The organism is Rhizobium tumorigenes (assembly GCF_003240565.2).
GTDB classification, from domain to species: Bacteria; Pseudomonadota; Alphaproteobacteria; order Rhizobiales; family Rhizobiaceae; genus Rhizobium; species Rhizobium tumorigenes.
The window spans coordinates 519045-634387 of the sequence record NZ_CP117256.1; the positions used below are offsets into that span (position 1 = coordinate 519045).

Consider the following 115343-nt stretch of genomic DNA (forward strand, 5'->3'; position numbering starts at 1 on the left):
CAAGAATTTGGAAATGTAGGCTTCGTTCATTACATTTTCCTGCGTACACTATCGTTGTGTTGAGTTTAGCTCATTTATCTGTTGTTGCAACTGAGGTCGCAACGTAGTCGACCGGTCAATCATTTGTTGGCGGAGCTTGGTGTTGACGGTGATCTGATCGCCACCCTGACCGTAAGTTGTCCAATCTTCAAATGATTTTGCGCCTTTCGATGCATTGGCTGACTTACTAAGGCCAGTGAAATTATCTGGGTTATTCAAAACCTTAAGCTGATTTTCAGGAGATAGATCAGCAAACCCATCCATCTGCGTAATTTCCTTCATCGAAACGATATGGTCCGCCTCTAGCGACTGGGTGCGCTGCTTCCCTGGCAGCCACGGATCATCGACCGGGTTTTCCGGCGTTGCTTTTGGCTGACTTTCATTGACGGCATCGCGAATCCGTTGATTTGGCGTTTTGCTCCTTAGCTTTTTGTATTCCTCCTTCGTTAGCTTTTTCTTGGGTGGCTCCAGCTCTTCCTTCGTACTTCTGGCCCCTTGGGAGCCATCAACCTCAGATTTTGCCGTCTTGGCCGCATCCTCTGCGGCTTGACTACCTTCCGTCCGTGCTTCTGTTCGTCCGATAGTCGAGGCTACATGCGCACCTTCAGCCGCCGTTTTCATCGTGGCAGCCGCTGCGCCAAAGCCACCGCCAATCGCTTGCGTCATTCCGGTTACATTTTCTACCCCTTCAGCCGTTTCAGGAGATGCCCCCGCTGCACGTGCGGCACTGCCGGCAATTTTCTGTAAGTTGGTTTGCTGAAACTCGCCCGTCCACAGGGTCTTTAAATTCGCCTGGCCATTGTCCACGGCGTTTCCGACAAGCAACGCTCCACCAGCCATGGCTGGTATTCCTGGAGCAGCCCCCACTCCAGTTGCACTGGCCGCACCACCCCCAGTAGCCAGTGCCAACCCTGCTGCTCCTTCGAAGGCGGAACCGACCACACCGACAGCGGCAATACCTCGGGTTACGACTTTGTAGTGGCTATTGTCGAAATCCCAGACTGCTTTATTGGCTTGAGAAAGCTTGTCGCCGGACCATTCCCAAGCTTTCTCGTACCAAGCCTTGTCCTGATGATCTGTCGAACTTGGGGCAGCGTGAACATCTGTTGACTTCACATGGACATATTCACCTTCAGTGTTACCGTTATTTAGCGTGCAGCGATCGTTGTGCCTTTGCACCCAGATGCCGTTTGCGCGAACTATTCCCGAAGAGGTTACCGGCTCAACTACGTCGCCGACGGTTTGTGACTTACACCCGAGGCCGACGCCTGGCTCATCCCCGTAACAGCAAGAAAATTTGGAGTCCTGGCGCTTGATGAACAACCCGTTCGAGCGCACATCAGGAGAGTAGTTCAAACTGTCAGAAGCCTTGCCCCATGACATATACGGCACGGGGTTCTCCGGCGACTTACAGACGTCCGGCGACAGGCAGATTGCGAGTGCCATACTATCGCTCGGTATGAACTCCGGCGGAGGAGGATTAGCCGCCGTAGGCGGCGGCGTGTCGGCTTTCTGTTCGACCTGCCCTGGAAACTGCTTCCATCGATCGGCATTTGTGTCGATGCGGACCCATTCTATGGGCTCCGGATCTGGCGTCGCCGGCGAGTCCTCATCGTCTGCCATCAGGCCACACCCTCCGGCATATCGACAATGCTCATTTTCGGTAGGCCGGTCCGCTCTGGCCAGGGAAATCCGCAGCGCCATGTGAGGAACACACGGCCGACGCCCGGGCGCAGATCAAAATGAACGCCGTCGAGCACCATGGGGCCTTTCAAGGGGCCGTTTCCCTGATCGACATCTATCTGCAGCCTGATGTCGGGGAGGCGTCCGCGAAGTACTTCGCGTCCCGGCAGAAGATGATCCAGCTCGAATGCCTCATCACCAATGAAATGGGTCTGGCTCACCAGGCCCGTCGGAGCGGCCTGCCAGAAGGAAAAATCGAAATCTGTGGGCAAGAGCGGATGCCGTTCCTTAAGCCAGACATCGTCATAGGTGCCAGCACGAGATAAGCGATCCTTCCAGAAGGGCGATATCGGCCCTAGACCGGCAGGTGCCAAGCGGTCTTTGACATTACGGATCGGTTGATCTGCATCTTCTATCTGCGGAGCGGGCCACTCCCGCTGTTCACGGAAGCGATCTTCATCGACTATGCCGATGCCGACAGGGTTGCGCTCGCAAACTTCACCACCCTCGCTCCGCCCGCCGAATGCCAATCGCCAGTCGATCGGGACATAGTCAACCGCCTTACCCTCGGTCAAATCCCAGCCGTCCAGCCTTTCTTCCTTGTCGCGATCAATAAGGCCGCGCCAGGCCTTACGGGTCCGTGCCCGCCAGACGCGAGGTCCATGAACACGCAACCGCCGTCCCACGGGGCCGACCTTGATGCCGCAGGTCCATGAGGACGAGGCTTGTCCGTCAGGCGGAAAGGCCGCCCCGATGAAGGTCACGTCGGTGCCCGGCTTGAAAGGCGCTAGGTCTGTGCAGGCCATCTGCGGCGACTTGTGTGGATCGCCATCATAAGTATCAGACATGACAAGCGGACGTTGCTTATCGTCCAAAGCGAGCGGGCCGCTGACCGCCAGCTTGAACGTTCCGCGCGCCACAACCACGCCCATAAGTTCGCCCACGAGATTATATTGACGAAAGGCGAGAGCTGGAAAAGGCGTATGATTTTCAACCGACATCAGATGTCATCCCTTGGCAGCGGAATCAGCCAAAGTGGGAGAAGCCTCCGACAAACCGCCGCCAGGCTTGTTGAGATCCACGACAGAGCCATTGATTTGCGTCGGACCAGAGGCTGTAAAGTTGAAATGCGTACCGAGGATAATCACGGTACCGTCCTTGCGCATGATGAATTTCGATGCACCGCACTCGATGACAAACTCCTCTCCAACAATGACCTTCTTGAACTTGCCAACGCTCTCCAATGATGTCTGCCCGACGTTCACTACCTTGCTCACACCGATCTGCTCGGCCTTGGCGACACCGACACTTGTCGACTGAAACGCGCCGACAATGGTGTTCATGATTCCGGGCATCGGGAAGAGGCTGGAGGCAGCGTCGCCGACGCCGGTGCCGGAGCCGGCAAGCGCTGTACCGGCGTCCGCGCGGGGGCTCGGGCCGGCGACGACGCCTTCGCGGCTGCCGAGACCGCCTGCGCCGAGAAAGCCCAATGCCGAGGAGGCGAGCGTGGTTGCGAAGCCCGCGAGCCCGGCCCCCCCCGCCACCGGCGATCTGAGCTGCCTGGGAGAGCAGGTCTGCAGTCTGGCCGGACAGCGCCTGGACGCCGGCCATCGCCAGCATAGCCATCGGCCCTGTGCCACCGACCACCGTATTCACCGAACCGCCGATCTCGTGCTTCTGGTTGCCGGAGACTTCCACCGCACGGTTGCCGCCAACCGAGGCGACCTCGTGGCGGTCGACGCGCTTGGTGCGATCGTTCAGCACCCGCGTCGTCTGGTCCTTCTGGGCGTGGAAAAACATGTTCTCCCTGCCCGCCTCGTCCTCGAACGAAAGTTCGTTAAAGCCTTGGCCCTTATGCGTGTTGGAGCGCATCACCGTGCGGGTCTTGTTTGCCGGCAAATCATAAGGCACGCCATTCGCCGGATTGGGCACCACCCCCGTCACCAGCGGACGATCCGGATCGCCGTCGACGAAAGCGACCATGACTTCCATGCCGATGCGCGGGATGATCTGGCCGCCCCAGGTGGAGCCGGCCCAGGATTGGGCGACCCGCACCCATGTGGTGTCCGAGCCATCCTTCTTTGCCCGGCGATCCCAGGGGAACCACACCTTGATGCGGCCGTATTGGTCCGGGTGGATCTCCTCGCCCTCAGGACCCGCCACGATCGCCACCTGCGCGCCCTCGATGCGCGGGCGCTTGGTGTCGCGGTGCGGGGTCATCGGCACGCGTGACGGGATTGCCTCGAAGCGGTTGGTATATTCGGGCTCGTTGGTGTTGGTCTCGTAGGAGCGGTCGACGACCTCGTAGACCGCCCGGACGATCACGTGTTCCTCGTAGGCATGGTCGGGGTGGGCGACTTCGTAAGGAGTAAACCGGCGACCGGCTTCGAGGATGCGCGAGGTCGAGGCGCCGAAGACACGGTCGTGGTCGGCCTCCGAGGACTGCATCCGCAGTTTTTCGGCCCGCTCTGCCTCGGCCACCGAGGAGATGCGGGCCGGGTATTCGTAAAGCTCGCGCTTGATCGCATCCGGCATCTGCACCAGCGACGGCGTCATCGTGCCCGGGACCATGCGCGGCGTCTCGAAATTCCAGTCGGCGCCGGCGCGCTGGCCCGGCACATAGGAGAAGCGGCGTGCCCAGTCGTTGATGTGGTTGCGATCCGACGAACCCTGGGCCAAGCGCACTTTCGTCTCTCCCCTCGCCGACGGTGAAGGGCCGAGCCAGCCGCTGGCGCTGTCGGCCACATGCAGCCGGTGCTTGCCGTCCTCGTGGGAGAACCAGTAAAATAGCCCGTCTTCCTCGAAACGGCGAGTGAGATAGGCTAGATCGGTCTCGTTCCACTGAACAGAATAATGCTGGGGTGGTGGCGGAGAAACAATCCCTGAGGTATCGGGGGCGGGAATGCCGTGCTCGGAAAACAGCGTCTCGACGATGTCGACCGACGTCTTGTCCATCCAGATGCGGCAGTCGGAGCGTTGCGACAGAAGCCACATCTGCGGCCGAAGTACCATCGAATAGGCACGCAGGCCGCGGGTGATCGGCGGCCCCTCGTTGAGTTCGGTGACGAGGCCGTTGAAAGGCCGACGCACCGCACTGCCCTCCTCACCATCCCCCTGCTCCACCTCGACGGACACATCCATCAACCGGCCGATCAGATCCTCAGGCTTTACCTGCTCTTTCTTAGAGCGCGCCGAGATGCGGATCTCGAACAGCGCCGATATGCCTTCGTGGATCACCGCGCGCTCCGGCAGAAGCTGGTCTTCGCCGAGCGGCGAGACGATCTTCAGGATACGGTTTGCCTGGATGAAATCGGCGGCATTGGAAACGCCATTGTCCATGAGGGCCTCAACACGTCTCGAAACCAGAATGGCACCACCGGAAACCGATTGATGCATGAAAATGCACGTCAAGTTTGTAAGTAAAAAATAGTCGGCGGGCCTTCTGGGTCAACCCCTAAAATGCTGGTGTCGCTCACCAAGGCTTTCTGCGGCAGCCTAGACTCTGAAAATGTGGGCAAAATTAGCACGCATCAAGACAGCGGGCTTTCTGGCGCTTACACTCGGCGTGATCTGAGGCTAGTCTAGTGTCTCATTCGGACACAGGACGCGCTCCACACAGATCGCGGATCTAATGATAGATGGACAATCCTTGGCCTCGAGCGAAAACCCCACGACACCTGAGAAGCAACAGGACGATGCGGATACTTATGGTCTCACCCGCGAGCCAGCCAACAAAAACCGCGGTGCCGGATGGTCCGTCGCCCTGCGCCGACGCGGCCATAAGATCGTAAGACTATTCAAGGACAGCATCTACGGCTCATCTGAGGCAAGTTATGAGCGAGCGCGTGCCTATCGTGACGCCATCATCTCGGCCGTGCCGCCGCCCACCAATCACGAGCAGGCAGTCCAGATCCGCAGGAATAACCACAGCGGGATTTCCGGCGTACGGCGTGTCGAGACAGAGAGCGGCGATGCATGGCAAGCCACGTTGCTGACGAAGGAAGGACAGAAGAGGGAAACCTTCCCCGTCGGTCGATATGGAGAAGAGGTCGCCAAATCCATGGCGATCGCGCAGCGCTCCAGATGGCTAAAGGGGCTGGCGGGCAAGCATCTCGCATATTCGATCCATTCCGAAGAGGTCACTCGCCATAAATTCAACGACCAGCTTGTCTCTTCCGGGGATGTCATGCCCCATGTGCAGATCACCGAAGAGGAGATAGTCGCACGACTTGCCGCCATTGACGTCGCGTTCGATGCGGACCGCCCTCCCCGGCTGCGCGTGCGTGTGAAGAGCTATGCCAAGGGCCGGTTAAGTGTTGCGATCTCAGATGGCGGCCAACCGGCACAGCGCAAACTAATCCAGCTGAATACGGCGTCGCTGTCACACGCAGACATGCTGCAAGCCTCCAGAACGACCATTGGGGAAGTTGTCGCCGCCTTCTATAACGCCGATGTTGCTCGCTGGTTTATGGAAACACATGGGAGCGCTCTTCTGGCCGAGGCGAACTTCGACAGTGCGGTAGGTTTCAATGTCCTCGTGTGGATACCTGGCGAAGTGCATGGCAAGTAATTCAACGTTGAAAAAGCACCCCAAGACACACAAGAAATTACCGGCCAATTATACGTACCGGTACCGGGACCCTTTTCGCTTTTACATTCATAGCAAGCAGAACTTGTAGCCTATATGGATGGGCAAAACCTGCCTGAATTGGCCCGAGGCTTTGTTGGCTATGCCCCAACATTGAAACGGTGTTCTTCCTTGGCGGCTTTGAAGACCTGCCGAGCGGCATCAGCGTTCATTGCGGCAATGCCAATCCCAACGATGAGATCTGGCCACGCCGACGACCACAGGAACGCAGTTATGAGCCCTGCTACGACGATTCCAATGTTGGCGATCGCATCGTTTCGCGCAGACAAAAAGGCTGCCTTGGTGAGACTGCCGCCATGACTTAGGTACGGTGCTAGAAGGAAAGCGCAGAGGAGGTTGACGATCAAAGCGCCAGCGCCCGTCACGGTCAGGGACAGCGGGTCAGGCGGTGAAAGAGAGTGGAGCTTGCTCCAAGCGGTCCATAGTGTTGCCAGCCCTGGCACCATCAAAAGTGCCGCCAGCAGCATTCCGAGCCTGGCACGATTTCGAACGCTCCAACCCAGCCCAATCAAAATCAGCAGATTGACCGAGGCGTCCTCAAGGAAGTCCAAGCTGTCAGCGAAGAGGGAAACTGATCCAATGGAAAGGGCCACGCCGAATTCGATCCCGAAGTAACCGATGTTGAGCGCCGCAACCCATCTGACGATCCTTGCAAGGTCGACATCGGTCCGTTGGGTCGCTGCCTGACCATGGGGCGCTGATTTTTTCCTCACCGGTTCTCATCCTGCGCGTCGTAAACCTGGCGCGCATAGCTATCCAATAGCGCTTCACATTCGGCGAGCCGCCGCTCGGCCTCTGCAGCCAAATCCGCACCGTAGAAGTCGAGCTTTCTGATTTTTTCCAGCCAAGTCTGGAGTTTCTTCAGATCGGCATCATTCTCCTCCAGCTCAGCATAGGTGAAATGGCCATCGGCTGTTTCCTTGGCTATTTCCGCATCGAAGTCGGTGCATTTGCCGAGGAATTCCCGATATTGTTCGTCACGGTCGGCTTTAAAGCGGCCTACAACCTTATCTTCTTGCGATTTATCAAGGGCGATGGTTTCCAGGATGACAGCTTCGCCCTGGATCTGCGCGAGCTCGTTTTCCAAGAGCTTGATGTGACGGACATGCTCGTCGGTCTTCGGCAGAAGGCAAACGCCGTTTTGAAGATAAACCGCGCCCATGCCTTTAAGCCGGCGCCAAAAGCTGACGCGGTAACGCGACGGTTCGGAAGGAACCTTATAGGTTAGGAGAAGCCAAGTGAGAGATGTCATAGGAACCTATTGTAACGAGTGTTACATCTAGTTGTATCACTATCATCACAGCCAATGCAACGCTTCATAGGCTTGTTATGTGCGCGCGGTAGGCAAACCCTGCGTCGATCCGGGCGCACGGCCATCACAAGGGACCAATTTATGTTTCGTTCATTCCGCCCCCTCACTTTATCTCTTTGCTTTGGAACCGCACTCGCAACGCAGCCCATGCCGCTCCAAGCGGCGACGCCGGCTTCCTCCCAGCATGTGCTCATCATCAGCATCGATGGCCTTCATGCAGTCGACCTGGCCCGATATGTGAAGCAGAATCCCGCATCTGCGATGGCCAAGCTCACGTCGATGGGCACGACCTATACCAACGCCTCGACCGCTGTACCCTCGGATTCGCTGACATCCGTCGTCAGCATGATGACCGGCGGCACGCCGCGCACGACGGGCATCTACTATCCTGAATTCTATGCCCGCAATCTTTCACCCGCAGGATCTGACTGTTCCGTGCTGGGCGCACATGTCATTCTCGACGAGTCCGTCGATGCCGATCCGAACGCCGTCGATGGCGGTGCTTCCAAGAATGGCGGATCCCCAATCGATGTCGCCAAACTTCCGCGTGATCCCGCCAAGAAATGCGCGCCGGTCTACCCCCATGACGAAGTGCGCGTGAATACCGTGTTCGAAGTGGTTAAAAGCCATGGAATGCGGACAGCCTGGATGGACAAACACCCGGCCTACGAAGTCATCAATGGACCGTCAGGCACCGGAGTCGACGACCTTTATCTCCCGGAAATTCATGGCATCGAGGTGACGCTTCCCGCCATCATGGCGTATGACGACACAAAGACTGAAGCACTAAAAAACGAGATTCGTGGCTTCGACCACACCGGCAAGAACAAGGTCGGTGTCCCCGCACTGTTCGGCCTCAATATTCAGGCCCTCAATATCGCCCAGAAACTGCCGGAAGGCGGATATCTCGACAGCAACGCGACACCAGGTCCGCTCATTGCCGAGGCACTCAAGCACACCGACGCATCCTTGCAGACTGTCATCGAGACGCTGAAGAGCGAGAACCTCACCGATACCACGACTATTATCCTTACAGCGAAGCACGGGCAGATGCCGATCGCTCGCTCTGAATTGAAGACGGTCAGTACGTCTCTGCTCAAGGGATTGATCGGCGACAAGATGGGCGCCAACATTCAGGACGACGTGATGTTGGTCTGGTTGAAGGATCACAGCGAGACAGAGGCCGTTGCCAAGCTGATGCGGGCACATCCGGAACTGGGCCTCGGGCAGATCCTATACGGTGACGCGCTGGCCTCGGTGGTTGGCGATTCACGGACGGATCCTACCGCCCCCGACATCATCGGGTTGGTGAACCACGGAACCGTCTATGCCGGAAAGAGCATGACGACACGCGGCGCGGATCACGGTGGCTTCTCGGTGGAGGATACCAACGTGGCGCTCGTTGTGGCTCAGCCGCATGCACAAGCTCGCACAATCACATCGCCGGCAAGCCTGGTGCAGTTGGCCCCGTCCGTATTGAAACTGCTCGGCATAGAACCGAACGAGCTGCAGGCGGTGAAAGTGGAATCAACACAGATCCTATCGGGTCTGTAACAAATGCCGAACGAGGGGGGGTAACTCCCCCTCGTGATCGGCTGAATGCTCCGGCTGACCGCTTGCAAAATCCGCAGATGAGCCGAGAGACGCATCGCTTCGGCCTGGTTCATAAGATGACCCATCTTTCTGTCCCGGGAATTGTGCTTCCTGTTGGAAACCCTCTTCCAATCTCCGCTTGTAATGATCTGTTTCGCCAAAAGATGGAGTTCGATATCGGGTGCAATAAGCGAGGGGTCCATGCCAATACGAATGATAAACACTTATTATTCCGCACGTTGATGCGGCTCACTTCTGTCTGCCGGATCACAGAAAAAATGTAATGCGAGACACGAAAACTCTGCAATGTGCGCGTGGCCGTGCAGCAGCTACTCGCTTCGGGCCGTAGCACGGTGGCGCTGTGCCCGCGCCAATTCGACGAACCGGCGTTTGATCTCTTCAAACAGCGCCGGTGGCAATGCCCCGTAGTAGCCGCTTTCTTGGTCGATCGGCCTGACGTCCGGTCCAGGCCAGACAAAGCGGTTGCTTTCGGTCAGAACAATCCAGGAGCGCTCATCGTCGAGCTCGAGGCGACGCTTGGTGGCGGCCGGGATTTCGACAGCATCTTGTGGATCGGATGGCGGCGAATGTGTGATTGGCAAAACCCGCACCGCCGGCGTTCCGTCTTCCAACGTGGCGACGATTGCCAGAACCAGGACGGGCCGGTCCTTATCGCCTTCCTCACGGCCTTCGAGATGCTGCCAATGCCAGAGATACGAATATCGAAACAGCCAGCCAACCCTGGGTTCAGTCGGCAGCATGCTTTTCCGTCAACAGTTCGGCATTGAGATGATCCAGCCCCGGTTCCATCTGCGATGCTTCAATGGCAGCGAGGTCATCCTCACTGAGGTCCGGTGAGAGTTCTACACGACGATCACGCTTCGCCAGCCGGACATAGTCCTCATAGGCGATCAGCACTGTACGCGGACGGCCGTTTTTGGTGATAATGACGGGCTCGCGAACTGCAGCGTCCTGGTAGGCCCCAAAATTTTTCGAAACCGCCGCAGCGGTAACAGTAGATGTCATGACAGAACTCCTTTGTTCCGGATTATACGGGATTTCCGGAACTATCGCAAGTTGCGATCTATGGAGCATTTAGGTGAAAGATAATTCCAAGATCCAATCGGCCGAGGACACCGAGTTGCGATCAACTTGTAGCGTCCCTCACGACGACGTCGTGACGCTCAAGCACCTGGCCAGCGAAGGCATGGGCGACAACTTGATGCGGGCGCTGGCATCTGGTTTTGCCTACCTGGAGGCTTGGTGCGTGCTGGCGACGGGCGCCCCCTGCCCTTGCCCGCCCCTGAAAGTCTGCTTCTACAATTTGTAGCCTACCATCTGTGGCATCCAGTCCAACGTTAGATCAACGCCGACCACGGCATGCCCAAGGAGGTCGCGATCGCGCTCCTCAAGGGCTTGTTGAGAAGCACCGGACCGCGTGCCCCGGCGACCATTCGCCGTCTGTTGACAAGGTGGCGTGGGCTGACCGGATTGGTTTCGGCGTCGTCGCTGAAAAGCACTCCGCTTGGCTCGTCCACGACACCAATCACAGCAGCAAGGAAAAAACGCGATTTGACTCAGCGTATAGGATTAACCCGTCAACGTGAGAAATAACAGGACCTTATGATGCGTATCAGCATCGAGGCCCCCTGCCGATTTACACTCTGCCCGCAGCGAGCTATCGGCAATCACCTGGGCGGAAGTAGGATATGTGAGGTGTCGGGCGACGCGAAGTTGGGCGCGCCGGCGCGCCACTCGAGCTGTCGAAGCGGTCGACAAGAACGGCGGACCTGCTCTAATCACCTTTTGCTTGATATAAATTATGATGGCGCGCCGCGGGTTGCGCACGTTTATGATGAACGCGTCTGCTCGTTTGGCGAGGCGGGGGTCGCGCCGCTTCGGTTAGCGCGAAGAAGGCAAAGTGGTAGGTGCCTGACGTCCACAAGCGGACGTCCCCCAATCTTTCATGTAGAGCGCCTCAACCGACTAGCAATATCCACCTTACTTGACCTCAGACACCCACTTTCACTAAAGTTGCGGTTTTTCAGCAAGAGAGACTGATAATCGACTAGGCCTTGTAATGCGTACCGGCATCGAGACCCTCTGCCGATTTACAGTTCTTACTTGGGAGCGGGAAGCCACGCCCGCAAAAGGAGTGGGATTTTGGTATCCCGCATCGGGATATCACCACAAAGAGGCTCAAAACGTGGCCCCGGTTCGTTCACCCTTTGGTTGAGTCATATTAGAATTTTGCACCGCAGATGGAACACTTGGCGAACGCGTTGCCTGCTCGTGCATAAGCGAAATGACTGACTTTTGGCCTCTCAAATTGAGCGATAGTTTTACTCGACCATTTCATCTTTAAAGTGTTCCAGACGGCGACCGCAAAGCCACGAGTAGCGGTCTGAGCTTGTGCTTGCGCCGATGCTTTTCAATCAGGAAATCGATCCTCGCGGTCCAGTCTTCAAAGCGGCCGGCGGCGTCGTAGGCAAGCGCAGCCTTTTCAAGCCATTGGGCCGCTGACGCATATTGCCCCGATTGCCCAGCCTCCATGATACTGCTTGCCATGCGTTCGGCGATTTCGATCACCCAGTCCGGATGAGTGGCATGCGCGACGTCCGCAAGTTTCATCAAAACCGTGTCGGACGGATTTGCCGGCAAGATATCGAGATCGACGAACCGTATAGCCTCCTCAATCATGTCTTCGCTGAGGTAGATCCTGGTTCTGTCCCAGGCATGACGCGCAGCCGCGAGGCTGCTCAACAGAGCGCCACGAAGTTCGATCCACTCTGGCCCAGCCAACGTTGCTGCGACTTCAAAATCCTCAAACGACAGGCTCTCCTCAAAGGCTCGCCGCGCCGCCACCATCGCCAGCTTCTTTCGTCCCAACAAACCGGCATTGTCTCGCAGCCAACGGGCCAAGCTGGCCGCCCCCGCGAAACCGTCGCCCTCACACGCCAGGTTTACGCCCCACTCGGCAAGGTCTAGCGCCGCATCACCGTGCCCGGCGTCCTTGAGCAGGCGCGCAAGCTGGAACGTCTCCTCGCCAGAGCGGAACCGTCTGCGTGCATAGTCCCCCGCTTCATTGATGCGTCCCAGCCGCACCAACATGGCGGCATAATCGCCATGGAGGCCTGCTGCGCTGGCAAGATTGAGGAACGCGTCGATCCGTCCGCTGATATCGAGGACACGCAGCCGCGCTCGCGTCAACCGCTCGGTCGTCCAATCGCTTCGCCCCGAAGGCGGCCAGGACCGGCTTCTCCCAGCCAAGGCATCGTCAAGACCGATCTCATCCCACCCTTGATCGAGGGCATCGACTGCAACCTGCAGGTAGTCATCCAGCCCGTAGTCGTTGAGCATACCTTGCCAGACATCGAGCCGGACCATCAGGTCATCGCGTTCTTCCGGAGGGAGGTCACACATGAGGACTGCCTCGGCGATGAGCTGTCCTAGCGGGGAGAAAAACTCGTGCAGCGTCTCATCGAAATCAGCCTGTTCTCTCCAGGCCGGCACCAGCGCTTCCATCAGCGGCACCAAAATCTTCAGAGCATCGCCTCCTTTGCCGATGTCGAGGAACGGCCTTGCGTTGTCGATCAGCGCTGCGAAGGCTTCTTCATCAACGGCACCCACGTCATCGTCCCAGCGACGCCGGCGCGAATAGCCTCCCGACAACAGCCGCTCCGCCTGCCGCATGACGACCTCCGAATTGACAGCACTTGCAAGCTTACCCCTCACGCCCGGTGTTGCGGTTTCTAGTTCTGCCTCGAGCCAGGGTTCCAGCCCAGGATCCTGTCCAGCCCTCTTGACCAACAGGGCCACCAAAGCCTGTCGATCAAGGTCGCTAATCATGTCAGCAAGAGAGGGACGCTGGGGAACCGCACTAGGCGCCTCGTTATACTTGAGGAGCACCGCGACGATGTGTTTGCAGGCACCGCCCCAGTCATACGAGCAGGAACAACGCGTAGCGCCCAAACCGCCGTCATAAAGTTCTAATGTGACGGCATAGGGTGAGAGCTCGCTACCGTCGACCTCGGCAATTGTCCGCTCACCACGACGCTCCAAGCTGGAAACCGCACCGCGACGAAAATACTCTAGGCCACGCGTAAAGGATTCGACAGTCGCCACCGCGCGCACGTCGCTCTCGTCGAATATTGCATCCTTCATGGATCGTCCTCCTTCTCAAACCGAACCCGCGGCCGCCGGCTTCCTCGGCTGCATCTTCCTCACCCGCGTGCTCGCTATTCACCTGTTCCTTCAAACCATAGGCCGCCCGCAGCTTTTTTTCTTCTTAGTAGCCCCAGCAAGTGCCTCGACGTTTGCCAGGTCGCGCAGCGTCTCCCTGCCAAACGCGGAAAGGGAGCAAGGGGTTGTCCCATACGTATATGGCGCACCCGTGTTGGACTGCTTGGCCCTGAAAAAGAAAGCCTGAACCGCGAAGTGTGGCGACGACATCGCGTCCGCTATTTCTTGCCGGTCGAGTGCTGAGAACGCAGCGGCTGGTGCCAAATACTCGCAGCAGCAAAACCGGTTTCGACCTTAATTTGAAATACCTCCCTCAGATGTGGTGGCTGAGCACGGACGGCCACAAGATAATGCGAAATGCGGCAGTGCCGCCACACATCTCTCCAGATTCGGTCAAGCAAAGGGCTCTAATCATAAATAGCTACCCTCGGACTCGCTTTTACCACCATCGCGTACGCGCCAGGATTCACGGCGTAAGTCATCACACGTGATCAGCGTGCCAGGTAACCGAGGCAATCGGCGATCTTGGAACCTGGTCCGCACTTAGGTGTTGTGACTCAAACAAAGGAGCTTCACATGACGTCGAATGTCGAAAATGAACCAAGCCTAACTCCATCTGCCGATACTCACGCGGAAAAAGCCGAGAAGGTACGCGCCGGCAAAGGAGTGGCGGGTGTTCTGGGGGGTGTAGCCGGCCTGTTCCTCTTAGCCTTTGTCGCGATCATTATCGGCGCGCTTCTTCTGGGCCTTCATATAATTTAATGATCACGGAAGAAGGGACCCGGGCGCGGTGAGAGCGCTTAAACCCGGACAGTTCAACCAAGCTGGACTTCTTATGCATATACTTTCAAGTGCGCCTAGGTTTGCACCGGCGCCTCGGCAAGCCCTTTCTGATTTCGTTCGTGATCAGGGTGGGTTGATTACGGCCCTTTCGGCACTGGCCGCCAATGGGTCGGCGTCCAATCATCCCATAGCCCTTGCCACATCTCGAAAACCTGATCTGTTCTGGACAACTTTTGCGGAACGTCTGAACGCCAGACCACCTGCGTTCTCCAGTCGCTTTTCGCCGTTTGTCATGGTCTCTCGTACTGCCCAAACGTCGACGCCAACGTTGACCGGTACTTCTTTGAGGCCTTTCCAATTGCTCATGCTTTTATTCTGTCGAAATGACAGAAGTTCGCAAGGGCAAGGGGCGTGTACATACCGCGAGTGCGATATTTTCAAGTGCACATGATTTAATTTGTGGGACAATCGCATTGCTAGCCCTGGGATTTGTCGTTTCGCTCCAAGCGTGCCCCCCTGGCTAGCGCCGGATCGTAAGAGGGGCGACTATCTCGCCGTTCATAGGTGTGGCGTGGCCACCACCATCTGATGTCGGCCGACCCGACTCTCGGAAAATCATATCTAAGGCGTCTGTCAGTCGCCTGGTCTTCGGACATTTCGAACTGTAGTAGATCGTCTGCGCTTCCCGGCCAGTTGACCACGTGGCTTTGCCTCCCCAATGGAGATGCAAAAGCCCGGCTTCAAGGGCCGGGCTTTTCAGTCTTTCTACAATCGAGCCTTCAAGCGAGATTCTCAGGCATTTCCTTCAGCTGATCCTTGGTCCAGGTCGTGACAGCATGAACATCGCCATCCTCATCACGTATGATTCGAGATCACTGAGAACGACTGCAACGTGTTTTGCTCCCATGCCAAGGAAACCGCCTACATCGATTACGGCCTTGCCGCTCGGGCTTGTCCCGCTGATGTGATCAAGCGTTCCGACCTTGTGGTCGTCTGCTCCGTAAATGGTCGCACCTTCAAGAATTTCGGGCGTAAGATCAGCTGTGCTGAGGCGAACATGGTTTGTGTGGTCCAGTTATAGTCCTCCTTTAATTCGAATAGGCTTACTTAAATCCGGAGCGAGCGAGGGTGTTCCACGCGAGCGACCTTGGAATTTGTCCGGCGCGAGTTCGAGTAGGACTTATATTACCTCGAGCGGTGTGCCGTACTTAAGGCTGGCCGCTACCGCCGGCTGCCCCGTAAACCTGACCTGTCGCATAACTCGCATCGGCAGCGGCGAGTTGGACGTAGATCGACGCCAATTCGGCAGGCTGGCCGGGCCGGCCAAGCGGGGTGTTGCTACCAAAGGACATGAGTTTGACTTGCGTGGCGCCGCCACTCACCTGCAACGGTGTCCAGATCGGCCCAGGGGCGACGCCATTGACGCGGATGCCTTTGGGGCCGAGCTGCTTTGCCATCGACTTGGTGAAGGACATCATCGCAGCCTTCGTCATCGCGTAATCGACCAGGTCTTCGGATGGGTCGTAAGCCTGTTCCGACGTTGTCTGTATAATTGCCGATCCTTCAGGCAGATGCGGCAATGCGGCCTTGGTCAGCCAAAACATCGCGTAGAGGTTAGTCTTCATTGTTGCATCAAAGTCTTCGCTGGATATATCGAGGAGCGACGGACGCTGTTGTTGCCGACTGGCATTGTTGACGAGGATATCAAGACCACCAAGCTGGCGCACCGCCTCCTCGACAATCTTGCCGCAACGAGCTTCGTCTCGGATGTCGCCGGGCAATGCCACGGCCACCCTGCCCTCTTGTCTGATCAATTCGATGACTTCGCGCGCGTCAGGCTCTTCATCCGGCAGATAGCTGATCGCCACATCCGCACCTTCACGCGCAAATGCTATGGCTGCCGCACGCCCCATGCCGGAGTCCCCCCCGGTGATCAGTGCCTTGCGGCCGGCAAGCCTTCCCGATCCTTTGTAGCTGCTCTCGCCGTGATCTGGCTTGGGGTCCATCTTGCTGGCGAGGCCAGGCCAAGGCTGCGTCTGCGATTTGAACGGTGGCTTTGGATAGAGCTTTGTCGGGTTGCTGATTTTGACCTCATTCGCAACTGCGGCAGGTGGTTGCGCTGCGTTTGTTTGGCGTGATGCCAAAGCTACAGTTGCCATGACTGCAGTAGCACCGCCAACTATGGCCCTGCGGGACAGCTTTGGTGGCAACGTCTGGTCATGCTTGGTCATTGGATATCCCTTCCTTGATTTACCAAACAACCAGCTTTGAGCCGTTCCGTTCCGGATCTACGTCGTCAAGCCATTAATTGGGATGCGATAGATAGGGAACCTGAACGGTGAGCATCTGCTCAATTTGCTGTTGTGGAAGCCCCTGCTGGCTTCTGCGCGTCGCCTGGATGGATCTCGTACGAATACTAGCCTGCTAGCGCGAATACGATTATGAGTGCCGCCGCGACGAACGCGATCATCCGACGGTACGGCCTGGGACGTTCATTAGTCAATTTATCCTCCGGACCTGTCAGGATCACGGCGTCTTCCCGGACCCTCGAACACGAGAACCCGACGCTAGGCACAATGTTCCGCCGCTCCACTTTATCCATACTCCGTCGCCTTGAAAGTCGATCCGATCAGTGTACTTCGCCTTTAACGGCCCAATCATTTCAGCGATCGAGATCCATACGTGTTCATGAGCGGTATCATCGCCCCAGAAGGCCCGATTGCCATCTCCGAGGCCAAAATCCTCTTCGATGCAACGGCGATCATGCTTGCCGTAATCGTTCCTGTTATTTTGGGGACGATCGGTTTTGCGTGGTGGTTCCGCGAAGGCAACCAAAAGGCCCACTACCGCGCCGACTGGACGTATTCAGGTCATATTGAATTGGTCGTTTGGTCTGTCCCGGCTTTGGTGGTGCTCTTTCTCGCTGGCATCACCTGGCTTGGGACCCATGAACTCGACCCTTTCAAGCCTATCGCTTCCAACCAGAGGCCCTTGAATGTCCAGGCGATCTCCCTCGACTGGAAGTGGCTGTTCGTCTACCCCGACGAAGGCGTGGCGACGGTCAACCACCTCGTCGTACCAGTCGGGCGTCCGCTGCATTTCTCCATCACCTCGGCGTCGGTGATGAACAGCCTGCTGATCCCCCAGCTTGGGAGCCAGATCTACGCGATGGCCGGGATGGTGACCCAGCTAAACCTCAAGACCGACCACGCGGGCACATTTCGCGGGCAGTCTGCGCAATTTAGCGGCGAAGGGTTTTCCGACATGGTCTTCGATGTCCAGTCCCTGCCGCCGGACCAGTACAAGACGTGGGCCGACAAGGCTCGAACCGATGGCAACATGCTTGACGAGCCCGCGTACTCGCAATTGACGCAAGGCAACACGCCACGGCTCGTCCAGACTTTTGGAAAGGTTCAGCAGGGTTTGTTCGACAAGATTGTCGCGAGATCCGGCGGGAATTTCCAGCCCACCAATCTGGCCCCGGCGACCCCGACAGCGATGGAGATGCCTTGATGCTCGGCAGACTTGACTGGAGCGCGATCCCCCTCGATCAACCTATCCCGCTGATCGCCGCAGGCATCGTCTCGCTGACGGCCCTTGCTTTGCTCGGCCTGGTTACTGTCAAAGGTTGGTGGCCCTACCTCTGGAACGAGTGGATCACCAGCGTTGATCACAAGCGGATCGGCGTTATGTATGTCATGCTGGCCTTCGTAATGCTGATGCGCGGCTTCGTGGACGCCATCATGATGCGCACCCAGTTGGCCCTGGCGGCAAACGGGGCGCAAGGGTACCTACCCCCTGAGCATTATAATCAGATATTTTCGGCCCACGGGACGATTATGATCTTCTTCGTTGCCATGACGTTCATGGTCGGCCTGATGAACTTTGCGGTTCCGTTGCAACTGGGCGTCAGGGATGTTGCCTTCCCCGTCCTGAATTCGGTCAGTTTCTGGCTGACGGCCGCTGGCGTCCTTCTCATCAATTTGTCGCTGGTCATCGGGGAGTTCGCAAAGACTGGATGGCTGGTCTATCCACCGTTGTCGGAGCTGACCTACTCTCCGGGTGTGGGCGTCGACTACTACCTGTGGGCGCTACAGATTTCTGGGCTGGGCACGCTTCTGTCCGGGATCAATTTGACGGCGACGATCCTGAAGCTGCGGGCTCCCGGCATGGGTTACATGCGCATGCCGATCTTCTGCTGGACGGCGCTCGCCTCGAACCTGCTGATCATCGCCGCCTTTCCAATCCTGACGGCCACCTTCGCGATGCTCCTGTTGGACCGATACCTTGGGTTCCACTTCTTTACCAACGACCTCGGCGGCAACGCGATGATGTACGTCAACCTGATTTGGGCATGGGGACATCCGGAGGTTTATATCCTCATCCTCCCCGCCTTCGGGGTCTTCTCGGAGGTAATCGCCACATTCTCGCGCAAGTCCCTGTTCGGGTACCGCTCGATGGTCGCCGCCACGATGGCGATCTGCATTCTGTCGTTTTTGGTCTGGCTGCACCACTTCTTCACGATGGGCGCTGGAGCCGACGTGAATGCCTTCTTCGGCATCATGACGATGATCATCGCAATACCGACGGGGGTCAAAATCTTCAACTGGCTGTTCACGCTCTATGGCGGGCGTATCCATTTCGGGCTTCCGATTTACTGGGCCCTGGGATTCATGGTGACCTTCGTCATCGGCGGAATGAGCGGCGTCCTGCTGGCAATCCCGCCGATCGACTTCAACCTGCACAACAGCCTGTTCCTCGTCGCGCATTTCCATAATGTCATTATAGGCGGCGTGCTGTTCGGGGCCTTCTCCGGCTATAACTACTGGTTCCCTAAGGCTTTCGGCTTCAAACTGAACGAGCCCCTTGGCAAGGCGGCATTCTGGTGCTGGTTCGTCGGCTTCTATCTGGCCTTTATGCCGCTCTATCTGCTTGGCCTGATGGGCGCGACACGGCGCATGCAACACTACGACGATCCGACGTGGCAGCCACTGATGATCATTGCCCTCGGTGGGGCAGTGCTGATCCTGCTCGGGATTGTCTTTACCGTCCTCCAGCTCGTCGTCAGCATCCGGAACCGCGATCAGAACCTCGACGAAACGGGCGATCCGTGGAACGGCCGCACGCTCGAATGGTCGACTGTCTCCCCGCCTCCAGCCTGGAACTATGCTGTCCTCCCCAAGGTGACGAGCCTGGATGCCTTCTGGAAGACAAAGCAAGATGGCGATAGCCATGACCGGAGCGAACCGGTGGAGGCCATCGAAGTCCCACAGAACACCATGATCGGCATCACCCTTTCCTTCTTCGCGGTCATCTTGGGGTTCGCGATGATCTGGCACATCTGGTGGATGGCAATCTTCGGCGGGCTGGGCCTTGTGGTGGCCTGCCTCATCTATGCATGGCGGACGTCCACGGAGACCGAAATTTCCGCTCACGACTTAGCCGCGAGTGGGAGCTTCGGGCATGAGTGACGCCAGCGCTACCGGTGACCAAACCAAAATCCCACTCTCCGAGCGTGGGCCAGCCTCCAAGGAGATGGTCGTCCGGTTCGGCTTCTGGCTATTCCTTCTAAGCGATATTGTCGTCTTTGCAGGATTGTTCGCCGCCTATGCGGTCCTGTCGAAGTCCACTGCGGGCGGACCGACCGGACCCGAGCTGTTTAGCCGGACCCATACGTTCATCGAGACGACCTGTCTCCTTCTGTCGAGCTTCACCTGCGGTCTGATGACCGTCGGGGTCGAGATCCGGCAGCGGATGCTGATCTACCTATCGGCACTCGGGACCTTTGTCCTTGGCATTGGTTTCGTTGGACTTGAGCTGAGCGAGTTTATCGATCTCGTTGCACGGGGAGCCGGGCCGACACACAGTGCGTTCCTATCCGCGTTCTTTGCCCTGGTCGCCACTCACGGACTGCATGTGACCGCAGGACTGCTGTGGCTCATCGTCATGATGGCACAGGTTGCAACCCTTGGGCTGCGAGACATGGTCTTGAGACGCCTCTTCTGCTTTAGCCTGTTCTGGCACGCGCTCGACATCGTCTGGGTGGGGGTCTTCACAATCGTCTACCTGGGAGCAAGCTGATGGCCGACACAACCGGCAGCCAAAGCAACAATGGAGCGAAATCACCAGGAGAGCACGGCAAAGGGAAAGCAGCGATCAAAAGCTATGTCGCGGGTCTTCTTCTTGCATTCCTGTTGACAGTGGCATCGTTCTGGGCCGCGCAAACAGATCTTGTGTACGCTCCCGCCGTTCCAGTCTTGTTGGCTGCGTTGGCTATCGGCCAGATGGGCGTTCACTTGGTGTTCTTCCTCCACATATCGAGCGGCCCCGAGGACACGAACAATGTCCTGGCGCTGGCGTTCGGCGTATTCGTGGTTGGACTGGTGGTTCTGGGCTCGATGATGATCATCCATAACCTCAACGTTAACATGATGCCGAATGGCGCTCCCATGGGTATGGGCTAGCCAGGTTATTGTCGACAGCACTACATCGTGGGATGATTTCTTAGAGCGGTATTCTTACAACCAGGACTTCGTCCCCTTCTCCGCTACTGCTTTGGCGGCTGGAATTTGAACAGGGTGAAGCTGTCATCTGTCCAGTCACCCGTGTGGAACCATGGCGAATCCTGGATATGCGACGCCGTAATATAAATCGCGCCGTCGGGTCCTTGCGAGAACGTGTCCGGCCAGCGTAGGCGTGAATCCGTCAGGACGGTTTCCAGCTTGTTGTCCGCCGTCAGCATCTTGATGGAGTCGCTCTGCATCGTGCTCAGGAACAGGCGGCCCGACTTGTCCATCCAGAACCCGTCGGAGGGCTCGGTCGTCGCGACCTTCTTGACTTTCGAGGCAACCTCGTTGGGGGTAGCACCAGGGTTTTGCAAAACTGATGTGTCGATGCGATAAAGCGTCTTCCCAGTCAGCGCCTGGACATAGAGAAGCTTGCCATCCGGCGACAGGGCGATGCCATCGACGTTGAACATCGGTCCACGGCCGTCCGGGCGTTGAGCGGCTTGTCATCGGTCTGGACAACAACGGTGGGGTCGGCCTGAGTGGAAGCATCGTCGCTGAGCGCGCGCCAGGCCTTGCCGTTTGCAAGATCCACGACAACGATGGCTCCCGGAGAGCCGAATCTGTCATGTAGGCGAACTTGCCGTCCGGGGAGATGCGGACGTCGTTGAGATAGCTGGCAGGACCTGCGGCGTCGGTGCCGAATGCGTAAGTGCGTTTGACCGCATTTGTCTTCAGGTCGATCTGAACGAGTTTTGGTCCACCCTTAATGACCTTTTCGGAATTGGGTGCGGCCGCGTCGACGACCCAGAGCGATCCGCGGCCGTCGGCAACCACGCTCTGCACGGTGACGAAATGCTCTCCGGGCGTGACCTCGTTCATCCGGGCGTTGCGCCACGAATTCCATTCGTCATTCGGATAGGGTTTGATCGAGCCGTCCTTCTGCACTTCGGCGACCGATACCGGGACGTCTTCTGACCAGCGCGGGAAGTTCACGAAAATGCGGCCGTCCTCTGAGACAGTGACGCCGGTCACCTGATGGTCAAATTTTGCCACCTGCTCAAGACGCTTGTCGGTGGAACCTGTGATCGGAGCGACCAGCTTGCTCGTCTCGCTCTTCAGCTTGTCGAGCATCTGAGCGCTGGCAGGAAACGTGGCGAGGCTGGTTGCCGCTGTCACAGTAACGATGAGAGCTGCGTTTCGAAGAAAAAAGAAGGATGCTTTGGCTCCGTTCAACTGATGCCGATCAACGACAATTCCGAACATGAGTTCCGTACGAGACGCCGTTGGTCGCCTAAAAGGCGGAACTGCGGCCGTTCCTGCTCGTTGAATAATTTCAACGGAGGAAACGACAATGGCTACGAACTCGATCCCGGCCTCAGGCAAACTGCGACCGAAATCGCTGAACGAAGACACCCAGAGCGACGAACTTCAGGAAAGCAGCGTCGATGAGCAGCGCGAGCCGCCGGTCAACATGGGAAACAGTCGCGAGAGTGGCAATGGCGTGACCGAGGCAAACCCGGAAACGGGACGCGTCGATCCGAAGGATCGCATTCCAGCGCCACAGTTCTCCAATCGCAAATGACGAATTGAAGAGGTTGAGATGTCCAGTTCCCATACGGCCTCTGAACATTAAAGGGGCACAGATATACGGTAGGCCGAAGGTAAACGAGATGGGTCGGAAGCCGGTATCGTCGAGCGCGGGCTTTTCTTCCCATAGGTAATCACCGGTAAGATTTACGTGTTCCCATGAGAGCGGCGACAGGCTGGCAAGCAGGGGCTCGGCGACTGGCTGCCCGGTATTTCGAAGGACATCGACGACACAGCCCGTGTAGATCGTGTTCCAGTGAATGATAGCGGTGACGATCAGATTGAGGGCCGATGCTCGGATTGACAAGTTTTCCTGGCTTCGATCGCGGAACCGGCCGAGACGGTGGAGATTGACGCACGCACGAGACTGTTGCGGCTCTCCCCTTTATTCAGCTCTGCAGTTGTTGTCTTCCGAAGATCCTCGTCATTGATCCAGTCGAGCGTGACCAGGGTCCGCTCGATCCGGCCCATGTGACGTAGCGCCTGGGCGAGACCGCTCTGCCTCGTGGTTGCGGACAATCGCTTGAGCATGAGCGAGGCACTGACGGTGCGCGTGCGCAGCGAGGTCATCAGGCGCAAAATATCGTCCCAATGCGCCCGGATCAGGTCGGCGTCGATGCGGTCGCCCATGACATTCTGAAGAATGCCATACTGTTTTGCAGGCCTAAAGCCATAGAGGCATCGCCCATCGAGATCGGGAATGCGAGGCACGAAAGCAAAGCCGAGCGCATGGCAAAATGCAAAGACGAGATCGCTGACGCCGCCGCCATCGACGTGATGGCGGACGATGTTGAGACCTACATCGGTTTCAAGAAGAGCATCGAGAACATGGACCGCTTCGCTCGCCGTCGCAGCGATGATCTTTGTGTGGAACGGAGCATAGCGGCCCGAGATCGCTGTGTAGAGCTTGATGATCGGGTTGGTTCCGTAATGGCCGTTGACGCCGCCGGCGACTTCACCGCCATCGCCAAGATGAATATGGTGTCCATCGGAGGAGGAGACGGTGTGAGAACCAAACACGGCCGCGAACGGGGCGGCATGTTGGGCCTCGACGAGCTTGGCAAGCGCCAGGGAGAACGTCTCCTCCCTGAAGTGCCATATCGCCATCTGCTGTAGCTGGCGGCGTGTTATGCCGGGGCAGGCGAGCGCCATCTTCGAAAAGCCGAGATTTGTGGCTTCGGAGATGAGCGCTGCATAGAACACACGCATGTCGTTCGGCGTCCGCCCGGTCTGAAGATGCTCAAACAGGGAGCTGAAGCCGGTCATTCGATCAATATCGGCGACGAGGTCCGTCAGCCGGATCGGCGGCATGGCTGCTGCCACTCGTTTTGCGAATGCGAGTGCAGCTTCGGTCTCGGCGGTTTTGACCGCGGGTACTCGCAACCCCTTTGCGCCGATGCGCGTGTCGCCACGACCGGTCTCCAAACGGTTCGCTGCCTCGCGCAGTTTCTGGTCCAGCGCTTCGGCTTTCTGAGCAAGATAGATCTCGACATCGATCGGAATTGCGACGGGGATTCGGGCCTCGGCCTTGATGATGGCATAGGTCTGGTGCGAGATCATGTCCTCGTCGAGCGCGCGGTAGGTGCGCGACCCTTTTATCCAGATCTCGTTGGCAGCAATCCGGTTCTTCAGTTCGACAAGGATGAAGAGTTCCAGCATTCTTTGATCGATCGAGCCGTCCGCTGCCAGGATCACCTTGATCCAGCGCTTGTCGACCAAATCGCGCGTTCTCAATCCAGGGCGGATTTGTCGAGCGACGGCGACCTTTTCCTGCGACCTTCATTTGCATCACTATGCCGATGAAGTCGCGGTTTTGACGGTTCCCCTCGAAGGTGAACGCTGTCAGGAACGGAGCTGAGAACCGCCGGACGCGCGCATATTGGGCCGGCGGGTAGGCGATCAGATCGTCATCTTTACGGGTACGAGAGGCCGCTTTTGCAGCTGCGGTCGCCTGCATCAACTGGTCCCAACTGCTGACAGCGTTGACTGCCTCATCCAGGGAAAGCCCGGTTTCGCGTTTGGTGGAAATAGCCTCTCCGAAGCTTGCTCGATTATCCCGACACATTCCGCAGAGTGAAAATGACACCGTAGTTACGTCCGCGATAAATAGGGAAAATCGCTGTCCACTCGACTCTGGCCCCGCTGACCATACGTCGATCTCACTACCGTATATCTGTGCCCGTTTAATGTTCAGGGGTCGGAAGGCTATCTGACCGAGGCGGCCAATCGCGGCGTTCCCCTTCCTGAGGCTATGGAACAGTCGAGGCACCGCTCCGTCCAGCAGGCGTCCAGCTATTACAACAATGCGACACGCCGCACCGGTCGGGCTGCCAGACTGATTTAGGCAAGTCATGCAGCAACGAAGATGGCCGGGCGGCGTGGTGCTGCACGCTGATCTGCGCGCCCATTTACGCTGGCGAAGGAATTGATATGACCAACGGGTTCATGATCTCCGTTACCATTTCGCCGTCCGGACCCTGATCAACGGCATCGCACCGGCGAAGATGTGGAGGCCGAAATCGAATCTTTTGGAAAACAGAGGTGGCTCGATGCCAACGCGTCGGTCAGCCGCGATGCAAGGCCTTTCCGATTTCCGCTGCAAGTTGTGCTTGAGTGTAAGGCTTGCCGAGGCGCGGAAGATCTATCCCGCTGCCAGCTGGGAGATCGGCGTATCCAGTCGCTATCAGGATCGGCATCCCCGGCACCTTTTCTCGTACAGCCTTGGCCAGCTCTGCACCGGTCATGCCGGGCATAGAATAATCGGTGATCATCAGGTCGAATGTGTTGCCCGATTCCAGATACTTCAGGGCATCCGCACCAGAATTTGCTTCCACGACTTCGTGACCGAGATCTTCAAGCATGTCCACCGAGGCCATGGCAATAAGAGCATCGTCGTCCACCATCAGGATACGGACAGCTCGAGTGACGCCAATGGCACCTGGCTCGACAGCGTCATCGACGGATATCGGTCGGAAAGTTTCGGGGAGCCAAAGCTCCGCAAAAGTTCCGTGACCGACAGCACTGGTGAGTCGCAAGCTTCCCTTCAACTGAAGAGCCAGACCGTGGACCATCGACAAGCCGAGGCCTGTTCCCTTTCCAAGTTCCTTAGTGGAAAAAAACGGGTCGACTGCCTTCATCAGTGTCTGTTCGCTCATTCCGGTTCCGCTGTCTTCCACCGATAGAACGAGGTAGCGCCCTGACGTCAGATCCTTGGAAACTCCCCGTATTTCTTCGCCACGAACGCGAACCTTGATTACTCCGCCGGAGGGCATCGCGTCCCGCGCGTTGACCACGAGATTGAGGAGTGCGAGTTCAACCTGGTTTGAATCGATCATGGCAGGCATCAGATTGTCTTCCAGCAGAACCTCAATTGCTATCGTCGTCCCGACCGATCGCTTGAGCAGATCCTCCATTCCCGTTACCAGCTTTCCGAGGTCCGTCGGTTCGGCGCTCAGATCCTGACGCCGCGCAAAGGCAAGCAAGCGTTGCGTCAGCGCCGCGCCACGCTTTGCGCCCTGGACAGCACCGTCAATCAGGCGAGATGCCTTCGGATCGTGCTGGAAATGCTTGCGAAGGAGATCAAGGTTTCCAAGCACGGCCATCAACAGGTTGTTGAAGTCGTGGGCGACACCGCCGGTGAGCTGGCCGATAACCTCCATCTTCTGAGCCTGCCTGAGTTGCTCTTCCGCTCTCTCCCGCTGGGCCACCTCTTCGATCAACCCCGCATTGGCTGCTTTCAACTCGGCTGTTCGCAGAGATACGCGCTCTTCAAGCAGATCGTTGACGCTCTTCAGCGTATCCTCGGCCGCGCGGCGTTCGGTAATATCGGACGCAATGCCTACGAGTTTTTGTGCGCCACCGTTACGGTCCCGGTAAAGCTGCGCGCGCACATCGACCCAGTGCTGGGTGCCATCGGGCCAGATGCAGCGGAAGTCGATGTCGCAATCCCTGCCAGTCTCCACTGTCAGAGATATTGCACGTTTCAGTCGCGGCAGGTCGTCCCCGTGAATAGTCGCCAACAAATGTTCGTAAGATAGCGGGCCGTCTTTCGACTTTCCGAAAATTGTGCGAAATAATTCAGAAGTCGTGAGCCGGTTTGCCTTGAGTTCCAGTTCCCAAGAGCCCAACCGCCCAGCTTCGAGCGCGGCCTGCAAACGCCGTTCGCCATCTGCAAGGTCGTTGACACGTGCACGCGCTTCGTATTGCCTTTGCCGGCCCTTCATGGCAGTGCGCGCCACGCTGATAAATGTGGTGGCGTGAAACGGCCTTTCCAGAAAAGTTACATTGCCGAGAATTTCCGAAAGCCGCGCCGCCGCCGGATTTTTTTCCGGACCGCCGCCTCTTTGCGTCAACACTATGAACGGCATGTCAGACCAGCTCGGCTGGCCTGCGATCCAGCTGGCGAGCGGCTTCAAGTCGTTCGATCGTACGGTCTCCTCTGTCAGCACTCCAAAGGCAACGTTTTCGCCGAGGGCTGCAACGAAGGAAGGAAGGTCTCGAGCCGACCGGCACACAATCTTTGCGGCAGAAAGGAGCGAAGAGGCCACATCTGCATCCCGCCCGCCAGGGGCAAGTATGATCGCGTCTGCAAAACGATCAGGAATTGCCCGGCCCTCCGGTGGTCATGACCATGAGAGGCTCGGAGACATCCGTGAGTACTGGCACGCCGCGCAACACACCCTGGAACCCGGAGAGCGGCGCACCGAGGCTCAGACCTGTATTGTCGATCCGGTATTCACGGATCGTGTCCTCGTGCCTACCGGCACGTTTCTTGATTACGGAGACCGCGCGGCGGACGCGCCCGGCAGCCTCGAAATAACGCAACAGTATGACGGTGTCGGCCAGATAGGTGACATCCACCGGAGATTTCATGTCGCCGAAAAGTCCGTGCTGGGCAACCGTGATGAACGTATTGGCACCCTGTCTGTTCAAGTACTGCAGAAGCTCGTGCATATGAAGGATAAGGGCATTTTCATCGGGCATCGCAGACTGATAGCCGTTGATGCTGTCGACGATCACAGTCTTTGCTTTGGCTTCTGTGACCCGGTCCATAACCCGACGAGTAAACTCCCCCGGCGACAGCTCAGCGGCGTCCAGTTGCTCTATGTGAACCAAGCCTTGATCGCTCAACGCCTCGAGATCCAGGCCCATCGCTTTCATGCGTGCGAAAAGTAGGCCAAGCTCCTCGTCGAAGATGAAAACCGCAGCGTTTTCACCACGGGCGACGGCGGCCTTGACGAACTCGAAGGTAAACGTGCTCTTTCCCGTGCCGGCAGGGCCAATGAGAAGCGTGCTCGATCCGCGTTCGACACCGCCTCCAAGCAGGCTGTCAAACTCAGCGTTGCCGGTCGGCAAAATATTACGGGCGAAATCCGTTCGGTGCTCGGCGGCACGCAATCGCGGAAACACCTCTACGCCGCCTGTCTTGATAGCAAGGTCATGATAGCCGCCGCGAAACGCCCGTCCACGGTATTTGATGACCCGCAGCCGGCGGCGCTCGGAACCATAATCTGGAGCGAGTTCCTCGAGGTGGATGACCCCGTGGACCACACTGTGGACAGTCTTATCCATCATCTCGGTCGTCATGTCATCGAGCAGCAGCACCGTTGCCCCCTGCCGCGCAAAGAAGTGCTTGAGAGCCAGGATTTGACGGCGATAGCGAAGCGAACTCTGCGCCAGAAGCCTGATTTCGGAAAGGCTATCGAGGACAACTCTGCTCGGCTTTATGCGCTCGAAAGCGTCAAAGATCAGCTTAGTCGTTTCACCGAGTTCGAGATCCGAAGAATACAAAAGGCTCTGCTGTTGATCGGGATCGAGAAGGCTTTCAGGCGGCACGAGCTCGAAGATCTCGATGGTATCATCGATGGACATCCCATGCGAGGCGGCGCTTGCCCGCAGCTCTGAATCCGTTTCGGAGAGTGTGATGTAGAGGCACTTTTCTCCGAGTTTGGCGCCTTCGAGAAGGAATTGTAGTGCGATTGTCGTCTTACCCGTGCCCGGATTTCCTTCCAGCAGAAACACATGATCGCGTGACAGTCCGCCGGAAAGTATGTTGTCCAGTCCGGCCACGCCCGTCAGGGCGTTGGTTTCCAGCCCTACGGCCATGTCAGCTCCTACTTTTGCAAATAACAAATATGTCGTCTAATCGAAAATTCAATCCGGTCAATTTCAGATCGCAGCTTGCCACAAGAATTGTCTAAGCAAATCCTGGAAGAAGAAACCCGCTTCAGTTGTTCAAAAGGAGGTCGTCAATATCGGTCACGCGTGAAAGGCCGGGCCGCGCTAAATTTTATCTCCATGTTTATGACTCCAAGCACAAACCTCGATAATTTTTTCAGTGGCGGAAAGTGCCGCCGGTCACTGTCTAACTTGGCCGTTCCAGCACGCTGCGCTTTTCTTCGCCGCGATATTTGCCCTGAGTTGGCAGATTTGGAAACTGAAGCTCTTCGGCTGACAAGCTTCTCTGTGCTGTTGTATCGATAGCCGAAGGATGTCGGGATCTGCCATTGCACGGATTGTCGCCAAGAGAGCTAATCGGCGGTTACGTTCTTCGGTGTTTGGGATGTTTCGTATTTCGAGACGACAGGAGAGACTATCGACTGGGAAGGTCGAGCGATTTGCCCAGCTTGTGGGTCGCGGCTTTTTTCGGTCGACGACAACGAAGTGGAGATTAAACTCGGCGCACTCGACGAAGCTCCGACCACGTTGGCCCCACCTACGAACTCTGGGTCAAACGCCGCGAGGCTTTGCTGCAACCCATTGCGGCGCGGAGCAATTTGACGAGGATCGCTTTATATAGAGGGAGCATGCGGCAAGAAGTCTCCCCGGCCGATATTCTGCGCCTCATTATAGCAGCGAACGAGCCTGGAAACTGGGGATTGCCGCAACCTGTCACATCTCCTCCACGCAAGCCCGTTTACCTCTTGTTAACCAGATGGTTCGAGCCTTGAGCTGATTGGATACCCACTTGCGAGATATGGAGGCGGTTGTGCGGCTTGTTGCAATTCCCGACAAGATTATTCCCCAGGGCGGGCACACGCTCATCATGGCGGATGGCGCGACCAAGCATGCGGTCTGCGTCCAATGCGAGACAAGCGAACTGGCGAGTGGTGATCACCACATCGGCATGATCGAGCACTTGGCAAGTGTGAAGACGGAACGAGGAGAGCGTTCCTTCGCCTATCGCTAAGGTGATCTGATCACAACCAGCGCAGCACGCATAAGGCGATTTTTGGAAATCTTCGTTAATGCTTTCCACAATTTCGCCTTATTTTAGCCCGTCCTGATTGCGACGGTATTGAAAAAATACCAGTAAAAGGCCCAGGCGGCCCGATGTTGCGATTCAGCCAACTCGAAGAACGTTGTGTGTGATTAAGCGTACAGTTCAAGGGCGTGGCCCAGGATGCCGAAGAGCTCATGGGCCATATCAAGGATGGCGTCAAAAGGTCGTCGATAAAGCCTAACGGCTTCATCCGGTAGGAAGCCCGCCGGTTTTGCTGCCCCCGGCGGGCATTTTTAGGTCCGCGCTTCACCCACATCTTCGGAGCTTATACCTCCGAACGGATGAGGAGATAGTCAAGCCCGCCGAGCCTGTACCAGCGGTAGCCGTAGGCATCGAGCAGCAACCGATGGCGCCCTTCGCTGTCCGCCTCACTATTTGCACCATCCATGATGTCGATGAGCTTCGCGCCCTCCCCCGCGGCCTCGTTGGGCTTGATCGTGAACTCGACAGGTTTCGGATGAAGGTTATGGATGACCAGCACGGAGTTGTTGCGCCAGTCGTAACGTAGGGCCAGGACCCCGTCGTCTCCAGTGTCGACGGCCGTGCATTCTCCCCACCCGATCTCTGGCGCTTCTTTGCGCATCCGGATCAGTCGTTCCATCCAGTTGAGCATCGAGTCTGCGTCGCGGCGTTGGTTGGCAACGTTGATGTGCGGATAGCCGTACGGGCCCTCGTTGATGACCGGCAACACGGGTTTGTCGCTTTTCGTGAACCCAGCTTGAGGTTCCGACGACCACTGCATTGGCGTTCTTGCGCAATTGCGCTCAGGCAGGTTCAGGTTGTCACCCATGCCGATCTCGTCGCCATAACGCAGAACCGGGGTGCCAGGCAACGAGAACATGAGGCTATAGGCCTGCCGGATGCGACGTGGGTCGCCTTCTAACATCGGAGCCAGGCGACGCCGGATGCCTCGGTCGTAGAGCTGCATATCCTTTTCGGGCCCAAAGGCCGCGAATACGGCGTTCCGCTGCTTGTTCGACAGCCGTCCCAGATCGAGTTCGTCGTGATTGCGAAGGAACATACCCCACTGGGCGGTCTCCGGCCGGGGCTTCGTATCATTCATTGCCTTAACCAAGGGCCGGGCGTCGGCTACGGCCAGCGCATAGAAAAGTGTCTGGTTGACCTGGAAGTTGAACATCATTTGCATTCGGTCGCCGTCATCGCCGAAATATTCCAAGTCAGTCTCAGGCAAGACGTTGGCTTCCGCTAGGATGATTGCATCGCCACGGCGCCACTGCAGGAATTCCCGAAAGCGCCGTAGCATGTCATACTGCTCTTTCGGCTTCGTAACATCCGCGCCCTTCTCGGCGATAACGAATGGGACAGCATCCATGCGGAACCCACAGACGCCAAGCTGAATCCAAAAACCCATGATCTTGAGAATTTCCGCCTGAACCAGCGGGTTGGCGGTGTTGAGGTCAGGCTGGAAATCGTAGAAGCGGTGGAAATAGTAGGCCTTTGCCTTTTCGTTGTATGTCCAAGTCGATTTCTGAACACCGGGAAAGACCATGCCTGTATCTGCATTCGCAGGCTTTTTCTTTGACCACACGTACCAGTCGCGATGGGGCGAGTGCGGATCTGCGCAGGCTGACTTGAACCAAGCGTGCTCGTTCGATGTGTGATTGACAACCAAGTCGATCAAAACTCGGATACCGCGCTGTTTGGCCGCATGCGTAAATTCCACGAAATCTCCGAGTGTCCCATAGCGCGGATCGACGTTGTAGTAATCGGAGACGTCGTACCCATCATCCCGCCCCGGAGATGTCTGAAAAGGCATAAGCCAGATCGCAGTGATGCCAAGACCGCTGAGATAGTCCAAGCGGCGCATCAGGCCTTGGAAATCGCCCGTTCCGTCGCCGCTGGAGTCCATAAATGAACTGACCGACAGGCAGTATACGACGGCGTTTTTATACCAGAGGTCATTGATCAAATTGATTTTCCTTCGGTCCGCTGACGGGCCCGCCCATCATGACAATAGCTTCCTTGAAACGAATGCCTTCAAATAGGCGCTCAAAGCTGACGGGCAATGCCATTAGCTTTCGCTTGACGGGCGCTGCGGCCTTCTTCGCTTTGCCAAGTCATGCCACGCAAGCCGCTGGCTTCTTGATTGGGGAATCCGCCGCCGGCCCCAAAACGTGTTGTAGGCTACGCCCTTGTCCCGACCAGCAATCAGGGCATGGATGAGGCTCCTATGGCCGAACTGCGTGATTTCGGCTGCTAGCGGATATGTCTGGAGCAGGGTCGGGTGCATTTTACGCGCTTGGCCACTTCTGACGAGGCTACTACTCGGTGATCTTACCGCCGCCGATGTGGTTGTCGTCGTATCGCCTTGCCCGGTCTGTGAGACACCTCCTGCAGGTGATGAAGATCTCGAGCAGCGCGGCCGTCCATTTTCATCGATCCGCAATCCGATCCGATCGATACGTCCACGCGACAGGGCATGTTTTCTCTGCAGGTTCTTGGCGCCGTCGCGCAGCTCTAAAGAACGCTGATCGTTGAGGGAACCAAGGCCGGCATTAACGCGCCAAAAGCCCGCGGCAATCCAGGCCTTCGGGAGAGACAGCTGGGAGCCCTACCCGGTTCGTCGTCTGATTGGCCGATCAGGGGTGTTGCAGGTAGGCTGGGACTTTACTCGAATTTACGCGACGACCCTGTTCCTGCCAAGCGCCTTCGCTTGATAGAGGTTTGCATCCGCAGCCTTGAGGCATTCGGATGGATCAAACCCTGTGGGGCAACGACATGCGCCTATGCTTGCAGAAATCATCACCCCGACGCCGGAGGGCGCATGCAACATGATCCCCGCGATTTCCTCTCGAAGCTTCTCGCAACGGCCACGCATTTCATCGAACGTCAAGCCAATTTGAAACAGGCCAAACTCTTCGCCGCCAAGTCTCCCAACGATGGAACTCGACTGCATTTGATAGCGTGCGAGGATCCCGCCGGCACAGCGAAGCGCCTCGTCGCCCGCTGCGTGACCGTATCGATCATTGATCGCCTTGAAATGATCGAGGTCCAGATAAAGCAGTGCTCCGGACAGGCTCTGCTGACTTGCGGCCTCAAGATCATCCATGAACGCGGTTCGTGTCAGGACTCCCGTCAGACCGTCTGTCCGTGATTGAAGGCGAAGCGCCTCATAGGCATCGGCAAGCCTTTGCAACGCGTCTCTTGTCGCGGCCTCAGCCCGCCGCACTTTTTCAGACTGCCAAAAATGCAGCGCCGAGGCAGGGATCGATATCGCCAGCGGGCAGAAGATCGTCATGAACAGGCCGGCACCTTCTACGCGGCCGCCCAGAAACGGAACGACGCTGAACGAAAGCGCCAGGGAGGCGACAACGGAAAGCAAGCCAGTCAAAACGGACTTCTGAATAACACGACGCATCGATACCACCGCCAGCAATGTCAATTCCCTATGACGCAGATGGCTTTAAATTTGTTGAATCCTATACAAAAAAAGCCATCCCACCGACCTGGGCGCTCAAAAGATCAGTCAGCAGCCGCTCCCTGCGTTTGGGTCGAGATCCTCATAGGAACATATCCCCGCCGTAGTGATGAACGCGTGTATGGTGGCAACGGTATAGACATCTCACCCGCAAGTGCGAGGGTACTATAACGGCGGCTTCCCGATACCGCATTAGTTGACCCAAAGACGTCCCCGGCTGATTTCATTTGACGATCGTCGCTAATTTTCCGATGGGACAGCGCAGAAAGTCTTCAGGAACGCGACGAATGCCCGCAGTGCTGCCGACTGGTGACGGCGGCTGGGAAAGTAGAGGTAAAGCGGCTCGATGGGAGACATCCATCCGGGAAGGACGCGGACGAGCTTTCCTTCGTCTACGAGCTCGGACACGTACGCAGCTGGCGCATTGACGATACCGACCCCCCTGACCGTCAGGTCGATCTGGGAAGCCAGATCATGAACGATCGTCGCTGCGGGCGGAACGATCTGCACGACTTCGGCAGCGGATTGCAGTGTCCAGGGTATGATCTGTCCGGTGATCTGACTGCGGCACATCACGGCGCGATGATCGAGAAGGTCGCTGGGTAGATTCGGTCTCGCTCTGTCATGCAGATATCCGGGCGAAGCGACAAGAACCGCCTCCGATGCCGGTGCGGCCTTAACAGCCACCATGTCCTTCTCAATACAATTGCCATAGCGCAAACCGGCATCATAGCCCTGCTTGACGATGTCGATCATCCGCGCTTCGACTGCGATCTCGAGATCGATATCAGGATAGATGCGCTGGAACGGGACCAGTGCGGGAGCGATCAGCAGGTCGAAGGGCGCGCGCGGCATCGTGAGGCGTAAAGGTCCCGTCGGCCGCCCGCTCCGGCCGGATGCCTCCTCGGCAGCCTGACGCAATTGCGATAGAGCCGGCGCTGTCGCGAGCAGATAGTCCTTCCCGACATCGGTCAGGCTCAGGCTGCGGGTCGAACGGCGAAACAGCGATGCCCCCAGCCGCTCTTCGAGACCGCCGATCGCCTGACTGACGGCGGAGGGCGAAATGCCTCGCCTCCTCGCCGCCTCGGAAAAGCTGCCGGCTTCGGCAACAGCCACGAACATTGCCACGCCTTCGAGGATGTCCTTCTGTCGCAACAAAGCACCTGTAAGTTCTGCTTCAAACGTCATGCACCATTATCAGCCTAATGGCGGGAATGCTAATGACATATAATGGGGCATGACTAAGATCCAGAACCCTGCCATCGTCCCGCACCAACCGCAGATTTCTCAAAGCGGATCGCTGCCTAGTCGAAGGTCCGTTCTTCTCGGGATGAGTGCTGCCGCTGCCTTCTTGTCGGGCGGCGCGGCATGGGGTGCACCCCTGACCACATCCACGCTGGCATCGCGAAGCTTAAGCACGTCAAGACATACGACGCACTATCTCGTGTCCGGCCCGGCCGACGGACCGTTAATAATATTCCTCCACGGTTGGCCGGAACTCAGTCTGATATGGCGCGCCCAGATGGACGCTTTCGCTGCCGAAGGCTGGCGCTGTGTTGCGCCGGACATGCGCGGTTACGGCGCCTCGTCGGCACCCGCCAGTAGTGACGCCTATACCCTTGAGGCAATCGTGGCGGACATGGCCGAATTGCACGACCACCTGGGCGGCAAGCCGGCGATCTGGGTTGGCCATGATTGGGGTAGTGTCGTGGCCGGCGAGCTGGTTGCGCATCAGCCTCAGCGCAGCCGCGGCGCCGTGCTGGTTTCGGTGCCATATTTCCCCGAAACGAACGCTCTGCCGACGTTGGTCCCCCTGGTCGACCGGACGATTTATCCGTCGGATACGTTTCCGGATGGGCAATGGGACTATTATCGCTACTACACGACGCATTTTGAGTCCGCCGTCGCCGATCTGGACGCGGACAAGGCGGCGTCGCTGGGGTCTATCTACAGACGCGGAGACCCCGCAAGCATCGGCAAACCTTCACCGAACGCGATGGTCACGCATAAGGGCGGACGCTTTGGCGCCGCGCACCGTGCCCCGCCGACCCCTCCGGATCCTGCTCTCTGGCCATCAGCGGACTTTGCCGTGCTGGTGAAAACGTTCGAGGCTCACGGCTTCCGCGGGCCCTGCGCGTGGTATCTGAACGACGAAGCCAACGTCGCCTATGCCCGCAGGTCTGAGAACGGCGGCCGCATCTCTCAACCTGTACTGTTCGTCAATGGTGACTTCGATGCGATCAACACCATCCACGGGAACCGCTTTGGCGATCCGATGCGCGCGGCTTGCGCAGATCTCAGCGTGGCCAGTCTGCGCGGCGCGCATTGGCTACCTGTAGAATGCAAGGTTGAACTCGCTCAGGCGATCCGCACTTGGCTCCAGAGCAAAAAACTGTGATGGCGATGAGGAGCCGGCCGGCCGAAACTATCAGCTCCTGGCTCATTATCGAGGCCGGCTTTCAATGGCTGTACAACGACGTCAATTGCTGCTGTTCGAGGCCCAGTCGGCCCGACGCTGCGATCCTGATCCCCGCCCGTTGCCGCCTACACCTTGGAGGCCCGCGTTCCCGCCTCGCATCGCGATTTAATCGGGATGATCGCCCGATAAGATCCTGTGAAATGCGTCACCTCCCAGCCTCCACCTTCAATCTCGTGGGTGATGTATAGATGAATGACAGATCGGCGTTCGTCCAGTAAAGCGACGGGGGTCCCGATGCGGATACATATTATAACGCTTGTTATTCCCTACGATAATTGGGGCTTTCTATGTATGCCGAGTCACATTTTTGATTGGCCCGACCGCCGGGGCCGTCCCTATGGCATCTGTACCCTCCGATATCGCCTGGACTGAGGCGAACGCGCCTCTGGACTCACACCGTCCCGATACCTGCGAGGCAGTAACACGGGCTTGCGTATCGGCGGAGGTGCCGCCCGTACCGACCCTCCGTCATCGTCTTATCAAACGACAAGGACCCGCTTCCAAAGCGGGCCTTTGTCAATCAGGGCTTGGTATCGTCGGAAGGGACTGTCTCATCTGGAGGAGCCAACTCGTCCGAGGGCGTTGCCTCCTCAGTGACCGATGCGTCCGGCCCCTTGATTGGCTGACCGTTGACGCTGACCGAGCCGTCGCCGGCAACCGCCACAGTTGCGCAGCCTCGATCAATGGCTTGGTAGGCTTTTACTGGCAACGGAGAGGTAGAGGCTTCTACTCCAGCAGCACCTCTTCCGTCGAGCCACGTTTCTATTGCGTCTGGCTCGACGGCTTTCACATCCGCCAGCACGCCGTTCTTAGCGCCAAGGTAGGCTGTCAGCCTGCCCCAAGCGATCGCCTGCCGTCATCCGTCTGAAACGTCAACTCGTCGCACTACAGCCGCCAGCTGACCCGAAGGCCGGTCGAACAACCTCATTGGACCGCCCATCTAACCCCCCTGCGCCTGTCCGCTATCGCTTCGAATGTGAACCAAGCATCGTCAGTGCATTTTCGATCGCTGCCCCGGATGCCGTGTTATCGAACACGCACCAGCTATCAACCGCCATCACTTTTGAGAATGACCTGATCTCGTTCTTGGTATAGCTCGAATAGTACATCCTTGAACTCTCCCGCAATCGTCTTTACGTTCTATTCAACGAAAACAATGGCTTAGGACGGGATTTCCCGGAACCGATTATACAAAGTCCTTGATACTCTCTTACAACTCGATTTAGTTTCCCGAATTCCTTTTTACAGTTTCATAAGTCATTGATTTGGCTCAGCAAGTTCTGCAAAATGATATCGTGGATGATATCGACGTAACATCTATACGAATACTCGTTGCGGAACGCTATAGAGGATGAAGCTTGTGCCGAATTCGCTGTGACCGCGCATTCGTCCGTCGGAAACGGCGGTCTTTGCCCATTCCTTCGGTAACAGCGCGAATAGCTGCGCTTTTCGACCGATGTCGCCCTTCGACCGCCTTATAGACCCGCGCTATTCTCGAAACTTCGTCTGGCGATAATGGAAATTACGGCTGTCGCAGAGCCCGCCGCCTCGACGTACAGTTCGGCGAGCTGCCTCGTCGCCGAACGGCGGTGTTGTAGATCAAGCGCGAGCGCAAGCGCCGCACGGCCATGCGCCCTGACCTCTTTATAGCTTTCTCCCGGGAACGTGTGGCTGACGTAGGCCTCAATCATCCGGTTGACATCGGTGGCACTCGGGACAACGCCGTCTTCAGAAACGTGGATACCGGGATCGTATACAGCCTGGGCCAAAGAAATCATAACCTCGCGACAGTGGAGACCTATGGCCTGGATATCTTCTTCGCCGACGGCGGTGTCTAGCTGGCTGCGTGCCTTGGCCAAGGTCCTGTCGACCCGCTCCCTGCCCGTCGGCTCCTCAGGAGAATGGCGCTGGCACTTTTGGAAGACGCCGCCGCAATCGCTGGTCGAAGTAGGTTGCGTACGTACTGGCGTCGCTCGACGTAGCTCCCGCAATGCTCCTTGTAATAGCGGAACCAGTCCCAGAGGTCTCGATGCTCGGTTGCGTACGCACGAACAAGATTGCGCCGGTACCGATGTTGACCCAGAATCGGACTAACGAGGGTGAGAATCAACATGGTCGAGGACCGTCAAACAAAGCACGTGATGCCGCCTTACAACCTCCAAAGGAAGGACTATCGGAGCCTTTTGGAAGTCATGGGGCTTTCCGTCGAGATGGGGCGCTACGGATCGCTTGAAGCGATGATCGCCGAACGGGGAAGCAAGATAGAGGCGTTAAACGCCGAAGGCGATGTTCCAATTCTCAACGAAATGCGGCGGAAACTCGCCGCAGGAAAGAAAATTGAAGCGACGCACGGCAGGGGCGCGCTGCTCAATCTGGATCATGAGTACATCCTCAATCGACTGGAACATTTGCCGTCCGAGCAAGTCGAAAATGCCAGACGGTATAGGGGCTATAAATACGGGTCTCTCAACGACCGCGAGGCTTAACAGCATCTTCGGGTATCGGGTCTGGTTCTTGGTCCTCACCGTAGAAATGCTCCCATGCCTCCTCGGTGGCGTGTTCGAGCGTGAGAAAAATTCCGACAATACGACTAGCTGGACTTAGAACCATGTACCGCCCGCCATCGAACATGACGACATACCCGTCAGGCAGGTCGTCACCGTCAACCCTGACGCGCCGGAATACCGTTACGTTCAATGCACCGTTCGCACCAGGAGTCGCCGCGAGCCTACGTAGTGACTTGTTTTGATGCTCCCGAAAGTCGAGTATCGCAACAGGACCGCATATTGGGGTAAAATCCCGGGTGACGACAATCGAGATTTGCCCGTCCAGAATTGTTTGATCGTCATCTACGTCCTGATCGTGGAAGATATATGAGTACGTTTTCAAACCAAATTCTCCAGACACGATGCAGAGGATGTCTTTCATAGCGGGTTTAGGCTTCCTTGTTCGTTAACGTTGTGGGTCCTGTAAAGATGCTGCCTCACAACGCTATCACGCGAGAAATGTCTCATTCATGCCTTGCACATTTGGTTTTGATCGAGGCAGTGAACTACCTCCCCGCCCTCCAGCCGCTTCCGCTCGACGAGCTTCGCCTTCAGCACCAACAGCGCGTCCATTCGCGGTGCGATCATGTCCCTCGCCCGCTCCATCTGCTCCTTGATGATGACGTCGATTTTCGCGAAGCGCCGGGGATCGGCGCGGAGCATCTCAAGACGCCGTTTGTCGTCGTCCTGCTCGGAAACCATGACGTCGCCCATCGCAAGATGAGTCTCGATCAGGGTCGCGAGGTATGTCGCCCGCGCGAGGTCCGAACGCTCGGAACCGCCGGCCCCGTCGGAATGCTCGCCGAAGACAAGCTGTTCGGCCGCCATGCCCGCCAGGTAGCAAACCAGTTCGTCCAGATAGTCGCTGCGCGTCCAGATCTTCATCCCAGGCTGCTGGAAGCCGGTTCTGCCGAACGACCCGACCCCGGCTCCGTACTTGGCGTCTTCGATCTCGACGGCAAGCAGCTCTTGGCCGACGAGCACGCCGACGATGGCATGGCCCAACTCGTGGACGGCCAGACGGTCGAGCATCTCGGCGGGCACAGGCACACGCTCCGGAAGCAAGGCTTCGACGTCGGACGCACAGACCGGCCGCCTGGCAAGCCTGGCGACGCGCCGCGCGTCCCGTGCGAGCTTCTCGATTTGCGCGCCGCTCCAGCCGACGGTCGCTACCTCGAAGCCGCCGTCGGCGAACTTAAGGTTTTCGATACCGATGTGGCCGCAAAGGACGTGGAGGCGCGCCTCGCCGTCAAGCGGCGGGATGACAAGATGGGTTTCAAGGCGGCCGGGTCGCAGCAAGCCGGGATCGATGCGGTCAGGATAATTGGTGGCACCGACGACGACCACGCCTTCATGTCCGATCGCGCCGTCGAGCAACTCGAGCAGGCCGTTGATGACCTGCCGCGCGTAGTTTGAGTTCTGGCCGTCGTCGTCGTCGCGGCTCCCAAGCGAGTCGAACTCGTCGAGAAACAGGATCGACGGCGTCTGTCGCATCGCCTCTTCGAAGCTTCCCCGCATTGCCTTCAGCAGGTCGCCCAGATGACCCATAGCCTGCCACTTGGCAGCGGAGGCCGTCACGAGCGCTGCACCGCAGCTGGCGGCCAGCATGGAGGCGTAGGACGTCTTCCCGGAACCGGGCGGCCCCACAAGCAGCGCGCCTCGGTCGACGTCGGTCCACGAGAGCGTACCGGCAGACCATGCCTTGAGGTCTTCGGCGACGCGAAGACCCCAGTCCTTCGCCTCCCCATAACCCACGGCTTCTTCAAGGCATCGCCTGGCGGAGACAGGTGCGGAGGCTACGGCAGCCGCCTCGTGCTTTTCCTCGACAGCCAGTTCCGCCGCCAGGGTCTTCAGACGCCGCAGGCCGTTCGCCAGCGGTCTGCGGCTGCGGAAGGCGAGCTTCACATTATAGAACGAGCAGCCACAGAGAAATCCGGCGTCCGCTTCCGTCATGCCGGAAAGCCCCGTGACTTCGGCGGCGGCCAGATAATGTCCGGGAAGCGGAGGTTCGATTTCCGCGACCAGATCGGCGGCCATCAAGACCTGGCCCGGGATATCCCCGCCTCCGGTGTGCAGGACAATGGTCCGCCGCATGTACCTCAGGGTCTGCGCGCGCCGGATATTGACGGCGTCGGCAAAGTCGCCGAATGCCTCGACGCCTTCGTTGTTTTCTTCGCTGAAGTCGTTGATCGATCGTTTGCGCTGAAGCCGGAGCAGGTACTCGGCCGCCGTCTGATAGACATCGAGGTCTTCGGGACTCTCAACTCTGAGCACGGCGACGAACGACACCGCCGGCCTGTGCACGAAGGGCCGCAAGGCCCGGGCCAGTCCGTAGACGGCTACGTGCAGAGTGACGGATTTGTGCTTGAGGGCTTTCTCGAAACGGAAGTTGTGCATGGTGGCCTCGCAGGGAAATGTCGGAATGGGTCGACCGGGCGGCAGAGTGCCGCGTCAGCCCCCTATCGAACGCACCTGCGTGGACGGCCCAATCAGACCGGCGTCCAGATCGATTTCGATGAACCCGTTGAGGATGAGGGAGCTGAGGCCGGCCATGGGCCTGATCTCCTGAAATGCCTGCAGGCATTCCGAGACGGTCATCGACCCGAGTTCTTCCAGAGCCGCCAGCAGACGGATGCGGTCGCCGAGCGTGACTGTGTAGTTCCCGTATCGAAGGAGGTCCTTCGCGTTACGGAGGCGATACCCCGATCGAAGTTCAGCGTCGCTCATTACCGAATAGGGTCTGCCGGTCTTGGCTAGGACTGCCCGGGAAACGTCGTCGGCCTTCACGTCCCCTCGGTCGGGAGCGTCGAGGAAAGATCGGCCGCCGTGGGTGTCGACGAGCGCGAAGTCCGGAATATGGCGATGGCCGTCGACATCGAAGGCCTCCGGCGTGCATACCCAGCTATGGACCGCCGGATCGACGTCGAGCAGGCAGGCTACGTCACGAGCCGTCTGCGAGCGGAAAAGGCGCGGGCCATCGCAACGGATGGTGGCGGCCGGATAGAAACTCTGTCTGGAAGCTTTTGCCTTGGCGGCGGAAGCGCTGATCGCTTCGGACATCATGCCCATTTGACAACCTCACTCGATACATACGGTTGATCGCTCGCCGCATCAAGCGGCGGTGGCGGTCAGCCTATTCGTATCAGGTGGATGTCGAGGATTTTGAACATTCGGAACAAATAGAGAACTATTTGTCTCCCGGCAAGAGCCTTATCTCGCCTTTTTTAGACGGGTCTGGTGGCGGGGCTGACCCCACACAAAACACTCAGCAGTTCCTTCCTGACGCTGGCTCGTTCCAACCAGCGGTTATCGCCTTCACTCGGTCGGCCTCCCGGGTGGGATTTCGACGGTCGCTCGTCGAGGATCGGCACGGCGCTCAGCGGGTTTCTAAAGCGTCATCCTGGAAAGGCGCATGGCAGCCCGAACCGATCTGCGGGAAGCTCCTTTCGCGGATGGGCGGACGTGCCGAGGTGATGGCAGAAGTGGTGTCCCAGCTCTTGACCGAGGATCATCATCGCGCCGTCGTACCGACCTTCGGCGACAGCTCCCTGTCGTAGACGACGATCTTGTTGCCGTTTTGGACGGTGACGATGGCGTTTCCGCCGAGGGAAGCGTTCATCGGGTAGATATCGCACCCCTTCTCCGCCGTCAGTCCCATGGCGTCGCACACGTCGAACAGCATGTAGGAATAGTCCTCGAAGGCCGGCACCGCGAAGACGTCCTGTTTGCTGACGGGCACATGCAACCCCGGGCTTCCCTCTCCGAGGTGAAGCATGACGCCGTCTTTCGCAAGAGCGGCCCCCTGGAACACGCAGAGCCATGCTGACAGAAGCATCGAGATCGCGGCTTTCTTCACCCTAGATATCACCAGTGTTTGCTGTCTTTGCTTAAACCAGCACGAGAGCATATGTTGGGCGACGTCCTATCCAGGTGACCGAGGTTGACTTCAGACGCAGCTTTGCTATCTATCCGGGCACTCAAGCTTCAAACTCTATGCAGGGCTTCCACATGCGCGTGATCCGGATAGCAATTTCGACGATGTGATCGGTTCGCCGATGCCTTTTCGACGTTCGCCTCCGACAATCACTCTGCAGGAGACCCAAACTATGCAAAGCGCCTTCTCCATCTCCCTGCTCATTCGCGGCTGACCTTGCCTGGTCTGGTCATCATACGAATGCGTTCATTCGCCATCGAAGCTGTGAAGCTCGTTGGCAGCAGGAGAATACCATGAAACTCTGGGTCTTGTCCGACCTCCATCTCGAGCATGCTGCCATGCCGGACCTCGCGGTTCCCCACGCTGACATCTGCGTCGTGGCGGGCGACGTCATGACGAAGGGCGTTGTTCCGTCTCTCGAATGGCTGGACGCCAATATCGCGCCGCACATGCCCGTCGTTTTCTGTGCGGGCAACCACGAATTCTATCGCGCCTTCCTCCGTGAGAGCCTTTCCGACGCCCGCAGATGGCAAGGCAGCGGCCGCGTGTATTTCCTCGAAGACAGCTCCGTCACGCTGGATGGCGTCACGTTCTGCGGCTCGACCCTGTGGACCGATTTCGACCTTCTCGGCGAGGACTGGTCGGACATCGCCCAGCGGACGGCCGCTGCCGACCTCAACGATTACAGGATGGTGAAGTACGGCAAGCAGCCGTTCAAGCCGTTGTACCCGCTTCACACCTTCCAGAAGCACGTCGTCAGCCGACGGTTTTTGGAAGACTGCGTTCGTGAGCACGGCGACGGCAAGCTGGTGTTCGTGACCCACCACGCGCCAAGCTTTAGGTCGGTCGAGGATCGCTTTCGCAAGGACGTCCTGTCGGCGGCTTACGCTTCCGACATGGAATACTTGATGGGAGGCCCCGGCGGGCCCGAACTGTGGGTTCACGGCCATCTGCACAACACCTCGGATTACATGGTCGGGAGCACCAGGGTTGTTTCCAATCCCCGCGGCTATCCCCGAGAACCCAGCTATCAGGTATTCGATCAGACGTACGTCGTTGAGGTTTAAGCGAAGATGAGGCTTGCCGTTTCGGCAAGCCTTTCAGAACTCTCACGACTATCGGCGACGGCACGCATAGACATGACGTGCCGCCGAAGACGTCCGACGGCGACGGGATTCTAGTCCACGACCGCCGCCTCCGGGAACAACCACCTGCCTTCGAGAACCTCTGCCTTCGGTCGATAGAGACGGACCATATAGTTCCAGCCCTTCATAACGGGCAGGCAATTGTCGATCTTGCCGTCACATCCGCCGAACTGGACATGCACCGAACGATCGGCGGCCTTCTTGGCCGTCACGCTGTTCAAGTTGTAGATGCCCAGCTTGTTCTTCTCGAAATAGCCCTTGGCGTTGTAGAGGCTGATTGACCAGAAGCCATCGACGGGAACGTCCTTGGCGGTCAGCTGGTAGACCGTGTGTCCGTCATTGTTCGGTGGCACCACGTTCAGGTAAAGCGCGTCCTTCTCGGGATTACCGCCCCATGCCGAGGCCGAGCCGATCAGTCTGCGAACAGGCTCGACGTCTTCCTTCCGACCGAACATCCGCTTCGTATCGGGAAGCGTGTCGGCGAGCGAGAGGAGCGCCTTGCGTACCTTGCTCTGGCTGGCCTGATCCCAATGGGGGACCTCGAAACCGCCGGGTCCACCCGGCTGGCTGACCGTTATGGCGTCCTGAAGCTTATGCACGGCTCCAAGATCGTTCGGATCGTTGGGATCGACAAGAGTACGAATGGCGACGACGTATCGGGTCCCGACGTTGTCCCTGGAAAGGACGTGGGGGCCTGCGTCGTAAGCCACCTCCTGTGTGTACTGGTCCTCGTTGATGACCTGCATCGACCGGAACCGCTCGCCCGTCTCCGGCAGGGTGATCGTCACCGGACCCGCATCGAGATCGAAGACGGCGGCCGAATAGAGCGTGTCCCTGTTCAAGCGGATCACCGTCTGGTTCTCGATGGTCGCGGGCTCCCGGCGGTGCACGAATTTTCCGAGCCCGCCGTCCTTAACGATGTTGGCGAAGTAGAGATCGCTTTCGGCCCGCGGAAAGTTATCCGCGGTCACGAGGTCGGCTTTGACGTCGGCTGCATGAGCGAGGGTCGTGCACGACAGCAGCGCGGATAGTGCAATCAACTGAAGGACAGGTTTCAACATGGCTCTCGGTTCCTTTGTTATCCGCGCGGAAGGTTCGGCTCGCTTTTTCGGTGAGCTAGATACTTGAGTGCTCCGCCCCGTTGCGTTTGGGGCATCGCATCAGTTCATCGGCGTCAGCGCCGGAAGCTTCCACTTCCCGTCGACCGCCGCCTTGTTCGGCCCGTAGATGCGGGCGACGAGGCTGTATTTTCCCTCCGGCGTCGGTAACCAGTTGGCCTCCTTATCCTTGCCCGGCGACGTATGTCCGAGATAGACCGTTAGCGACTTATCCTTGCCGTAGACGAGTCCCTTCGTCCGGTCGCCGATCGAGTAGCGGTCGATGGAATTGGCGTACAGAAGGCGGTCCGGGAGCGTGTAGAGCGTCAGTGACCAGAAGAACTTTGCGGGCGGTAGCTTTCCGGGCGCGAAGTGAAGCGTGCTGGGCTTCGAGCCGTCGCCGATGAAGCCGCCATACCAGGCTTCCTCAACCGAGTTGCCGAACAGCCCCTTTTCCGCTCCCATGGCGCGCGTCATGTAGTCGTTCTTTAGCAGCGCGCGCGAACCGAACAGGCCGTTGGAGCTGAGCGTCGTCTTGGCAACCTCCGCCATCTGCTTCTTGGCGTCGTCGACACCCAGGTCGATGGCGGCAAGAAGAGAAGGGTCGGTTTTCGACGCGTCCCATGGCAGTCCGGCGCTGATGCCGATCTTGGCGAACCTCGCCATCAGCGCCTTTTCCGAGGGAGCCGGCGGCTGGGCGAACTGAAGGAGAAAGTTGATGTAGCCGATGAAGTCATGGCTGGTTGCCTTGGTGGGGTTATAGGGCGGGAAGCTGACCGTCGGCGCTGGCTGTGGTGCTTGGGTCCCGGCAAATTTGCTCAGCGGTTGCAGACGGTATTTCTCCTGGACCGCCTTCATGTTCTCGACGTCCGACGGGCCGTCCAGGGAGGTTCGCCCGAGAATGCCGACGATGTCGGTTTGCGCCTTGAAGACCTTCGTGATGCCCTTCGGTTTGTCGCCCTTCCAGCTCGGCCCGGCGATCAGGTAGTTGCCAGCCTCGAAGCCCGTGGACCGGACGCCGACATAGGCGAAGTTGTAGGTAAACAGGTCGATGAGCTGCATCACATAGTAACGGTTCTTCGGGACCTTCGGGACGCTCAGCACGATCGGTTCGGCACGCAAGTCCAGCCACGCCCAGGAATATGGCGTGTCGTTGTTAGGAGTAACGATGTCCTTGTTGTCCGGCGTGAAGGCCTGTGAATAGTTTCGGAAGGTGTTGAAGCCGCCGACATATTCTGGGGCGTCGGGCATGGTTGCCTGCTTGGACCAAGTGCCGTAGCTGGCGATGGGTGCGTAGGAGTAGACGTAAGCCTCTTTCGCGATAGACCGGGCTTCCTCCGGTGTCGTCTGGGCCAGCGACACCGTTGCCACGGCTAGCGACAGGCCAAATGCGATAGCAAAACTCCTGAACATTCCGCGCGCTCCTGTTTGCGCGTCGCAAGCTGCGACGTCGGAAGGTATGCCGCAAGTACGTTACGGTAAATCCGGTCGGATTTACCGTAACGTACTTCCCGCATTATGGGATGTTGCCTACGGTCTTTCTTATTGAAGGAGCGCCAATGCGAAAGTCGATTTTGTCCGCCGTATTGTTCGTGCTGTCGAGCTGCGGACATCCCGTCGGCGTCATGACGCCGATAGCCCTCAGGTCAGCGGTTCCCGGTGCGTCAAAAGTCGATATGCTTGTCGCGACGACCAGGCAGCAGTCGGGGAACCCCGCAACCCTATTCAACGGCGAGCGCAGCCCGAAGCCGTACATGACCGATGTCGTCGTTTCGATCCCGCCCACGCGGTTGGCGGGAACCGTCCAATGGCCTCAGAAACTACCGCCGAACCCCGCGACGGACTTCGCTGTCACCCGCGTCACGCAGATCGCTACCGTTCCCGAAGGACGCGCCTGGTTCCGAGCCCATATCGTCGGCGGTCATGCGCTCGTCTTCATCCACGGATTCAACAATACCTACGAGGACTCCGTCTTTCGCCTCGCCCAGATCGTTCATGACAGCGGCATGCAGGCGACGCCGATCCTCTTCACCTGGCCCTCGCGCGCCAGCCTGTTCGGCTACGAGTATGACAAGGAAAGCACGAACTATTCGCGCACCGCGCTGGAACAGTCGCTGCGCGTGCTCGCCGCCGATCCCGAGGTCAAGGACATCACCATCCTCGCCCATTCGATGGGAACGTGGCTGGCGATGGAATCGCTGCGGCAGATGGGCATTCGCGACGGCCATGTGAATTCCAAAATCCACAACGTCATCCTTGCTTCTCCCGATATCGACATCCAGGTGTTCGCCAAGCAGTTCGTCGAGATGGGTTCGCCGAAGCCGAAGTTCACGATCTTCGTCTCGCAGGACGATCGCGCGCTGGCCGCCTCCAGTCTTATCACCGGACGCGTGGCGCGTCTTGGCGGCATCAACCCTGCGGCAGAGCCATACCGCACCAAGCTGGAGCAAGCCGGTATAACGGCGATCGACCTCACCAAGGTGAAAAGCAACGATAGCATGAACCACGGTAAATTTGCGGAGAGCCCCGCGATCGTTCAGCTCATCGGACAACGCCTGATGACCGGGCAACCACTGACCGATTCCAACGTCTCGCTCGGCGAAGGCGTCGCAGCGGTCGTCGGCGGCACCGTCAGGACGGTCGGCGCGGTGGCGGAAACGGCGGCGAGCGCGCCGATCACGATGCTGCAGAAGCCGACGGTCCGCAAGGCGCAGGAGGTCGGCGACAGCCTCGAGAACGACAAACAGTCGCAACCCCTTACCCAATAGGAGCAATGCAATGTTGCGTTTCGACACGGCAACCGCGAAACTGAAGACGGACATGCGACAGTTCGCGATCCTGGCGGTCTACCTGTACATCTGCTTGAGCGCCATCATCCTCTACAAGATGACGATCGTCGGCGGTTCCGGCTTCTGGCCTTTCGGCTTGCCCGCACTGAAGGCTCTCCTGCTAGCCAAGTTCATCATGCTAGGCCACGCGATCAAGCTGGGGGACCGTTACAGCGAGCGTAGGCTGATTGCCGTAATCACGGTGAAGGTCGTACTGTACTTCGGGCTTCTGGTTCTGCTGTCCGTCGTCGAGGAAATCACCATGGCGGCCATCCATGGCGAGCCAGTCATGTCGGCGCTCCCCGGGATCGGCAATGGACGCTTGTTCCAGGTGCTGGCAACGAGCTTCATCATGGTGCTCGTGCTCATCCCCTACCTCGCCTCGCGGGAAATCGACGCGGCGATGGATGGCGGTCTATGGCGGACTTTGATGGAGCGCCGCACTGGCCGCAAAAGCCCTGGAAAGCCGAAAATAGGCCTAGTCCGCTAGATCGAATTTACCCCATGTTACGGTCCCTGTTACCGTAACGTACTTACGTTTACGCCCTTTATTGAGAAAAGTTGCGCCGTCGGCTTCCGACAGTCTTTTCCCCGGCGGCTCCATGGCCGCCCAGCATGGAGAGCGCAATGTTGATTTGTCACTTTCTCGGAGGGTTGCCGTCATGAGCACCTCCATTTCCCGTAAATTGCTCAGCGCCACAGCTGCTATCGCGATGACGCTGACATCGGCCCAACTTGTGCCGTCCGCCGCCTACGCCCAGACCGCTCCGGCCGCAGCGCCCGCCCCTGACACCGCCAAGCCGAACATCCTCGTGATCTTCGGCGACGACATCGGCCAGACCAACATCAGCGCCTACTCGAATGGCCTGCTCGGCTACAAGACGCCGAACATCGACAGCATCGCCAAGGCGGGCATGATGTTCACGGATTACTACGCTGAGAACAGTTGCACGGCTGGCCGATCGACCTTCATTACAGGCCAGACTTGCCTTCGTACAGGGCTCTGCAAGGTCGGTGCTCCCGGCGCTCCAGTCGGGCTGCAGCCCGGCGACATGACCATCGCCCAGGCGCTGAAGCCGCTCGGTTACGCGACGGGGCAGTTCGGCAAGAACCATCTCGGCGACAAGGACGAGTATCTTCCGACCAATCACGGCTTCGACGAGTTCTTCGGCAATCTCTACCACCTGAACGCCGAAGAGGAGCCGGAAGCACCCTACTGGCCAAAGGACGACAAGGCGTTCCTTGCCGCCTACAATCCGCGCGGTGTGATCAAGGCCTCGGCCGATGGCAAGATCGAGGACACCGGGCCGCTGACCAAAAAGCGGATGGAAACGATCGACGACGAGACGACGGCAGCCGCGATCGACTTCATGGGCAGGCAGGCAAAACAGAACAAGCCGTTCTTCACCTGGATGAACACCACCCGCATGCACCTGTTCACCCACGTGCGCGACAGCATGCGCGGCCAGAGCGGCATGCCGGGCAACGAATATGCCGATGGCATGATCGAGCACGACGGCGACGTCGGCAAGCTCTTGAAGGCTCTCGACGATCTTGGCATCGCCAAGAATACGATCGTCGTCTACACCACCGACAACGGCCCCAATCAGTTCTCCTGGCCGGATGCGGCAACGACGCCGTTCCGAAGCGAAAAGGACACCAACTGGGAAGGCGCTTTCAGGGTGCCCGCAATGATCCGTTGGCCGGACCACGTGAAGCCCGGCGAGATCGTCAACGGCATGATGTCCGGCCTCGACTGGTTTCCGACGCTGCTTGCTGCAGCCGGCGATCCCGACGTCAAAAAGAAGTTGCTTGACGGATGGAAGCCCGATGGGAGCACCACGACCTTCAAGGACCACCTCGACGGCTACAACCAGCTCGACTATCTGACGGGCAAGTCGGATACGAGCGCACGTCACGACTTCTACTACTTCGACGATGACGGCGGTCTCGTGGCCACCCGCTTCGACGACTGGAAGGTCGTGTTCAAGGAACAGCCTGCGGCGGGCGGCTTCGCCGTCTGGCAGACCCCCTTCGTCACATGGCGTCTTCCGAAGCTCTTCAACCTCCGGATGGACCCATACGAGCGCGCCGATACGGTGTCCGACCAGTACAATGACTGGCTGGTCCGCAACGACTACCTCCTCGTGAAGGGACAGCTTCAGGGCGCGGCCTTCCTAGAAACCTTCGTGAAGTATCCTCCGAGCCAGCGGGTCGCGAGCTTCAACATCGAAGGCGTGCGGGCCCAGGTCGACAAGGCCATCGACCAGTCGTTCAAGGAACGCGGCATCGAGAAGTAAGCCTCGACCTAAGGCGTGCCAGCCTCCGCTGGCGCGCCTCTTTCAACTTTTCGAGGACACCATGACCGCACGCGACGACATCACCGCATTGGGCGACCGCATTGGCCAGTCGATCATCGGTCAGGAAAGCATGGTGGAGCGCCTCCTGCTCGGGTTGCTCGCCAACGGCCACCTGCTGGTCGAAGGGCTTCCGGGTCTCGCCAAGACCAGGGCAATCAAGAGCCTGGCGAAGAACCTGGATTCGGAACTCTCCCGCGTGCAGTTCACGCCCGACCTTCTGCCTGCCGACATAACGGGCTCGGAAATCTATTTCAGCGAAGGCGGCAAGGGCGAGTTCAAGTTCCAACAAGGCCCGATCTTCGCCAACCTGATCCTCGCAGACGAGATCAACCGTGCACCTGCCAAGGTGCAGTCCGCCCTCCTGGAAGCCATGGAGGAGCGGCAGGTGACGGTCGGCGGCAAGAGCTATCCGCTGCCGGACCTGTTCATGGTCATGGCGACGCAGAATCCGATCGAACAGGAAGGAACCTATCCGCTGCCCGAGGCCCAGCTCGACCGCTTCCTCATGCACATCAATGTCGGTTATCCGGACGAAGCCTCAGAAGCGGCGATCATGCGGTTGGTGCGCGGTGAGGAGATCGCGGCGCATGGCGGCGGCAAGCCGGAAACAGCCCAGCGCCTGAACCCGCAGGCCGTCTTCGATGCCAGGAAAGAAATCGGTGCCGTTACGGTTTCCGATCCGGTCGAGAAATACATTGTCGCCCTCGTCTTTGCGACGCGCTATCCGGATCGTTACGACAAGGATTTGGCCAAGTTGATGCAAGTCGGCGTCAGTCCGCGCGGCGTCATCGGTCTCGACAAGGTGTCGCGGTCCTATGCCTGGCTGAAGGGCCGGACCTACGTCACGCCGGACGACGTGATCGCCATCGTCCACGACGTCTTCCGACATCGGCTGATTCTATCCTACGAGGCGCACGCTTCGAACACGACGGCCGATCAGGTGATCGACCGCATCGTCAAACTCGTCGCGGTCAGTTGAGGAGCGGGCGATGGCGGTGGGCGACATTGAAGGGGTCTATGTCTCCACGGATCGCTTGGTCGCGCTCGAGGCGCACGCTCGCGATCTCACCTTCGTGCAGAAGGCCAGAACCCATCAGCAGCTCGCCGGACGCATGCAATCGTCGATGCGCGGTCGCGGCCTCACGTTTGAAGAACTTCGAGACTATCTGCCCGGCGACGACATCCGCTCCATTGACTGGCGCGTCACCGCGCGCACGAACAAGCCCGTGGTCCGCGTCTATAGCGAAGAAAAGGAGCGACCAGCTCTCATTATCGTCGATCAGCGCATCAACATGTTCTTCGGCAGCCGCTTGTCGATGAAGTCAGTCGCTGCCGCCGAAATGGCGATGCTCTGCGCCTGGCGCATTCTCGGCTCCGGCGACCGTGTCGGCGGCTTCGTGTTCAACGACGTCGATATCGACGAAGTAAAGCCGCATCGCAGCCGCAATGCCGTCATCGCCTTTGCCGGCAGGATCGCGCAACAGAACCGCTTGCTGAAGGCAGATGCTCCGCAGGCCTCATTCGCCAACCAGCTCGACGCAGCTCTCACCTCCGTCTCAAACATCGCAAAACACGACCACCTGATCGTCATCATCTCCGATTTCGACGGCCATACGGCTGCGACGCGCGACCGCCTGCTTCGGCTTTCCGGCGCGAACGACGTGATCTGCATCCTTGTCTACGATCCGTTTCTTCTGGACCTGCCGAAGACAGGCAACATCGTCGTCAGCGGCGGCGCGTTGCAGGCGGAACTTTCGCTCAGGAACACAGGGGTTCGCACATCGATTGCAGACTTTGCCAGGGATCGGGGCCGCGAACTGCGGGACTGGCAGCAGCAGCTTGGCCTGCCGATGCTTCCCGTGTCGGCCGCCGAGGAAACCGTACCCCAGTTGCGCCGGCTCCTCGAGCAGTCCGCTTGGCGGCAGAGGAGACGCTGATGGAACCGCAGGCTCCCCGCCTTGATCCGATGACCGAAGCGGCGTTAAAAACACTCAAGGACATTTCCACTCCCGAACCGGTCTCCTGGGTGCCCCAGACCTGGGGCTGGGGAGTGCTAGCGGGACTGCTGGCGCTGTTGGTGATATCGATCGCCGTCCGTTGGTTTCTGAGGTATCGCGCCAATGCCTATCGCCGTGAGGCACTCGCTCTCCTTTTCGACATCGAGGAGAAGATGAGCGATCCCGCGAGGCGGCATGATGGCGTTCACGACCTCACCGAGCTGTTGAAGCGCGTGGCGCTCGCAGCGTGGCCACGTCAAGAAGTCGCCTCGATGCACGGATTGTCCTGGACGCGATTTCTCGGAAACAGCGACGACAAGGTGTCCGAGACATCTCTCTCGAAGCTGCTTGACGACTTCGAATACCGGGACATCGAAACGCTGGACACGATGCCCTCGAACGTCGGGGACGACCTGATACTGTCGGCCCGTAAGTGGATCGAGGGCCATCATGTATCAGCTTGATCTTCCCTGGCTGCTGGTCTTGTTGCCGCTTCCGATCCTTGTCTGGTGGATTCTGCCATCCCGCCGCGAGACATCGGCCTCGGTGCGACTGCCATTTTTCGACCAGGTGGCGAAGGCCGCCGGGATTGACCCGACCTCGGGGTCGGTGACCGCTCGCCGTGGATGGCTCCGGATTTCCTTCGAGACGCTCGCCTGGTGCCTGATCGTCTTAGCGCTCGCCCGCCCGCAGTTCGTCGAGCCGCCGATCGAGAAGGTCGAACCACAGCGCGACCTGATGCTGGCCCTCGATCTGTCCCAATCGATGGACACCAAGGACTTCAAGGCGTCTGACGGATCGATGGAGACGCGGGTGGAAGCCGTGCGGACGGTCGTCGCCGACTTCGTGAAGAGACGGCCGGGGGACCGTATCGGCCTGATCGCCTTCGGAGACGCGCCCTATCCTCTCGTCCCGTTCACCATGGATCACGACACGGTAGAGGACGTCATCGCAGAAAGCTTGCCGGGAATGGCGGGGCCACGAACATCGCTTGGCGACGCCATCGGTCTTGCCATCAAGATGTTCGAGAAGACGACCGTGCCTCAGAAGGTGCTGATAGTCCTCACCGACGGCAACGACACCGCAAGCAAGATGCCGCCCGCCAAGGCCGCCGAGATCGCCAGACGGAACGGCGTGTTGATCCATACCGTCGGTATCGGCGATCCCGCCGCCACGGGTGAGGACAAGCTCGACACCGCGACCCTGCAGAAGATCGCCACGGATACGGGCGGTCGCTATTTCTTCGGCGAAGACCAGACACAGCTTGCGGATATCTACCGCATCCTCGACAGCATCACCCCCGAGAATCAGAAAAACCTGTCATGGCGGCCGCGCATCGAGCTGTTTCACTGGCCGCTGGGCGCTTCCATCGTGGTCCTGGCGTTTTATTATCTCTCCAGCGGGGCCGCGGGTCTTGTCCGGCGGAGGGCCGCGGCATGATAGAGGACTTCCATTTTATTCGGCCCTGGTGGCTCATGTCGATGATCCTGCCGACCGCCATTCTCTGGCTGGCATCCCGTTCGACCGATGTCAGGAGCCAGTGGAAGACGATGATCGCGCCTCATCTTCTCGACAGGCTCGTGGTCGAGGCAGGACGTGGCTCGCGCATAAGACCTTCGTGGCTGCTTGCGACAGTTCTGGCGTTCGCGTCCTTTGGAGCGGCCGGGCCGACGTGGCAGCGGGAAGCACCGCCCTTCGTCGAGGACATCGCGCCGCTTGTCATCGCGGTCGACCTGTCACCCACCATGGACGCCATCGACGTGACACCTTCGCGGATCGAACGCGCCAAGCTCAAGATCAAGGATATCATCGCCACCCGCGGCGGGGCGCGGACAGGGGTCGTCGCCTATTCCGGATCGGCCCACGTCGTGCTTCCGCTCACCGAAGACGCCTCCCTGATCGAAACCTACACGGACGCGCTCGCGACCCGCATCATGCCGGACGCCGGGAAAGATACGGCCAACGCGCTGGAGCTTGCCGGGCAGATGTTGTCGCGGGAGCAGTCCAGTGGCACCATCCTCTTCGTGACCGACGGCGTCGAAGCGACGGCTTTTGATGCGTTCAAGCGTGAGCGCGCGGACGGCCTCATCGTGTTGGGCATCGGCACTGCCGAGGGAGGACCGGTCAAGGCAGGAGGCGGCTTCCTTAACGATGCCACCGGCGCGCGCGTCTCCGCCAAGCTGGATGTCGCAGCCTTGAAAAGCCTTCACAACGTGGCCGGGGCCGACGTCGCCACTTCGACGGATGACGACACCGATGTCCGGTGGATCGCGCAGCGGGTGCGCAACCAATTCGCCCAGAAACTGGCGACGGAGGGCGACAGATGGCGAGACATGGGCTGGTGGCTCGTCGTACCGCTGGCGCTCCTGTTCTGCCTTTCGTTCCGCAAAGGCTGGGTCGTTCGGGTCTCTGTTCTGCTTCTGTCGGTTCGCCTGCTCATGCCCGTCCAGGCGGAGGCGGGAGAATTCACCGACATGTGGCTGACGCCGGACCAGCAAGGCCGGATCGCCTATGACCGAGGCGACTATCCGGCGGCCGCGGCACGCTTTTCCGATCCGATGTGGAGGGGTGTCGCTTTCTACCGGGCCGGAAAGTTCTCGGACGCCGTGGACGCCTTCGCCTCTGTCGACAGCGCCGAAAGCTGGTACGATCAGGGCAACGCCTTTCTACACCTCTCGAAGTTTGAAGAGGCGGTCGCCGCCTATCGAAAGGCGCTGGACAAACGAAAGGGATGGCCAGAAGCCAGGGACAATCTCGCTATCGCCGACCGGCTCCTGAAAATCCAGAAGGACAAGGATCAGGATCAACCTGAGGAGCCGAACGAGAAGCCGGACCAGGTGCAATTCGACGACAGGGGGAAGAAGGGAAAGGAAGGCCAGATCGACATCGCCGAGCAGACGTCGGAGATGTGGATGAAGAACATCCAGGTATCGCCCGCCGACCTCATGGCCCGCAAGTTCGCGATCGAAGCCGGGAGGCGGAAGCAATGAAGTGGCTGCCGATCGTACTTCTCATGGTGACAGCAAGTCACGGCTTTGCCGCGGAGCCCTTTGCGCGGGTGGAGATCGAAGACAAGGGACATGTCGTTCCCGGCCAGCAGGTCCGGCTGGATGTCACCGTTTTCGCGCCCGACTTCTTCACGTCGCCTCCGCAGTTTCCGCTGTTCGATCTTCCGAACGCGGTCGTTACCTTGCCGGACGAACGCGCAGAGAACGCGGTCGAGACCGTCGACGGCGTCCAGTATTCCGGAATTCGCAGGGTGTACGCGATCGTGCCGGAAACGTCGGGCCACTTCTCGTTGCCCTCGGTGTGGATAGAACTCGGATATTCCGTCGACGGTAAGGCGGTCAAGGGCGAAGCGTCTCTACCCGCATTCGACTTCACCGTGGCCGCCGGAGAGCTATCCGGCAGCACCCTAACTTTCGCGGCGCGGAACCTGACATTGACGCAAGGGTTCGATCGCGACCCGGCATCCCTGAAAGTCGGAGACGCGCTTGTGCGGACCATCACGGTCTTCGCCGAGGACACGCAGGCGATGTTGATCCCCGCGGTCGATGTGGGCGAGGCCGCCGGGGTCAGACAGTACGCTGGCACAATCAGGACTGACGACAACGTATCGGTCGACCGTCGCCCCGGAAGCAGGCGTATCCAGACGGTCACCTATACGGTAGAGGCCGCGGGCAGCTTCGTCATTCCCGATGTCTCCTATCCCTGGTACGATGTTGATCAGCACCAGCAGTCGAAAGCCACTCTTCCCTCCACAAAGGTTACCGTGGTTGCGGCACCGTCGTCAGCCCAGACGATCGCTCCTGTGCTCCAAAGCGGTAAAGACAGGCCACGTGTCGACCACAAGCACGTGCCGCTGGTCGCATTGATCGTCTTGGTGGCCCTGATAGCCGGCGGGGTTGTCTGGAGACTTCGACACAGGCTTTTGCTACAGTCGGCGAGGTGGATACAAAACTACCGAAATTCGGATCGGCAGGCGCTACGTCACCTGCGAAAGACCATCCGGATCGGAAGCGCGGCGGAGATCGAGGAAGGGCTGCGGCAGTGGTCCAGCAGGAATGGCTATCGCTCGTTGACGGACTGGGCGGATGGGAATTCACAGTTGCGCCACCAGGTGGAGAGTCTCCAAGGCCATCTATACGGAGGTGTCGACTCCGTTATCGACCGCGAAGGCCTGGCAAAGCCTATCTTGTTGCCAGTGCATGGAAAGACGCCCCGTCGGCGGGAACGATCCAATTTGCCGCTCCTCAATCCACAGGGCCGAGCTACGTAATCTGCTCGATCCATGGCGATCCTCCAACGGCAGCCACACTTGTTACGTCGGATTTACCCCTCTGTTACCGTAACGTACTTACCCCCATCGCCCCGTTACGCGAAACTCCAGCCAAGGAAACTGGAGGCGGCGATGGCATTGGCGTTCGAAAGCGAACAGGTGCGGGAACGCGGTGGCGACGACCTGGTCTGGATACCGGGCGGCACCTTCACGATGGGATCGAACGACCACTACCCCGAGGAGGCCCCGGCCCACCCCGTTAAAGTCGACGGTTTCTGGATCGATACGACGCCCGTCACCAACCGGGCATTCTCGGCTTTCGTCAAGGCGACGGGGCACGTCACGCTTGCGGAAAAGGCACCCGATCCGAAGGACTATCCCGGCGCGTTGCCGCAGATGCTCAAGGCTGGGTCGCTGGTCTTCATGCCGCCGAAATCCATCGACGGCCCCGACATATCACAATGGTGGACGTTCAAGTTCGGAGCCACCTGGCGACGCCCGCTCGGTGGCCTAAGCGATCTACGCGGCAAACTTGATCATCCCGTTGTCCATGTCGCCTATTCCGACGCGCTTGCCTACGCCGAATGGGCGGGATTGGCACTGCCGACGGAAGCCGAATGGGAACTGGCTGCCAGAGGCGGGCTGGATGACACCGAATACGCCTGGGGCGACGAGTTCACGCCCGGAGGAGTTCCCATGGCCAACACCTGGTCTGGCACCTTCCCGATGTTATCCACGAAGCCCAAGGGCCGCGAGCGCACATCGCCCGTCGGCGCGTTTCCCGCGAACGGCTACGGCCTCCGCGACATGATCGGCAATGTCTGGGAATGGACGTCGGACTTCTGGTCCACGCGACATCCGGAACCCGCAAAGCATTCGTGCTGCATCCCGAGCAATCCGCGCGGCGGGGGCGTCGACGCCAGCTACGACCCGCGTCAGCCGGAAATCCGCATTCCCCGCCGGGTTCTGAAAGGCGGATCGCATCTCTGCGCTCCGAACTACTGCCGCCGATATCGCCCCGCTGCCCGTCACGCCGAGCCCGAAGACACGTCGACGAGCCACGTCGGCTTTCGTTGCGTGCGCCGAACGACCCCATAAGGAGAAACCGATGAGAAACCGCCTTCAAGACTCCGATACAATACTCGCTTCGACGCTTGTGGCCCTCGCCCTGATCTTTCTCAGCTTCCTCGCGCCGTCGGTGGCCGTCGCTCAGGAGGTCCTGCCCTCGTGGAACGACACCGCGGCAAAAACCCGGATCATGGAGTTCGTCAAGGCGACCACGACCGAAGGCGGCGAAGGATATGTCGCGCCGGAAGCCCGGATTGCCGTCTTCGACAACGATGGTACCCTCTGGTCGGAGCAGCCCTTCTACTTCCAGCTCGGCTTCATGCTCGACAGGTTGAAGACCCTTGCGCCGCAGCATCCCGAGTGGAAGGAGAAGGAACCGTTCAAGTCGGTGTTGGCCGGCGATATGAAAGGCGTCGCCAGGAGCGGCGAAAAAGGCATCATGGACCTTGGCATGGCGACCCACGCCGGGATGACGACCGACCAGTTCTCGAAGATCGTCACCGACTGGTTTGCGACCGCGAAGCATCCAGAGACCGGCAAGCCTTATGACGAGATGACCTTCCTGCCAATGCGCGAACTGCTGGACTACCTCCGCGCCAACGGCTTCAAGACCTATATCGTTTCCGGCGGCGGCGTCGAATTCATGCGGCCTATCACGGAGAAGGCCTACGGCATTCCTCCCGAGCAGGTGATCGGCAGCACCATCGTCACCGAATATGCGATCGTCGGCGACGTGCCGGTGCTGAAGCGCCTGCCGAAGATCGACTTCGTCGACGACGGTCCCGGCAAGCCTTCGGGCATCAACAAGTTCATTGGGCGCAAACCGATCTTCGTCGCCGGGAATTCCGACGGCGACTACGAAATGCTGCGCTGGGTGACGGCGGCGAAGGGGCCGGGTTTTGCGATGATCGTGCACCACACGGACGGCGACCGCGAATATGCCTACGACCGTCAGTCAGCTTTCGGCAAGCTCGACAAGGCACTCAACGAGGCTGAACGCCGCAACTGGCTGGTCGTCGACATGAAAGCCGACTGGAAGAAGGTCTACGCCTTCGACAAGTGATCGCCATGATGAACGTATCGCCGGGCATACGCATCCTCTCTGCGAGCGTCCTGTTGTTCTTCGCGTTCGCGCTGTCGGTATGCCCGGTGCCTGCCCAGACAACAGGCGCTCCCGTAGGGTTTCCAGACCGCGTACTGGTGGTCGGGACCAAGGTTGCTCCTCCCTTTGCCATGAAGGCTGCGGATGGCTCTTGGACGGGCATATCGATCGATTTGTGGAGGGAGATCGCGGACCGGCTCGGCGTGAAGTACCGCCTCGTCGAGGAGCCAACGGTACAGGGTCTCGTCACTGCGACAGCCCGCGGAGACTATGACGTATCTGTCGCGGCGATCACCATAACGGCCGAACGCGAACGTATCGTTGATTTCTCACAACCGTTCTACGGCACCGGACTTGGCATCGCGGTGTCGACAAAAAACGTGTCTGTATGGCACGAGATCATTCGCACCATGACGTCCTTTGGGTTCCTGCAGGCGGCAGGTGCTCTCATCGGTATCGCGCTGGTCGTCGGTGCTTTGATCTGGATGTTTGAACGACGCCACAACGAGGACTTCGGCGTTGGCGCTGCCCAAGGCCTCGGTGCCAGTATCTGGTGGTCGGCCGAGGCGATGACGCAAGCCAGCACGGGCCACCGTGGTCCGAAAACCTTGGGCGGACGTATCCTGGCAATCATCTGGATGGTGGTCTCGATCATCACGATCGCGGTGTTTACGGCCAGCGTCACGTCGGCGCTGACGACCCGACAAATCCGCGGCCTTGTAAACGGCGTCGAGGACTTGCCCACGGTGCGGATCGGAACTGTCGCCGGGTCTGCAACGGTCGGCCTTCTCGATGGAGAGCGTTTGAAGCACCGCGATTCCGACGATTTGAGCAGCGGCTTGAAGGCGCTGGCGGCAGGATCGGTCGACGCCTTTGTCTACGACAAGCCGCTACTTGCCTGGACTGCCGAGCAGCGGTTTTCAGGAGACGTGCAGGTTCTCGATGCCGTCTTCGAACCTCAGAACTACGGCATTGCCATGCCACCCGGCAGCACCTATCGGAAGGCGATCGACATCGCTATCCTCGAGATCGTCCACGACGACAAGTGGAAGCAGATACTATTCAGGTATCTAGGCGAAAAACATTGAGCTGACGGCCGGGTGCTACTGGGCCGCGACGTTCATCGGCTTGGTGATCGACAGAGGCATCGAGAGAGTCAGGAATACAGCATCCCCCTGCGCGCGGTTCTCGACCGAGAACTCGTGGAAGTACTTGATGCGCGCCGAGATCGGCACTTCGCCCGCCTTGAAGTTCCAGCCAATCGTCGCGCCGATGGCGGTCGCCCTACCCTTGAAGTCGCTCCGCGCGCCGGAGCCGCTGTCGCCCGTGACCTGGTCGTAATAGTATCCGACGAGGCCCGCGTCGAACTCCTTGTTGAAGTGCTGAACGGCGGCCCACTCGAAATGGAACTCGTTGCCCGTGCGGTAGTCGGTGTCCGGGTTTTCGGCGTTGAAGGTCATCCCGACCGTTCCCGACAGATCGAGGCCGATGTTAGGGTCGAGCCATGTCGCCGACCCGAAGACGTCCGCGCCCCAGTGGTGAAAGGCGATGTTCGATATCTCGCCGCGCTGGTAGTCTCCGATGGGAACGTTGACCATGGTGCCGACCTGATAGTGGAAGTTTCCGGCCTCCCAACCGACGAAGGCGCTGACGAGCGGATCGCCGACGGTGAAGACCGTGTCGGTCACCGATCCGGAGGCGCGACCACCCCGCGGCCCCGCCAAGGTCACATCGGCGTCGGTATCTTTCCAGCCGACCGGCAACGTGGCGCTCAGTCCGAGATGACCGCCCGCGACGTCCTCGGGAAGAATCCAGATGACGGTGGGAATTTCGATAGCAGCTTTGCCTTGAACTCCGACGGCTAGCTTACCGCCTGTCGGCAACGCCTTGCCTCCGCCGAGATCGCCAGAATAGTAATAGACGTCATTTTGAAAGAACACGCCCGGCGGCGGCAGGATGGCGGCGGCGGGCCCCTTGGAGCCCAGCAGGTAGAAACCCGCTCCTCCTTCTGCCGCAAACCCATTGGCAGGTGCCAGCATCGCGGTTGCGAGCAGCAGGGCCGCCCCCACCTTGGTCGTAAATACCAAACGCTCTCTCATCTTTTTCCCCAACGCACATTCCGATCGCGGCAGCTTGGCAGAGTCGGCGACCGAGACAAGTACGTTACGGTAAATCCGAGCGTAAATGACACGTTACAACCAGAGCTATGACTTAATTCGAGGCGGCTGAGGCAAGGGCAGGCCGCCCTGTCACTTCGCCCGCCTTAACCAATCCCTGTTCGAGCGACGCGATAACCGTAGACGGGTAACGCCTCCATTGCATCTTCTCGCGTAGTGAGGTTCGGTAATCTGGAAGCATGGCTCTCAGGTAGTCGAGGCTTGCTCCTGCCTGAGGGGATGCCATCTCGCCCAGGGATGCGGCTCTTATCGCGCGCACGACGATATCGCCGCAGTTGATCTGCTCGGAAACCAGCGAGGCATTCGAATAGTCGCCACGATCGTAGGCGTCCAGGGCCAGTACGATCCGAGCGTCACGAGGAACTGCGTCGACGTCCTTTCCAGCCTCTTCGGCAAGCGAAACCGCGGCGTCGCGATATCCGGAGCTGTAGAGAACCCCCGAGAGCTTGGACAGGACATCCGGATTGTCGCGGTTGAGAGCGAGCGCTTGATTGCCAGCAGCTATGGCCGCGTCGGTTTTGCCCGCATAGAACTGCGCCATCATGATCGCCACTTGGGCGCGGTCGGACGCCGGATCGAGCGCGGCGGCTCGGTTCGCCAGCGTCAGCGCCCTGGCGAAGGGGGTGGTCTTGGGATCGCCGCCCTCAGCCGCGACGATGGTTCGGGATAGCACGGCCAGAGCGTCCGGGTTGCCGGGCTGTAGGCTGACAGTCCGCTCCAGGCACGGGAGCGCGCCCCGGATGCCGTTGCGACCGCCCTCGTCAAGCTCGTACTCGGCTTTTAGGACGCAGGTATTGCCCACGACATCCGTCGCGGTGCTGTCGCGCGTTTCGAGTATGTTGATGACGCCGCGCGTACTCGCGAACCTCTTTGCCAACAGCGACACAAGCTCGTCGCGCACGACTGCTTCGCTTCGTCCCCCCACCTCAACGCTATCCACGCCGGACTTCAGCACGCCGCTGCCGTGGTTTCCGACTATCTGCCACCAGACTGTCCGAACGTCGTTGTCCGAATAGTATTTCATATCGATATCGTAGGCGTTGCCAGCCTCGGGAAGTGACGAACGAGATGTCGATCCGGTGCTCATCGCCTTTTGGGACGAGATTGTGAGCGTGCGGAACCGCGACAGAGCTGTGACAAGATAGTCTCCGGTTGCGTCGGCCTCCTTGGCATTGACGTCGTCGGGAGACGAGATAGCCAACATAACCGCAGGACGCACCGTCACGGCAGGTGCCTTGCCGTACAAGAAGGCTCCTGCCGATATGCCTCCGACCATGACAAGTGCCACCGCGCCGACAAGGTAGGCCATTTTGTGTCGGTTTGCTCTGGCGGACGGAAGTCGGCCTTCGTGAACCTCATTGTCGGCAGTCGCCTCAGCCCGACTTTCCGCCGCGTCGATAGAAGGGTCGTCCGCTGGAATGCTTCGGGAGAAAACGGCGAGGTATCGACCGATAGGCAGGCCAATCGATATGCCCGAGGCGTCGCCGAAGGCCTCGTAATACTGATTGAGCACCGAGCGTAGTCGGCTCATCTCGATCCGGACGATCGGGTCGGAGGATGCATCGAAATCAGCGCCGCGTCCAAGCACGTCCAAGGCAATCGTGTAAGCCTTGACTGCCTCGTCGCATCCCTGGAAGCGTCTTTCGGCGAGGTATTTCAGTATGCAACGGGCTCGGTCGGTACCGTGGAAACGGGTATCGGCCAGCAGTCTTTCGAGCTCGGCGCGCCCTTCCGCCTCAGATACATCGCACGCCCCCTGCGATTTCCCTTCAGTGTTCATCGCTGCCCCCGCTACGCAATGTCAAAGCTAAAGTAGACCAGACAAACTTATCGCCCGGATGACAAATGGTTGCAACGGAGAAAGCTAACAAAACCGCAAGAATGGTATCAATCGTTGTTTGCGCGTTCTATTGCGGGACGTCGGAAGGGCGCTCGAGACAGTACTGAATTACGTCGGATTCGATCTCGCTACAGATCGTCTGGTATTCTTTGATCATGGCGGCGTTAGCGCTTCCCGGCTCTCGAAGCATGCGATCGAGCGTGAAGCTCGCATCTTCATAAGCTTCGCACAGGTCGACAAGAGAGTCCGACCTTCCGGTAAGGATTTGCAGCCTTCCGCGAAGCGCGGGCAGTCTCAGCATGAGACGCCAAAGGCCCCGCTTCGCGGAGCCTTCCGGTGCCCTCTCGTCAGCCTCTCCACGTCCCATCACTCCATCCCAGCCCCCGCTCGAGTTCGACGGCATCAGTATATCCTCCTGGCGCTGGGCCGTAAGTACGTTACGGTAACAGAGCGGCTTCGATGACGGCGGATGGCTGCCCAGGGCATTTGTTACGTCCACATTTACCGTTACGTACTCCCGCTAAACGAAGTTTCATGATCTCAATCCCCAATGACAAACGGGGGAACGGAGCATGTATGGATTGAAGGGCTTAGCTGTCGTGGCCGCGGTGTTCGGATTGGCGACAGCCGCGGCCGGGCAGGAGCATCAGGACGTCAACGACGCCAACAACCCGTTGACGCCGAAGATCACCGTCAATCTTCAGGACTATTACGTTCCGAGCTTCGTCGACGTGCCTGGACACCCCCACGCCAACCAGTTCCTGGTTCGAGGCCTCGTTCCGAGCGACCTGTTCGGAGCGCCGCAGCTCTTTCGGTTCACGCTGCCGGTCGCCATCTCGCCCGAAGTGCCACATGGCTACGTTACGGGACTGGGTGACCTGACGCTCATGGACATTTTCATCCTCCCCAAACAGGGCGACATCACCTTCGGGGCGGGTCCGCTGATCGTCGCACCGACCGCGACCGACAAGTCTCTCGGAAACGGCAAATGGCAGGCCGGCGGCGCGGGCATCGTCGTCGCGCCACAGGAGTGGGGGCTGCTCGCGGGACTGGGCACCTACCAGACATCCTTCGCCGGACAGCATGAACGCGAGGACGTCAATCTTCTGACATTCGAGCCGATCGTCAACGTCAATCTTAAGGACGGCTGGTATCTTCGCTCGACGGCGACATGGAACTTCAACCTGGGGAACGGCGCGTCCTATATCCCGGTGGGCTTCGGCGTGGGCAAAGTCTTCCAGTTGGACAAAGGCGTGACCATGAACGCCTTCATAGAGCCCCAGTACACGGTCTGGAACGACGGTTCCGGAGCGCCGCGATGGCAGGTCTTTGCTGGCGTGAACTTTCAGTTCCCGATCCATAGGCCTGCACAATGAAATGGCTCATGGCGTTGTTAATCGCGATGTACGCAGGCGTCGCCACGGCACAAACGCCTACCCAGCCGAAAATCGACGAACTGGTTCGCCTGCTGAACGATCCCGAACTCAGAACGTGGCTGGCGAACAAGGCGGCGGTCAACGCACAACCAGAATCTGCGCCGGCGGAGGCGTCCGGTCTGTCTGCCTGGGAACTGGCGACCCGACATAGAGTCGATACCATCATTGCCGCCCTGCCTCGAATTCCCACCGAAGTCATGGCGGCATCCCGAAAGACACGCGAGGATGCCATATCCCACGGCTACGCCCCGGTGATGCTGATTTTCGCTGTGCTGGTTGCGGTCGGGTCGTTTGCCGAATGGGGCTTCCGATGGATGCGCCGACGGAAGTCCAAGAATGAACCCGACACCGCGAATGCCGCCGTTTCCGAGCTGCTTCCTGTCTTTGTCTTCGCAGCGATGATGGCTATCATATTTTTTGCCATCGAGTGGCCGCCGATCGCACGGATCGTTCTGCTGACCTATCTCATTGCATTCGTCCTCTACCGATGTCTGTCTGTGCTCGCGGGTCTCTCCACCGACAGCAGACCCCGTCTCAGACGCCGCGCACGACTGTTCCTGGCTGCAGCCACCACAGGCGTCGCATCTGCGACCCTTGCCGATCCGCTTGGCGTCGATCCGGCCGTGAGCGAAGCTATCTCCTATTGTTTCAGCCTTGCCCTGCTCGCGATATCCATTGAAGCCGTTTGGGCAACCTTGTTAAAACCACGCGCGACAAAGGTAGCGCTGTCTCTCTATCTCGTGGGCATTTGGGCCCTGTGGTGCCTCGATCTCAAAGGGTTGTTCTGGATCGGGGTCTATTCGTTGACCTTGCCTGTGCTCCTGCGCGGCGTCGGGCGAGCGGCCGCATCCACCCTTTCGCCGAGCAGCGACACCTCTTCGACGGAACTCCGGTCTGTCCTCCTCGTAAGAGGAAGCCGGGCGATTATCATAGGGCTAGCAGTCGCGTGGATCGCGACAGTCTGGCACTTGAACCCCGACTCGCTGGCGCACCAGAATCCGAAACTGACGGCGATCCTCTACGGCTTGGCCAAGAGCGTCGTCGTGCTGCTGATTGCCGACCTACTCTGGCAACTTGCGAAATCTCAGATCGACCGCACGCTCGCCACCACGGTTGACACGGTCGGCGTTCCAGCCGCCGAACTCGCGCGTCGCGGCCGGCTCCTCACGCTGCTTCCGATTTTCCGGAATGTGCTCGCTGTCTTCGTCGGAGTGATGGCAGCGCTCATCGTCCTTTCGGAACTCGGCGTCGAGATTGCGCCGCTTGTCGCGGGCGCGGGCATTTTCGGTGTGGCGCTGGGCTTCGGGTCGCAGACACTGGTGAAGGACGTCATCAGCGGCGTCTTCTATATGCTCGATGACGCATTCCGCGTCGGCGAATACATCCAGGCGAAGAGCTACATGGGGACTGTCGAGGGCTTCAGCCTCCGCTCGGTCCGTCTACGTCATCATCGCGGTCCGGTATTCACGGTTCCCTTCGGCGAGCTGGGCGCGGTCGAGAACATGAGCCGCGACTGGGCGATCGATAAATTCAAGATATCCGTCGGATACGACACCGACATCAACGTCGCCCGTAAGATCGCCAAAGCCATCGGCACGGAGCTTCTGGCCGACCCCGAACTGGGACCACAGTTCATCACGCCGCTCAAGATGAAGGGTGTCGAGTCCTTCGGAGATTATGGCATCGTGCTGAGCTTTGCGATGACGACGGTGCCCGGCCAGCAGACTTCGATACGTCGCAAAGCTTATGCGATGATACGGGAGGCGTTCCGTGCGAACGGCATCGAGTTCGCAACGCCGTCCGTGCAGGTTGGTGGCGAGGAAACGGGCGGCGCAGCGGCCGCCGCGAACATCGTGAGAGCGGCGGAGATCAAGGCACAGGCCGCCGCAGGAGAAAGCTGAAATGACAGCGACCGCCGACGAACAGGATAGCCGCCTGAGGCTGATGCACGGCGGCGCGTTCTACGAATTAATGTCGATGATCGGACTGCGTCCACGTTTCCGGCGGGCTGTCGTCTTCGGGATACTTTGTTGGATAGTGCCGTTCGCGATCGCGCTCGGTTCCGGTAGTGTCGCTTCCTTTTCGGGTGACTGGGGTGTGTGGACGAAGTTTCTCGTCGCGCCCGTCCTCTTGACGCTGACCGAACATCCGATTGGCTTTGCGATCGACGAATGCGTGTCCGTGCTTTTCAGGACGCCGTTGGTTGGGAACCAGTCGATGGATGACGCCCGTAGAGCCTGCATCGACGCCAAGGCCCGGTCTGTCGCACTACTCGCCGAGGTAATATGCCTGCTAATCGCGGCGGCCGCGTCGGTCCTGAATTTTGAACGCTTTCACTCCGGCTTCGCGCCAGAGTGGGCTGTCACCGAGGGAACCTTCACGCTTACGGGAATTTGGTGCGTGTTCGTCAGCAATACGATCTACTGGTTCATCCTATCGCGGCTTGTCTGGAAGCACGTCGTCTGGGCGCGCTTCCTGTCGCGGATCGCGAACTGCCGACTGCGTCTGGCAGTGACCCATCCGGACGGCCACGGCGGTTTGGGCCTGCTCGGTGTCTATCCGGCAGGTTACGCGCTATTTACGCTGGCCGTCAGTTCGGTGGTGGCGGCCGGAGTCGGACACGTCATGCAGCGAGAGATCGTAACGCCGACACTGTTCACCGTGGTCTGTGCTGCATGGCTCCTCATCGTGCTGTGCTATTTCGCGTTGCCCTTGGCAGGACTTGCGATCTATATCGCCCGTTTGAAACAGCGGGCGGCTATGCTTTCCATCGTGAAAGCCACGAACTTCGAACGATCCATCGAGCGGTCGCTCCTTGGAGAGAATATCGAGGCCGATGAGGGTGAGACGGAGATGCCCGTATTCCGGGACGTGAAGCCGCTTTATCAGGCTGCGATCAAAACGTCCGCGCTCCTCATCAACAAGGGAAACGTACTTCCCATTCTTGTCCCAGCACTTCTGCCCATGCTCGTCGTCGGGGCGTCATACCTCTCGTACGCGCAACTCGGTCCCATCGTGAAGCGCCTGCTGTTCCTCTGAAGGAGATGTCCACTTTGGCCCGTTGCTTGCACGCCTGCCATTCGCCGTTATCGGGATCGTCACCGGGTGGTTTTTCGCGGACGGATCGTTCCACCAAGACATCGTCCAGATGGGCGTTTCACTGGTTCTCCTTGCAGGGTTCTGCGCCTGCCTGATCTACGCACCTTACGCTCTGGAAAGCCCTCGGTGGAAAGGATCGCGCCGGCGGGTCATGAGGTGGCATTTACGTCCACATTTACCGTAACGTACTTCCGCATGGGACCGATCTCGGCAAGTCTCGCACCCGTTCCACAGGCGTCGTAACGACGCCATGATCGAGAGGGGTCCGACCATGATGAATACCTGGAAAACCGCGGCGACGGCGGCGCTGATGTGCCTTGCCTGCGCCTCGGCCTCGAAGGCCGAAACAATCAGTTACGCAGATGCTGTGACAACGCTCGCCAACGACTGCGGCGCTGACATCCAGAAGCTTTGCAAGGGATTGAACCTGGGCGGCGGGCGCATTGCCGACTGCCTGCAGCAGAACGCCGCCAAGGTCTCGCCGACCTGCAAGTCGACGCTTGCAGGAGTTTCGGCGTCCATTTCGAAACGCGAGGAAGCCCAGGCTGCCTACTCCAAGATTTGCGCTCACGACATGGTGCAGCATTGCCCGGGGGTGAAGGGAGACGGCAACATGCTGGCCTGCCTGGTGAAGACCTATCGGATCGTCGGAGCGAAATGCGACGCGGCGATCACCGATGCGGGCTGGCGCTGACATGAGGAGAGATCAGATGAACAAGTCCACCCTTTCCCTGCTGGCCGCGGTCGCGATGGCAGCATCGATTGTACCCACCGCAGGCTCCGCGCAGCAGGTCACCGAACAGAGGATCACCTCCAGCCTGGGCAAGCTCACGGGTGCGGCCCCGATTGTCGACGTCGAACTTCTTCGACAGGAAGCGGCGGGGGGCGCGGGCAAGCAGATGTCTGGCCTCCCGAACTGGAGCAAAGTAGCCAAGCTTCCGCAGATGGTCGTTGAGATCGACTTCGTGAACGATAGTGTCGCCATTGAGCCGAAGTCGTACCGCACGCTCGGTCTGATCGCCGACGCGCTGCATCACCCGAACCTGTGGGCCTACAAGTTCCTGATCGTCGGCCACGCCAGCGCGACCGGCGGTGAGAAGCATAACTTCGATCTCAGCGAGAAGCGCGCTGACGCGATAAAGGAAGCATTGGCGACAACCTTTGCTGTTCAGCCAGAGCGTCTTTATTCCGTCGGTGTCGGCGAATATTTCCCCATCGATGCTGCCAAGGCCGAGTCCGCAGACAACAGGCGCGTCCAGCTCTTTAATCTCGGGCTGTTCACCCAGAAGCCATAGTGGCGGGCGGCGGAGGGCTACCTAACGGCCCTCCGTTCTGCGGCGATCACGCAATGCGACAACGAATTTACGTCTGAATTTACCGTAACGTACTTCCACGAGCGCCCATTCCTTGCCTTCTGTTCATCGTCCCGCACCGAGGCGGGTGAAAGGAAGGGAACCGATGAAGGCACGATTTGGCTCGCGGCTTGCCATCCCGACGGCGCTTATGCTGCTCGTCGCGGGAGGCGTACTGGCGAAGGACAGGCCGCCGAAGGAACCGAAAGTGGAGCCTGCGTCTATCGAGGCTCTCAAGAAAATGGGAGACCATCTCCAGTCGCTCCAGAGTTTCACCATCGAGGCCGGCACCACGAGCGAGGTCGTTCTCGACGACGGCCAGAAGCTGGAGATAGGCGGCACGGCGACATACGAGGTCAAGCGACCCGACCACCTGCATATCGATCTCGTCACCGACGTGGTCCACGGCCAACTGATCTACGACGGCAAGACGCTGATCTACGCGTCCCCCGACCAGAAGACCTACGCGCAGGTGCCAGCGCCGCCGACGATCAAGGAGACACTCGAGCGGGCGGCGCAGCGCTATGACCTCCAGTTCCCGCTCGCCGACCTGTTCGCCTGGGGAACCAAGGACGCGCCCATAGACATCATCCGCGAGGGGTTCTTCGTCGGCCACGCGGTCGTGGATGGCAAACAAACAGACCATTGGGCGTTCCGCGGCCCCGATCAGGACGCCGAAATCTGGATTGCCACGGAGGGCAGCCCGCTGCCTCTGAAGATATCGCTCGTCGATCGGCAGGAAGATACCCGACCGCGCATCACGACCGTCCTGCACTGGACCGAGAACCCCGATATTCCCGCGGATGCGTTCGAATACAAGCCGCCGGAAGGCTCGGCCAAGATCGGCTTCGTCGGAGAGGAGACCAAGAAATGAAAAAGCCCGGTTTCTTCGTCAGCGCGCTTCTGGCGACAGCGCTTGTCGTCCCGCAGGTAGCCGAGGCGCGCGGCGGCTTCGGCGGTCGTGTACCGCGCATGAACTTCGGCGGCGGCGGTTTCCACGGTGGCGGCCTCCACGGCGGAGGGTTCAACGGCCCAGGCCATTTCCAACCGCATTATCGCCCGGCTGGCGGCGGAATGCATCCACCACACGGTCCGGCCCCGCATCCATCCGGGCATCATCCGCCAAATGGCGGCGGCCATCCGCATCCCCCTGGCCCCGGACCTGGGCCGCATCCCCCAGGGCCGGGACCGCATCCTCCCGGTCCAGGTCCGCATCCACCCGGGCCTCCCCCTGGCCCACATGGCTGGGGGCCACCACCGCCTCCGGGGCCATACTACCCCGGCTACTGGGGACCGGCTGCCGCCTGGGGTGCCGCGACAGCGACGGCGATCGCGATCGGTACGGTGGTCGCTACGGTGCCGCCCGAATGCACGAACTACGTCGTCAGCGGCATCACCTACAAGGACTGCAGCGGACGTTGGTTCGCGCCGAGGTACAACGGTCACACGGTCGTCTACGTCGCGGTGGCGGACCCTCGGTAAGAGAAACCGCGACATGTGAGGCGGCGCTTGCGCCGCCTCACATGTCGCTCCGGGGCCAGCCAAATACCCACGCGGCCGAGATCGTCTGGAACGCGCGTGCGGACGGGCCTGACGTTATATCCTTCGACGGGATGTTCAACGAAGGCGACAATGCCACTTTCAGGCAGGTAGCGTCCCCCAGCGGACGCGCGGTCATCGTACTGAACAGCGGCGGCGGAAATCTTGTTGCTGGACTGGAGATCGGGCGCGCCATCCGCCTCAAGGGTTTTGCGACCGCCGTTCCGGCGAACGCACTATGCGCTTCCGCGTGCGCCCTCACCTGGCTGGCGGGGTCGCCGCGCCTCCTCGCGGACGACTCGAAACTCGGCTTCCACGCCGCCTATCGGATGATCGACGGCCACGCCTCCGAATACGGCGCTGCGAACGCCCTAGTGGGGGCCTACCTCAACCAGCTGGGGCTGAGCGACAAAGCGGTCGTCTACGTGACCTCAGCGCCTCCTGAGGGCGTTGAGTGGCTAACCGCGGCGACGGCGTCGGACGTCGGTATCGCCTACGAGGCGATCGCTGCGGAAGCCCCGGCGGTATCCGAGCCGAGCATCAAGTTGCCGCGCGACCCGATGTCCGCGACGACCATGTTCTATTCCGCCCTCGCCGCCGCCGACGGAGAGGCCGCCTCCGCGATGGTGGTCCCGGAGAAGCGCGGCAAAGGACCATTCAACGAGCAGTCGATCCACGCGTTCTACGGTGCCATGGCCGTTCCGATGAAGCTGACCGGCACGACGCTGCGGGGAGCCGACGACGTGCGAGCCTCATATGAGTATACCACGGATAAGGGGCGCGCGTGCCGGGGACGCGCAGATGTCCAGACAGTCTATGCCTATGGCAGGACCTTGATATCGAAGATTAAGGCGTTGGACGGCTGTTGATGGCATGCGCCTACCAGCGCCAGCACGCACCCTTTCGCCTCCCCTCAATGTTTCGGCTAGTGATCACTTATGCGAACATCTAGCCTGCCGCCGACCATCATCGACCTCGTTCTCACCCGCATTCGGTCGGGCCGACCTATACATCGAGGACCGGCGGCGGGAGACCTTCCCTACCGGGTCCCCTATGCTGCCTCCACTGCTTCATTCTGGCCGAGCAAGCGGCGGACTTTGCTTTATCTCGCTCGTTCTTTTCGATCAACGCAGAGAACAAGTCTTTGAAGGTCTCCATATGGATGTCGTCGTCGATATTGAACGTAAATTGTCGACCTCCCATCTTAGTAGGAGAAAGTTTCGCCGCCATCTGTCTTGTTTTCGAGAAGTAATGAAATTTCACGGCCTTCTGGCTGTACGATGTCGCACACCAGCAGCCGCCAAACGGGAACTTGCGAGGGGCGCGCAACATTGGAAACTCTCTTTCGGCGGCGGCGAGCATCCCGGACCACAACGTCTGTAGCTCGGGCACATCCAAATCCAACAACTGCCGGCCCAGCCCCAGCGCGGCGGTAACGTCGGACTTCTTGTAAAACGAATTCCTCGTCTTGCCGACGCTGATTTTCACTACGGGTCGTACGCCTGCGGCATCGAGACGCTTGAGCGCTGTATTCAACCTAACATCAAGCATCTCGGCGACCGGATATACGGTGATGTGTTCCGAGGCAAAACGTTCGACATCGGATCGGTAAAATACGCGCTTACCGTCGTGGGCGATGAAAAATTTGATCGCGCCGACGTCAGTGAGGCATCGCAGGCATCGATTGGCGACGCCGAGGATTTTCGCTGCCTCTATCGCCCTGATCTCATCTTGGCCGATTTTATATCGGTCAATTCTGCGGTAGATTTCGCTGTCGCAATTTACTACGAGGCCGCGAAAGCCCAGTTCCGGGCGTGCGAAACTGACCACTTCGACCTTGCCGTTCAAAACGTCGATCGCGAGACGACCACTTCTTTTGTCTCGCGCCATGGCGGTGAACGGCCTGCCTACGCCATAGCGTTGGGTACGGGGAAGTTCGTTGAGCCGACGCAGGATTTCCTCCGCGTCCGCGCGATTGAACCATGGCCCTGGCCTTCCCCTGATGCCCCCTCTGTAAATTCGGACAAAGCCCGGCTGGATCAACGGGACATAGGTTCCGAGGCCGATGATGCTCCGCAACTCGTCTTTATCGATTAGCTTGTCGAGGAATTTCTCCACGATCGGGAGATCGACCTTGGCAAGGCCGCGCCGACGGTTGAGCTTGCGGGCCGGCTCGACAAGGCCGAGTTCCTTCACGATGAATGAAAGTGTATTCACGTCGAGACGTAAAGTCGGAGCGACGACATCCAGTGCGATACGATCCGAGACGACATAATCATCCGTGATCTCGCGAGGTGAACCTTTCAGAGCGGCGTTCGCGGCATGTAGGGCGTCCAGAAGCAACCGATCAATTTTGTTGCGACCCAACTTGATATGCCGATAGGCCCAAGTGAAAATGGTACCGATGTCGCGCTCCAGCTTGTGTGGTGGAACGCAGCTCTTGGCCCATTCGATAAGGGTTCTGGTAAGATGGGCAGGACCAGAGGAAAACGCCTGAAAACCCATCTCCGCTTCTTCTGCGGTAACAGGAGCCGTCACAAGCCATTGCCAGTTCCTAGATAGCAGTCGTCCGATATCGGAAACGGCGTCGATGACGTCGCAAAGTGGAAGAGGATCGAGGGTCGGTACAGCGAATCGGTCCTCGCAGTCGAGACGGCCGAGCACGTAGTGATAGAAGCCGCCGACTCTTAGGTTTCGGGGCATCTGCACCGTGCCCTCGTTGAACACGTCGCTATAGCCTGTCCTGTAGTTCATAATGGGCTCGCCTGAGGCGAGCACGCTTTCGATAGGGAGCCCGTGGTATGGGCAGCGTTCAAACACTGTCAGGTCGAACCAGATGCGACGATGGTCGGACTCGTGGAGGCAAGCACGGCACCAGCGACGACGCGACAGGCTGGCGTCCTCGTTGTTGACTACCTCTCCCCGCAGGAACACGCGGCTGGTTGAGTACTTAGCCTGCCGTGGCTCCACCGTCACGACGGATCGCCTGAGGTGCACCTTTACCGTGTGCGGGAAAGGATATTTCTCGAGGAAAGCAAGGGCATCCGCATGGTTGAGAACCCTGAGGTCGTTCAGTTCGCAGAAGCGGAGCATGTTGTGCTCGCCTTCTTCCTGCACCATGCGACAGAAGAAGCCGAGTGCGGACTCGTCGCGAAAGGGCACCAGGGTCCAGCTATAGAACCCAAAGTGTGGCAAGTGATGCATCATACATATCCCTCGTTGTCGTTGTCGTCTTCATCCGGCTCGACGCTCTTTCCTTCAAGATCGAAGAGCGCTTGACGCATATGATGGGTTTCGATCCTGTCGGCTCCAGCTTCGATTGCCGCATAAGCAGCGGGCCTGACCAGGTTCATCGTCAACGGGATCGATCCGTCGCTGTAATCCAGCAGGTCGTCGTAGAAGGGTTTCCTGGAGAGGCCGGAAAGCCTGAGGAATGGCAATCGTTCGTCGACTGCCATCAAGAACATCGCGTAGAATTCCTTGCCCTTCGCGCTGGTCGGGTCGAAGCTTTTCACCGTTGCGTGCGGAAAGCCCCGGCCTTTGATTTCCTTTCGTCCCGAAATGGCCATACGGACGGAGCGCGGCCCCACCAGGAAGACGTTGCCGATGCGTTTGTCTCCGAAGCCCTTGATAAGCGAGAAGAACGAAGCGGCGGCCGTGCCACCTTTGTTGATCGGCTCGTGCGCGTCATCGATCACGAGCAGCCGCGTTTTGACTTTTGCCATTCGCTCGAGCGCCGCGTTATTAATATCGGCTACCGAGATGTTCGATCTCGGAGGCCGTCCCGTCATCGTCAAAATTTCCCGGGCTGCTGACTTGGCATCCCAGTCCCCTGTGGCGCGCAGGTAGATTGACGGGTAATACTTTTGTCCTTCGCCGTCGTAGGATGGAAATTTTCGCAGGTAGTTCTGGATCAGGCAGGACTTGCCGGTTCGGAATTCGCCGATCAGCCCTCCGATGCTTCCGACGCCGGTGATGCCGAGCTTCGCGTTGCGCATGTGAAATCGGCCGATCATCTTCATGCCAGCGAGAAAGCGCGGGTACTCGTAAACGAGATGTTCGACCATATCGATGCGGACAGGTTCCGGTAACGCGGCGGCGTCTGCCCGTTCCCGGGGTGTGCGGAACGCGGTCGTGTGGATTTTGATCCTGTAGAAATCGGTCGGGTCTTCGTCGTCGGTCATCAGTTCCATCCCTCGTGCCGCCTGCGCAGCGCCTCGACGTCGAAATCTTCGTCGCCGTCGGTGCCTTCGTGGTCGATCCCCGGGTCCGGTGACGCGTGTGGCAGCGCCGTATGCGACTGAGCAACGGCCAAAGGGTCGCTCCGTTGGAGTTCGCCGTGCTCGTCCGCAATCCAGATCATGTCCGGCGTCTCGCCGCCTGGGCGGGGCGCTGCGGTCGGAGACCGATTGACCTCGGGCGGCTCAAAGGGGTTTTCCGGGTCGAGATAGTCCGAGCTGACAGACGCGCTGGTGGTCACGTCCACGACGCGGCCAAGCTCGGTCTTCTCTTTCAGGTCGCTGAACCAGGCAAGAAATTCCTCGCGAGGTCGCTTGGTCTTCATCGCCAGCACCATGTCCTTCTGGTCGTCATCCATGCGGGCCGCGGCACGCTCCAGATCGCTCACGCCCGTGATGGCGGTTTTCATGACGCGGTTGTGATGCTGGATGGCGGCCTCGTGCTGGAGGCGGGTACGGCCGGTCGCGTACTCCCTGTCGGCTTCGCAGATCGGCACGGCGACGACGCTGTTTCGGTCATACGGGTTTTCCACAAAGAGGACAGAGATGTCCGACGGGTCCAGATGCCCCTTGTAATCGACCGTCAGGATTCGCCTGCCCCGTCCCTCTTCGGTTTCCCGTTCGCGGTGCGAAGGGTGAGCGCTGATGGCGAGGAGATCGTCGGACGTGTACATGAGCCAGTTGTGGACAATGGTGTTACCGCCGCGAATGCGAAGACCGTCCGCCTTGGCACCCGCGGTGCGGACCAGTTCGTCATAGATGATGACCGTGCGGTTTTTGACCGTCATGATGCTCTTGTTCCACAGGTCGGTGGAGGTCTCCGCACCCCGCCTGAAGCCACTGAGAGGCCGGGCGTGGACATGCGTGCAGATGAACTGCATGATCTTCGCGTCGAGCTGGTCCATATCGATGTAGGGGACGCCCTTGTTCTTCTCGTCGTCGAAGCGATCCCGGTCCTTCGGACTCTTCTCGACTGACCCCGGCAGGTTGTGGATGACCTGCCGGTCCTGCTTTCCGAAGAACTGCTCGACACCTGCCTTGTCGGTAGGACGGTAGACCCGGGCCTTGAAGACCTTGATCCCCAGGTCGTCGCCCAGCTTCATGACGGCGGCGGAGATGAGCGTGGCGGCGTTGTCGACGATCAGGATGCAGGGATACCCGTACATCGGGTAGAGCCACTTCGGATAACGGCGCATATCCTTGGGGAAGATGCTTCGCTTGAAACCATGCCAAACGGCGTCGAACGACTCGTTGCCGAAGAACACCGCATAGCCGAGCACCGAACCGGTGGCGCGGTCGCGGAAAAGGATAAGCTTCGGACGCCCGTAGACGAACCTGTAGCGGTTGTCGAAGGCGATCACGTTGAGTTCGGCGTAATCGACGTCGACGATGTCGAGACAATTCAACGGCGGGATTCGGGCGGCCCTGTGACGGTAAGCGTTTTTGGCCGCCTCTGGACCCACTTCAAGACGCAGGGCGTCATACCGATTTAAGTCGCCCAGACGGTTATAGAACCAGGTTTTCGACGGGCGCAGATTGCCGTTGCCGTCGACGACCTCGTCATAGAGGTGCCGATGTTCGGGTTCCTTGAGAACCGTGATCAGGAATACCTTGAAGTCGGCGAGAATGGGTCTCTGCGACGACTTCATGATGAGCAGACAGTCCCTGACAAGTTCTTCGAACTCCTTGGTATAATCGCCATCCGTTTTGCCGGTCGATACGGCCTTCACGAAAACGCTCAGGTCGACGGCTGATTGCTTGCGCCAGATATTCCAGTACTTGCGCACCGTCGCCGTCGTCAGCGGTTCCTTATCCTCGATTTCCTCCGCATAGATGGCGATCGCGCGCTCGAACGTGCCGGTCGTCGGAAAATCCTTTCCCTCTTCCCACGCTAAATCAACGGCCGCCTTCACATAGCCGCGGTTGCGTTTAGCTTCTGCCTCCTGCCCAGGCGTCAGCGAGATGGCCGAGCCCGCAAGAAGACCCTTCCTAAAGGCGGTCGGCAACTTGAGGCGGTTTTCCCTGTCCAGCTCCGCCAGTTGCCAGTCCGAAAGCTCGACGAATTCCCCTGAGGTCAGGCTCTGGCAAAGAAGCACTCGTCCGCGTTTCGCGTCGATCCGCGCGGAGACAACGGCGAAGTCGCCGCAGATACGCCTGCTGGGGCTGAGGACTTCGAACCGTGAACTCGCAGGCAGATCGAACGGCTGTGCGGGGCCTTCCCGCTCGCCCGGCGGCGGAATCTCAAGCATGCCCGTCATCGAGGCGACGATACGGTTCGCTCCGGCGATGAGGGCCGAAGGTCTTTGAAAGTAGGTCATCTATATCCTCCGCGGTCGAAATCGAACGTGAACACGGTCTCGTCGCCGATGGGCGCATTCATGTTGAAACTGACCTCTCCCCACGCGGACAGTTGCATGAGCGCCTCGAACGCTTTGTCCACGTCGGGCAGCGATGTCCCCCAAGTCTCGTTGCCTTCGCTGTCGAAATAGGCGTACCGCGACATCGGAATCCGGCTTTCGGCTCGCACCTGCGACAGGGTGGCGACACCCAGCCTCATCATCACGTCCCGCACGATCGATTTTTCCTTCGGGATGAGTGACTTGAGATGACGCTCGATCGTCCGCATGTTCGTCATACGGGGCTCGACCCAGATGCTGAGTTCGCTCATCACGCCGTAACCGGCATTCAACTGATCCCGGAACTCCCGCTTCAGGATATCGAGCTTCCGCTCCTTGAAACGCGTCCTCGACAGGAAAGCGGTCGACATGACATCGATGTAGACGATACGGCCCTGGTTCTCGCCGCGAAGTGGGCGATACATCACGCCTAACTGCGGGATATGAGACCTCTTTTTCGGGAAGCCGTCTTCGTAGGTTGTGTCGTATCCCAACCTGGTCGGATAACTGGAGATGCGTTCGATGCGGGGATTGGTCTCAAAATGCGTCCAGGCGTCGGCGGTCAACATCCCGAGCACCGAGACTGGGCTGTAGGTGGTTTTGAAACTCCAGATGCTCCCGAGCATCAACCCCGACCTGACGGTCCTCGGAAGCTTCTTTAGCGGCTGGTGATCTTTTTCAAACCCTGTCCTCAACGTGGACGCCTCCGGGACACTCCCTCCCTCCACGCCTCGATGGGAGTGATCGAGAGCTGTCCGTCAGGCGAACGAAGCGCCGCCTGCACACGGGCAGTCAGTACTACCTCCAGGTCGTGAAGGACGATGCTTAGAACTTCGGCCTGCTCGGGAGTGAGCGGCTCGGCCTCGCGGATATGCTTCTTGTAGATAAACATGGCACAGTACTCCATCCGGCGGCACGACGGCCGCGGCGCGAATTGGGAAAAGCGGCTGACGGCGTCAGCGACCTATTCGGTTATTCGTGGGGAGAACCATTGACGTCGCTCCGGAGCTGTTGACAGGCATAGCTAGATCGCGCCGCATTGCGGCCGAGATCATATTCGCGATATGCTGATGCTCCGGGTCATATGCTGTACTCGTACATGTTCCGTTTGGATGGAGCGGAACATAGAGAGAACATAACGACGCGTCAACGGGCCCCGGGAAAATTTCCCGGGCGTGCTGAGCGGCCCGCCGAAATCAACGCCTCGTTAACCTCTATCGGTTATAACGGGGATGCTAGTGTTGATTTGGTGGGGCTGCTTCGGCGGCCCTTTCCTATTTCTGGCAGCGCGTTCGCCCCGCCTTTCGCCTCCCTTCTCGCTGTTGAACTTGCGTATAGGGAGCGCCAATCCTCTTAAGGATTTCTAAACGTGATCGCCTTCAGGTGGTTTCCTGTAAAAACGCAACCCGCGACAGCCTGCGAGCAACTCACGCAGAGGTTAACGGTTTTTCCGAGTTCCATGTCGCCCAGGCAGTGACGGCCGATCGCGCGTCGCCTCTCGACAGAACGTTGACGGTCGATGATGTCTTCCGTTTCACAATCGTTAATTCCCGACGATCGCGGGCGACTTTCAGACAGCTGACCTGAGCGCTGCGAAGTGGACCGGATCATGCGCATTCACGCCATCAAGGATAGACCTCACGGCAGCACGAGCCTCAGCCAAGTCGGGCAGCTTCATCCCTCCCGCCCGGCTAAGCGTATGCGAGTAGAAGTGCATGAACTTGCGGGCGCGCTCGCAGTCGACCGCATCCGTGATGACCAGAGGAAGTTTCTGGTCGATACCGCTGAATTCGAAGAACTTGAACGCCAGGTATCCTTCCATGAAGCGCCGCGCCATGTTGCCGAGGTTGAATATTACCAGGGCGTCATCGGTCGGTGCATCGGCGTAGGCGGCGAGCTGGTGGTACAGGAAAAGGTATTCGGACCTGAACTGAAGAATCGACTTCGGGCACTCCACCAAGCGGGAACTCAGGACTTCGGCGGCATCGATACGCTCTACCATATAAGCGGCGGATAGCGCTTTCGGCTTGCGGTTGGCCATCCAATCCCAGGTGAGATGGAAGAACTCATAGTTATGGGTCGAGATAAAAACCTGTTTCGCGAGACAGGAATACTTCGGTGTGGCGTCTTCGTCGTATTTGAGAAACGTGCTCTTGATGAAGGCGTTGATGTGCAGCAGGTGATGGGAGTCGAGGCTGGATATCGGATCGTCGATGTAGACGATGGTGTTCTGGAGGTCGTTGCCGTTCTCCAAAAGCTTAGTGATGAAATAGCAGAAGGCGATGGCTGTGCGTTCCCCTTCGCTGAGGTTCTTCGCCGGCCGGTTCGAGCGCATCAGCGTGAACTTGTCTCCGCCAGTCACCTCGACCTGGACGTCTTCCTTGCCGAAGAAGCGGCGTAGGACGTCGTTGATCGCCTCCGCACCCTTCGTAGACTCCGACAGCTCCGCCTGCAGGTCTACAATTTCCGACCGCAGCCGTGCCGCCAATGCCCCGGCGGAGTCGCCTGCGGTAGTAGCTTCCTGGATTTCCCGCTCCAGCCTGTAGACGTCGATCCGGCGCATCGCCTCGGCGACATAATGTTTTTTCAAGATTTCGAGGGCGGCCGCTTTCGCCGACCTGAACTCCCGCGTCCGGGCGTTGTTGACATCCACCAGTCTCTGAAACCGCTCTCCGGACGCGACGACGTCTTCGAGCGGCGGCTCGCGGGCCGGAGCAGCGATGACGTCGAAGGGACTGGCTTCTTTTCTGTCCAGACTGGAGATCAACTCCTCGAGCGCCCCGTTGAAAGCTTCGCGCGCGTCCTGGAACGCTTTGACTGCTTCTGCATGCTCGGCATGGATGTCGCCGTAAAACTGCCCTTTCGCGTAGATGCCGCCGATTGATGGCAGCTTACGGCGGTTCAGGGCCTCGATCGCCTTTGCGATCCGCGTCTTCAGTTCTGCGAAAGCCGAGGAGAAATGGGCATTCAGCGCCGCGATACGGTCGACAGGAATTACGCCTTCGCAGAACTCGCACCGCGTCGTGTAGCGGTGGAGAGGCAGCCCCCGTTCCACCCAGCTTCCGACATCGGAATGTTCGGCGAGCCGCGGGATGGTAGCCGCCGAACCGATCTGCTCGGTGAGCACCGCGAGACCGGTTCTCCAGAGGTCATCGATTGAACTTGCATCGGCGGCAAATCGAGTGAGTTCGTCTTTCTGCTCGGCGGAGACCTTCTCCCGTTCGGCCTTGAAGACCTCGTCGGCCAACGCGGCCGGAAGGACTCCGTTCCACGCGGCGGTTATCTGCTTGACGTGGCGTCGGTCAAGACGGCCGACGGGAAGCTCCTTGACCATCAGGGTTGCCACCTCGCTCTCTGCGGCGGCTATCTCGGCACCGAGGCGGGCGACCTCCCTCTCCGAGAGGCGGTGGGTGTCGAGGGCGGCCGCCAGGTCTTCGTTTCTACCGGCGAGCGCCCTCCGCTTCTCGATGTTTTCTGACCCGAGCAACAGGATCGGATTGAAGCCGTCCTCTTCCTCCCAGAGCAGATGTTCTTTCCTGAAGTCTTCGTTGAACACCCGGACGATCGTAGGATCGACGAAGCCGTGGTCTCTGGTTCTACCGTCCTGGTGGATGAAGGAGAATGTCGCATCCGCGTAGTCTGGGTGAAGGCTGCCGACTTCAAGGCACCGGAACACCCGCGAAAGGGTGGTCTTACCGCTGTAGTTCCAGCCATAGACTAGGTTGAACGGCGCGAATTCCGGAAGCGCCCCACCCGAGAAGTTTTTGAAGACCCCGAAATCTCGGACGTGAGAGATGCGCTTGAGCATTGCGACTTCCTTTTCCCCACCCGGACCGGTCGCACGCACTGGAAAGATGTGCTGCCGCAGTCCGACACAACCGAGTGATAGAGGGGATCGGTTCGGACAGGAAGGGGCAAATTTGCGGTCGCGCCGAGATCGGCTTTCGGTTCGATAAGAAAGACTTCGCTGATCCCGGAGGTAGCAGCCCCGCGTTAACCTTTGGGACCCCTTGAAGACGCCGTGGAGTCGTTCCATCGTGGTGGAGTCTTGGGCCACCATCAAGCGGGTGAGGACGACGCTGGCTTCGGCATCGACTCGGCTTAACGATGTCTTAACTTCGGTTAACTGCTTGGCCCTGGCAAAAGTTAACGCCGGGGACGGAAACCGGCCATCAAAAAAAATTACGAAAAAACCGAAAAAAATCGCTTCCGTCAGTCGTTTTTCGAAAATTAGTCGGCGAAGGCTCCTGTCTTCTAATTAGAGGCTGAAAATGTGATTCTCGCTGCGCCGAGACCTAAAGTCTTTCAAGATCGCCCCTGGATTGCGAAAATCCCAAAAATTTCAATTTTAAGTAGGAGCGTAAAAGGAACTTCGGGAAACGTAAAAGGGAATGCGGGAAATTTCAATCCTCGGCTTGCCGTGCAGACGCACATATAGCGCAGGTATGGCGAAATCCTCTGCCGGCCACACCGGCGCCGGATCGGCCAGAACCCGGTCGATAGCATAGGTCTTCAGAATATCCAGCGCCTTGGCTGACGCCCAGCTCTTGTGCCGCGCCTCGATGACGATCGGTGCGTCATATGTTTTCCGCATAACCTCAAACGCTGTATCAAGCACGTCGGCATTAAACGCCAATGACGGTGGCAGCTGGCAGAGCAGCGGGCCTTGCTTGTCTGCGAGGGGTGCGATATCCGCGAGAAAAGTGCCAAACGGCTGAGCTATGTCCTTCATCGCTCGGGTGTGGCTGATCTCTTTGGGAAGTTTTACCGAAAACCTAAAGCTGTCCGGCACCGACTCCGCCCATCGCGCGAAGGTTGAAGTCTTGTGCCGGCGGTAGAAGGTCGAATTCACCTCGACGCCGCCAAAGACCGACGCATATCGACTTAGGCCACTTCCCTCTTGCGCAAACCGGTCAGCCACTGCTTTAGGAATTGACCAGGCGGCGGTGGCGATGATTGGCAAATCGACGTCCTTCCAGCTTGCAAGCTTCTGAATGGAATGAAGTGGTTGAGAGGTGGCTCGGTTTGTCTGAACAGTTTCGGGTGTTTTGCTAAGTGGATTTCCGCCTCGATTATGCCGCCACCATCATTGGTGACAGCGCGTTGAAGTAGGCCTGATCCGGGGTCTGCCGGTCAAGGGATGAATGTGGGCGTCGGCTGTTGTAAAAGGTCAGATATCGGCCAATGCCGCCGCGAGCCTCAGACACGGTCTTGTAGGCGTGGAGATAGACTTCCTCGTATTTGATCGAACGCCAGAGCCGGTCGACGAAGACGTTGTCCCGCCACGCACCCTGCCATCCATCGAGATGGCAATTTCCGCCTTCTTCAGCACCGCTGTGAAGTCCATCGAGGTGAACTGCGAGCCTTGGTCCGTATTGAATATGTCGGGTTTGCCATAACGGGCCAGCGCTTCCTCGACCGCTTCGATGCAGAAGTCCGCCTCCATCGTGATTGACAGCCGCCACGACAGAACCCTCCGGCTGAACCAGTCGACGACGGCGCAGAGATAGACGAAGCCGCGAGCCATTGGGATATATGTCAGGTCCATCGCCCAGACCTGGTTGGGTCTGGTGACTGCCAGCTTGCGCAGGAGATAGGGATAGATTTTGTGCCCAGGCGCTGGTTTGGAGGTGTTTGGGCGGCGGTATATCGCCTCGATGCCCATCTTCTTCATCAGCGTAGCGACGTGAAGCCGCCCGGCATTCAGCCCTTCTCCTCTCAAAAGCCATTGCAACATCCGACTTCCGGCAAACGGGTAGTCGAGATGCAGTTGGTCGATCCGGCGCATCAGGGCAAGATCGCCGTCAGGCACTGGACGAGGCAGATAATAGACACTCCCTCGGCTGAAGCCGAGTAGCTTGGCCTGGCGCACGACGGATAGCTTATGCTGGCGGTCGATCATTTTTTTCCGCCCAGCAATCCCGCCTTGCCGAGCGCTCCGGCTAAAAAATCGTTTTCCAGCGTCAGCTCCCCGATTTTGGCATGCAGTGTTTTGACGTCCACAGTTGGGCCTGCCGGTTCCGTCTTCGCTTCATCACCGAAAACGCCTGTTGCCCCCTCAAGGAGCTGCTCTTTCCATTGCTTGATCTGGTTGGCGTGCACGTCAAACTGCTGGGACAACTCCACCAGCGTCTGTTCGCCCCGGATGGCGGCAAGTGCCACCTTCGCCTTGAAAGCCGGGCTATGGTTCCGGCGCGGTCGTCTTGTCATGGTATCTCCTGTTCCCGGCATCTAAGCCGAAGTCAGGCAGAAATTCCACTTATCCCCGCTGTGCAGATTTCCCGAGCCACCTCTCAGCGCCATCGTCCATTGGAACACCGTTTATCTCAGCCGGGCCACGACCCACCTGCGGCAGCAGGGCCGGGATATTCCTGACAAGCTGCTGAAACACGTCTCGCCACTCAGTTGGGAACACATAAATCTTACTGGCATCTATTCGTGGGACGCCGAGCAGCAGATGCCTGAAGGCTTCAGGCCACTCCGGCTTCCCGGCCGTCTTCTTCGCGCTGCGTGATGTTCACGGTTCGTAAGACCTTAGCGTACGATCTTGCACTGCTCTTGTTCCGACCCCTAAGGTAACAACGTAATAAATCGGGCCACCACCGACCATGACTTGCCACCCATCATCTCGCTCCAGGCCTAGCAAGGTGTGCTCTTGGCCGTTGAGCTTTGAAAGCCAATTCAGCGTCACAATTTCATCTGCATCGGATACCCCAATGTCTAGATTTTGCACACCCTCTCTCTTATCTACCGTTAATTGCATAACCGACCTTGGAGTTGTTATCATCGGTCCATCGATGTCGATAACGGTGAGTTGACTCAGTCCCACCTGTTCGACCATCGACCGAATTGCGCCATTCGTCCCACAGTCGGCGCAGGGTGCCCTTTACAAGCATAGCGTCAGATTTTGCCCCGGCAGCGATCGCCAAGCTCATCCTAATGGTTATGGGATTCAAGTAGGAGCGCAAAAAAGAGACCCTCTCTCTTTGTAACGTCAAGATAGTCGACCAGCTCGTCGCCCCCTCGCACGCGGACTCTGTTGTGGAAGATCTGACGATTGGTTCAACACGGCGATCTGCGCCAACAGGGCTTCGTTCGGCCAAATGCCTTCCAGCAGATGGGCCGGAGCCTTTGGCCTTAACGATCATGGCAGGCCGGATCAGGGGATCATCTTTACCCAAATATCATAAAGTTCACGCACGCTTCTTTCGTCTCTCTGTTTACTGACTATTCCATATGAAAGTGTAACCAGCATGCGGATGGGATTGAATGATCTCATTGCGAAGCCGACCAGCACTGGCTGGCCATAATCGATGGACTTGTTACTACCGAACGGCTGATCCCACCGTAGCGATGAATGCGCTTTTAAGAAAACCTGACTTAAATACATACCCACATCCATCGCTAGAGAGAACGTACGGCTTGTTAATTCGTCGGCCGGAATTTCCATTGGGAATGACAGTCGGCTTTCAATCTGCTGGAGCTCCTGCTGCGTTCTTGGGCGTGATTCAACTTGAGCGGCGAACCATTTGCCCAACTCGTCAAGAGATTCAGGCGTAAAATCGGCCTTCCAATCCTCATATCCTATGGTCTCATGAACTGCGCTAACGAGAGCATCCCGCCTCTCCGGGAAAATCGCTTGGAACCAGGCAAAATATTCCCGGAGTTCCTTTTCGACATCTCGTAAAGTCGATGGGTGTGTGGAGGCTGAATGATCGAATAGCCCATAATCAATGAATCACTAATTTAATGCCGTTTTGCTGCAATGCACTTAACAATGGCTGCGACGGACCACCCAGACCAGTAACTGGACTTTCAAAAAAATGCCATGTTGCGCCATTGACATCTTGATGTCATTCTTCGCAAAGACATTGACGTCGCGCTCGGCCGACGCGCTGGTTGCCTGCAGGTTGACGTTGTTGCCAGCCGACGCTTTGGCCTGGACAATGCCCGTTCGACAGTTCGACCCTTGGGGCATGTGTATTTCGGACGGATCGTGACGATCACCCTCGTAGCGCGCCGGGACCCGGTAGAGCCGTTCCGTCCGATCCTCGCCATGTTGCCGCAACCGCAGGGGTAAACGATGCTCTCGGGCTTGATCACGCGCTCGGCCCGCGGCAGATGTTCAGGCAGTGCACGGGCCTTACGCTCCTTGCGAGAAAGGGGCTTGTCCGGCTCGCCAACCTCTCCAGGATTGATTGCGCTGGCTTCCTCATCGAGCTTTGGATGGTCAAGATGAGCGCCAGATTTGTGCCGTGTTGTCCAGGCTATTTATTTAACACATATCTATACCATGGGTGATCAATTAATTCTTTAGAATGCAGATATACACAGGATCCAAATTTGTCTCTGGTGGCAAGGTCGCAGCTTGTAGCTTTGTCTGGAGTCTCCCATTCAGCAAAACAATCGTCGCACGAAACAAATAAGTTACCGCTTGCAGTTTCTTTTGAAACAAATTGAGTGCCCTGTCCACAACACGGACAAGTCTCGCCGACCTTGGCATAGTGAATGTATTTCATGGCGTGGGCGCCTTTGGCAGTGGTGTCCCATTTCCCGGATAGGCAGTAATGACAGTGTTTGTTCCTTGCTTAGTAACAATTGTAATAGAGTCAAGATTTTGTCTTTGGCCAGCAAATCCACCTGCATAACCCGCGTTTGGATAGGAAACGACGTACATATCTCCGCCATTAACTGTTATGGGCGTGATTCCGTCCCTCTGTATAATACTCCAAGCATTTTCCACTGTATCAATTGGATTGGCGTAGAAAACTCCTTGGTTCAGCTTTTGGAGATTTAACTCTCCATGGGCCTCGATAACATGTTGATCGGCCGAAACGCCTTTTTTATTGACTAAGGACCAATCTAGAGTGCCATTTCTAGTGTTCGTATCAATAGCCGCCTTCTGAGCTGCAGCTACATCATTGTAGATCGCACGGTTCGGCCCCACAATAACGATATTACCTTCGGGGTCGACCACTCTCATATAGCCAGTGGGCAACCCGCCTACATCATTGGCCGCCGCTCCAGCAGAGGTAAGCGGCTTATATCCAGCAGGAACGATAACAGTCGTGCCATCTGAAGCAACAATCGTGCGGGTGCCGGCCGCTTTCGCTGCAGCGGCTGCGGATTGCTCGAGCTCGCCGGCGACCTTTGTCGCTGCAGTGGCCGTCAAAACTCCCCCGGCTGTACTGGTGCAGGCTACCGTGGCGGTACAATCCAGCAGTTCCGTGACCGTGTTCGCGCATGCGGCGCTATTCGCTGCACAGTAGGCGTAGACCTCCGGACCGATTGTAACACCGACGGCAACGAGCACGGCCAGAGCAGCGACTCCAGTTGTTATCTGCTGGTGCGTGATCAACGCCTGTTGGTATTGTGCGGCGATTTGATCGGATGCAACATGGCCTGCGGCCACATCGCTGAGCACGCCGAGCAGCAAAGCATCCGGCGTATTGACAGAGCTCGTGCCAAGAACGTGTTGCTGGAGCCCTGATTCCTCGTCGACGGCGTTTGCAAGATCGGCTCTGCCAGCTACGCAGGCTGCACTGGAAAAGGATGCCGCACAGGCCTTTACTAAGGACGCGTTGTTCGCGTCAGAGAGCTGCCGGTAGTAGGCTACGCTGAATTGCAGGTTGTCTTCGAGACCAGAAAGCGTTTGAGCCGAGCAGCCGTTGCCCAAGGATGCTTGGCAATCGGCAATCTTCTTTTGAAGGTCAGCACGCTCTTTGTTGGCCTCATCAAGTTCCTTGTGCGTGAGATAATTAAATTGATACTGCGCGCTGCCGTATGATGCTCCTTCTCCGCCGCCGACGGCGCCAGCAACCGCTGAACTGAGGCTTGTTCCGATCAGATTGGCAAGCGTCTGCTTGTCTTGATCCGACAGGGTGCTGTCCTTCAGCATACCCTCGACGAGGGCGGCGATCGCCGGTGTAAGCATTGACGAAGTTCCTGCACCGAGGGCACCCTTGATTGCTCCCTCCCAACCATTCACTCCGCCGAGGATACCGCCGCCTATCGCATGTAGCAGCGCGCGGCCTTCGCCACCTTCCTTCCAAAGATCAGCTGCGGCGTCGTCTCCACGTTGGAGAGCCTGCTTGTACAGCTCGCTGGAAATATCCCCGACCAGCCCCGCCATGGTTGCTTGTGCCGCCTGCAAATCAGCCTGCGTTTTGTATTGATCGCGCAGGATGTGTTCGAGATCGGGCAGGCCTGGCAGAGAGGTATTAGTGTTGTCGGTATCGCGACGGATCGTGCCGATATCCTGTGTCTGGCGCGCCGGATCGGTGATGGTGATCGGGATATTGCCACCGATGGCCGAGAGTGCCTGACCAGTCTTATTCTCGCTGGCCTTCACCGGCGGCGCTGGCATGATGCCGCTGGTGCCGATCGTGCCGCCGTAGGTGTCGGCTTTCCAGGTCGAGTGCGTGTCGATATCGGCAACCGTCAGCGTCCCGGTCGAGAAGCTGTTACGTCCCTCGCCGGCCTCACTCGTGATTAGACCACCAATGAGCGACGTATGGCCGCTGACATCAATATCGAGGCCACCTGCCCCCGCGTGAATGCCGGACTGCTCGGTGACCACAACCGCGTCACCGCTGGCCTTCTGGGTAACGCCGGAAACACTGGTCGAGCCGAAGCCGGTCTGGGCCGATAGACTGAGTTGATCGGCCTTGGCCTTGGCGGTGTCTACCTGGCTTTCGATCGTCAGGTTCTTGACGTCGGCGGTGACCGAATTACCGGTGATCGTGGCGCCGCGCAGCGTCAGGTCATTGGTGACGATTGTGATGTCACCAGTGCCATTGACGTGGGTGTTCGTGTGGCTGAGGCCGCTGGTATCGGCGCTGCCCTTACCGTAGCCGGCATTGGCAACCAGACCCAGATCTTTGGTGCCTTTGCCTCCGCCGCCAAAAGTGGCACCGACACCCACCCCAGCACTCCAGGAGGAGTTGCTGCTCGCGCTGTCCGTCGTGCCTGTCGCAGCGTTGAGATTAATGTTGCCGTTGGTCGCCGACAGAAAGATATCGCCGGTCAGCGGATCGCCTGAAACCGTCGGTATGCCGTTCTTGTCGTAGCCGGCCAGGATCTGCGCACCGTCGCTCGTGATCGAGCCGTTCTCTGCCTCCATCGAGATCGACCGACCAGCACGAATGTCGGTGACGACGGGTGTCGAGGTGGAGGATGAGGACTGGCTTTCCTGATGGTTGGCGCCGACCGTCAGGGTGACGTTAACACCGATGTCGCCGGACTTTTGATACTGGCTGTAGACACCCGTCAGATCCTTGTAGGCCTGATAGAAGCCAAGGCCGGCGATGGCGGTGTTGGTGACGGCATTGACGCCGCCGCTGTCCGACAGACGTTCGGCCGAGTTCATGATGCTGTTGGCGGCCTTGCCAACCTGGCTCGACACCGTAAGCGTTACGCCGGCGAAGGTCTTCTCGTGCATCTCCTCATAGTTGGTGACGTCGTTGGCCGAGAGCAGGTTGATGTCGTTGCCGGCAAAGAGATTGACGTCACGCTCGGCGGACGCGCTGGTCGCCTGCAGGTTGACGTTGTTGCCGGCCGAGATGTTGAGATCGCGACCTGCTGACAGCGCCGACATGGCATTGGTGTCGGATTGCTGGGCCGTGCTGTCCTTGGTCGACTGGGCGCCGATGCCGAGCGAGAAACCGCCATTGCCGGAGGAGAAGGCGAGACCGAAGCCGGATTTCTTCTGCTCTTCGGATTGCGCCGCACTTTCAGCCCCCGGCGTGACATTGACGTCGCGGACAGCCGACAGGTTGATGTCACGGTCGGCGTTGACCTGCGAACCCATGATGTTGAGATCGGTGGCGCGCGCCGTCAGGTTGACGTCCTGGCCGGCCGAAAGCTTGGAGCCGACATTGTCGGTCGAGGATTGTGCGCCCTGCTTTTCGTTCTTGCCATAAAGCGAGATGAAGCCGCCGCCTGAACCGACGAAGAGGCCGGAGTCCTTGCGCTGGCTGTCGGACTGATGGCTCTCCTCAGCCCCGATGATGCTGACGCTTTCGCCGGACACACTCAGCGACCCATCGGCATTGACCTTCGAGCCGACGATGACGGCCGCCTTGCCGGCGTCGAGATTGACATCGCCGGAGGCGGAAAGCTCAGAGCCGACCGTCGTCTCGTTATAGCCCTGATAGCTGGAGCTGCCGTTGCGCAAGAAACCCTTGCTCTTCGAACTATCATGCTCGGTCTCGGTATCCTTGGCCGAGGTGACGATCAGGTTGCCACCGGTCTGGATATTAAGGTCAGCGCGACCGCCTGCGGTCGTCGCGCCGGAGGCATGGGTAGCATCACCGGCGGTGACCTTGGATGCCGACACGGTGGTATCGCCGCCGGAGAGGATCGTCACACCATCCTTGCCGGAGAGGGTTGAGCCTGCCGCCGTGGTGGTATCCAGATGGCCGGAGGCGTTCTTCTTGGTCGATCCGAAGAAGCCATACGAGGCCACTCATTGGCTGCGTCCGAGATATCAGACTAAAAGCACTATGGGCACACTGAGTCTTTCGCGCGCCGGTGTATTTGCGACGTTTCTGGCGGGACGTGCTAATTCTACATCACCGACCCCTGCAGATTGATGGTAAATCCCGCTGCCGTTCTCGCGTAGTGGACCCTGCGATGTTCAAGCTGCCCACTCTGGCCGATGGTGTAGCCTGAACATCGAGGCAAGTTGCCAGTACCGAAAAACCAGGCAGCGTGATCGTAATCTTCTCGATTCATTTCGCGTTCGGCTTGATCGAGAAGTCTTCGCCAATCACTATCGACGAGAGCATGTGATGGACGGCCTCGGCTCCCGGCACCACAATTTGCCAAGATGTGGGGTGTCGAACTCACATCAGGTCACACGAGGAAAAGGAAGATCTCCGTCGTAATACGTGCTTCTCAGCTAACAAGAAAACAGACCGCCGACCGGATAGAAAGCCGCGAATGTCTTGCTTCTGCCGACCAACCACTCAGGCGTGGAATCACGGCAGTTCGCGCGCAGCAAGGGTGTTTTCCGTATCTTCTTAATCGCAACGGGCTGAAACTTTGTTGGCAGGCCATACCCTGACAAGGCCGATTGTCGACACGAAAGCCGATAAGAGCGATACTGCTTGAAGTTTATCCGCTAATTTCAGATTTTGAACCTACTTTTCCAGAGCGGAATAGGAATTTGGGCGAACGCGATTTTCTACCAATCCAACGGCATCAATGATACTTTTTAATATTGCTTTGCGGGCGTGGGAAGCCGTCATGTTATGTTCTGCCCCGAGTGCAATTCTGACGGTTGCGTGTTTGTAATCCGCAGGTTGCAGCTTTCCAAAATGCCGCGCTAACTCATCCAAACCGCCATCATTCTCAGCGTACACCAAAAAGACGACCACTCTGCGGTGAAGTAGGTCTTGGGCCTTCTGCACTATCGTGTTGGTCAGATCTGTAGAGTTTGACGATATGCCAAACAGCTGTGGGGCGAGTAGCGAAAGCTGCTGCTTCATCACACGAACGCCCTTCCCAACGAGCGAGAGCATCGACTTGCGACCTGTGAAAACGTCCTTTACAAGCTCCAGCGATAAAGCCCGTCGGCGATATTCGGCTAGCGAGGATGTACCCGCGCCTATGATCTGATCGAAGTCCTCCCCAGGCGCTAGCCCTAGTCTCACAGTGTTGACTGCAACAAGCCCTTTCACTCTGGTATCTGCAATCGCCGCCTGGAGCGCCGCATAGCCGCCGCTACACCGACCTGTCAGTAAAATAGGACCAAGTTGAAAGGTATCGATAATTTTAACTGCTTCGATGACATCGTTGATTTGTCTATCGACGTAAAATAGCGGACCTTCGACGTCGGCAGCATCGCCAATGCCCCCTGTATCAATGCGAAAGCTGGCGATGCGTTCGCGTGCTAAAGCACGGCAAAATTCAACATGCATGCGTCCCCAACCAGTATGATTATTCTCCCCTGAATTAATCAGCACAACGACCGCGCGGGAAGCGCTTCCCAGAGGTCGACAAATAATTCCGAACAAATTATCTTGTGGCCCAAATAAAATTGGCTGCTCGCTAAAGTCTTCATCCCTCAGGATATTAACGACAGGATTGTTTTTCAAAGCTTTGGTCCTGGGGTGGACGGGCACCGTATCAACGAGCCAACGTCGCACATCTCCGAAATCTTCAAGTGGTGCAACAGACGAATGGGTGAAACCAACGAAACTTGTCAAACCAGCATAGTTTAAGGTGCTCACCGAAAAACCAGCCTCAGCAAGCCGCGTTGTCCATTCCGATCCGCTCGCACTTTGGGCAGGCAGCACCGCAAGCGCGGGGATTGGCGTATGCTTCTGGTCGCGCAGCTCAAGCTGAAGACCAGCAATCTCTGATGCCAATGTGACCGAGATCGAATGGCCAGCTATTTCAATATTCTCGTTCGACGGGTTGTCTGACAATCGCAAGAAAGAGCTGACCATTTTACTTGCTATCTTCATCTCGCGTAGTCCAGCTTTGCCAGGGCTTTGTGGAGCCATAAGCACGACAGCCTTTGCAGCGACGAGATCGGCACAATGCGGCGCTAGCAGGCCGCCGATGCCATGACCAACCAGTACAATATTCTCACTACCGTATTGTTGGTTGAGGAGATCGGCCGCGGCGTGAACGGAATTCCTCCAATCCATGAAGGAATGGACGGCCCTTCCATCACCGAGACTATCGCCAAAACCCGGCCAATCGAACCGCAGCGCACAATATCCTGCTTCAGCCAGCAGATCCGCAAAGATGGCCCATCCGCGCCGGATTGTTAATTCCTCAAACCCCCAGGCCGGAAGCATAATAACGCCGACTGCACCGCCTCCATCATGGACAAAGCCTGCGCACCCAGAAAAGTTAACGGGGTTCCCCATTTGTCGTTTCACGCCTATGCCCCGCAGTCTTATCGCCACTGTTTCTTTCAATAGGAAAAGCTAACTTCTTTGCACCGAGTATTCCAGAGGCCGTCTTTAACATTCTGGCTGGTAACTGGAGCAAACGACAAATTTGCAGGCTCGACGCCTCCAATACTTGTGCAATTTTGGGGCAACGCGGTAGTCCGTGCCGTCATACCCTTTTTAGCAGGAGGGTAATTGCAAACCTGAACATCACAATCTGAGCTAGCCGTGCCACCTATATCGGGGGTTTGAAAGATCAGCTGGGCCGCACTCTATGCACAGGCGAAGGCAATATCCAACGGCCCTTGAATGGCGGGGCACCGATATCTGACGATCTGCGTCTTCTGCATTGCCTGACGGGACGTTAACTATGGATTAACTTTTAAATTGCGAAGGAGAAAAGATCGTCTATCGCTGTTAAGACTTTAGGAACAGGTGATAGATGGGCAGCAACACAGTTGTGCGAATACCGGCTTAGGATGGCGTTCGAGCGCTGGCCCTTATATCCGTGCTGGGATCGGATCAGGCACATCGTCCAGCTCCAGGGTGATACTATCTATGTCCAATTTTATAGATGTCTGGAAACTGTGGCCATCGTCGCAATATGCAGATAGATGCCACTCTAACCGAGAAACAATATGGCAATATCAAACGAACGAAAATTGCGCGTGTTGTCCATTGCGCATCCTGCCGTGTCTCTCGACATTGGGCGTCGCAGATACCATTCCTTTGGAAACAGGCCTGATATTGAGTTGCATCTGTTGGTACCAAAGCGCTGGTCCGAGTACGGTCGCACGATCGAAGCCGATCCAAGCGATGGTTCAGGCATTCATTTACACATTTTGCCAATATGGCTTCCCCGTGTGCCGATAGCCAAGTGGTATTGTCACATCTATCCAGGGCTTGGTCGCTTAATTAAAGAAATTGACCCTCACGTTATTCATCTTTGGGAAGAACCGTGGGGCTTTGTCGCACTGCAGGCATGTCTGCTAAAGCGAAAAGCCGCATTCCTGCTAGAAGTGGACCAGAACATCTTGCGGCGCCTTGGCTTCCCTTTCGATACGATTAGGAAATTTGTGTTGCGTCGCACCGACCATGTGTTGCCTCGCAGTAAAGACGCCGAAGATGTTGTTAGTGAGTGCGGGTATCAGGGGCCTGTTACGTCTATAAAATACGGCGTTGACCGAGAGACGTTTTCTCCCGATAGCCAAAGCAAGCGCAGGCCAGAGGTTCCTGGACTGAGGCTTGGGTATGTAGGTAGACTGGTTGTGGAGAAGGGTTTGGACGATGCGATCGAGGCGCTGGCGTCAACGCCATCAAACGTAACGCTTGAGATAATGGGAGAAGGACCTTATCGCATCTCACTCGAGACTAGGATCTCTTCCCTCGGGCTCCAAGATCGAGTGAAGTTTCGCGGTTGGGACAGCCAACTCGAGGTCGCAGCATTCATGCGGACGCTTGACGCACTGGTGCTTTTGCCTCGTACAAGCCGAACTTGGCGCGAACAGTTTGGAAGGGTCATTATCGAATGCCAGAGCTGCGGCGTGCCCGTGATAGGCTCAGCTTGCGGGGCTATTCCGGATGTTGTTGCAGATGGCGGCTGGATAGTTCCCGAATCCAATCCTGAAGCGCTTGCCGAATGCATCCGGTCAATAATAGCGGATCGGACCGAGCTACACCGACGTGCAGCGCGGGGGCTGATAAACGTCGAGACGCATTATACCTACGGTGCCGTTGCACAAGCGCTTGAGAGCTCGTGGGTTTCTGCCGCAAGGGCGCTCGAGGGCAATTGAGGGTGTCACATGGCGTTGGTGCACGCATCATAAGCATCGTGAATGGTGTTGACGGTGGCCGTCCCTCCTCGCTCTCTATTCATCTCGGGCGCACCAAAATTAAAGCGCGTCGCATTCAAACTAACGGCCCAGTCGCTGGTGCGCTACAAGACCAACGACTATTCCGTCCCGGTCTACAGCCATCAGGATCTCTGGGTCCGGGGCTACCCTTGAGCGGAGAACATTCGAATGCGCGCCCGTTCCCATCGCTGAGCCCTCCTAATAAGACACGCCCCATGGGTTCACGACAATCGCTTCGAGCACCCCCCCCCGATCGCACCTGATTCAACTCTATTGCAGAATGCTCTAGGCGTCGCGAAGCGCCTTGCGCCGCGGAAATATCTCGCGGATCCGGGCGGCATCCCCCAGCACCCGCCGTCCAGTCGGGAAGCAGCCCAGCGTCACCCCGGTCGCCAGGTAGCCGATCAGGATCCCCCCGCCGAATTCCAATGTGGGCGGGAGGCCGTAATGAACCGACAGTAAGGAGAAGGAGCAAACCGCGAACGCGGCGCCGACGATGGCAAAGGTGACAGGCGCCAGCATCGATAGGAAATCGGTGAGCGAGACCGGGCCGTCGCGCGTTGCGGCCCACACGGTCAGGCCCTGGATCGGAAGCGAGAACGCTGCGAACGACAGCGCGACCCCGGTCACGCCCCAGAAAATCCCGATCAGCAGCGCGAGGACCGACACCACGTTGCCGATCAGCCCGTAGCGCAGCATCTGCGCGGTGCGGCCCTGGGTGATGAACAGCCAGCTGGCGATGGTGCCGAGCGGGGTCATGAGGCTGCCGAAGGCAAAGAACGCCACGATCGGCGAGCATTCGATCCACGCCGGACCGTACAGGAGCTTGACAGCGGCGTCGGGCATCATCGCGATGCACAGCAGGCCCGGCAACGCCATCAGCAGCAGGGCTTCGGCAATCCGTGCAAAGACCTTACGGTATTGCGCATCGTCGCCGGCGACGCGGGCCAGCACGGTTTCCGCAATCCGGGAAATCGGTCCCAGGATCTGCATGTACGACATCGAGACCAGCTTGAAGGCGCGATCGAACAACCCGACCTGCACCACGCCGTACAGGCGGCCGATCAGAACCGGGCTCAGATTGGCTGCAAAAAACGATCCGATGTTCAGTCCGGTCAAATGCGAGCCGAAGCGCAGGATCGGGATCGCATTGCGCAGGTTGCGCGGCCATGACGGCCGGAAATCCGATGTGATCCAGGCGATCGATCCGGCCGTCAGCGCGTGGGTCGCCTGGCCGATGATGATCGACCAGTAGCCGAGGCCGTACAGCGCGGCGGCGATCGAGACCATGACATTGCCGATCACCGGCAGGATGTCGATGATCAGCAGCGGTACCGGACGGATGCCGCGTACCAGCAGGGCGACCTGCTGCGACGACAAGCTGTTGATCAGGATCAGCACCGACATGGCGATCAGCACGGCGGTGACGCGGCCGTCGCCGTAGAAATGGGCAGCGCTTGGCGCGATGGCCATGATCGCCACGGCGATAGTCAAGCCAAGCGCGGCATTCATCCAGAAGATCGTATTGCTGTCGTCCCGTGTCAGGGTCGGCCGCTGGATCGTCGCCTGCGAAAGGCCGAGGTCATTGAAGATCGAAAGAAACGCGAAGATAGGTGCGCATATGGCGACGATGCCGAAATCGATAGGGCTCAACAGGCGCGCCAGGACGACTTGCGAGCCGAACAGCAGCACTGCCTTGACGAGTTGTGTCGCCACACTGAGCACGGCCCAGCGCGATGCCTTCAGCATCAAATCCGACGATTCAGTTATGTTCACCGCGCGATCCCCTATGTAAACCGGCTTCCGGTGTCTTCTGTGCTATCGTGAGTCGGTTAATACTCCCCGACGAAGCAAGTATCCCGGTATGTCTTGCTGTTCATATTCCCTTAGGGCAGGCGTGTTGCGATTCCGGCAATGAAACGACCGGTAATTTACTAGTGGATCTTTGCGTCCGGAGTTCTGGAAGATTAACTAATTGTGAAACATCCGATTGCTCCAACTGCGTGTGCTGGGCTACAGAGTTTGCCTGATGCTTCTACCATGGCATCCCTGCGGGTTGTCATCAAGTCCTGGGAAAAATGGATCGTCGCCATATGACTTCAGCCGCCATTTGTCCCGCCTGTACCAAAGGCGGTCTGCAATCGCAGTTTTCGGTGACCGCGACGCAGGCCGCCCAGTCTATCGTTCTGCCGACCAGCGACCTTGACCGCAACCAGCGGCTGACTGCGCACATCCATCACCTTTGGGGGACGGATCGCTGCGACATAATGAAGTGCGGTCATTGCGGCTTCGGCTTCGCTTCTCCCTTTGTCGCGGGCGATGCCGACTTCTACAACCTCGCGAATTCCGACGTTTCGTATCCCACTGCCAAATGGGAGTTTAGGCGAACCATCGAGGCGCTGAAGCAGGCCCCCCGGGCCGATACCACGGTGCTTGAAGTCGGCGCCGGAGACGGATTTTTCCTCGACATGCTGGGCGCCGTGCCGGTCGAACCCGGCAACATCACAGCCGTCGAGTATAATACCAAGTCGATCCGTAATCTCGAAAGCCGGGGCTATCGGACCATAGCCAGCGATATCCGCGAGGCGCGGTTCGATGAGCATCAATCGGCGTTCGACTTCATCTTCCTGTTTCAGGTGGTCGAGCACATGGACGGGCTGGACAACCTGTTTGGCCGATTTCGCTATCTGTTGAAGCCCGGCGGCTCGGTGTTCATCGCCGTCCCCAATCCGCGGCGGATCGAATATCAGGAGAGCCACGATTCTGTGCTGGACATGCCGCCCAACCATGTCGGGCGCTGGACGCCGCGGGCGTTTGCCGAGCTCAGCGCGCGCCAGAGCCTGCGCGTCGTCACCACCGAAATCGAGCCGATGGACTGGGCCGAGTTTCTCAAGCATGACATCTCCTACAGCCATATCAGGCGCACTCAACTGAATCCTCATGGCATTCCGGCGCGCATCCGCAGCCTGCCGCGCGGCAAGTTCCGACGCTTGGCCGAGGCTGCGGCCGCGGCGGCGTATATTCCGGCGCGCTTGGGTTCATGGGCTGCCGCATACCGCGACCGCCAGACTATGGGCGGGTCGCTCTGGGTGGAGTTGCAGCATTTCGCGCACTGATCGCCTGCATCGGCGGCCCGCTGCCGCACCCTGTCGTTGGTCGTCGATGCGGCTGTTCGAGAAATGCCCATGCCGGCAGACTGAAAACAATTCTCGCGTTGGTATCGGCTCTAGAGTGTGTTTAAGAAAGCGGATATCGAGCAAGCCTTCTGGCCAGGAGCTTGATCATTGCGGTCTGGATCAGGGCGAGGCTTGTTGCTGAGAAGCGCTCAAAATCCTTGACGATCCGGCGCTTGAGGCCGAGCCGTGAGAGGGTTCGTTCAACGATCCAGCGCTTCGGCGATACCTAGAACCCCGCCTGATTTCGCTTGACGATTTCCATCGGTCTTGGGCTTGCCTCTTCGACCTTCGGACCCTGATAGCCGCCAATGCGGTGCCCATGATCACCGCTAGCACCGCCGTTATCATAGTATCGATGGTGAGATTGCCCGATGTTGAGCTTTAAGAAGCAAGCAAATCACCACTTGCGTAAGGCGCGTATCGCCTACTCATCCCACCGGCGTTGGGCTGCGTGGCGCTGAAAAAGAAAGCCTGCACCGCGAAGCGTGGCGACGACATCGCGTCCGCTATTTCTTGCCGGTCGAGTGCCGAGAACGAAGCGGCTGGTTCCAAATACTCGCAGCAGCAGAACCGGCTTCGACATTGATTTGAAATACCTCCCTCAGATGTGGTGGTTGAGCAAGGGCGGCCACAAGATAATGCGAAATGCGGCAGCGCCGCCACGCATCTCTCCAGATTCAGTCAAGCAAAGGGCTCTATTCATAAATAGCGTCCCTTTCTGAACAGTCGGCCCATCCTTTGATTGGCCCGATACCCTGAAGGATCTGAAATGACCCCTGCCCGCTTCCGAGAATGCCTACGCTCAATTCGCTGGACTTCGGTCGACATCGTCAACGCTCTGCAGTGCGACCTGGCCTGGATCGAGGGACTGGAGAGCGGGGAGATACGGATCCCCGAGGACGTTGCCAGCTGGTTAGACAAGCTTGCGTGTTTTCATGCCGAAAACCAGCCACCCACAACCTGCCGAGCTGGAACCGCCTATCCCAGAATGTTGATGGACGTTGGGCGACCAAACGCTAGCCGAAGGCAGCCGCTTGTTTCGGCCGATCGATGAACATCTGATGCCGAAGCCGGCCTTTGTTGACCTGAAGGAGGACGACAAGCTCGGCATTGGTGTCCAGAGTGACGGTGCAGCATGGCTGCCGCAAATGGCCCAGATGATGGACTTCAACCTGAGGCAACTGGCCTGGCGTGCTCGCTATGGGAAGCTTGAAGGTGTGAGGATAGAAAACGGCACCTTGATCGTGACGCCCCGCGTCAGCGATGTTCCCGCTGCGGCCGACGCACTCAATGACGAAATCGGTGGCATGTATCCTCTGGTCGAAGTCCCCGATCTGCGGCGGGAGGTGCATGAATGGACGGATTTTGCCGACCAGTTCACCACGTCCGGACGGGAGATGCGCCGCAAAACGTCTCCGCCATGCTGGCCGGCGTGCTCGCCGATGGCACCAACCTCGGCCCGAACGCATGGCAGGAGCCTCGAAAGGCATCAGCGCCAATCAGATCGGCTGGATGCGGAGTTTCCATGCCCGGTCCGAAACCTATAGAGCGGCGCAGGCAAGCGTTACCGACGCGCATACGCGCCATCCGCATTCCCAACTCTGGGGAGACGGACCGACCGCGTCATCCGACGGGCAGTTCTTCCGGGCCAGCGACCGCGCCGCCAAGCGCAGCGACATCAATCTGCACTATGGCAGTGAGCCGGGACCAAGTTTTAAAGCGCCCTTTCGGATCAATACGGCTACTTCAGCATTCTGTCGATCAGCCCGACCAAGAGCGAAGCCGTCTATGTTCTCGACGGCCTGTTTGATCACAACGCGATCCTGGAGATCGAGGAGCTGTTTACCGATACCGGTGGCACTAGCGATCATGTCTTCGCCCTGATCGGCAAGCGTTTCGCACCCCGCCTCCGCAACATCAAGGATCGGAAATTCCATATCTTCGAGAAGGCCGACGCCTATCCGGGACTGGCCAACCATATCGGCGCGCCCATCAACACCGCCCTCATTATGGAGCACTGGGACGAAATTTTGCGCCTGGCCGCATCTGTTATGACCCGCACCGTTGCGCCGTCAGCGATCCTCAAAAGTTTGTCCGCGTCGAAATCCAGTGGCCTCGCCAAAGCGCTACGCGAACTTGGACGCATAGAGCGCACTCTGATTTGATCGCGCGCTTTTTTGGATTTACAAAGGTTGACAACACACGAAAATGGTATCGTAAAGGGTAAAGTCGCGGCCCCTCTCGAATTTTGCGACGATGCCATCGCTATCCTCCGGCGAGCCATTTGACCTCTCCGGCGTCAAGCTTGACCTTGAAGGCGGCGAGGCTGTGGTTGAGCTCGTAGAGCGAGCGGGGGCCGATAAGCGGCACGACCGGCCAGGCCTGGTTCAGGACATAGGCAAGCGCCACCTGGATAGTGTCCATGCCCTGCTGCTTGCCGATCTGCTCGGCCCGGTCGCGCCGATCGAAATTGGCGTCGGAATACCAGGAGCGCGCAAGTTCGGGGTCCGTGAACTTGTCCCTGCCCGCCCGGTCCGTGAAGAAGCCGCGCGCCTGACTCGACCAGGCGAGGTTGGTCACCACCCGGCTTTGCATCCACGCCATCCACTCCGCACTGGAGCAGGCGATGCAGCCATCCCAAACGGGTTGAACCATGTCGGCGAGCGAGAAATTGTTGGAAAGAACGCTCGGCTTCGTCTTGCCCGTTCGCTCCGCATAGGCGATCGCCTCGTCCATCCGTTCCCGGGTCCAGTTGGAGCCGCCGAACGGCCCGCGGATGCGACCCGTCCTGACCTCCGCATCCATCGCATCGACGAACTCGCCGACCGGGATATCCGGGTTGTCGCGATGCATAAAATAGATGTCAACATAGTCGCTCTTCAGCCGCTCGAGGCTGGCAGTCAACTGCTTGCCGATGACATCAGGGTAGCAGAGGGGCGTGTGCACGCCCTTTTCAATGACCACCATCTGGTCCCTCACTCCGCGGCTGGCTATCCAGTCGCCTATCAGCCTGTCCTGCATGCCGCCATTATAGCTGAAGGCAGAATCGACGAGATTGCCGCCCGCCTCGAAGAAGGCATCGAGCACGATCGAGGCGCCGGAGAAAGTCGAAAATTCCATCAGGCCAAGGGCGACCATCGACATTTCCTTGGGCAGGTTGGCGATGCGACCGCGCCTTATCTGGTTTTTTGCGGCGGCAAGGGGCGTGCCACGCAAGGTGCGGGTGCGCAGCGCCGGCGTTTCGATCTCATATTCCAGGCCGATGGCCGCTCGCCATTTGTCCATCGCGCGGAAGTTTCCGAGTGTGTCGGCGCGCGTCATACCCGGATAGGCAAATTCGCTCCGCCCCGCCCGGATCGCCGCGCCTGCTGCGTCGACCTCGAAGCTGTAGATGTGGCGTGGCTCGGAGACGGAGATCTCCTGCCGGGCGCCGTCGGCGGCAAAGATGCGGATGGTTGCTGTCCCGCCCGACTTGCCGCCGGCAAACCAGAACTGGTCAATCTCGATGCGACCCTTCGTGCCGAAGATGCGCAGCACGTTATCCTGGTCCACAGAGACCGAGCAGGAGAGCTCGGCGATCGCTCCGCTTGGAAAATGCAGAACCGCCGATGTCCATTCGTCGACACCGGTTTCGCCGAGATGGCCCACGGCAAAAAGCTTGTCCGGCTCCATCACGTCGCCCGATTGCGCGCCGACGATCAGCCGTGCCATCGACACAGGGTAGCCGCCGACATCCAGAATGCCGCCGCCTGCAAGCGCGTTGGAGAGCAGCCGATGCTCCGGATCGAACGGCTTGGCAAAGCCAAAGCTGGATTTGATCAGCCTAATGTCGCCGATGGTCTTTGACTTCAGCAATTCGACGAGCTTCAGCGTCAAGGGATGGAGGCGGTACATATAGGCTTCGCCAAGAAACGTGCCGGCCTGACGCGACGCTTCCTGCATCGCCTCAGCCTCGGCGGCCGACAGCCCCATCGGCTTTTCGCAGAGAGCATGCTTGCCGTGCTCCGCCGCCTTGATGGCCCATTCGGCGTGGTTCGGATGGGGTGTCGAGATGTAGATCGCATCGACTTCCGGATCGGCGAGGAGTGCGTCATAGCCGTCGACGATCCGGGCTCCCGGAAAACGCTCCGCGAGGCCGGGCTTTTGCGGATTGCGCGTGCCAATTGCCGTGACGCGGCCGCTCTCCGACTGCGCGACGCCTGCAAAGAAGTCCTGCGCGATGCTGCCGGGCCCAAGTATTCCCCAGCGGATCTTATCGGTGATGTTCATGGACATGGTCCTTTCAAGGGCGTAAGCAGGGCTTGCGGTTGCTGCCAGCCGGTGGTCACTGCAACTCGACGATAGCGCAGCCATAGGCTTCGAGGGACAGATTGCTGGCGACGGACGTGCTAGCATCTAAGAGATTGCGACCGGCCGGCACGCCCGACAAATTCACCGGTTCGCTGTTGCAGTTTTGAATGAACAGCAGCTGTCGTCCGTCGCCCTGGCGCATGGTTACCTCCACGCCATCGGGTAGGTCCGACAGCAGCGGCTCGATCGCTGCATCCGCAAATGTCCGCTCGGCCAGGGCTGCAATCAGATCGGGCGTCAGGTAGGTGCCCACATAGAGCACCCGGCCAGCGCCGACCTTACGCGAGGTGATCATCGGTGTGCCGGCGGCGTAGCGGTTTGACCATTCTGCAATGATCTCGACACCGTCGTCGACCGTCAGATTCTCGTAGAAATGGCCGGCTTCGAGCTCGCGGTTGCCGATCTTGAAACTGCGCACGCGCCGTTGCGATCCCGCCGGACGGTTCGGAGGGATTACTACGCCGCCTGATCGTAACATCACGTCGAAGAGCCCGTTGGCCCCGGGTGCCGCCAACCTACCAAAATCTTCAACCCTCACCCCGGTTAGTTGCGACAGCGACGTGCCGGGGGCGGCAACGCGAATAACGTGGTTGTTTTCGTCGCGGGTTCCCGTCCTAGCACCGACGATGACGGTTCCGCCACCGCGGGCAAATGCCTCCAGTCTTTCCGTCCAGTCGTCTTTCCACATCACGAAATGGGGAACGTAGAGCAATCTCAGCCGCGAGAGATCGTCCTCGGGATGAATGAAGCCGCAGGCAATGCCGCGGTCATAGCAATATTGATGCAGCAGGACGGCGTCGTCCTGGGGGCTCGGCAGGCCGATCGGATAGGTCTTGTGGGCTTCCTGATTGTCGAAATCCCCACCGGCTATGCCGACATCCATGCGCACGTGGGTTCCAAGAATTTTGTCCTTCAGTGCCGTCATCTCGGTCGCAAATCGCTTTGCCTCGTCATAACGGTGACGGGGGACATCGTCGTGGTCGATAATGCCCATCCAGTAGATTTCCGCGCCGAAGTGGGCCGGTCGCCATCGGAAAAACATCAGGCCGTCAGCACCGCGCGCCACCGACGACATGGCCATTCTGCGCATCTCGCCGGGCTCCGGCGTCAGCGTACAGAAGCCTGGCTGACTGCCAAATCCAGACTGCTGTTCCGGGACGATGTAGTTGCCGGAAAACCCACGGCAGATGTCAAGGTGAAGAGCCTGCACCTTGGCGTGACTGCCGATCCGCTGGAATTCGTCATAAAGCATCGGGTAGATGTCGTAGCCGGCAAAATCGAGATCGGTGGAGAACTGGCCGCGGAAGTCAATGTCGCGCAGGCCGCCGAGATTGTGGAAAATGAACCATGTCGGGTTGGTCTCCCGCAGGATTTCGACCTGGTCATGCTGGAAACGGGCTGTCGCGAAGGCCAGGAAGCGGTGGTAGTCCTGGACATGGCCTGGGCTCGGGAATGTCGGGGCGAAATCAAGCGGAAAGACGATCTGGCCGAAGTCATCGTAGGCCGTTGCCCAGAAGTCGCCGCCCCAGGCAAAGTTGAGTAAGTCTATCGTACCATAGCGGTCTGCCAGAAAGGCCTGGAACTCCGGGAGTGCCGCCGCCGAATAGGTCTCCGGCATGCTGGTGTTGAGTTCGTTGTCCGTCTGCCAGCCGACGACATCAGGGTTGTCGCGATAGTGATCGGCCATTGCCCGCGTGATCCGTCGGCTATGGGTCCGGAAGACCGGGTTGCTGGTGTCTGCATGCTGGCGCGAGCCGTGGCTCATGGTGCGCCCGTTGCCGTCGACCCGCAGGATGTCCGGATGGGCCTCAGTCAACCAGCGCGGCGGCGTGGCGGTGGGCGTGCACATGATGGTGCTGAGCCCGTGCCGACCCAGTTGGGCAATCGCACGGTCGAATAGATCGAAGTGGAATTCCCCTTCCCTCGGCTCGAACAGATGCCAGGCAAACTCCCCCATGCGCACCACATTGAAGCCCGCCGCCGCCATGCGCTCTGCGTCACGGGCCCAATAGCTTTCGTCAACATGCTCGGGGTAGTGCGGCACGCCGACAAGAAAGCGATCGGTATCAATGGTCCGCCAGGCGGAGAGTTTCGAGATGCTGGTACTGGCTGTCAAGATATGGCACTCCTGGATCGAGGTCACGCGTTGAGAATGGATTTACGGGCGGTGATGGTGTGCTTGCCGTCTTCGGAAAAGAGGTAGATTTCCTGCGGGTCGACCTGAAGGCCGATGGGAGCTTCGGCATTGACACCAGCGACATGGCCGATCTGCACCGTGATGTTTCCGGTCCCGCTCTCGGAGCTGACGCATTGAAGGCGACCGGCATTGACGTAGAGGATCGTCTCGCGGCCGAGGTGTTCGACGAGCTGGACATGCCCCTGGATTGGCGCGCTTAGAGGATCGGGCGAAACGGCAATGCTTTCCGGGCGTATACCCAGCGTCAGCACCGCGCCCTTTTGGACAGTCGTGCCGCTCACGAGTTGGGCCGACACGGGCGCCAGACCCGGCGCCGACACCGTGGCCATAGACCCCGACACTTCATCGACGGTCACGAAAAAAAAGTTCATGCGGGGAGCGCCTAGAAATCCCGCCACGAACCGGTTCTGCGGATTGCGATAGAGCTCAAGCGGCGATCCGACCTGCTCGATTACGCCGCGGTTGAGCACCACGATGCGGCTAGCCATGGTCATCGCCTCGACCTGGTCATGGGTCACGTAGACCATGGTTGCGCCGAGCTCCGCATGCAGGCCGCTGAGTTCGACGCGCATCTGGGTACGAAGCGCAGCATCGAGGTTCGAGAGGGGCTCGTCGAACAGGAACACTTCTGGAGAACGCGTGATGGCACGACCGATGGCGACGCGCTGACGCTGGCCGCCCGATAGCTGTTTCGGCCGCTTGTCGAGCTGATCGGCAATCCTCAGGATCTTCGCCGCACGCAACACCGCAGCCTCGATCTCGGCTTTAGGCCGCTTCGCCATCCTCAGCCCGAACCCCATGTTTTCGGCCACCGTCATGTGCGGGTAGAGCGCGTAGGATTGGAAAACCATGGCTATGCCGCGCTCGCCTGGTTCGGCGGTGGTGACGTCCAGTTCGTTGATGAGAATTCCACCGGAGGAGATCGTTTCGAGCCCGGCAATAGATTTCAGCAGGGTCGACTTTCCGCAGCCGGAGGGGCCAACCATCACAATGAATTCACCCTTTTCAACGGTGAGGTCGATGCCGCGCAGGGCATGGTAGGCGCCGTAACTCTTGTTGACATGTCGAAGTTCTAGACTGGTCATGATTGCGCTTTCTGAAAAGAGACAAGGGGCTTGTGCACCGTTGACGCTTGCTGCTCATCCCTTGACGGCGCCGACAGTCAGGCCGGCGATGAAGTGCTTCTGCATCAGGAAGAACATGAGAACCGGCGGGATTGCGACGATGATCGTACCGGCGGAGATCAGGTTCCAGGCCGACACCCACTCGCCGCGGAGATTGGCCAGCCCCGCGGTCACCGGCTTGACGCTGTCGCTGATGGTCAGCACCACCGCCCAGAAATAGTCGTTCCAGACGAAGGTGAAAATCAGGATGGCCAAGGCAGCCAGGGCCGGACGGACCAGAGGAATGACGACATGCCGAAGGGTCTGGAACGGACTTGCCCCTTCCGCCCGCGCAGCCTGGAAAAGTTCGTCCGGCAAGGCGGCAATGAAATTGCGCATGAAGAGCGTGGCAAACCCGGTCTGGAAGGCGATGTGGAAGATGATGAGGGCAGTCTTCGTGTCGTACAGGTCGAGGCGCACCATCAGGTTACGAACCGGTATCATCATGATCTGATAGGGCAGGAAGTTTCCGCCGACGAAAAGGGCGAACACCAGCATATTGCCGCGGAAGCGATAGCGGGCCAGCACGAAGCCTGCGAGCGTGCTCATGACCAGCACTCCGAAGACGGAGGGAATGGTGATGATCAAGCTGTTGAGGAAGTATCGGGCCATGGGCGTCTGCGTGAAGACCGAGGTGTAATTGTCGATAAGGCCGAACTGGGTTGGCCAGCCCCAGAGATTTCCGCCCATGACGTCCTGTGTCGAGCGAAACGAGGTGAGGATGACGGCGAAGAGCGGGCATAGCCAGACAATGAGAATGGCAACGACCAGAACGACATAGCCACGGCGCTGCCAGAAGGCATTCTCGGGAATCGGACGGGGATACATCAGGCGCCCCTCTCTTCGATGCGGACGATCCGCGTGAGGTACCAGACGATGAACACCGCCATGATCGCGAACAGCACCGACGCGATGGCAGCACCGTAGCCGAAGCGGTATGAGAAGATGGATTGCTCGTACATTTGATAGGCGAGGACGTCGGATGAGCCGAACGGACCGCCCTGCGTCATGACCGAGACCATGTCGAACGAACGCAAAGCCCCGACAACCGTGACGGCAATGGCTATGAAGGTGACCTGCGTCAGCTGCGGCAGCACGATGTGGCGCAGCATGTGCCACCCCCTGGCGCCGTCGATGCGACCGGCGCCGATCAATTCCTCATTGAGATTGTTGAGGCCGGCGAGATAGAGAACCATGCAGAAGGCGATCTGCGGCCAAAGCGCCGCAATGACAACGGCAAACGTCACAAGATGCTCGTTGGACAGCACAGCCGGAGCCGTGGTTCCGAATGCACTGAAGACAAGGGCCAGCAGGCCAATTTGCGGCGTGTATAACCAGGTGAAGACCACGCCCACAGCCACCGAGGCGAGCACCAGCGGAACGAAGAACAGCGACTTCAAAAAGCGCATGCCCTTTATTTTCTGGTTGACCAGCAGCGCAATGGCCAGCCCAATCGGCGGCGCTGCCATGAACATCACCAGCCAGATGAGATTGTTCTTGAGCGACACGTAAAATTGCGGGTCGCCGACAAGTTCGACGTAATTGCCAAGGCCAACCCAGACCATCGGACTGAAGCCGTCCCAGTCGTGCAGGCTGATCCAGACGCTGTCGACGGCAGACCAGAGGATCACGACGGAGAAGAGTGCGGCGGCGGGTAAAATCAACAGAATAGGGGTCAGCCACCAGCGATGCTGTCGCCAGAGTAGGGTCATTCCAGAACCTCTTTCGTTTCGGGGGAGAAGCGGAACGGCTGCTCCGCTTCTCCATCGCTGGGAGGAAACTAGATCTTGTAGATGCGCTTGCGTGTGCCCTCGAGGCGTTGCAAAATCGCGTTTCGGCGCTCCGGCTTGGCCATGAACTCCTGGAACCCGACAAGTCCGGCCTGCGCCATGTCGGGGTCGCTGTCGCGGTCATAGTACTGCGAGGTCCCATGCAGGGTCTTCAGCACTTCCACGGCGGCGTTGACAAGCGGGTCCTTGCTCGGCGGCAGGTCCGTGCGCGGCGGCACGTTCCCGCCGGGCTCGAGATAAGGTCCGAGATTTTCCGGCTTGTAGAAATAGGCGAGAAAATCGCGGGCGCCCTGCTTGTTCTTAGCATTCGCAGGGATATGCACGGAATTGAGCGAAAGCTCCTCGAAACGGCCGATTTTCGGCTCAATCGTCGGGAACCGCGCGAAGGCCAGCTGTTCGAGATCTTCCTTCGGAAAGGACGAGCGCACGAAGGCACCGAGGTTCATCATGCCCGCCTTCTTCTGGGAGAGCAGGGCGCCCGCCTCCTGCCAGCCAAACGAGGTGTTGTCAGGAGTAAAGAAGCCCTGCTTGATCAGCAGTTCCCAATTGTCGAACACAGGCGCCAGGCTCGGATCGAGATAACTCATTTCGCCATTCATCAGCGCCATATGCTTGTCGAGGCCGTTAATGCGCAGATTCATCTGGTCGAACCAGCCTGCTGCCGGCCACAGTTCCTTGGTGCCGATGGCGATGGGGGAAAGGCCTGCGCTCTTGCACTTGGCTCCGTAAGCGAGGAAGTCGTCCCAGCTTGCCGGGACAGTCAGGCCGTGCTGACTGAACACGTCCGTCCGGTAGAACATGCCCCAAAGCGTGCCGCCCGTCGGCAAGCCGTACTGTTTGCCGTCCACAGTCACGGCTCCGGCCGTGGCGCCGAGAACGTCCTTATATTTCTCCTTCTCGAACAGATCTGAAATGTCGTCGAAAAGGCCACGCTTAACGAAGGCCCGCATCCGGTTGCCGGAAAACCAGAAGCAAATGTCGGGCGCGCCGGCCACCAGGTAGCTGCGAATTGCCGTCTTGTGCGCTTCATGGTCCATATTGTTGACAACGACGTTGACACCCGCCTGCTTGCCGAAGTCGGCAGCGATCTTGCGCAGAACAGCCAAGGCTTCTGTGTTGTTCTCGTCGGCAATAATATTGATGTCCTGAGGCTGCGCGATCGCGGGCATCGGCATCCCGATAAAGGCCGCGGCCGATACCGTGCCTGCCGCTTTGAGAAAGCTACGTCGGTCCGGCCTCTTTCCAAGCTTATTGAAAGTCATGTAATCTCCTCCCGGTTACTGCCTTGTCCTTTCGCCAGCGGCAAACGCCTGCGCTGCCCTCCTCGGCTGCGCCTGCATCGCCTGATCGCAATACCTTTCGACTGCCGGGGCGTCGATAGACGCTTCCTACACCGATTTGTTGATATCTGGTCTGCTGACTGATCGCGCTTTGCGCGAGCCGGATGTTGATCGGCAGTCAAAGTTATGCATAAGATCTTGGCGCATGCAATAATTAATTTACAAAATTAAGAAAGAGGTCGATTGAAACTCAAAGGGGACCAAGGCACTTCGCGTGCCATAAACAGACGGCTCATTCTCAATCTCCTCCGCCAGGAAGGAGCAAAGAGCCGCGCCGAGATCGCCTCCCGCACAGGCCTCAGTCCAGCCGCTGTCACTTTTGTCGTGAGCGACCTCCTCGAGGAGGGCCACGTCCTGGAGGGCAATACAGTTGCTGGTACCTCAGGCCGCCGGCCCATTCCCATTTCCATCAACTATGCCAACGGCCTGGCGATCGGTTTCAAGATTATGGTAGGTGCTGCCGAGTGCGTCATTACCGACCTCGCGACCAACCCGCTGGCCTCGATGCGACTGTCCTTCGAGGACCGCGATCCTGTCCAAATCATCAGGACGCTGGCGGATGCTGTCCCCGAACTCTTGAAGGCGGCGGCCCGACCCCAGGCAAAGCTAGCGGGCATCGGGATTTCCGTACCGGGCGTGATCGACAATGACCAGGCAATTTGCGTAAGAAGCCACCGGTTCAACTGGGACAATGTGCCACTTGCGGCGATGCTCGCTGCGGTCGTTAAAGTGCCTGTCTGGCTGGAAGACGATACGAATGCCTACGCCATCGCACAGCAGCTTTTCGGACTTGGTCGACAGCATCGAAATATGGCGGTCCTGGCCATTGGCGTTGGGATCAGCTGCGCAATGGTCGTGGAGGGTAAGCTCTATCGAGGCGCCCACGGCGCTGCTGGAAAATTCGGGCACACCTTCATTGAGGAGGACGGCCGCCTTTGCGAATGCGGTAAGCGTGGGTGCCTGATGGCCTACTATTCCCTTCCATCGCTTTCTGCATCGCTGCGTGCCGCAAGCATCGCCGATGGGCCCTTTGACGCAGCTTGGATGCAAGGAGAACTGGCCGCTGGCAATCCGTCCGTGACGGCTTTGGTGCAGGAAGCCGGCCGCAGCATCGGCCGATGCCTTGCCAACCTGACCAATGTTACGGATCCTGAAGTCATCGTGGTCGGCGGAGAAGCCGTCGTTCTCGGCGACTTATTCCTCGGCGAAATACGTGCCGCGCTCAAGGACCATTCGTTCAGGGCTCCCCCGCCCCTGCTGCCCGACTGGGAGGACGATTCTTGGGCCCGAGGAGCAGCTGCTCTGGTGACGCAGAGATTTTTCGATTTTGAAAATACCGCCGGCACGATTGGCCAGGAGTCCAGTGCTTTCTCGTTCGCGCATTGAACATGGACAATGCGAGGTTCCAGGTGACAAGTTTTTGCGATAGAAAAAGCGGTAGGCCGCTGGTGCTCGTGAGCGGGTGTGATTAAGTGTACAGAATTGACCCCGTCAACATGAGAAATAACAGGGCCTTATAACGCGTATCGGGCATCGGGACACACAGCTGATTTACAGATGGCCTGTTGCCGTGAAATAGCTACTGGCGAACAAACGGGGGTAGCCGGCTGCCCCTAAGCAGACCATATTGTCATTCATTAAAGCTAGCATAGTCCTCGAACTCCCATGCCAGCTCTCTACTCAAACGCAGCGCAAGACTGCGCCAATCGTCCCCAGTCTGAGCTGCAATGAATTGTTCGATTGTCTCACGGATAATGTGTTCGTCGAAAGATTGCACGAACAGATGGTGTCGACCAAAAAGGGGACGTGAATGTATTTCATGGGTTTCGTGAATTGGCTTGGGACTTAAAACGTTATCCGCAAACCATAATGGAGTGCACACGATAGCAGAAAAATTGTCTCCGCCTTCGCTGTCGAGGGGGCCGATTACAAGGTCCAACAACGCTCCAAAATATTCAGTATGGTCTGGAGAAAACCATTCGCCGTTCATTCCCACTATATCGAAGTTCTTGAGTTCTGCTTTCATGCACTTCAACCGTTTTCGCAAATATTATGATAAAACGAAGTGTTCACGTCCGCAATTGGCATGTTCTTCAGCAAATTTCGCATTGGTGACCCTCGCAATGGCCAATGGTGCTTAGTCGAATGTGCAAGGAGAACACCGCTTACCGAGTACCACGACGAACGGAATTATCATCTCAGACCCAATCCCGAAATTCCGCAGCGGTAAATCGACGACGCTTCTTTACTCAAAGGTGATCCAAAATACGCCTTGCGTCAGTTGTTCGCCGTGATCGCAAGGATCAGCTTCGGGCGACCTTACGACCGTCGATATTGGCTACAGACGAACCGCCAGCGATGCCATCGGTCGTTGGCACACCTTTGCAAATACAGGTATCACCGACCGTGGCAATCGGAATGCCATCAACCGTGACATAGCTTCGCTGCGTCGAAGTCACCGGACCGCCAATGTGCGGTTTCGGTTCGGCCATCGGGCAGATGTGCATGTGACCTTTGAGAGAAACAGGTGATCCCAATGTAATTGTCCTATGCTCGTTGTGCATCCCGACTTAGGACTTTGTCCGTCGTCAGCTCAGCGCCTTGCTTCAAAATCTTAAATTCGGGCTCTTCACTAGGCACGAAAATGAGCTTCAGCACAAAAGCATAGTCACCTGCTGACGCTCCCAGAAGCGCCTCGAACACCAGATTATATTTCCCTAGCGGAATTCGCACATCCTTCATGGTTCCAATCGTGCCAATTTTAAGCGGAGTAGCAGAGAGCTCAAAGGGTGTTTGCACCGCCCATGCAGCAGAACTGTCCACCTGAATAGAAACAGCTGTATCGACCCTAATAAGGCATTGGCCATCATGATCTGGGACTCCAAAACTTACAATTCCTTGCGACCAAGCAAAGCCTTGCGCCACATGATCGTCATTCCACAACAGGCCAGGACGCGGAAGGCCGGGAAGGTGAACCACGACCTGAGTGTGAAGAACGGTGATCGGAAATTCTGCTATCATCTCAGGGTCCTACCGTCATTGTTACCTTGCAGCCTTCTGTAGCGCCATTCAACTGCGCACACAGTTGACCGCCAGCACTCCTATTATCACTTCTCAGTATAGTAACCCGTCTCCGAGGCGACGAAGAAATTGTCACGAAATGACATCTGGGTAACGTGCGCCGCATTATTTCATATCTATAATATAAAGCGTCAAGCACTTTTCGATGTTGTTAGCGCCAACGCCAAACTGTCTATAGCCAATCGACCGGACACCATAGACATCGAATTTTTCAGCGATCCGTTCCGGCATTTGCACGAAATCGTCGACGTCTGATTTTTGAACAAACTTGGAATCGAAAAGGCTCTGCAATATCGCTGGCGTCAGCCCACACCACTTTGATTCGATGGCACCGTCCAACTCTCCCTGTTCTTCGGCCCCCACAAACTCAAGCGATGCGAAGACGCCCCTGGCGAAATCATCGTCGATAAGCTTCAGCAGGCGTTCGCGTTCAGGCGGCGCTCGTATGACTTCCATTGACAACCCTCGATCTATGGCGAAGGAAAAAGTGGCCGATAGCGACATGACGACAGTGGCCACAATGAATGATATGATTTGCTTCAAGACAGCCTCCCGCTTCGTTGGCTGGGGTAAGTCGTTAAAAAGAAACGCGTGACGACTTCCTGGCTTTCGCCGACCATATTGTAACTGCCGAACCTAGTGTCGTAAGAATGCCTACCTGCTGCGACCATGTCCGGCGTGCTTGTTCCCGGCATGACACTTGTATGCCGCTCCAAAAATGTGAAGAGCCCGGCATCTTGTGCATCGCTCATTGGTTTCCTGTGAGCGATACAGACGACACCAGTTTCAAATTCGAACGCTGCTCCAACGAAGAAGGTGGTGCCGGGACCTTGGGAAAGAATTCGAAAGAGGCAAGGTCGACGTGCTCGTCGCTTCCTATAACTGCGACAGTCCAGAACTCGGATGCGGCGCCGAACACTGTCGACACCTGGACAATTTCCATGCCATTCGGGTAGAAGGCCGGCATACCCTCTACCGGCAAGCGGCGGGCCCAGTAGCTTTGATTATGTTCCAGCCGCTCGATGCTAATCGTGTTCATGCGCGTGCCCCTGAGACCTCGAGGCAAAAGTTAACGCAGAACCTTGGAAGTGTCTCCAGGGCTGGGCGGAATTCACAGAAATGGTTATCCATACGATCGAACCGCTCGCGATGGGATCCAGCCGCCGATCGACAAGGTTTGGGGATACCTGGCGGCGAACGGCATTGCTGCCAAGACCGCAACGTTGAAGGCGAAATACGCCGATTTTAACCAGATCGGCCTCAGCAAGACCGTTTCGGTGCCATTCCGCGAGGGTCCTAGAGCTGCAAATGGTCGTTAATGCGCTATTGGAGCCGGTGTTTCCGATGAGCAAGAGAATAGGGCTGCCGGGAATTACCCTACCTCACTGGAAAGGGCTGCCGGCTCGATCAACCTCAATTGGCGCTCCATCTTTGAACCACCCTCCCTCTGGCCGCTCCCACAGGCGAATTCTGCATCCTTGTCCTTGCCTTTGTTGATCGGCACGCCACCTCGACGGATGTGCATGGAGAATAGGAAGGGTCAAAATGGCTTTGCGATTTGGAAGTTGCAGATGCGGTCAAGTCGGCTTTCAGGTTGACGCCGAGCCCAAATATGTCGGGATCTGCCATTGCACGGATTGTCGCCAGGAGAGCGGATCGGCGTTTACGTTCTTCGGTGTTTGGGATGCTTCGTGTTTCGAGACGACAGGATTGACCATCGACTGGGAAGGCAGAGAGTTTTGCCCAGCTTGTGGGTCGCGGCTTTTTTCGGTCGACGACAAGGAAGTGGAGATCAAACTCGGCGCACTCGACGAAGCCCCGACCACTTTGACCCCTACCTACGAACTCTGGGTCAAGCGCCGCGAGGCCTGGTTGCAACCCGTTGCCGGCGCCGAGCAATTTGAAGAGGATCGGCGTTAGAAAATAAGCGGCAAGAAAACTTCCCGGCCTATATGATGCGCCTCATCATAGCAGCGAACGGGACTGGAAACTGCGGATTGCCGCAACCTGTCACATCTGCTCCACGCAAGCTCCTTAACTTCTTGTTAACCAGATGGGTCCAGCCTTGAGCGGATTGGATACCACTTGCGAGATATGGAGGCGGCCATGCGGCTTGTTGCAATTCCCGATAAGATTATTCCCCAGGGCGGGCACACACTCATCATCATGGCGGATGGAGAGACCAAGCATGCAGTCTGCGTTCAATGTGAGACAAGCGAACTGGCGAGCGGTGACCACGACATCGGTATGATCGAGCACTTGGCGAGCATGAAGACCGAGCGAGGAGAGCGTGCCTACGACGGACGCGTTTGGATTTCAGCATCTGAGCTACGCCGACAGTAGGTCGTCGTTCCAGATGGCCAAATGCCTTTGCGAGCAATCAGCCCGCCAAAGCTTTCCTTCACAGACGTTCGGCGAGGTCCATGATCGCGGCGTTGTCTTGAACCTCGTGGAGACCCTCGTAGGACGCCTTCCCAAGCTTGCCACCATCGTCCATTCCCGATATGCGATCTCGGCGATGAGCGTCGGCTGGACCCAGACGATGTCTTTCCCGCGGCTTTCGAAGGCAACGAGAGCTTTCTTCGTCTTTAAAGTATCCAGGGCTTTTCGGAGTAGGTCGCGTCGCTTTCGTTGAAGCCAGTGCCGACGTTGCCGATATACAATTCCCCTGCGGGAGAGGGCCAAATCCTGCGCTCAATTTTTCAACCCTGTCGAACGATGGAACCGATCGTGTTGACGACAATACGGGCAGCAGTCAGCGCTGACATGCCATCAATGTCAGTGGGCGGATAGAGCTCGACCAGGTCGAATCCTACGATCTTTGCCCTGCTTGCGACACCTGCAATCAAATCTATCACCTGCGTATAGGTGAGGCCGCCGGGCGTGCGCGCCGCCACACCCGGCATTATGCTGGGATCGAGGCTATCGCAGTCGAGACTGACGACCACCCGCGCTTCTTCCGGAATATGCTGTAGTGCGGCTTCGACGCCACGTGTGTGAACTTCACGAGCCGTTACAAAGTGGCTGCCATAGTTGAGCGCCGCATCGATGTCGGTGATGCGAGCGCTACCAACGCTACGCAGGCCGACCTGCACCAAGCCCGCAACATGCGGCATCTCGCTCGCCCTGCGCATAGGACTGGAATATCCGTAACGTTCGCCATGAACCTCGTCGCGCCAGTCGATATGGGCATCGATCTGCAAAACCCAGATTGGGCCTTTGTCCGTGAAGCTGGCGAGAAAGGGACATGTCACAGAACAATCGCCGCCGAGCAATATCGGGACGGCATGCGATGTTGGGGCTTCACGCGTTTTCGCCTCGATACGGGCTCGGTTTCCCTCATTATCATGCATCGTGGTCTGTATGTCACCAACATCCACGCAGCATCCCGGCCCGCCGTTAAAGAGCGGGCCTCCCAGATCGAAATCCCAGTTCTCGACAAGCGTGGCATCGTCTTGGCTTGCGGAGCGAATGGCATTAGCGGCTAAGGTATAGCCGCTGCTATCCTTGCCCGGATAGGTGCTACCGTGAACCACGCCAAACATCACTATGCGAGGAATGCGGTCGCCGTCCAAGTGGGCAGGGAAGTCAAGAAAAGAGGGAGATGTGTTCATTTCGACTGTCTGTGATTAAGAGTACAGAATCGACGCCGTCAACGCGAGAAATGACAAGGCCTTATAATGCGTATCGCCATTGAGACCCCCTGTCGATTTACAATCTAACCAAGCCGCATATGTCAACGACCCCGGAGCCAAGCGAAACTGATCGCCACACAAAATATGACAAGTTTACTCAAAGCCAACATATTCCTCGGCGAAATTGTCCGTTATTGCTTATCGGAGGTGAGATGTACGTGGCTATTGTACACATGATGGTGTCGTGATATTGTCGCTTTCAGACTTGAGAGCGGAGCTGTCGATGCCCCAAACGCACTACAAGATCAGTGAGGCGCGTAAGAATTTTGCCGAGGTTCTTCAGAGAGCGAACCAGGGTGAAGAGATCATCATCATGCGAGGCAATGAGGTTTATGCCCGTGTCGGTCCGGCAGAACTTTCCGGCAAGCGAACCTTCGGCCTCCTGGCGCAGCGGGGCTTTCCGGACGACTTGTTTAATGAGCATGACGCCGAGCAAGCTACAATCGACGCCGGTGACTGGAATGATGACACCGGCATCTTTTGTGGTGCACCTGTCGATAGCGCAAAACGCTCTTGAAGCTCCTGCTTGACAGCCATGCCATCTATTGGTGGATGATTGGCAGTGCACGCCTATCGCCGCATGCACGTACACTGGTCGAGGACAGGAGCAACACCGTGCTTGTCAGCGCCGTCTCTTTCTATGAACTCGACAACAAGGTGCGGCTGAGGAAGCTTGATCTCAAACCACAGGAATTGCGTGCTGCTGTCGCCGCCAGCGGATTGCAGACCCTTGCTATAAGTGACTTGCACGCCGAACTGGCGGCCGCCTTCGACTGGGAACACCGGGACCCCTGGGACCGGATCCTTGCTGCACAGACACGACTGGAGCACTGCGCCTTGGTCTCAACGGACGTGGTCTTCGATTCCGTGCTGCAGGAGAGGATCTGGTGAGGAGAGAGCCATGAAAGTCCTTATTGAAGTGGCAGAAGCAACGGTCCGACTCGAGGAGTTGATTGAGCTGGCGATCCGCGGAGATGAGATTGTGATCTATCGCGACAAGCGTCCAATCGCCTCATACCGATAGCTCAAAACGCCGACGCTTATGACAAATTCCTCGCTCTTGCAGCAGACGGTGGGAAAAGTGTGCCGTCCGGGACCACCTTCGACCATTTGGATCTTTATGATGAAAACGGGCTGTCGCGATGAGTGTCGTCGGCCGCCTTGCTTCGCCTATGACCAGCTAAATGGACGAAACTTGTTGTACTCCAAATATTGTGGCAAGATGTCAAAATTCTGGACGCAAACGGGCCTCTCGTCCATTCAATTGAACAAAGCAGGTGAAGCTGTGCCGCGTCAAAGAAGCTACTCCCGAGTAACCCACCAGGCGCTCGCCATCCTCGGCAAGTTGATCCGCGTCGGCCGCGCCGGACGCGGCCTGACCGCGCAAGAACTGGCCGACCGCGCCGGTATCAGCCGCACGACCCTGTCCAGTATCGAAAGAGGCGCACCAAGCCCTGAAATCGGCATCGTCTTCGAGGTCGCCGCCCTTGTGGGCGTGCGCCTCTTTGAATACGACGAGCGCACACTCCAGATCCACCATACCCGCCTTGACGAAAAACTGACCCTGCTGCCCAAGAGCGTCCGCCATAGCCTCAAAGAGGCAGATGATGATTTCTAAGGCGGAGGCTACGCAGGCTTTTGTCTGGGTATGGCTGCCGCGGGCAGCTGAACCGGTAGTGGCCGGCCGCCTCGATAAGGATGGCGAGCGCCTGCTGTTCACCTACGGCGCCAGTTACCGCCGTCGTGACAATGCCATTTCCATC

Annotated in this window: 94 protein-coding genes and 13 pseudogenes (2 of these 107 cut by a window edge); 52 read left to right on the top strand and 55 right to left on the bottom strand. The window is 58.4% G+C overall.

Annotated features, from left to right (window positions below):
• From PR017_RS20195 to tssI, 4 genes and pseudogenes are all read right to left on the bottom strand, one after another.
• Nucleotides 1-30: the start of a hypothetical protein gene (locus PR017_RS20195; RefSeq protein WP_111221324.1), read on the bottom strand. Its footprint begins 627 nt before the window's first position; only the first 30 of its 657 coding nucleotides appear in the window; its start codon is at nt 28-30; its stop codon lies beyond the left edge, outside the window.
• An 18-nt stretch (nt 31-48) separates the two neighbouring features.
• Entirely contained in the window at nt 49-1662 is a 1614-nt protein-coding gene (locus PR017_RS20200; protein WP_161959354.1) for a DUF4150 domain-containing protein, read from the bottom strand.
• Nucleotides 1662-2654, bottom strand: a complete 993-nt coding sequence (locus tag PR017_RS20205) for a DUF2169 family type VI secretion system accessory protein (protein WP_240539058.1) — start codon at nt 2652-2654, stop codon at nt 1662-1664. The genes PR017_RS20200 and PR017_RS20205 overlap by 1 nt, the downstream gene beginning before the upstream one ends.
• Before the next feature lie 75 nt (nt 2655-2729).
• Nucleotides 2730-5061: pseudogene (gene tssI, locus PR017_RS20210) on the bottom strand (type VI secretion system tip protein TssI/VgrG).
• Nucleotides 5062-5371: 310 nt separating this feature from the next.
• On the opposite strand from tssI, the gene PR017_RS20215 reads away from it, so the two are divergent.
• Nucleotides 5372-6292, top strand: a complete 921-nt coding sequence (locus tag PR017_RS20215) for a hypothetical protein (RefSeq protein WP_240539059.1) — start codon at nt 5372-5374, stop codon at nt 6290-6292.
• Nucleotides 6293-6450: 158 nt separating this feature from the next.
• Here the strand turns inward: PR017_RS20215 and PR017_RS20220 are convergent, their stop codons facing one another.
• Complete coding sequence (locus PR017_RS20220) at nt 6451-7083, bottom strand: cation efflux transmembrane domain-containing protein (protein WP_111221328.1); 633 nt, start codon at nt 7081-7083, stop codon at nt 6451-6453.
• Nucleotides 7080-7622, bottom strand: a complete 543-nt coding sequence (locus PR017_RS20225; protein ID WP_111221329.1) for a Chromate resistance protein ChrB — start codon at nt 7620-7622, stop codon at nt 7080-7082. The genes PR017_RS20220 and PR017_RS20225 overlap by 4 nt, the downstream gene beginning before the upstream one ends.
• An 18-nt stretch (nt 7623-7640) precedes the next feature.
• On the opposite strand from PR017_RS20225, the gene PR017_RS20230 reads away from it, so the two are divergent.
• Nucleotides 7641-9236 carry an alkaline phosphatase family protein gene (locus PR017_RS20230; RefSeq protein WP_133255628.1) on the top strand — a complete coding sequence of 532 codons (1596 nt, stop codon included), beginning with the start codon at nt 7641-7643 and terminating at the stop codon, nt 9234-9236.
• Nucleotides 9237-9604: 368 nt separating this feature from the next.
• On the opposite strand, the gene PR017_RS20235 is transcribed toward PR017_RS20230, so the two are convergent.
• The gene (locus tag PR017_RS20235; RefSeq protein ID WP_111221331.1) at nt 9605-10036 is read right to left on the bottom strand and encodes a plasmid maintenance toxin (PemK-like); all 432 of its coding nucleotides are present in this window, start codon (nt 10034-10036) and stop codon (nt 9605-9607) included.
• The gene (locus tag PR017_RS20240; RefSeq protein WP_111221332.1) at nt 10023-10301 is read right to left on the bottom strand and encodes a type II toxin-antitoxin system Phd/YefM family antitoxin; all 279 of its coding nucleotides are present in this window, start codon (nt 10299-10301) and stop codon (nt 10023-10025) included. The genes PR017_RS20235 and PR017_RS20240 overlap by 14 nt, the downstream gene beginning before the upstream one ends.
• A 91-nt stretch (nt 10302-10392) precedes the next feature.
• Here PR017_RS20240 and PR017_RS20245 point away from each other — a divergent pair.
• Nucleotides 10393-10793 (top strand): annotated as a pseudogene (locus PR017_RS20245) (integrase); the annotation flags it as partial.
• An 843-nt stretch (nt 10794-11636) separates the two neighbouring features.
• Here the strand turns inward: PR017_RS20245 and PR017_RS20250 are convergent.
• Nucleotides 11637-13409, bottom strand: coding sequence for an SWIM zinc finger family protein (locus PR017_RS20250; RefSeq protein ID WP_161959355.1), 1773 nt, complete (start codon nt 13407-13409; stop codon nt 11637-11639).
• A 684-nt stretch (nt 13410-14093) separates the two neighbouring features.
• Here PR017_RS20250 and PR017_RS20255 point away from each other — a divergent pair.
• Nucleotides 14094-14279, top strand: a complete 186-nt coding sequence (locus PR017_RS20255; protein ID WP_111221334.1) for a hypothetical protein — start codon at nt 14094-14096, stop codon at nt 14277-14279.
• A gap of 800 nt (nt 14280-15079) precedes the next feature.
• On the opposite strand, the pseudogene PR017_RS20260 reads toward PR017_RS20255, so the two are convergent.
• Both PR017_RS20260 and PR017_RS20265 read right to left on the bottom strand, forming a co-directional pair.
• Nucleotides 15080-15375: pseudogene (locus PR017_RS20260) on the bottom strand (PRC-barrel domain containing protein).
• A gap of 133 nt (nt 15376-15508) precedes the next feature.
• The gene (locus PR017_RS20265; RefSeq protein WP_111221335.1) at nt 15509-16531 is read right to left on the bottom strand and encodes an SDR family oxidoreductase; all 1023 of its coding nucleotides are present in this window, start codon (nt 16529-16531) and stop codon (nt 15509-15511) included.
• A gap of 457 nt (nt 16532-16988) precedes the next feature.
• Between PR017_RS20265 and cyoA the strand changes: the two genes are divergently transcribed.
• The 4 genes from cyoA to cyoD are packed head-to-tail and all read left to right on the top strand — an operon-like array spanning nt 16989 to nt 20764.
• Complete coding sequence (cyoA, locus tag PR017_RS20270; protein ID WP_161959356.1) at nt 16989-17813, top strand: ubiquinol oxidase subunit II; 825 nt, start codon at nt 16989-16991, stop codon at nt 17811-17813.
• The gene (gene cyoB, locus PR017_RS20275; protein ID WP_111221337.1) at nt 17813-19771 is read left to right on the top strand and encodes a cytochrome o ubiquinol oxidase subunit I; all 1959 of its coding nucleotides are present in this window, start codon (nt 17813-17815) and stop codon (nt 19769-19771) included. Before cyoA ends, cyoB begins: the two co-directional genes overlap by 1 nt.
• On the top strand, nt 19764-20381 hold the full coding sequence (locus tag PR017_RS20280; RefSeq protein WP_111221338.1) for a cytochrome (ubi)quinol oxidase subunit III: 618 nt from the start codon (nt 19764-19766) through the stop codon (nt 20379-20381). Before cyoB ends, PR017_RS20280 begins: the two co-directional genes overlap by 8 nt.
• Nucleotides 20381-20764 carry a cytochrome o ubiquinol oxidase subunit IV gene (cyoD, locus tag PR017_RS20285; RefSeq protein WP_111221339.1) on the top strand — a complete coding sequence of 128 codons (384 nt, stop codon included), beginning with the start codon at nt 20381-20383 and terminating at the stop codon, nt 20762-20764. Before PR017_RS20280 ends, cyoD begins: the two co-directional genes overlap by 1 nt.
• A gap of 83 nt (nt 20765-20847) precedes the next feature.
• Here cyoD and PR017_RS20290 read toward each other — a convergent pair whose 3' ends face one another.
• Together PR017_RS20290 and PR017_RS28340 are read right to left on the bottom strand one after the other, a co-directional pair.
• On the bottom strand, nt 20848-21279 hold the full coding sequence (locus PR017_RS20290) for an L-dopachrome tautomerase-related protein (protein ID WP_111221340.1): 432 nt from the start codon (nt 21277-21279) through the stop codon (nt 20848-20850).
• 202 nt (nt 21280-21481) lie between these two features.
• Nucleotides 21482-22072 (bottom strand): annotated as a pseudogene (locus tag PR017_RS28340) (L-dopachrome tautomerase-related protein); the annotation flags it as partial.
• Between the two features lie 88 nt (nt 22073-22160).
• Between PR017_RS28340 and PR017_RS20300 the strand changes: the two are divergent.
• Nucleotides 22161-22391, top strand: a complete 231-nt coding sequence (locus tag PR017_RS20300; RefSeq protein WP_111221341.1) for a hypothetical protein — start codon at nt 22161-22163, stop codon at nt 22389-22391.
• A 195-nt stretch (nt 22392-22586) separates the two neighbouring features.
• Here the strand turns inward: PR017_RS20300 and PR017_RS20305 are convergent.
• A pseudogene (locus tag PR017_RS20305) lies at nt 22587-24091 on the bottom strand (Tn3 family transposase); the annotation flags it as partial.
• Nucleotides 24092-24599: 508 nt separating this feature from the next.
• On the opposite strand from PR017_RS20305, the pseudogene PR017_RS20310 reads away from it, so the two are divergent.
• Nucleotides 24600-24740 (top strand): annotated as a pseudogene (locus PR017_RS20310) (integrase); the annotation flags it as partial.
• 220 nt (nt 24741-24960) lie between these two features.
• Here the strand turns inward: PR017_RS20310 and PR017_RS20315 are convergent.
• Entirely contained in the window at nt 24961-26943 is a 1983-nt protein-coding gene (locus PR017_RS20315) for a hybrid sensor histidine kinase/response regulator (protein ID WP_240539061.1), read from the bottom strand.
• 49 nt (nt 26944-26992) lie between these two features.
• Nucleotides 26993-28501 carry an ATPase domain-containing protein gene (locus PR017_RS20320; RefSeq protein WP_111221343.1) on the bottom strand — a complete coding sequence of 503 codons (1509 nt, stop codon included), beginning with the start codon at nt 28499-28501 and terminating at the stop codon, nt 26993-26995.
• A 378-nt stretch (nt 28502-28879) separates the two neighbouring features.
• Here PR017_RS20320 and PR017_RS20325 point away from each other — a divergent pair.
• Both PR017_RS20325 and PR017_RS20330 read left to right on the top strand, forming a co-directional pair.
• Nucleotides 28880-29195: pseudogene (locus tag PR017_RS20325) on the top strand (GFA family protein); the annotation flags it as partial.
• Between the two features lie 189 nt (nt 29196-29384).
• Entirely contained in the window at nt 29385-29585 is a 201-nt protein-coding gene (locus tag PR017_RS20330; protein ID WP_133255629.1) for a hypothetical protein, read from the top strand.
• 358 nt (nt 29586-29943) lie between these two features.
• On the opposite strand, the gene PR017_RS20335 is transcribed toward PR017_RS20330, so the two are convergent.
• Complete coding sequence (locus tag PR017_RS20335; RefSeq protein ID WP_111221345.1) at nt 29944-31608, bottom strand: alpha-amylase family protein; 1665 nt, start codon at nt 31606-31608, stop codon at nt 29944-29946.
• Nucleotides 31609-31785: 177 nt separating this feature from the next.
• Between PR017_RS20335 and PR017_RS20340 the strand changes: the two are divergent.
• Nucleotides 31786-32265, top strand: a pseudogene (locus tag PR017_RS20340) (recombinase family protein); the annotation flags it as partial.
• Nucleotides 32266-32316: 51 nt separating this feature from the next.
• On the opposite strand, the gene PR017_RS20345 reads toward PR017_RS20340, so the two are convergent.
• Complete coding sequence (locus tag PR017_RS20345) at nt 32317-33066, bottom strand: GGDEF domain-containing protein (protein ID WP_240539065.1); 750 nt, start codon at nt 33064-33066, stop codon at nt 32317-32319.
• Nucleotides 33067-33357: 291 nt separating this feature from the next.
• Complete coding sequence (locus PR017_RS20350; RefSeq protein WP_111221346.1) at nt 33358-34305, bottom strand: LysR family transcriptional regulator; 948 nt, start codon at nt 34303-34305, stop codon at nt 33358-33360.
• Nucleotides 34306-34498: 193 nt separating this feature from the next.
• Between PR017_RS20350 and PR017_RS20355 the strand changes: the two genes are divergently transcribed.
• Nucleotides 34499-35515, top strand: coding sequence for an alpha/beta fold hydrolase (locus PR017_RS20355; RefSeq protein ID WP_111221387.1), 1017 nt, complete (start codon nt 34499-34501; stop codon nt 35513-35515).
• A 1043-nt stretch (nt 35516-36558) separates the two neighbouring features.
• Here the strand turns inward: PR017_RS20355 and PR017_RS28490 are convergent.
• Together PR017_RS28490 and PR017_RS20365 are read right to left on the bottom strand one after the other, a co-directional pair.
• Nucleotides 36559-36726, bottom strand: a pseudogene (locus PR017_RS28490) (DUF72 domain-containing protein); the annotation flags it as partial.
• A gap of 345 nt (nt 36727-37071) precedes the next feature.
• Entirely contained in the window at nt 37072-37455 is a 384-nt protein-coding gene (locus tag PR017_RS20365; RefSeq protein WP_111221347.1) for a hypothetical protein, read from the bottom strand.
• 252 nt (nt 37456-37707) lie between these two features.
• Here PR017_RS20365 and PR017_RS20370 point away from each other — a divergent pair, with 252 nt between their 5' ends.
• Nucleotides 37708-38082, top strand: coding sequence for a hypothetical protein (locus PR017_RS20370; protein WP_111221348.1), 375 nt, complete (start codon nt 37708-37710; stop codon nt 38080-38082).
• Here the strand turns inward: PR017_RS20370 and PR017_RS20375 are convergent.
• From PR017_RS20375 to PR017_RS20385, 3 genes are all read right to left on the bottom strand, one after another.
• The gene (locus tag PR017_RS20375; RefSeq protein WP_111221349.1) at nt 38063-38524 is read right to left on the bottom strand and encodes a hypothetical protein; all 462 of its coding nucleotides are present in this window, start codon (nt 38522-38524) and stop codon (nt 38063-38065) included. The two genes, PR017_RS20370 and PR017_RS20375, sit on opposite strands and share 20 nt — an antisense overlap.
• Before the next feature lie 86 nt (nt 38525-38610).
• Nucleotides 38611-40539, bottom strand: a complete 1929-nt coding sequence (locus tag PR017_RS20380) for an AAA family ATPase (protein ID WP_111221350.1) — start codon at nt 40537-40539, stop codon at nt 38611-38613.
• Nucleotides 40540-40593: 54 nt separating this feature from the next.
• Nucleotides 40594-41211, bottom strand: a complete 618-nt coding sequence (locus PR017_RS20385) for a hypothetical protein (RefSeq protein ID WP_111221351.1) — start codon at nt 41209-41211, stop codon at nt 40594-40596.
• 26 nt (nt 41212-41237) lie between these two features.
• Here PR017_RS20385 and PR017_RS20390 point away from each other — a divergent pair, with 26 nt between their 5' ends.
• Nucleotides 41238-41699: a hypothetical protein gene (locus PR017_RS20390; RefSeq protein WP_133255630.1), complete on the top strand. Its 462-nt coding sequence runs from the start codon at nt 41238-41240 to the stop codon at nt 41697-41699.
• Here PR017_RS20390 and PR017_RS20395 read toward each other — a convergent pair.
• Entirely contained in the window at nt 41654-41977 is a 324-nt protein-coding gene (locus tag PR017_RS20395) for a hypothetical protein (protein WP_133255631.1), read from the bottom strand. The genes PR017_RS20390 and PR017_RS20395 overlap by 46 nt on opposite strands.
• A gap of 392 nt (nt 41978-42369) precedes the next feature.
• On the opposite strand from PR017_RS20395, the gene PR017_RS20400 reads away from it, so the two are divergent.
• Nucleotides 42370-43143, top strand: a complete 774-nt coding sequence (locus PR017_RS20400; protein ID WP_111221353.1) for a metallophosphoesterase — start codon at nt 42370-42372, stop codon at nt 43141-43143.
• 110 nt (nt 43144-43253) lie between these two features.
• Here the strand turns inward: PR017_RS20400 and PR017_RS20405 are convergent, their stop codons facing one another.
• Together PR017_RS20405 and PR017_RS20410 are read right to left on the bottom strand one after the other, a co-directional pair.
• Nucleotides 43254-44282 (bottom strand): DUF1254 domain-containing protein, encoded by a 1029-nt coding sequence (locus PR017_RS20405; protein WP_111221354.1) that lies wholly within the window; start codon nt 44280-44282, stop codon nt 43254-43256.
• A gap of 99 nt (nt 44283-44381) precedes the next feature.
• Nucleotides 44382-45731, bottom strand: coding sequence for a DUF1254 domain-containing protein (locus PR017_RS20410; RefSeq protein ID WP_111221355.1), 1350 nt, complete (start codon nt 45729-45731; stop codon nt 44382-44384).
• A gap of 146 nt (nt 45732-45877) precedes the next feature.
• On the opposite strand from PR017_RS20410, the gene PR017_RS20415 reads away from it, so the two are divergent.
• The 12 genes from PR017_RS20415 to PR017_RS20470 all read left to right on the top strand — a co-directional run bounded on the left by PR017_RS20415 (nt 45878) and on the right by PR017_RS20470 (nt 59040).
• A complete protein-coding gene (locus PR017_RS20415; RefSeq protein ID WP_111221356.1) occupies nt 45878-47086 on the top strand; it encodes an alpha/beta hydrolase in 1209 nt (402 codons plus the stop codon).
• A gap of 10 nt (nt 47087-47096) precedes the next feature.
• Nucleotides 47097-47636 carry a hypothetical protein gene (locus PR017_RS20420; RefSeq protein WP_111221357.1) on the top strand — a complete coding sequence of 180 codons (540 nt, stop codon included), beginning with the start codon at nt 47097-47099 and terminating at the stop codon, nt 47634-47636.
• Between the two features lie 172 nt (nt 47637-47808).
• The gene (locus PR017_RS20425) at nt 47809-49446 is read left to right on the top strand and encodes an arylsulfatase (protein ID WP_111221358.1); all 1638 of its coding nucleotides are present in this window, start codon (nt 47809-47811) and stop codon (nt 49444-49446) included.
• A 61-nt stretch (nt 49447-49507) separates the two neighbouring features.
• The gene (locus PR017_RS20430; RefSeq protein ID WP_111221359.1) at nt 49508-50485 is read left to right on the top strand and encodes an AAA family ATPase; all 978 of its coding nucleotides are present in this window, start codon (nt 49508-49510) and stop codon (nt 50483-50485) included.
• A 10-nt stretch (nt 50486-50495) separates the two neighbouring features.
• Nucleotides 50496-51443, top strand: a complete 948-nt coding sequence (locus PR017_RS20435) for a DUF58 domain-containing protein (protein WP_111221360.1) — start codon at nt 50496-50498, stop codon at nt 51441-51443.
• The gene (locus PR017_RS20440) at nt 51443-51967 is read left to right on the top strand and encodes a DUF4381 domain-containing protein (RefSeq protein ID WP_111221361.1); all 525 of its coding nucleotides are present in this window, start codon (nt 51443-51445) and stop codon (nt 51965-51967) included. Before PR017_RS20435 ends, PR017_RS20440 begins: the two co-directional genes overlap by 1 nt.
• Nucleotides 51954-52943, top strand: coding sequence for a vWA domain-containing protein (locus tag PR017_RS20445; protein WP_111221362.1), 990 nt, complete (start codon nt 51954-51956; stop codon nt 52941-52943). The genes PR017_RS20440 and PR017_RS20445 overlap by 14 nt, the downstream gene beginning before the upstream one ends.
• Complete coding sequence (locus tag PR017_RS20450) at nt 52940-54493, top strand: VWA domain-containing protein (RefSeq protein ID WP_111221363.1); 1554 nt, start codon at nt 52940-52942, stop codon at nt 54491-54493. Before PR017_RS20445 ends, PR017_RS20450 begins: the two co-directional genes overlap by 4 nt.
• Nucleotides 54490-55782 (top strand): BatD family protein, encoded by a 1293-nt coding sequence (locus tag PR017_RS20455; protein ID WP_111221364.1) that lies wholly within the window; start codon nt 54490-54492, stop codon nt 55780-55782. The genes PR017_RS20450 and PR017_RS20455 overlap by 4 nt, the downstream gene beginning before the upstream one ends.
• A 132-nt stretch (nt 55783-55914) precedes the next feature.
• Complete coding sequence (locus tag PR017_RS20460) at nt 55915-56880, top strand: formylglycine-generating enzyme family protein (RefSeq protein WP_111221365.1); 966 nt, start codon at nt 55915-55917, stop codon at nt 56878-56880.
• 10 nt (nt 56881-56890) lie between these two features.
• A complete protein-coding gene (locus tag PR017_RS20465; protein WP_111221366.1) occupies nt 56891-57913 on the top strand; it encodes an HAD family hydrolase in 1023 nt (340 codons plus the stop codon).
• Nucleotides 57914-57918: 5 nt separating this feature from the next.
• Nucleotides 57919-59040, top strand: coding sequence for a transporter substrate-binding domain-containing protein (locus tag PR017_RS20470; protein WP_111221388.1), 1122 nt, complete (start codon nt 57919-57921; stop codon nt 59038-59040).
• A 15-nt stretch (nt 59041-59055) separates the two neighbouring features.
• Here the strand turns inward: PR017_RS20470 and PR017_RS20475 are convergent, their stop codons facing one another.
• The gene (locus tag PR017_RS20475) at nt 59056-60051 is read right to left on the bottom strand and encodes a SphA family protein (protein ID WP_111221367.1); all 996 of its coding nucleotides are present in this window, start codon (nt 60049-60051) and stop codon (nt 59056-59058) included.
• A gap of 112 nt (nt 60052-60163) precedes the next feature.
• Nucleotides 60164-61909 carry a tetratricopeptide repeat protein gene (locus PR017_RS20480; protein WP_111221368.1) on the bottom strand — a complete coding sequence of 582 codons (1746 nt, stop codon included), beginning with the start codon at nt 61907-61909 and terminating at the stop codon, nt 60164-60166.
• 632 nt (nt 61910-62541) lie between these two features.
• Between PR017_RS20480 and PR017_RS20490 the strand changes: the two genes are divergently transcribed.
• From PR017_RS20490 to PR017_RS20525, 8 genes are all read left to right on the top strand, one after another.
• Complete coding sequence (locus PR017_RS20490; protein ID WP_111221369.1) at nt 62542-63345, top strand: hypothetical protein; 804 nt, start codon at nt 62542-62544, stop codon at nt 63343-63345.
• Complete coding sequence (locus PR017_RS20495) at nt 63342-65306, top strand: mechanosensitive ion channel family protein (protein ID WP_111221370.1); 1965 nt, start codon at nt 63342-63344, stop codon at nt 65304-65306. The genes PR017_RS20490 and PR017_RS20495 overlap by 4 nt, the downstream gene beginning before the upstream one ends.
• A 1-nt stretch (nt 65307) precedes the next feature.
• Nucleotides 65308-66444, top strand: a complete 1137-nt coding sequence (locus PR017_RS20500; protein WP_240539063.1) for a hypothetical protein — start codon at nt 65308-65310, stop codon at nt 66442-66444.
• 331 nt (nt 66445-66775) lie between these two features.
• Nucleotides 66776-67198, top strand: coding sequence for a hypothetical protein (locus PR017_RS20505; RefSeq protein ID WP_423228409.1), 423 nt, complete (start codon nt 66776-66778; stop codon nt 67196-67198).
• A 16-nt stretch (nt 67199-67214) separates the two neighbouring features.
• Nucleotides 67215-67799 carry an OmpA family protein gene (locus tag PR017_RS20510; RefSeq protein ID WP_423228410.1) on the top strand — a complete coding sequence of 195 codons (585 nt, stop codon included), beginning with the start codon at nt 67215-67217 and terminating at the stop codon, nt 67797-67799.
• A gap of 163 nt (nt 67800-67962) precedes the next feature.
• Nucleotides 67963-68730 (top strand): DUF2092 domain-containing protein, encoded by a 768-nt coding sequence (locus PR017_RS20515; RefSeq protein ID WP_111221373.1) that lies wholly within the window; start codon nt 67963-67965, stop codon nt 68728-68730.
• Nucleotides 68727-69338: a hypothetical protein gene (locus PR017_RS20520; protein WP_154677475.1), complete on the top strand. Its 612-nt coding sequence runs from the start codon at nt 68727-68729 to the stop codon at nt 69336-69338. Before PR017_RS20515 ends, PR017_RS20520 begins: the two co-directional genes overlap by 4 nt.
• Before the next feature lie 41 nt (nt 69339-69379).
• Nucleotides 69380-70264 (top strand): COG3904 family protein, encoded by an 885-nt coding sequence (locus PR017_RS20525; protein WP_206423202.1) that lies wholly within the window; start codon nt 69380-69382, stop codon nt 70262-70264.
• A 136-nt stretch (nt 70265-70400) separates the two neighbouring features.
• On the opposite strand, the gene PR017_RS20530 is transcribed toward PR017_RS20525, so the two are convergent.
• The 8 genes and pseudogenes from PR017_RS20530 to PR017_RS20565 form a co-directional block, all read right to left on the bottom strand.
• On the bottom strand, nt 70401-72602 hold the full coding sequence (locus PR017_RS20530) for a MerR family transcriptional regulator (RefSeq protein ID WP_111221374.1): 2202 nt from the start codon (nt 72600-72602) through the stop codon (nt 70401-70403).
• Nucleotides 72599-73579, bottom strand: coding sequence for a TniB family NTP-binding protein (locus PR017_RS20535; protein WP_161959357.1), 981 nt, complete (start codon nt 73577-73579; stop codon nt 72599-72601). The genes PR017_RS20530 and PR017_RS20535 overlap by 4 nt, the downstream gene beginning before the upstream one ends.
• Complete coding sequence (locus tag PR017_RS20540) at nt 73579-75891, bottom strand: hypothetical protein (protein ID WP_279619536.1); 2313 nt, start codon at nt 75889-75891, stop codon at nt 73579-73581. Before PR017_RS20540 ends, PR017_RS20535 begins: the two co-directional genes overlap by 1 nt.
• A 56-nt stretch (nt 75892-75947) precedes the next feature.
• Complete coding sequence (locus PR017_RS20545; RefSeq protein ID WP_111221377.1) at nt 75948-76655, bottom strand: hypothetical protein; 708 nt, start codon at nt 76653-76655, stop codon at nt 75948-75950.
• A gap of 65 nt (nt 76656-76720) precedes the next feature.
• Nucleotides 76721-76921 carry a hypothetical protein gene (locus PR017_RS20550; protein ID WP_111221378.1) on the bottom strand — a complete coding sequence of 67 codons (201 nt, stop codon included), beginning with the start codon at nt 76919-76921 and terminating at the stop codon, nt 76721-76723.
• A 678-nt stretch (nt 76922-77599) separates the two neighbouring features.
• On the bottom strand, nt 77600-79837 hold the full coding sequence (locus PR017_RS20555) for an AAA family ATPase (protein ID WP_161959359.1): 2238 nt from the start codon (nt 79835-79837) through the stop codon (nt 77600-77602).
• A gap of 540 nt (nt 79838-80377) precedes the next feature.
• Nucleotides 80378-80992, bottom strand: coding sequence for a DUF72 domain-containing protein (locus PR017_RS20560; RefSeq protein ID WP_111221380.1), 615 nt, complete (start codon nt 80990-80992; stop codon nt 80378-80380).
• 109 nt (nt 80993-81101) lie between these two features.
• Nucleotides 81102-82239, bottom strand: a pseudogene (locus tag PR017_RS20565) (IS3 family transposase).
• Between the two features lie 82 nt (nt 82240-82321).
• Here PR017_RS20565 and PR017_RS20570 point away from each other — a divergent pair.
• Nucleotides 82322-82543, top strand: a pseudogene (locus PR017_RS20570) (Tn3 family transposase); the annotation flags it as partial.
• Nucleotides 82544-82546: 3 nt separating this feature from the next.
• On the opposite strand, the gene PR017_RS20575 reads toward PR017_RS20570, so the two are convergent.
• From PR017_RS20575 to PR017_RS20590, 4 genes and pseudogenes are all read right to left on the bottom strand, one after another.
• Nucleotides 82547-82870, bottom strand: a complete 324-nt coding sequence (locus PR017_RS20575; RefSeq protein WP_111221381.1) for a hypothetical protein — start codon at nt 82868-82870, stop codon at nt 82547-82549.
• Nucleotides 82871-83188: 318 nt separating this feature from the next.
• Nucleotides 83189-83566: a hypothetical protein gene (locus tag PR017_RS20580; RefSeq protein WP_133255633.1), complete on the bottom strand. Its 378-nt coding sequence runs from the start codon at nt 83564-83566 to the stop codon at nt 83189-83191.
• Nucleotides 83567-83988: 422 nt separating this feature from the next.
• Nucleotides 83989-84198: pseudogene (locus PR017_RS20585) on the bottom strand (IS66 family transposase zinc-finger binding domain-containing protein); the annotation flags it as partial.
• 346 nt (nt 84199-84544) lie between these two features.
• Nucleotides 84545-88204, bottom strand: a complete 3660-nt coding sequence (locus PR017_RS20590; protein ID WP_341798953.1) for a hemagglutinin repeat-containing protein — start codon at nt 88202-88204, stop codon at nt 84545-84547.
• Nucleotides 88205-88228: 24 nt separating this feature from the next.
• Here PR017_RS20590 and PR017_RS28345 point away from each other — a divergent pair, with 24 nt between their 5' ends.
• Nucleotides 88229-88420 carry a hypothetical protein gene (locus PR017_RS28345; protein ID WP_341798954.1) on the top strand — a complete coding sequence of 64 codons (192 nt, stop codon included), beginning with the start codon at nt 88229-88231 and terminating at the stop codon, nt 88418-88420.
• Between the two features lie 751 nt (nt 88421-89171).
• On the opposite strand, the gene PR017_RS20595 is transcribed toward PR017_RS28345, so the two are convergent.
• Nucleotides 89172-90911 carry an alpha/beta fold hydrolase gene (locus PR017_RS20595; RefSeq protein ID WP_111222204.1) on the bottom strand — a complete coding sequence of 580 codons (1740 nt, stop codon included), beginning with the start codon at nt 90909-90911 and terminating at the stop codon, nt 89172-89174.
• A 662-nt stretch (nt 90912-91573) separates the two neighbouring features.
• Between PR017_RS20595 and PR017_RS20600 the strand changes: the two genes are divergently transcribed.
• Nucleotides 91574-92728 carry a glycosyltransferase gene (locus PR017_RS20600; protein WP_111222205.1) on the top strand — a complete coding sequence of 385 codons (1155 nt, stop codon included), beginning with the start codon at nt 91574-91576 and terminating at the stop codon, nt 92726-92728.
• 54 nt (nt 92729-92782) lie between these two features.
• Nucleotides 92783-92941, top strand: a complete 159-nt coding sequence (locus tag PR017_RS20605; protein ID WP_154677484.1) for a hypothetical protein — start codon at nt 92783-92785, stop codon at nt 92939-92941.
• A gap of 132 nt (nt 92942-93073) precedes the next feature.
• On the opposite strand, the gene PR017_RS20610 is transcribed toward PR017_RS20605, so the two are convergent.
• Complete coding sequence (locus PR017_RS20610; protein WP_111222206.1) at nt 93074-94537, bottom strand: lipopolysaccharide biosynthesis protein; 1464 nt, start codon at nt 94535-94537, stop codon at nt 93074-93076.
• A 344-nt stretch (nt 94538-94881) separates the two neighbouring features.
• Here PR017_RS20610 and PR017_RS20615 point away from each other — a divergent pair, with 344 nt between their 5' ends.
• A complete protein-coding gene (locus tag PR017_RS20615; RefSeq protein WP_161959380.1) occupies nt 94882-95904 on the top strand; it encodes a class I SAM-dependent methyltransferase in 1023 nt (340 codons plus the stop codon).
• A gap of 1082 nt (nt 95905-96986) precedes the next feature.
• Nucleotides 96987-98123: pseudogene (locus PR017_RS20625) on the top strand (Tn3 family transposase); the annotation flags it as partial.
• A 106-nt stretch (nt 98124-98229) separates the two neighbouring features.
• Here PR017_RS20625 and PR017_RS20630 read toward each other — a convergent pair.
• The 6 genes from PR017_RS20630 to PR017_RS20655 form a co-directional block, all read right to left on the bottom strand.
• Entirely contained in the window at nt 98230-100233 is a 2004-nt protein-coding gene (locus PR017_RS20630; protein ID WP_111222248.1) for an aldo/keto reductase, read from the bottom strand.
• A 55-nt stretch (nt 100234-100288) separates the two neighbouring features.
• A complete protein-coding gene (locus tag PR017_RS20635; RefSeq protein WP_206423224.1) occupies nt 100289-102430 on the bottom strand; it encodes a beta-galactosidase in 2142 nt (713 codons plus the stop codon).
• Between the two features lie 23 nt (nt 102431-102453).
• On the bottom strand, nt 102454-103596 hold the full coding sequence (locus tag PR017_RS20640; protein ID WP_111222208.1) for an ABC transporter ATP-binding protein: 1143 nt from the start codon (nt 103594-103596) through the stop codon (nt 102454-102456).
• Nucleotides 103597-103650: 54 nt separating this feature from the next.
• On the bottom strand, nt 103651-104502 hold the full coding sequence (locus PR017_RS20645; RefSeq protein ID WP_111222209.1) for a carbohydrate ABC transporter permease: 852 nt from the start codon (nt 104500-104502) through the stop codon (nt 103651-103653).
• A complete protein-coding gene (locus PR017_RS20650) occupies nt 104502-105386 on the bottom strand; it encodes a carbohydrate ABC transporter permease (RefSeq protein WP_111222210.1) in 885 nt (294 codons plus the stop codon). The genes PR017_RS20645 and PR017_RS20650 overlap by 1 nt, the downstream gene beginning before the upstream one ends.
• A 68-nt stretch (nt 105387-105454) precedes the next feature.
• Nucleotides 105455-106726 carry an ABC transporter substrate-binding protein gene (locus PR017_RS20655; protein WP_111222211.1) on the bottom strand — a complete coding sequence of 424 codons (1272 nt, stop codon included), beginning with the start codon at nt 106724-106726 and terminating at the stop codon, nt 105455-105457.
• Nucleotides 106727-106987: 261 nt separating this feature from the next.
• On the opposite strand from PR017_RS20655, the gene PR017_RS20660 reads away from it, so the two are divergent.
• Nucleotides 106988-108190 (top strand): ROK family transcriptional regulator, encoded by a 1203-nt coding sequence (locus PR017_RS20660; protein WP_111222212.1) that lies wholly within the window; start codon nt 106988-106990, stop codon nt 108188-108190.
• A 244-nt stretch (nt 108191-108434) separates the two neighbouring features.
• Here PR017_RS20660 and PR017_RS20665 read toward each other — a convergent pair whose 3' ends face one another.
• The 5 genes from PR017_RS20665 to PR017_RS20685 all read right to left on the bottom strand — a co-directional run bounded on the left by PR017_RS20665 (nt 108435) and on the right by PR017_RS20685 (nt 110924).
• Nucleotides 108435-108830, bottom strand: a complete 396-nt coding sequence (locus tag PR017_RS20665; protein ID WP_111222213.1) for an Imm8 family immunity protein — start codon at nt 108828-108830, stop codon at nt 108435-108437.
• A 277-nt stretch (nt 108831-109107) separates the two neighbouring features.
• Entirely contained in the window at nt 109108-109341 is a 234-nt protein-coding gene (locus tag PR017_RS20670; protein ID WP_341798955.1) for a PAAR domain-containing protein, read from the bottom strand.
• A 10-nt stretch (nt 109342-109351) separates the two neighbouring features.
• The gene (gene comJ / locus PR017_RS20675) at nt 109352-109825 is read right to left on the bottom strand and encodes a competence protein ComJ (protein WP_111222214.1); all 474 of its coding nucleotides are present in this window, start codon (nt 109823-109825) and stop codon (nt 109352-109354) included.
• A 165-nt stretch (nt 109826-109990) separates the two neighbouring features.
• Nucleotides 109991-110428: a hypothetical protein gene (locus tag PR017_RS20680; protein ID WP_111222215.1), complete on the bottom strand. Its 438-nt coding sequence runs from the start codon at nt 110426-110428 to the stop codon at nt 109991-109993.
• Between the two features lie 205 nt (nt 110429-110633).
• A complete protein-coding gene (locus PR017_RS20685) occupies nt 110634-110924 on the bottom strand; it encodes a hypothetical protein (RefSeq protein WP_111222217.1) in 291 nt (96 codons plus the stop codon).
• Between the two features lie 49 nt (nt 110925-110973).
• Here PR017_RS20685 and PR017_RS28495 point away from each other — a divergent pair, with 49 nt between their 5' ends.
• The 3 genes from PR017_RS28495 (at nt 110974) to PR017_RS20695 (ending at nt 112228) form a co-directional block, all read left to right on the top strand.
• Entirely contained in the window at nt 110974-111204 is a 231-nt protein-coding gene (locus tag PR017_RS28495; RefSeq protein WP_425070040.1) for a DinB/UmuC family translesion DNA polymerase, read from the top strand.
• A gap of 226 nt (nt 111205-111430) precedes the next feature.
• Nucleotides 111431-111805: a GFA family protein gene (locus PR017_RS20690; RefSeq protein WP_111222219.1), complete on the top strand. Its 375-nt coding sequence runs from the start codon at nt 111431-111433 to the stop codon at nt 111803-111805.
• 186 nt (nt 111806-111991) lie between these two features.
• A complete protein-coding gene (locus PR017_RS20695; protein ID WP_133255656.1) occupies nt 111992-112228 on the top strand; it encodes a hypothetical protein in 237 nt (78 codons plus the stop codon).
• Nucleotides 112229-112587: 359 nt separating this feature from the next.
• Here PR017_RS20695 and PR017_RS20705 read toward each other — a convergent pair whose 3' ends face one another.
• A complete protein-coding gene (locus tag PR017_RS20705) occupies nt 112588-113499 on the bottom strand; it encodes an agmatinase (RefSeq protein WP_111222221.1) in 912 nt (303 codons plus the stop codon).
• Between the two features lie 304 nt (nt 113500-113803).
• Here PR017_RS20705 and PR017_RS20710 point away from each other — a divergent pair, with 304 nt between their 5' ends.
• From PR017_RS20710 to PR017_RS20730, 5 genes are all read left to right on the top strand, one after another.
• A complete protein-coding gene (locus PR017_RS20710; protein ID WP_111222222.1) occupies nt 113804-114097 on the top strand; it encodes a type II toxin-antitoxin system Phd/YefM family antitoxin in 294 nt (97 codons plus the stop codon).
• Nucleotides 114094-114471: a type II toxin-antitoxin system VapC family toxin gene (locus tag PR017_RS20715; RefSeq protein ID WP_111222223.1), complete on the top strand. Its 378-nt coding sequence runs from the start codon at nt 114094-114096 to the stop codon at nt 114469-114471. The genes PR017_RS20710 and PR017_RS20715 overlap by 4 nt, the downstream gene beginning before the upstream one ends.
• A 10-nt stretch (nt 114472-114481) precedes the next feature.
• Nucleotides 114482-114604: a hypothetical protein gene (locus tag PR017_RS20720; RefSeq protein ID WP_275113044.1), complete on the top strand. Its 123-nt coding sequence runs from the start codon at nt 114482-114484 to the stop codon at nt 114602-114604.
• Between the two features lie 309 nt (nt 114605-114913).
• Entirely contained in the window at nt 114914-115198 is a 285-nt protein-coding gene (locus PR017_RS20725; RefSeq protein ID WP_161959382.1) for a helix-turn-helix transcriptional regulator, read from the top strand.
• A protein-coding gene (locus PR017_RS20730) for a type II toxin-antitoxin system HipA family toxin (RefSeq protein WP_111222225.1) crosses the window boundary here: on the top strand, nt 115188-115343 show its beginning. It continues 1161 nt past the right edge of the window; only the first 156 of its 1317 coding nucleotides appear in the window; its start codon is at nt 115188-115190; its stop codon lies off the right edge, out of view. The genes PR017_RS20725 and PR017_RS20730 overlap by 11 nt, the downstream gene beginning before the upstream one ends.

What these genes read in the sequence shown, in the direction of transcription:
- PR017_RS20200 (WP_161959354.1), bottom strand. Translation starts at nt 1,662, where the DNA reads ATGGCAGACGATGAGGACTCGCCGGCGACGCCAGATCCGGAGCCCATA.
- PR017_RS20205 (WP_240539058.1), bottom strand. Translation starts at nt 2,654, where the DNA reads ATGGGCGTGGTTGTGGCGCGCGGAACGTTCAAGCTGGCGGTCAGCGGC.
- PR017_RS20225 (WP_111221329.1), bottom strand. Translation starts at nt 7,622, where the DNA reads ATGACATCTCTCACTTGGCTTCTCCTAACCTATAAGGTTCCTTCCGAA.
- PR017_RS20235 (WP_111221331.1), bottom strand. Translation starts at nt 10,036, where the DNA reads ATGCTGCCGACTGAACCCAGGGTTGGCTGGCTGTTTCGATATTCGTAT.
- PR017_RS20240 (WP_111221332.1), bottom strand. Translation starts at nt 10,301, where the DNA reads ATGACATCTACTGTTACCGCTGCGGCGGTTTCGAAAAATTTTGGGGCC.
- PR017_RS20255 (WP_111221334.1), top strand. Translation starts at nt 14,094, where the DNA reads ATGACGTCGAATGTCGAAAATGAACCAAGCCTAACTCCATCTGCCGAT.
- PR017_RS20265 (WP_111221335.1), bottom strand. Translation starts at nt 16,531, where the DNA reads ATGACCAAGCATGACCAGACGTTGCCACCAAAGCTGTCCCGCAGGGCC.
- cyoA (WP_161959356.1), top strand. Translation starts at nt 16,989, where the DNA reads ATGAGCGGTATCATCGCCCCAGAAGGCCCGATTGCCATCTCCGAGGCC.
- cyoB (WP_111221337.1), top strand. Translation starts at nt 17,813, where the DNA reads ATGCTCGGCAGACTTGACTGGAGCGCGATCCCCCTCGATCAACCTATC.
- PR017_RS20280 (WP_111221338.1), top strand. Translation starts at nt 19,764, where the DNA reads ATGAGTGACGCCAGCGCTACCGGTGACCAAACCAAAATCCCACTCTCC.
- cyoD (WP_111221339.1), top strand. Translation starts at nt 20,381, where the DNA reads ATGGCCGACACAACCGGCAGCCAAAGCAACAATGGAGCGAAATCACCA.
- PR017_RS20290 (WP_111221340.1), bottom strand. Translation starts at nt 21,279, where the DNA reads ATGTTCAACGTCGATGGCATCGCCCTGTCGCCGGATGGCAAGCTTCTC.
- PR017_RS20300 (WP_111221341.1), top strand. Translation starts at nt 22,161, where the DNA reads ATGGCTACGAACTCGATCCCGGCCTCAGGCAAACTGCGACCGAAATCG.
- PR017_RS20320 (WP_111221343.1), bottom strand. Translation starts at nt 28,501, where the DNA reads ATGGCCGTAGGGCTGGAAACCAACGCCCTGACGGGCGTGGCCGGACTG.
- PR017_RS20350 (WP_111221346.1), bottom strand. Translation starts at nt 34,305, where the DNA reads ATGACGTTTGAAGCAGAACTTACAGGTGCTTTGTTGCGACAGAAGGAC.
- PR017_RS20370 (WP_111221348.1), top strand. Translation starts at nt 37,708, where the DNA reads ATGGTCGAGGACCGTCAAACAAAGCACGTGATGCCGCCTTACAACCTC.
- PR017_RS20375 (WP_111221349.1), bottom strand. Translation starts at nt 38,524, where the DNA reads ATGAAAGACATCCTCTGCATCGTGTCTGGAGAATTTGGTTTGAAAACG.
- PR017_RS20380 (WP_111221350.1), bottom strand. Translation starts at nt 40,539, where the DNA reads ATGCACAACTTCCGTTTCGAGAAAGCCCTCAAGCACAAATCCGTCACT.
- PR017_RS20385 (WP_111221351.1), bottom strand. Translation starts at nt 41,211, where the DNA reads ATGGGCATGATGTCCGAAGCGATCAGCGCTTCCGCCGCCAAGGCAAAA.
- PR017_RS20395 (WP_133255631.1), bottom strand. Translation starts at nt 41,977, where the DNA reads ATGCTTCTGTCAGCATGGCTCTGCGTGTTCCAGGGGGCCGCTCTTGCG.
- PR017_RS20400 (WP_111221353.1), top strand. Translation starts at nt 42,370, where the DNA reads ATGAAACTCTGGGTCTTGTCCGACCTCCATCTCGAGCATGCTGCCATG.
- PR017_RS20405 (WP_111221354.1), bottom strand. Translation starts at nt 44,282, where the DNA reads ATGTTGAAACCTGTCCTTCAGTTGATTGCACTATCCGCGCTGCTGTCG.
- PR017_RS20410 (WP_111221355.1), bottom strand. Translation starts at nt 45,731, where the DNA reads ATGTTCAGGAGTTTTGCTATCGCATTTGGCCTGTCGCTAGCCGTGGCA.
- PR017_RS20415 (WP_111221356.1), top strand. Translation starts at nt 45,878, where the DNA reads ATGCGAAAGTCGATTTTGTCCGCCGTATTGTTCGTGCTGTCGAGCTGC.
- PR017_RS20420 (WP_111221357.1), top strand. Translation starts at nt 47,097, where the DNA reads ATGTTGCGTTTCGACACGGCAACCGCGAAACTGAAGACGGACATGCGA.
- PR017_RS20425 (WP_111221358.1), top strand. Translation starts at nt 47,809, where the DNA reads ATGAGCACCTCCATTTCCCGTAAATTGCTCAGCGCCACAGCTGCTATC.
- PR017_RS20430 (WP_111221359.1), top strand. Translation starts at nt 49,508, where the DNA reads ATGACCGCACGCGACGACATCACCGCATTGGGCGACCGCATTGGCCAG.
- PR017_RS20435 (WP_111221360.1), top strand. Translation starts at nt 50,496, where the DNA reads ATGGCGGTGGGCGACATTGAAGGGGTCTATGTCTCCACGGATCGCTTG.
- PR017_RS20440 (WP_111221361.1), top strand. Translation starts at nt 51,443, where the DNA reads ATGGAACCGCAGGCTCCCCGCCTTGATCCGATGACCGAAGCGGCGTTA.
- PR017_RS20445 (WP_111221362.1), top strand. Translation starts at nt 51,954, where the DNA reads ATGTATCAGCTTGATCTTCCCTGGCTGCTGGTCTTGTTGCCGCTTCCG.
- PR017_RS20450 (WP_111221363.1), top strand. Translation starts at nt 52,940, where the DNA reads ATGATAGAGGACTTCCATTTTATTCGGCCCTGGTGGCTCATGTCGATG.
- PR017_RS20455 (WP_111221364.1), top strand. Translation starts at nt 54,490, where the DNA reads ATGAAGTGGCTGCCGATCGTACTTCTCATGGTGACAGCAAGTCACGGC.
- PR017_RS20460 (WP_111221365.1), top strand. Translation starts at nt 55,915, where the DNA reads ATGGCATTGGCGTTCGAAAGCGAACAGGTGCGGGAACGCGGTGGCGAC.
- PR017_RS20465 (WP_111221366.1), top strand. Translation starts at nt 56,891, where the DNA reads ATGAGAAACCGCCTTCAAGACTCCGATACAATACTCGCTTCGACGCTT.
- PR017_RS20470 (WP_111221388.1), top strand. Translation starts at nt 57,919, where the DNA reads ATGATGAACGTATCGCCGGGCATACGCATCCTCTCTGCGAGCGTCCTG.
- PR017_RS20475 (WP_111221367.1), bottom strand. Translation starts at nt 60,051, where the DNA reads ATGAGAGAGCGTTTGGTATTTACGACCAAGGTGGGGGCGGCCCTGCTG.
- PR017_RS20480 (WP_111221368.1), bottom strand. Translation starts at nt 61,909, where the DNA reads ATGAACACTGAAGGGAAATCGCAGGGGGCGTGCGATGTATCTGAGGCG.
- PR017_RS20490 (WP_111221369.1), top strand. Translation starts at nt 62,542, where the DNA reads ATGTATGGATTGAAGGGCTTAGCTGTCGTGGCCGCGGTGTTCGGATTG.
- PR017_RS20495 (WP_111221370.1), top strand. Translation starts at nt 63,342, where the DNA reads ATGAAATGGCTCATGGCGTTGTTAATCGCGATGTACGCAGGCGTCGCC.
- PR017_RS20500 (WP_240539063.1), top strand. Translation starts at nt 65,308, where the DNA reads ATGACAGCGACCGCCGACGAACAGGATAGCCGCCTGAGGCTGATGCAC.
- PR017_RS20505 (WP_423228409.1), top strand. Translation starts at nt 66,776, where the DNA reads ATGATGAATACCTGGAAAACCGCGGCGACGGCGGCGCTGATGTGCCTT.
- PR017_RS20510 (WP_423228410.1), top strand. Translation starts at nt 67,215, where the DNA reads ATGAACAAGTCCACCCTTTCCCTGCTGGCCGCGGTCGCGATGGCAGCA.
- PR017_RS20515 (WP_111221373.1), top strand. Translation starts at nt 67,963, where the DNA reads ATGAAGGCACGATTTGGCTCGCGGCTTGCCATCCCGACGGCGCTTATG.
- PR017_RS20520 (WP_154677475.1), top strand. Translation starts at nt 68,727, where the DNA reads ATGAAAAAGCCCGGTTTCTTCGTCAGCGCGCTTCTGGCGACAGCGCTT.
- PR017_RS20525 (WP_206423202.1), top strand. Translation starts at nt 69,380, where the DNA reads ATGTCGCTCCGGGGCCAGCCAAATACCCACGCGGCCGAGATCGTCTGG.
- PR017_RS20530 (WP_111221374.1), bottom strand. Translation starts at nt 72,602, where the DNA reads ATGATGCATCACTTGCCACACTTTGGGTTCTATAGCTGGACCCTGGTG.
- PR017_RS20535 (WP_161959357.1), bottom strand. Translation starts at nt 73,579, where the DNA reads ATGACCGACGACGAAGACCCGACCGATTTCTACAGGATCAAAATCCAC.
- PR017_RS20540 (WP_279619536.1), bottom strand. Translation starts at nt 75,891, where the DNA reads ATGACGGGCATGCTTGAGATTCCGCCGCCGGGCGAGCGGGAAGGCCCC.
- PR017_RS20545 (WP_111221377.1), bottom strand. Translation starts at nt 76,655, where the DNA reads ATGCTCGGGAGCATCTGGAGTTTCAAAACCACCTACAGCCCAGTCTCG.
- PR017_RS20550 (WP_111221378.1), bottom strand. Translation starts at nt 76,921, where the DNA reads ATGTTTATCTACAAGAAGCATATCCGCGAGGCCGAGCCGCTCACTCCC.
- PR017_RS20555 (WP_161959359.1), bottom strand. Translation starts at nt 79,837, where the DNA reads ATGCTCAAGCGCATCTCTCACGTCCGAGATTTCGGGGTCTTCAAAAAC.
- PR017_RS20575 (WP_111221381.1), bottom strand. Translation starts at nt 82,870, where the DNA reads ATGGTCGAACAGGTGGGACTGAGTCAACTCACCGTTATCGACATCGAT.
- PR017_RS28345 (WP_341798954.1), top strand. Translation starts at nt 88,229, where the DNA reads ATGCTCGGTCTCGGTATCCTTGGCCGAGGTGACGATCAGGTTGCCACC.
- PR017_RS20595 (WP_111222204.1), bottom strand. Translation starts at nt 90,911, where the DNA reads ATGGGGAACCCCGTTAACTTTTCTGGGTGCGCAGGCTTTGTCCATGAT.
- PR017_RS20600 (WP_111222205.1), top strand. Translation starts at nt 91,574, where the DNA reads ATGGCAATATCAAACGAACGAAAATTGCGCGTGTTGTCCATTGCGCAT.
- PR017_RS20610 (WP_111222206.1), bottom strand. Translation starts at nt 94,537, where the DNA reads ATGCTGAAGGCATCGCGCTGGGCCGTGCTCAGTGTGGCGACACAACTC.
- PR017_RS20615 (WP_161959380.1), top strand. Translation starts at nt 94,882, where the DNA reads ATGACTTCAGCCGCCATTTGTCCCGCCTGTACCAAAGGCGGTCTGCAA.
- PR017_RS20630 (WP_111222248.1), bottom strand. Translation starts at nt 100,233, where the DNA reads ATGAACATCACCGATAAGATCCGCTGGGGAATACTTGGGCCCGGCAGC.
- PR017_RS20640 (WP_111222208.1), bottom strand. Translation starts at nt 103,596, where the DNA reads ATGACCAGTCTAGAACTTCGACATGTCAACAAGAGTTACGGCGCCTAC.
- PR017_RS20645 (WP_111222209.1), bottom strand. Translation starts at nt 104,502, where the DNA reads ATGTATCCCCGTCCGATTCCCGAGAATGCCTTCTGGCAGCGCCGTGGC.
- PR017_RS20650 (WP_111222210.1), bottom strand. Translation starts at nt 105,386, where the DNA reads ATGACCCTACTCTGGCGACAGCATCGCTGGTGGCTGACCCCTATTCTG.
- PR017_RS20655 (WP_111222211.1), bottom strand. Translation starts at nt 106,726, where the DNA reads ATGACTTTCAATAAGCTTGGAAAGAGGCCGGACCGACGTAGCTTTCTC.
- PR017_RS20665 (WP_111222213.1), bottom strand. Translation starts at nt 108,830, where the DNA reads ATGAAAGCAGAACTCAAGAACTTCGATATAGTGGGAATGAACGGCGAA.
- comJ (WP_111222214.1), bottom strand. Translation starts at nt 109,825, where the DNA reads ATGATAGCAGAATTTCCGATCACCGTTCTTCACACTCAGGTCGTGGTT.
- PR017_RS20685 (WP_111222217.1), bottom strand. Translation starts at nt 110,924, where the DNA reads ATGAACACGATTAGCATCGAGCGGCTGGAACATAATCAAAGCTACTGG.
- PR017_RS20690 (WP_111222219.1), top strand. Translation starts at nt 111,431, where the DNA reads ATGGCTTTGCGATTTGGAAGTTGCAGATGCGGTCAAGTCGGCTTTCAG.
- PR017_RS20695 (WP_133255656.1), top strand. Translation starts at nt 111,992, where the DNA reads ATGCGGCTTGTTGCAATTCCCGATAAGATTATTCCCCAGGGCGGGCAC.
- PR017_RS20705 (WP_111222221.1), bottom strand. Translation starts at nt 113,499, where the DNA reads ATGAACACATCTCCCTCTTTTCTTGACTTCCCTGCCCACTTGGACGGC.
- PR017_RS20710 (WP_111222222.1), top strand. Translation starts at nt 113,804, where the DNA reads ATGCCCCAAACGCACTACAAGATCAGTGAGGCGCGTAAGAATTTTGCC.
- PR017_RS20720 (WP_275113044.1), top strand. Translation starts at nt 114,482, where the DNA reads ATGAAAGTCCTTATTGAAGTGGCAGAAGCAACGGTCCGACTCGAGGAG.